At 71.9% G+C, this 113795-nt stretch carries 98 protein-coding genes, 2 tRNA genes and 1 pseudogene (2 of these 101 running past the window's edge); 35 read left to right on the top strand and 66 right to left on the bottom strand.

Features of this window, described 5'->3' with window-relative positions; all coding sequences use genetic code 11:
• The 10 genes from ACWCQM_RS04415 to ACWCQM_RS04460 form a co-directional block, all read left to right on the top strand.
• On the top strand, positions 1–590 hold the 3' portion of the coding sequence (locus ACWCQM_RS04415; RefSeq protein ID WP_450913845.1) for a response regulator transcription factor. Its footprint begins 115 nt before the window's first position; the window shows 590 of its 705 coding nt (coding positions 116–705); the start codon falls outside the window, past its left edge; it ends in the stop codon at positions 588–590.
• The gene (locus tag ACWCQM_RS04420; RefSeq protein WP_450913846.1) at positions 587–2050 is read left to right on the top strand and encodes a sensor histidine kinase; all 1464 of its coding nucleotides are present in this window, start codon (positions 587–589) and stop codon (positions 2048–2050) included. Before ACWCQM_RS04415 ends, ACWCQM_RS04420 begins: the two co-directional genes overlap by 4 nt.
• A gap of 129 nt (positions 2051–2179) precedes the next feature.
• Positions 2180–3667, top strand: coding sequence for a cellulose binding domain-containing protein (locus ACWCQM_RS04425; protein ID WP_450913847.1), 1488 nt, complete (start codon positions 2180–2182; stop codon positions 3665–3667).
• A 759-nt stretch (positions 3668–4426) separates the two neighbouring features.
• Positions 4427–5749 carry an ABC transporter substrate-binding protein gene (locus ACWCQM_RS04430; RefSeq protein WP_450913848.1) on the top strand — a complete coding sequence of 441 codons (1323 nt, stop codon included), beginning with the start codon at positions 4427–4429 and terminating at the stop codon, positions 5747–5749.
• 169 nt (positions 5750–5918) lie between these two features.
• Positions 5919–6917, top strand: coding sequence for a carbohydrate ABC transporter permease (locus ACWCQM_RS04435; RefSeq protein WP_450913849.1), 999 nt, complete (start codon positions 5919–5921; stop codon positions 6915–6917).
• Between the two features lie 15 nt (positions 6918–6932).
• Complete coding sequence (locus tag ACWCQM_RS04440; RefSeq protein WP_450913850.1) at positions 6933–7856, top strand: carbohydrate ABC transporter permease; 924 nt, start codon at positions 6933–6935, stop codon at positions 7854–7856.
• Between the two features lie 195 nt (positions 7857–8051).
• Positions 8052–9509: a GH1 family beta-glucosidase gene (locus ACWCQM_RS04445; protein ID WP_450913851.1), complete on the top strand. Its 1458-nt coding sequence runs from the start codon at positions 8052–8054 to the stop codon at positions 9507–9509.
• Positions 9510–9730: 221 nt separating this feature from the next.
• Positions 9731–10777 (top strand): LacI family DNA-binding transcriptional regulator, encoded by a 1047-nt coding sequence (locus ACWCQM_RS04450; protein WP_450913852.1) that lies wholly within the window; start codon positions 9731–9733, stop codon positions 10775–10777.
• 257 nt (positions 10778–11034) lie between these two features.
• Positions 11035–13107 (top strand): TerD family protein, encoded by a 2073-nt coding sequence (locus tag ACWCQM_RS04455; protein WP_450913853.1) that lies wholly within the window; start codon positions 11035–11037, stop codon positions 13105–13107.
• Positions 13108–13367: 260 nt separating this feature from the next.
• The gene (locus tag ACWCQM_RS04460; protein ID WP_450913854.1) at positions 13368–13682 is read left to right on the top strand and encodes a 4a-hydroxytetrahydrobiopterin dehydratase; all 315 of its coding nucleotides are present in this window, start codon (positions 13368–13370) and stop codon (positions 13680–13682) included.
• Positions 13683–13745: 63 nt separating this feature from the next.
• On the opposite strand, the gene ACWCQM_RS04465 is transcribed toward ACWCQM_RS04460, so the two are convergent.
• From ACWCQM_RS04465 to ACWCQM_RS04490, 6 genes are all read right to left on the bottom strand, one after another.
• On the bottom strand, positions 13746–13958 hold the full coding sequence (locus tag ACWCQM_RS04465; protein ID WP_450913855.1) for a hypothetical protein: 213 nt from the start codon (positions 13956–13958) through the stop codon (positions 13746–13748).
• Positions 13959–14075: 117 nt separating this feature from the next.
• Positions 14076–14210: a hypothetical protein gene (locus ACWCQM_RS04470; RefSeq protein WP_450913856.1), complete on the bottom strand. Its 135-nt coding sequence runs from the start codon at positions 14208–14210 to the stop codon at positions 14076–14078.
• A gap of 427 nt (positions 14211–14637) precedes the next feature.
• Positions 14638–15888: a helix-turn-helix domain-containing protein gene (locus tag ACWCQM_RS04475; protein ID WP_450913857.1), complete on the bottom strand. Its 1251-nt coding sequence runs from the start codon at positions 15886–15888 to the stop codon at positions 14638–14640.
• Between the two features lie 305 nt (positions 15889–16193).
• Positions 16194–16266 (bottom strand) — tRNA-His (locus ACWCQM_RS04480).
• A gap of 127 nt (positions 16267–16393) precedes the next feature.
• A complete protein-coding gene (gene orn, locus ACWCQM_RS04485; RefSeq protein ID WP_267075566.1) occupies positions 16394–16999 on the bottom strand; it encodes an oligoribonuclease in 606 nt (201 codons plus the stop codon).
• 10 nt (positions 17000–17009) lie between these two features.
• Complete coding sequence (locus ACWCQM_RS04490; RefSeq protein ID WP_450913858.1) at positions 17010–18242, bottom strand: helix-turn-helix domain-containing protein; 1233 nt, start codon at positions 18240–18242, stop codon at positions 17010–17012.
• 832 nt (positions 18243–19074) lie between these two features.
• Between ACWCQM_RS04490 and ACWCQM_RS04495 the strand changes: the two genes are divergently transcribed.
• Positions 19075–19596 carry a universal stress protein gene (locus ACWCQM_RS04495; protein ID WP_450913859.1) on the top strand — a complete coding sequence of 174 codons (522 nt, stop codon included), beginning with the start codon at positions 19075–19077 and terminating at the stop codon, positions 19594–19596.
• 73 nt (positions 19597–19669) lie between these two features.
• Here the strand turns inward: ACWCQM_RS04495 and glmS are convergent, their stop codons facing one another.
• From glmS to ACWCQM_RS04555, 12 genes are all read right to left on the bottom strand, one after another.
• Positions 19670–21499, bottom strand: coding sequence for a glutamine--fructose-6-phosphate transaminase (isomerizing) (glmS, locus tag ACWCQM_RS04500; RefSeq protein ID WP_450913860.1), 1830 nt, complete (start codon positions 21497–21499; stop codon positions 19670–19672).
• A gap of 61 nt (positions 21500–21560) precedes the next feature.
• A complete protein-coding gene (locus ACWCQM_RS04505; RefSeq protein WP_450913861.1) occupies positions 21561–21836 on the bottom strand; it encodes a hypothetical protein in 276 nt (91 codons plus the stop codon).
• A 198-nt stretch (positions 21837–22034) separates the two neighbouring features.
• On the bottom strand, positions 22035–23816 hold the full coding sequence (locus ACWCQM_RS04510) for an IucA/IucC family protein (RefSeq protein WP_450913862.1): 1782 nt from the start codon (positions 23814–23816) through the stop codon (positions 22035–22037).
• Positions 23813–24388 carry a GNAT family N-acetyltransferase gene (locus tag ACWCQM_RS04515; RefSeq protein ID WP_450913863.1) on the bottom strand — a complete coding sequence of 192 codons (576 nt, stop codon included), beginning with the start codon at positions 24386–24388 and terminating at the stop codon, positions 23813–23815. The genes ACWCQM_RS04510 and ACWCQM_RS04515 overlap by 4 nt, the downstream gene beginning before the upstream one ends.
• The gene (locus ACWCQM_RS04520) at positions 24385–25671 is read right to left on the bottom strand and encodes a lysine N(6)-hydroxylase/L-ornithine N(5)-oxygenase family protein (protein WP_450913864.1); all 1287 of its coding nucleotides are present in this window, start codon (positions 25669–25671) and stop codon (positions 24385–24387) included. The genes ACWCQM_RS04515 and ACWCQM_RS04520 overlap by 4 nt, the downstream gene beginning before the upstream one ends.
• A complete protein-coding gene (locus ACWCQM_RS04525; RefSeq protein ID WP_450913865.1) occupies positions 25655–27103 on the bottom strand; it encodes a pyridoxal phosphate-dependent decarboxylase family protein in 1449 nt (482 codons plus the stop codon). The genes ACWCQM_RS04520 and ACWCQM_RS04525 overlap by 17 nt, the downstream gene beginning before the upstream one ends.
• A 165-nt stretch (positions 27104–27268) precedes the next feature.
• Positions 27269–28120, bottom strand: a complete 852-nt coding sequence (locus ACWCQM_RS04530; RefSeq protein ID WP_450913866.1) for a siderophore-interacting protein — start codon at positions 28118–28120, stop codon at positions 27269–27271.
• Positions 28121–28183: 63 nt separating this feature from the next.
• Positions 28184–29212, bottom strand: a complete 1029-nt coding sequence (locus ACWCQM_RS04535) for an ABC transporter substrate-binding protein (protein ID WP_450913867.1) — start codon at positions 29210–29212, stop codon at positions 28184–28186.
• Between the two features lie 171 nt (positions 29213–29383).
• Positions 29384–30550 (bottom strand): acyl-CoA dehydrogenase family protein, encoded by a 1167-nt coding sequence (locus ACWCQM_RS04540; protein WP_450913868.1) that lies wholly within the window; start codon positions 30548–30550, stop codon positions 29384–29386.
• A 7-nt stretch (positions 30551–30557) separates the two neighbouring features.
• Entirely contained in the window at positions 30558–31487 is a 930-nt protein-coding gene (locus ACWCQM_RS04545) for a hydroxymethylglutaryl-CoA lyase (RefSeq protein WP_450914087.1), read from the bottom strand.
• Positions 31488–31504: 17 nt separating this feature from the next.
• Positions 31505–33556: an ATP-binding protein gene (locus ACWCQM_RS04550; protein WP_450913869.1), complete on the bottom strand. Its 2052-nt coding sequence runs from the start codon at positions 33554–33556 to the stop codon at positions 31505–31507.
• A 13-nt stretch (positions 33557–33569) separates the two neighbouring features.
• On the bottom strand, positions 33570–35186 hold the full coding sequence (locus ACWCQM_RS04555; RefSeq protein WP_450913870.1) for a carboxyl transferase domain-containing protein: 1617 nt from the start codon (positions 35184–35186) through the stop codon (positions 33570–33572).
• Between the two features lie 110 nt (positions 35187–35296).
• Between ACWCQM_RS04555 and ACWCQM_RS04560 the strand changes: the two genes are divergently transcribed.
• On the top strand, positions 35297–35911 hold the full coding sequence (locus ACWCQM_RS04560) for an SACE_7040 family transcriptional regulator (protein WP_450913871.1): 615 nt from the start codon (positions 35297–35299) through the stop codon (positions 35909–35911).
• Between the two features lie 16 nt (positions 35912–35927).
• Here the strand turns inward: ACWCQM_RS04560 and ACWCQM_RS04565 are convergent, their stop codons facing one another.
• Both ACWCQM_RS04565 and ACWCQM_RS04570 read right to left on the bottom strand, forming a co-directional pair.
• Complete coding sequence (locus tag ACWCQM_RS04565) at positions 35928–36344, bottom strand: PIN domain-containing protein (protein WP_450913872.1); 417 nt, start codon at positions 36342–36344, stop codon at positions 35928–35930.
• A gap of 2 nt (positions 36345–36346) precedes the next feature.
• A pseudogene (locus ACWCQM_RS04570) lies at positions 36347–36595 on the bottom strand (type II toxin-antitoxin system VapB family antitoxin).
• Positions 36596–36736: 141 nt separating this feature from the next.
• Here ACWCQM_RS04570 and ACWCQM_RS04575 point away from each other — a divergent pair.
• Complete coding sequence (locus tag ACWCQM_RS04575) at positions 36737–37534, top strand: phosphatase (RefSeq protein WP_450913873.1); 798 nt, start codon at positions 36737–36739, stop codon at positions 37532–37534.
• Positions 37535–37630: 96 nt separating this feature from the next.
• Here the strand turns inward: ACWCQM_RS04575 and ACWCQM_RS04580 are convergent, their stop codons facing one another.
• The 4 genes from ACWCQM_RS04580 to ACWCQM_RS04595 form a co-directional block, all read right to left on the bottom strand.
• Positions 37631–38863, bottom strand: a complete 1233-nt coding sequence (locus ACWCQM_RS04580) for a cytochrome P450 family protein (RefSeq protein ID WP_450913874.1) — start codon at positions 38861–38863, stop codon at positions 37631–37633.
• A 130-nt stretch (positions 38864–38993) separates the two neighbouring features.
• On the bottom strand, positions 38994–39956 hold the full coding sequence (locus ACWCQM_RS04585) for a cation diffusion facilitator family transporter (RefSeq protein WP_450913875.1): 963 nt from the start codon (positions 39954–39956) through the stop codon (positions 38994–38996).
• A gap of 96 nt (positions 39957–40052) precedes the next feature.
• On the bottom strand, positions 40053–40928 hold the full coding sequence (locus ACWCQM_RS04590) for an acyl-CoA thioesterase (protein WP_267075591.1): 876 nt from the start codon (positions 40926–40928) through the stop codon (positions 40053–40055).
• Positions 40929–40949: 21 nt separating this feature from the next.
• Positions 40950–42107 carry an acyl-CoA dehydrogenase family protein gene (locus tag ACWCQM_RS04595; RefSeq protein ID WP_329229091.1) on the bottom strand — a complete coding sequence of 386 codons (1158 nt, stop codon included), beginning with the start codon at positions 42105–42107 and terminating at the stop codon, positions 40950–40952.
• A gap of 276 nt (positions 42108–42383) precedes the next feature.
• Here ACWCQM_RS04595 and ACWCQM_RS04600 point away from each other — a divergent pair, with 276 nt between their 5' ends.
• The gene (locus tag ACWCQM_RS04600; protein WP_450913876.1) at positions 42384–42812 is read left to right on the top strand and encodes an Asp23/Gls24 family envelope stress response protein; all 429 of its coding nucleotides are present in this window, start codon (positions 42384–42386) and stop codon (positions 42810–42812) included.
• A 117-nt stretch (positions 42813–42929) separates the two neighbouring features.
• On the opposite strand, the gene ACWCQM_RS04605 is transcribed toward ACWCQM_RS04600, so the two are convergent.
• The gene (locus ACWCQM_RS04605; protein WP_450913877.1) at positions 42930–43151 is read right to left on the bottom strand and encodes a DUF397 domain-containing protein; all 222 of its coding nucleotides are present in this window, start codon (positions 43149–43151) and stop codon (positions 42930–42932) included.
• Complete coding sequence (locus ACWCQM_RS04610) at positions 43144–43938, bottom strand: helix-turn-helix domain-containing protein (RefSeq protein WP_450913878.1); 795 nt, start codon at positions 43936–43938, stop codon at positions 43144–43146. The genes ACWCQM_RS04605 and ACWCQM_RS04610 overlap by 8 nt, the downstream gene beginning before the upstream one ends.
• A 351-nt stretch (positions 43939–44289) precedes the next feature.
• Between ACWCQM_RS04610 and ACWCQM_RS04615 the strand changes: the two genes are divergently transcribed.
• Positions 44290–44601, top strand: coding sequence for a hypothetical protein (locus ACWCQM_RS04615; RefSeq protein ID WP_450913879.1), 312 nt, complete (start codon positions 44290–44292; stop codon positions 44599–44601).
• Between the two features lie 14 nt (positions 44602–44615).
• On the opposite strand, the gene ACWCQM_RS04620 is transcribed toward ACWCQM_RS04615, so the two are convergent.
• Both ACWCQM_RS04620 and ACWCQM_RS04625 read right to left on the bottom strand, forming a co-directional pair.
• Positions 44616–45026, bottom strand: coding sequence for a RidA family protein (locus ACWCQM_RS04620; protein WP_450913880.1), 411 nt, complete (start codon positions 45024–45026; stop codon positions 44616–44618).
• Between the two features lie 110 nt (positions 45027–45136).
• The gene (locus tag ACWCQM_RS04625; RefSeq protein WP_450913881.1) at positions 45137–46612 is read right to left on the bottom strand and encodes a PucR family transcriptional regulator ligand-binding domain-containing protein; all 1476 of its coding nucleotides are present in this window, start codon (positions 46610–46612) and stop codon (positions 45137–45139) included.
• Positions 46613–46733: 121 nt separating this feature from the next.
• On the opposite strand from ACWCQM_RS04625, the gene ACWCQM_RS04630 reads away from it, so the two are divergent.
• The 3 genes from ACWCQM_RS04630 (at position 46734) to ACWCQM_RS04640 (ending at position 50971) form a co-directional block, all read left to right on the top strand.
• Positions 46734–48200 carry a sodium:solute symporter gene (locus ACWCQM_RS04630; protein ID WP_450913882.1) on the top strand — a complete coding sequence of 489 codons (1467 nt, stop codon included), beginning with the start codon at positions 46734–46736 and terminating at the stop codon, positions 48198–48200.
• A 123-nt stretch (positions 48201–48323) separates the two neighbouring features.
• A complete protein-coding gene (speB, locus tag ACWCQM_RS04635) occupies positions 48324–49292 on the top strand; it encodes an agmatinase (protein WP_450913883.1) in 969 nt (322 codons plus the stop codon).
• Complete coding sequence (locus ACWCQM_RS04640) at positions 49289–50971, top strand: thiamine pyrophosphate-binding protein (protein WP_450913884.1); 1683 nt, start codon at positions 49289–49291, stop codon at positions 50969–50971. The genes speB and ACWCQM_RS04640 overlap by 4 nt, the downstream gene beginning before the upstream one ends.
• 20 nt (positions 50972–50991) lie before the next feature.
• On the opposite strand, the gene ACWCQM_RS04645 is transcribed toward ACWCQM_RS04640, so the two are convergent.
• Positions 50992–51408 carry a helix-turn-helix domain-containing protein gene (locus tag ACWCQM_RS04645; protein ID WP_450913885.1) on the bottom strand — a complete coding sequence of 139 codons (417 nt, stop codon included), beginning with the start codon at positions 51406–51408 and terminating at the stop codon, positions 50992–50994.
• A 14-nt stretch (positions 51409–51422) separates the two neighbouring features.
• Complete coding sequence (locus tag ACWCQM_RS04650; protein ID WP_450913886.1) at positions 51423–51791, bottom strand: type II toxin-antitoxin system RelE/ParE family toxin; 369 nt, start codon at positions 51789–51791, stop codon at positions 51423–51425.
• A gap of 226 nt (positions 51792–52017) precedes the next feature.
• Between ACWCQM_RS04650 and ACWCQM_RS04655 the strand changes: the two genes are divergently transcribed.
• The 3 genes from ACWCQM_RS04655 to ACWCQM_RS04665 all read left to right on the top strand — a co-directional run bounded on the left by ACWCQM_RS04655 (position 52018) and on the right by ACWCQM_RS04665 (position 57869).
• Positions 52018–55773 (top strand): ABC transporter ATP-binding protein, encoded by a 3756-nt coding sequence (locus ACWCQM_RS04655; RefSeq protein ID WP_450913887.1) that lies wholly within the window; start codon positions 52018–52020, stop codon positions 55771–55773.
• A 114-nt stretch (positions 55774–55887) separates the two neighbouring features.
• Positions 55888–56304 (top strand): hypothetical protein, encoded by a 417-nt coding sequence (locus ACWCQM_RS04660; protein WP_450913888.1) that lies wholly within the window; start codon positions 55888–55890, stop codon positions 56302–56304.
• Positions 56305–56381: 77 nt separating this feature from the next.
• Entirely contained in the window at positions 56382–57869 is a 1488-nt protein-coding gene (locus tag ACWCQM_RS04665; protein ID WP_450913889.1) for a S28 family serine protease, read from the top strand.
• A 61-nt stretch (positions 57870–57930) separates the two neighbouring features.
• On the opposite strand, the gene ACWCQM_RS04670 is transcribed toward ACWCQM_RS04665, so the two are convergent.
• The 3 genes from ACWCQM_RS04670 to ACWCQM_RS04680 all read right to left on the bottom strand — a co-directional run bounded on the left by ACWCQM_RS04670 (position 57931) and on the right by ACWCQM_RS04680 (position 61543).
• Entirely contained in the window at positions 57931–58551 is a 621-nt protein-coding gene (locus ACWCQM_RS04670; RefSeq protein ID WP_450913890.1) for a hypothetical protein, read from the bottom strand.
• A gap of 102 nt (positions 58552–58653) precedes the next feature.
• Positions 58654–60510 (bottom strand): glycoside hydrolase family 3 protein, encoded by a 1857-nt coding sequence (locus ACWCQM_RS04675; RefSeq protein WP_450913891.1) that lies wholly within the window; start codon positions 60508–60510, stop codon positions 58654–58656.
• Between the two features lie 124 nt (positions 60511–60634).
• Positions 60635–61543, bottom strand: a complete 909-nt coding sequence (locus tag ACWCQM_RS04680) for a LysR substrate-binding domain-containing protein (protein WP_450913892.1) — start codon at positions 61541–61543, stop codon at positions 60635–60637.
• A gap of 100 nt (positions 61544–61643) precedes the next feature.
• On the opposite strand from ACWCQM_RS04680, the gene ACWCQM_RS04685 reads away from it, so the two are divergent.
• A complete protein-coding gene (locus ACWCQM_RS04685) occupies positions 61644–62546 on the top strand; it encodes an EamA family transporter (RefSeq protein ID WP_450913893.1) in 903 nt (300 codons plus the stop codon).
• Position 62547: 1 nt separating this feature from the next.
• Here the strand turns inward: ACWCQM_RS04685 and ACWCQM_RS04690 are convergent, their stop codons facing one another.
• The 7 genes from ACWCQM_RS04690 to ACWCQM_RS04720 all read right to left on the bottom strand — a co-directional run bounded on the left by ACWCQM_RS04690 (position 62548) and on the right by ACWCQM_RS04720 (position 70340).
• Positions 62548–63336, bottom strand: coding sequence for a sugar phosphate isomerase/epimerase family protein (locus ACWCQM_RS04690; protein WP_450913894.1), 789 nt, complete (start codon positions 63334–63336; stop codon positions 62548–62550).
• Between the two features lie 107 nt (positions 63337–63443).
• A complete protein-coding gene (locus tag ACWCQM_RS04695) occupies positions 63444–64019 on the bottom strand; it encodes a GAF domain-containing protein (protein ID WP_450914088.1) in 576 nt (191 codons plus the stop codon).
• A 4-nt stretch (positions 64020–64023) separates the two neighbouring features.
• On the bottom strand, positions 64024–64905 hold the full coding sequence (locus tag ACWCQM_RS04700; RefSeq protein ID WP_450913895.1) for a S8 family peptidase: 882 nt from the start codon (positions 64903–64905) through the stop codon (positions 64024–64026).
• A 3-nt stretch (positions 64906–64908) separates the two neighbouring features.
• Complete coding sequence (locus ACWCQM_RS04705) at positions 64909–68073, bottom strand: adenylate/guanylate cyclase domain-containing protein (protein ID WP_450913896.1); 3165 nt, start codon at positions 68071–68073, stop codon at positions 64909–64911.
• Positions 68074–68281: 208 nt separating this feature from the next.
• Positions 68282–68527 carry an aroma-sacti cluster domain-containing protein gene (locus ACWCQM_RS04710; protein WP_450913897.1) on the bottom strand — a complete coding sequence of 82 codons (246 nt, stop codon included), beginning with the start codon at positions 68525–68527 and terminating at the stop codon, positions 68282–68284.
• Complete coding sequence (locus ACWCQM_RS04715) at positions 68524–69258, bottom strand: iron-containing redox enzyme family protein (protein ID WP_450913898.1); 735 nt, start codon at positions 69256–69258, stop codon at positions 68524–68526. Before ACWCQM_RS04715 ends, ACWCQM_RS04710 begins: the two co-directional genes overlap by 4 nt.
• The gene (locus tag ACWCQM_RS04720) at positions 69255–70340 is read right to left on the bottom strand and encodes a radical SAM protein (RefSeq protein WP_450913899.1); all 1086 of its coding nucleotides are present in this window, start codon (positions 70338–70340) and stop codon (positions 69255–69257) included. Before ACWCQM_RS04720 ends, ACWCQM_RS04715 begins: the two co-directional genes overlap by 4 nt.
• A 323-nt stretch (positions 70341–70663) precedes the next feature.
• On the opposite strand from ACWCQM_RS04720, the gene ACWCQM_RS04725 reads away from it, so the two are divergent.
• The 3 genes from ACWCQM_RS04725 (at position 70664) to lanKC (ending at position 75084) form a co-directional block, all read left to right on the top strand.
• Positions 70664–70822: a hypothetical protein gene (locus ACWCQM_RS04725; RefSeq protein WP_198959660.1), complete on the top strand. Its 159-nt coding sequence runs from the start codon at positions 70664–70666 to the stop codon at positions 70820–70822.
• 177 nt (positions 70823–70999) lie between these two features.
• Complete coding sequence (locus tag ACWCQM_RS04730) at positions 71000–72400, top strand: MFS transporter (protein WP_450913900.1); 1401 nt, start codon at positions 71000–71002, stop codon at positions 72398–72400.
• 68 nt (positions 72401–72468) lie between these two features.
• The gene (gene lanKC, locus ACWCQM_RS04735) at positions 72469–75084 is read left to right on the top strand and encodes a class III lanthionine synthetase LanKC (RefSeq protein WP_450913901.1); all 2616 of its coding nucleotides are present in this window, start codon (positions 72469–72471) and stop codon (positions 75082–75084) included.
• A 158-nt stretch (positions 75085–75242) separates the two neighbouring features.
• On the opposite strand, the gene ACWCQM_RS04740 is transcribed toward lanKC, so the two are convergent.
• Both ACWCQM_RS04740 and ACWCQM_RS04745 read right to left on the bottom strand, forming a co-directional pair.
• Positions 75243–75707 (bottom strand): ArsI/CadI family heavy metal resistance metalloenzyme, encoded by a 465-nt coding sequence (locus ACWCQM_RS04740; RefSeq protein WP_450913902.1) that lies wholly within the window; start codon positions 75705–75707, stop codon positions 75243–75245.
• A gap of 87 nt (positions 75708–75794) precedes the next feature.
• Positions 75795–77189 (bottom strand): NAD(P)-binding domain-containing protein, encoded by a 1395-nt coding sequence (locus tag ACWCQM_RS04745; protein ID WP_450913903.1) that lies wholly within the window; start codon positions 77187–77189, stop codon positions 75795–75797.
• Between the two features lie 105 nt (positions 77190–77294).
• Between ACWCQM_RS04745 and ACWCQM_RS04750 the strand changes: the two genes are divergently transcribed.
• Positions 77295–77660: an ArsR/SmtB family transcription factor gene (locus ACWCQM_RS04750; RefSeq protein ID WP_450913904.1), complete on the top strand. Its 366-nt coding sequence runs from the start codon at positions 77295–77297 to the stop codon at positions 77658–77660.
• Positions 77661–78012: 352 nt separating this feature from the next.
• Here ACWCQM_RS04750 and arsB read toward each other — a convergent pair whose 3' ends face one another.
• Together arsB and ACWCQM_RS04760 are read right to left on the bottom strand one after the other, a co-directional pair.
• Positions 78013–79140, bottom strand: coding sequence for an ACR3 family arsenite efflux transporter (arsB, locus tag ACWCQM_RS04755; RefSeq protein WP_450913905.1), 1128 nt, complete (start codon positions 79138–79140; stop codon positions 78013–78015).
• A complete protein-coding gene (locus ACWCQM_RS04760) occupies positions 79137–79445 on the bottom strand; it encodes an ArsR/SmtB family transcription factor (RefSeq protein WP_450913906.1) in 309 nt (102 codons plus the stop codon). Before ACWCQM_RS04760 ends, arsB begins: the two co-directional genes overlap by 4 nt.
• 93 nt (positions 79446–79538) lie before the next feature.
• On the opposite strand from ACWCQM_RS04760, the gene ACWCQM_RS04765 reads away from it, so the two are divergent.
• Together ACWCQM_RS04765 and ACWCQM_RS04770 are read left to right on the top strand one after the other, a co-directional pair.
• The gene (locus ACWCQM_RS04765; protein WP_450913907.1) at positions 79539–79961 is read left to right on the top strand and encodes an arsenate reductase ArsC; all 423 of its coding nucleotides are present in this window, start codon (positions 79539–79541) and stop codon (positions 79959–79961) included.
• A gap of 419 nt (positions 79962–80380) precedes the next feature.
• Positions 80381–80818, top strand: a complete 438-nt coding sequence (locus tag ACWCQM_RS04770) for an NUDIX hydrolase (protein ID WP_450913908.1) — start codon at positions 80381–80383, stop codon at positions 80816–80818.
• A gap of 22 nt (positions 80819–80840) precedes the next feature.
• Here the strand turns inward: ACWCQM_RS04770 and ACWCQM_RS04775 are convergent.
• The 6 genes from ACWCQM_RS04775 to ACWCQM_RS04800 all read right to left on the bottom strand — a co-directional run bounded on the left by ACWCQM_RS04775 (position 80841) and on the right by ACWCQM_RS04800 (position 90556).
• Positions 80841–80914, bottom strand: a tRNA-Arg gene (locus tag ACWCQM_RS04775).
• Entirely contained in the window at positions 80877–82730 is a 1854-nt protein-coding gene (locus ACWCQM_RS04780) for a BTAD domain-containing putative transcriptional regulator (RefSeq protein WP_450914089.1), read from the bottom strand. Before ACWCQM_RS04780 ends, ACWCQM_RS04775 begins: the two co-directional genes overlap by 38 nt.
• Positions 82731–82976: 246 nt before the next feature.
• Positions 82977–85892: an AAA family ATPase gene (locus ACWCQM_RS04785; RefSeq protein WP_450913909.1), complete on the bottom strand. Its 2916-nt coding sequence runs from the start codon at positions 85890–85892 to the stop codon at positions 82977–82979.
• A gap of 79 nt (positions 85893–85971) precedes the next feature.
• Positions 85972–86166 carry a hypothetical protein gene (locus ACWCQM_RS04790; RefSeq protein ID WP_450913910.1) on the bottom strand — a complete coding sequence of 65 codons (195 nt, stop codon included), beginning with the start codon at positions 86164–86166 and terminating at the stop codon, positions 85972–85974.
• A gap of 11 nt (positions 86167–86177) precedes the next feature.
• Positions 86178–89405 (bottom strand): type 2 lanthipeptide synthetase LanM, encoded by a 3228-nt coding sequence (gene lanM, locus ACWCQM_RS04795; RefSeq protein WP_450913911.1) that lies wholly within the window; start codon positions 89403–89405, stop codon positions 86178–86180.
• An 86-nt stretch (positions 89406–89491) separates the two neighbouring features.
• Positions 89492–90556 carry a LacI family DNA-binding transcriptional regulator gene (locus ACWCQM_RS04800; RefSeq protein ID WP_450913912.1) on the bottom strand — a complete coding sequence of 355 codons (1065 nt, stop codon included), beginning with the start codon at positions 90554–90556 and terminating at the stop codon, positions 89492–89494.
• Positions 90557–90666: 110 nt separating this feature from the next.
• On the opposite strand from ACWCQM_RS04800, the gene ACWCQM_RS04805 reads away from it, so the two are divergent.
• Genes ACWCQM_RS04805 through ACWCQM_RS04815 form a run of 3 tightly spaced genes read left to right on the top strand, consistent with a single transcriptional unit; the run spans position 90667 to position 93787 of the window.
• Positions 90667–91818 (top strand): Gfo/Idh/MocA family protein, encoded by a 1152-nt coding sequence (locus ACWCQM_RS04805; protein WP_450913913.1) that lies wholly within the window; start codon positions 90667–90669, stop codon positions 91816–91818.
• Positions 91815–92957, top strand: a complete 1143-nt coding sequence (locus tag ACWCQM_RS04810; protein WP_450913914.1) for a dihydrodipicolinate synthase family protein — start codon at positions 91815–91817, stop codon at positions 92955–92957. Before ACWCQM_RS04805 ends, ACWCQM_RS04810 begins: the two co-directional genes overlap by 4 nt.
• Positions 92954–93787: a sugar phosphate isomerase/epimerase family protein gene (locus tag ACWCQM_RS04815; RefSeq protein WP_450913915.1), complete on the top strand. Its 834-nt coding sequence runs from the start codon at positions 92954–92956 to the stop codon at positions 93785–93787. Before ACWCQM_RS04810 ends, ACWCQM_RS04815 begins: the two co-directional genes overlap by 4 nt.
• Positions 93788–93998: 211 nt before the next feature.
• Here the strand turns inward: ACWCQM_RS04815 and ACWCQM_RS04820 are convergent, their stop codons facing one another.
• Positions 93999–94610 (bottom strand): ATP-binding protein, encoded by a 612-nt coding sequence (locus tag ACWCQM_RS04820; protein WP_450913916.1) that lies wholly within the window; start codon positions 94608–94610, stop codon positions 93999–94001.
• Positions 94611–94905: 295 nt separating this feature from the next.
• Between ACWCQM_RS04820 and ACWCQM_RS04825 the strand changes: the two genes are divergently transcribed.
• Positions 94906–95925, top strand: coding sequence for a hypothetical protein (locus ACWCQM_RS04825; RefSeq protein ID WP_450913917.1), 1020 nt, complete (start codon positions 94906–94908; stop codon positions 95923–95925).
• A 49-nt stretch (positions 95926–95974) separates the two neighbouring features.
• On the opposite strand, the gene ACWCQM_RS04830 is transcribed toward ACWCQM_RS04825, so the two are convergent.
• On the bottom strand, positions 95975–96358 hold the full coding sequence (locus ACWCQM_RS04830; RefSeq protein WP_450913918.1) for a winged helix-turn-helix transcriptional regulator: 384 nt from the start codon (positions 96356–96358) through the stop codon (positions 95975–95977).
• A gap of 128 nt (positions 96359–96486) precedes the next feature.
• On the opposite strand from ACWCQM_RS04830, the gene ACWCQM_RS04835 reads away from it, so the two are divergent.
• Positions 96487–96894 (top strand): RidA family protein, encoded by a 408-nt coding sequence (locus ACWCQM_RS04835; protein ID WP_450913919.1) that lies wholly within the window; start codon positions 96487–96489, stop codon positions 96892–96894.
• Between the two features lie 193 nt (positions 96895–97087).
• Here ACWCQM_RS04835 and ACWCQM_RS04840 read toward each other — a convergent pair whose 3' ends face one another.
• The 14 genes from ACWCQM_RS04840 to ACWCQM_RS04905 all read right to left on the bottom strand — a co-directional run bounded on the left by ACWCQM_RS04840 (position 97088) and on the right by ACWCQM_RS04905 (position 112089).
• On the bottom strand, positions 97088–97840 hold the full coding sequence (locus ACWCQM_RS04840) for a metallophosphoesterase (protein ID WP_450913920.1): 753 nt from the start codon (positions 97838–97840) through the stop codon (positions 97088–97090).
• Positions 97837–98829 (bottom strand): EamA family transporter, encoded by a 993-nt coding sequence (locus ACWCQM_RS04845; RefSeq protein WP_450913921.1) that lies wholly within the window; start codon positions 98827–98829, stop codon positions 97837–97839. Before ACWCQM_RS04845 ends, ACWCQM_RS04840 begins: the two co-directional genes overlap by 4 nt.
• The gene (locus ACWCQM_RS04850) at positions 98819–100078 is read right to left on the bottom strand and encodes an ATP-grasp domain-containing protein (RefSeq protein WP_450913922.1); all 1260 of its coding nucleotides are present in this window, start codon (positions 100076–100078) and stop codon (positions 98819–98821) included. The genes ACWCQM_RS04845 and ACWCQM_RS04850 overlap by 11 nt, the downstream gene beginning before the upstream one ends.
• Before the next feature lie 76 nt (positions 100079–100154).
• Complete coding sequence (locus ACWCQM_RS04855) at positions 100155–101516, bottom strand: cation:proton antiporter (RefSeq protein ID WP_450913923.1); 1362 nt, start codon at positions 101514–101516, stop codon at positions 100155–100157.
• Positions 101503–102030, bottom strand: a complete 528-nt coding sequence (locus ACWCQM_RS04860; protein WP_450913924.1) for a dCTP deaminase — start codon at positions 102028–102030, stop codon at positions 101503–101505. Before ACWCQM_RS04860 ends, ACWCQM_RS04855 begins: the two co-directional genes overlap by 14 nt.
• Entirely contained in the window at positions 102027–102587 is a 561-nt protein-coding gene (locus tag ACWCQM_RS04865) for a hypothetical protein (protein WP_450913925.1), read from the bottom strand. Before ACWCQM_RS04865 ends, ACWCQM_RS04860 begins: the two co-directional genes overlap by 4 nt.
• Positions 102584–103657 carry a hypothetical protein gene (locus tag ACWCQM_RS04870; RefSeq protein WP_450913926.1) on the bottom strand — a complete coding sequence of 358 codons (1074 nt, stop codon included), beginning with the start codon at positions 103655–103657 and terminating at the stop codon, positions 102584–102586. Before ACWCQM_RS04870 ends, ACWCQM_RS04865 begins: the two co-directional genes overlap by 4 nt.
• 2 nt (positions 103658–103659) lie before the next feature.
• Positions 103660–104109, bottom strand: coding sequence for a type II toxin-antitoxin system RatA family toxin (locus tag ACWCQM_RS04875; protein ID WP_450913927.1), 450 nt, complete (start codon positions 104107–104109; stop codon positions 103660–103662).
• 29 nt (positions 104110–104138) lie between these two features.
• Entirely contained in the window at positions 104139–104714 is a 576-nt protein-coding gene (locus ACWCQM_RS04880; protein WP_450913928.1) for a DUF6031 family protein, read from the bottom strand.
• Positions 104715–104749: 35 nt separating this feature from the next.
• On the bottom strand, positions 104750–105859 hold the full coding sequence (locus tag ACWCQM_RS04885) for a DUF6001 family protein (RefSeq protein WP_450913929.1): 1110 nt from the start codon (positions 105857–105859) through the stop codon (positions 104750–104752).
• Between the two features lie 5 nt (positions 105860–105864).
• Positions 105865–107556, bottom strand: a complete 1692-nt coding sequence (locus tag ACWCQM_RS04890; RefSeq protein ID WP_450913930.1) for an alkaline phosphatase family protein — start codon at positions 107554–107556, stop codon at positions 105865–105867.
• Positions 107553–108335, bottom strand: a complete 783-nt coding sequence (locus ACWCQM_RS04895; RefSeq protein WP_450913931.1) for an HAD hydrolase-like protein — start codon at positions 108333–108335, stop codon at positions 107553–107555. The genes ACWCQM_RS04890 and ACWCQM_RS04895 overlap by 4 nt, the downstream gene beginning before the upstream one ends.
• Positions 108332–109582 (bottom strand): hypothetical protein, encoded by a 1251-nt coding sequence (locus ACWCQM_RS04900; RefSeq protein ID WP_450913932.1) that lies wholly within the window; start codon positions 109580–109582, stop codon positions 108332–108334. Before ACWCQM_RS04900 ends, ACWCQM_RS04895 begins: the two co-directional genes overlap by 4 nt.
• A complete protein-coding gene (locus tag ACWCQM_RS04905) occupies positions 109579–112089 on the bottom strand; it encodes a dCTP deaminase domain-containing protein (RefSeq protein WP_450913933.1) in 2511 nt (836 codons plus the stop codon). The genes ACWCQM_RS04900 and ACWCQM_RS04905 overlap by 4 nt, the downstream gene beginning before the upstream one ends.
• 517 nt (positions 112090–112606) lie before the next feature.
• Here ACWCQM_RS04905 and ACWCQM_RS04910 point away from each other — a divergent pair.
• Positions 112607–113482, top strand: coding sequence for a LuxR C-terminal-related transcriptional regulator (locus tag ACWCQM_RS04910; protein ID WP_450913934.1), 876 nt, complete (start codon positions 112607–112609; stop codon positions 113480–113482).
• A gap of 74 nt (positions 113483–113556) precedes the next feature.
• Positions 113557–113795: the start of a serine hydrolase domain-containing protein gene (locus tag ACWCQM_RS04915; protein ID WP_450913935.1), read on the top strand. It continues 910 nt past the right edge of the window; the window shows 239 of its 1149 coding nt (coding positions 1–239); its start codon is at positions 113557–113559; the stop codon falls past the right edge of the window.

The following is a 113795-nucleotide window of genomic DNA, read 5'->3' on the forward strand; positions in this document are numbered from 1 at the left end:
GCGAGGTCGCGCACTTCCGCTTCGACGTCGTCATCCTCGACCTCGGGCTGCCCGACCTCGACGGCGGCGAGGCGCTGAAGATGCTGCGCTCCATCACCGACGTACCCGTGATCATCGCGACCGCGCGGGACGACGAGGCCGAGATAGTCAGGCTGCTCAACGACGGAGCCGACGACTACCTGACCAAGCCGTTCTCGGTGGAGCACCTCTCCGCCCGCATGGCGGCCGTCCTGCGCCGCACCCGGGGACCCGGCGCGCAGGCACCGCCCCCGCGCGTCCTCCAGGTCGGCGGGCTCTCCATCGACCCGCTGCGCCGGCAGGCCGAACTGGACGGCACGGCCCTGGACCTGACCCGCCGCGAGTTCGACCTGCTGGCCTTCCTCGCCGGCCGCCCGGGCGTCGTCGTCCCGCGCCGGGAACTGCTGGCGGAGGTCTGGCAGCAGTCCTACGGCGACGACCAGACCATCGACGTTCACCTCTCCTGGCTGCGCCGCAAGCTGGGCGAGACCGCCGCCCGGCCGCGTTATCTGCACACCCTGCGCGGAGTGGGCGTCAAACTCGAACCCCCGGCCCCGGGCCGGCCCGCATGAGATGGGCCCTGGTCAAGGTCTGCCTGGCCGTCACCGCCATGGTCGTGATCGCGTTCGCGGTGCCTCTCGGGCTGGTCATCAAGGAGATGGCCCGCGACAGGGCCTTCTCCGACGCCGAGCGGCAGGCCGCCACCATCGGTCCCACCCTCACCGTCACCACCGACAGCCAGGAACTGAACCGGGCGGTCCTCTCCACCGAACCCGGCGGCAGGGGACGGCTCGCCGTCCATGTCCCGGCCGCCGAACACGACGGTTCGCGGCTGGAGATCGGCACCCGGCGCGCCACCCTGGACGACCTGGAGACCGTACGGACGTCGGGTCGCGCCGCCATCGCCGAGGTGCCCGGCGGTTTCGCGCTGCTCCAGCCCACCGCGCTCGGCTCCGGGGGCACCGCCGTCGTCGAGGTGTTCGTCCCCGAGGACGAGGTCTCCAACGGGGTCGGCACGGCCTGGCTGGTGCTCGCGGGCGTCGGGATCGCGCTGGTCGTCGGCTCGGTGGCCGTCGCCGACCGGCTCGGCGTACGCATGGTGGAGCCCGCCCAGCGGCTCGCGGGCGCGGCCCAGGACCTGGGGGAGGGGAGGCTCGGGACGCGGGTCCCCGAGGAGGGGCCGACCGAGCTCCGCTCCGCCGCCGTCGCGTTCAACTCCATGGCCGACCAGGTCGTCCAGCTTCTGGCCAACGAGCGCGAACTGGCCGCCGACCTCTCGCACCGGCTCCGCACCCCGCTGACCGTGCTCCGCCTCAACGCCGCGTCGCTGGGCGAGGGCCCGGCCGCCGACCAGACCAGGGCCGCGGTGGAGCAGCTGGAGCACGAGGTCGACACGATCATCCGTACGGCCAGGGAGCAGCGCCCCCAGACCCAGGGCGGGCCCGGTGGCGCCGGGGCCGGCTGCGACGCGTCCGAGGTCATCAGGGAACGCATGGGGTTCTGGTCGGCGCTGGCCGAGGACGAGGGCCGCACCGTGCGCCTGGCGGGCGTGGACCGCACCGTACGCATCCCCGTCGCGCGGCCCGAACTGGCCGCCGCGCTCGACGCGTTGCTCGGCAACGTCTTCCGGCACACCCCGGAGGGCACCGCCTTCGCTGTCGACGTGCACCACAGCGGCGACGCCGTGCTCGTCCTCGTCTCGGACGCGGGGCCCGGCATACCCGATCCGGAATCGGCCCTGGCGCGGGGCACCAGCGGACGCGGCGGGGCCGAGGGCGCCGTGGGGTCCACCGGCCTCGGCCTGGACATCGTCCGCAGGGTCGCCGAATCCACCGGAGGCGACCTGAGGATCGGGCGCTCGGTGCTCGGCGGCACGGAGGTACGCATCTGGATAGGGCTCGACGGCGGCCCGGCCGAGCGCGCCCGCAGGGGGCACCGGGTGGGGCGGCGGAGCGGGAAGCGGAGGCCACGGGGAGTGAAGGGCGGGAACACGGAGTTCCGGCGGGCCCCCGGTCCGGGCCCGAATCTTTAACCCGCTCCGATGCCCTCCTTAAGCCCACCCTAAGAACATCAACACCGTTCCCATCAGTGCCTTTTGCCCGTTGTGCGGCGGCTAGCGTGCAGACGCAGACACCCCCCGCAGCACAGAGGCAGGAACGCGATGGTCACCAGCACGCACCGCCGCACGACGAGCACCCGCACGAAGGCGGTCGGCGCACTCGTCGCCGCCGCGGTCGTCGGCGGCACGGTCTTCGCCCTCACCGGCACGGCCCAGGCGGCGGCCGTCGGCGCCGCCTACACGAGGGCCAGCGGCTGGACCGGCGGCTACACCGGGCAGTACGTGGTCTCCAACGCCACCGGGTCGGCCCAGTCGGGCTGGACGCTCGAATTCGACCTGCCCGCCGGCACGAGGATCGACTCGCTCTGGAACGGTGAGCACACCGTCAGCGGCAACCACGTCACCGTGAAGCCCGCGAGCTGGAACAAGGAGCTCGCCCCCGGGGCCTCGGTGACCGTCGGCTTCGTCGCCTCCTCCACCGGGACCGCCGCCGATCCGGAGGACTGCCTCATCAACGACGCGGCCTGCTCCGCCGAGGGCGGCACGGTGCCGGAGCCCGACGGACGCCCCACCGGAACCCCGGCACCCACCCAGGCGCCGACCGAGGCCCCCACCGAGGCGCCCGCCCCCACCGCGACCGCGACGGTCCCGACCGCCGAGCCGTCCGAGCCCTCCGGGGGCGAAGGCGGCACGGCCACCGGAGCCGGCTTCGCCCCGTACGTCGACACCTCCCTGTACCCCGCCTACGACCTGCTGGACACCGCGTCCAGGACGGGCGTCAGGGAGTTCAACCTCGCGTTCATCACCTCGGGCGGCAGCTGCGCCCCGCTGTGGGGCGGGGTGACCGGGCTCGGCGACGACAAGGTCGCCGCCCAGATCGCCGCCCTGCGGGCCCAGGGCGGCGACGTACGGGTCTCCTTCGGCGGGGCGGCGGGCGCGGAGCTCGCGCTGCACTGCTCCACGGCGGCCGAGCTGGCCACGGCGTACGGCAAGGTCATCGACGCGTACGGGCTGACCAAGGTCGACTTCGACATCGAGGGCGGCGCGCTGCCGGACACCGCGGCCAACTCCCGGCGCTCGCAGGCCATCGCCCGGCTCCAGGAGTCGCACCCCGGGCTCGATGTCTCCTTCACGCTGCCCGTGATGCCCGAGGGCCTGACCCAGCCGGGCGTGGACCTGATAGCGGACGCGAAGAAGAACGGCGTCGCGATCGGCGCCGTCAACATCATGGCGATGGACTACGGGGCCTCGTACAGCGGCGACATGGGCGACTACGCCACCCAGGCGGCCACCGCCACGCAGGCGCAGGTCAAGGGCCTGCTCGGGCTCTCGGACGCGGCGGCCTGGAAGGCCGTCGCGGTCACCCCGATGATCGGCGTCAACGACGTCGCCACCGAGATCTTCACCGTCGAGGACGCCACGCAACTGGTCGGCTTTGCCCGGGAGAAGGGGATCGGGCGGCTGGCGATGTGGTCGGGGACGCGGGACGCGCAGTGCCCGGGCGGCGCGAAGCCGGCGGCCGACGCGACCTGCAGCTCGATCCTCCAGGAGCCGCTGGCCTTCACCAAGGCGTTCGGCGCCTTCGGCTAGACCGCCTCCGGCCCGGCTCCCCGAGTCCTTCCCGTACGGCAGCCCGGCTCGCCAGGAGCCCTTCCGGAGCCCTTCCGGACCCTTTGACCACACCCCGACCCGCGCGCCCCGGCCGGCCCCACACCCCCCACATCCGGCCGGGGCGCGCGCCCCTGTGCGCGGTCCGCTCCGCCGGTCCGGGGGCCCCACTCGAGGGCGCCCGTGGCCCCCGGGCGTGCCACAAGCGGAACCGCGTTGCGCGATGGCGGAGTTCGGGGAAAGAACACGCACACACCTTGTGACCCCTCTGTGCACCCCCGCAGGGCCTCGCCCCGTTCATTTTCCGGCGGGCCTGTAAGCGATCACGTAACCGTCGGCACCCTTCCGACCCCGGCGTGGATTTCGCCGCCCCACCCCCGCCGTTTCGGCGGACGGAAGGGCCGAAAGGCCGCCCAACAGCCCCTGACCTGGGGAGATTCGGATCGTTGCGGGTGACGCATGCAGGACACGTGCGTTAACGCAAGACCTCTGCCGGACACGGTCGCGTGACTTGCAGGACACGCTCGGGCAACGGAAGCGTCTTCAACTCTTGACACCCACCCCCTTGAGGCAGCAATCTTCCGGCAACAGCGCATGGGAGCGCTCCCATATCGAACGAGGTTTTTCGCTCGTACGGGGACGACACAGCCCATGTCCTCTCCGTACCACTGGCACCCGCACCACCAGCGCGAATGCCGAGCAGATCGACGCCAGTCGCACCCTGGAACAAGGAGTAGTGGAATGCGCATCACCCGCACCGTCGCAGGTCGAAGCCGCAGAACCGCCGTCATAGCCACCACGGGCCTCACGGCCGCCGCCCTGCTGCTGACCGGCTGCAGCGACTCGGACTCGGACTCCGAGGGGTCCGACGCCAACGGCAACATCACCCTGACCGTGGCCGACTTCGGGCAGTTCGGCTACAAGGAGGCGGGGCTCTTCGAGAAGTACCACGAGCTCCACCCGAACATCACGGTCAAGGAAAACGTCACGGCCGACGAGCAGGTCTACTACCCCAAGTTCCTCCAGCAGCTCAACACGGGCAGCGGCCTGGCCGACGTGCAGGGCATCGAGGTCGGCCGTGCCAAGGAGCTCGTCGACACCAAGGCGGACGCCTTCGTCGACCTCTCCAAGGTGATCGACACCGACCAGTGGGTGAACTGGAAGGCGCTTCAGGCGACCACCGACGAGGGCAAGGTCATCGGCGCCGGCACCGACATCGGCCCGATGTCGATCTGCTACCGCCGCGACCTGTTCGAGCAGGCCGGTCTGCCGACCGAGCGCGACGAGGTCGCCGCGAAGTTCGCCGGCGGCTGGGAGGACTACCTCAAGCTCGGTGAGGCGTACAAGGCGAAGGCGCCCAAGGGCACCTTCTTCATGGACTCCGCCAGCGCCATGTACAACGGCGTGGTCAGCTCCGACTCGGAGCAGTACTACTCCAAGGACGGCAAGCCGATCTACAAGGAGAGCGCCGGCGTCAAGGCGGGCTGGAAGCTCGCCACCGAGGCCGTCGACAAGAAGCTGAGCCAGGGCCTCGCCCAGTTCAGCCCGCCGTGGCAGGCGGCCCTGCGCAAGGGCAGCATCGCCACCGTGGCCTGCCCCGCGTGGATGGCCGCCCAGATCTCCACCTACTCCGGTGACGAGTTCAAGGGCAAGTGGGACATCGCCCTCACCCCGGGCAAGACCGCTGCCAACTGGGGCGGTTCGTTCCTCTCCGTGCCCGCCAAGGGCAAGCACGTCAAGGAGGCCGGTGAGCTCGTCAAGTGGCTGACCGCCCCCGAGCAGCAGGCCGCCGTCTTCAAGGCGGTCGGTGTCTTCCCGTCGAACAAGGGCGCCTACGAGCTGCCCGACGTGAAGAACGCCAAGCTCGAGTACTTCAACAACGCCCCGATCGGTGAGATCTACGCCGAGGAGGCCCAGCTCATCCCGGCGGCCGTGCTCGGCCCGAAGGACGGTGTCATCAAGGACACCATCGGCACCCAGATCAACAACATGGAGCAGCGTGGCACCGACCCGGACAAGGCCTGGGACGACGCCACCGAGGCCATCGACAAGGTGATCGGCTGACACTCGCCGGCGCGGGCGGCCGGGACGTCTTCCACACGTCCCGGCCGGCCCGCGCCGGTGCCGGTTTCCCGATCGGCACCGCGCACCTTTTCCGACACCCCCGCCGGACCTGACAGAGGACCGGCCTGCCCCTGTGGTGTCGGCACACCCCAGGGAAGGACTCCCACCTGTGGCAACCACCACCCCCACCAGGGGCGCGCAAGGCTCCCGGCCCAGCCGCCGCGCTCCGAAGCCCATGTCCCCGAGCCGTCAGGCCTGGCGCAGCCGGCTGTGGCGCTTCGACGACAAGGCGTCCCCGTACGCCTACATCGCGCCCTTCTTCCTCGTCTTCGGGGCCTTCGGGCTCTACCCGCTGATCTACACGGGCTGGATCGCCCTGCACCGTGTGGAGATGACCAGCCTCGACCAGATGGAATGGGTCGGCTGGGAGAACTTCAGCACCATCCTCCAGGACGACGAGTTCTGGACCGCGGTCTCCAACACCTTCGTCATCGGCGTCATCTCGACCGTGCCGCAGCTGATGATGGCGCTCGGCCTGGCGCACCTGCTGAACTACAAGCTGCGGGCCAGCACCTTCTGGCGCACCGTCATCCTCACGCCGTACGCCACCTCCGTGGCTTCCGCGGCCCTGGTCTTCGCCCTGGTGTTCCGGGCGGACGGCGGTCTGCTGAACTGGTTCCTCGGCCTCTTCGGCATCGGTGAGACGAACTGGGCGAACGGCCACTGGACGTCCAACATCGCCATCGCCGTCATCGTGATCTGGCGCTGGACCGGCTACAACACCCTGATCTACCTCGCCGCGATGCAGGCCGTCCCGTCCGACCTCTACGAGGCGGCGTCGCTCGACGGGGCCTCGCGCTGGCAGCAGTTCCGCAACGTGACGATCCCCGCGCTGCGGCCGACGATCCTCTTCACGATCGTCATCTCGACCATCGGCTCCATGCAGCTGTTCGGTGAGCCCCTGCTGCTCGAAGGCGGCCAGGTCGGAGCACGGGGCGGCACCGAGCACCAGTACGAGACGCTCAGTGTCTACCTCTACAACTACGGCTGGAACCTCGGACATCTCGGTCCGGCCGCCGCAGTCGCCTGGGCCATGCTCGTCCTGCTGCTGCTCATTGCCGCGATCAACTGGCTCGTCGGGCGCCTCGGGCGCAAGACCGCGGCCTGACGGGGAGCGATATCCATGACCACCACCAGCCCCATCACCGCTCCGGACCACCGCCGCGTCCAGAAGTCGGCCATCGGCAACGAGCCCCCGCGCCGCCGGCGTTTCAAGCCCGGAGCCGGACGCCAGCACCACGCGGGCCCCTTCGCCTACTTCGCGCTCGCCGTCGTCGGCCTCGGCTCGCTGTTCCCGCTGTACTGGACGCTCGTCGCCGCGTCCCGCACCCAGGACGAGGTGCTGGACACCTCTCCGCCGCTCATCCCGGGCGGCAACCTGTTCAACAACCTGGAGGCGGCCTGGGAACAGGCCAACCTCGGCAAGGCCATCGTCAACACGCTGGTCGTGTCCGCCAGCATCACCGTGGCGACCCTGTTCTTCTGCACCCTGGCCGGCTACGCCTTCGCCAAGATGCGCTTCAAGGGCCGCGGCGTACTGATGACCGCGGTTATCGCGACGCTCACGATCCCGCCGCAGCTCAGCGTCGTCCCGCTGTTCATGATGATGTCGGACATCGGCTGGGGCGGTCAGCTGGAGTCGGTGATCTTCCCGACCCTGGTGAGCGCGTTCGGTGTGTTCTTCATGCGCCAGTACCTCCTGGAGGCGCTGCCGTACGAGCTCATCGAGGCGGGCAGGATGGACGGGGCGAACAACCTCCGCATCGTGTGGAGCATCGTGCTCCCCGTGGCCCGTCCGGCCATGATGGTGCTCGGTATGCTCACCTTCGTCCAGGCATGGAACGACTTCTTCTGGCCCTACCTCGCGTTGAACCAGCAGAACCCCACGCTCCAGGTGGCCCTCGGCCAGCTGAGCGCGTCCTACGTGCCCGATCAGAGCATCGTCATGGCGGGCGCGCTGATCAGCACCCTGCCGCTGCTCGTCGTCTTCGTGATCTTCGGCAAGCAGATCGTCGGAGGCATCATGTCCGGCGCCGTCAAGGGCTGACCCCGCCCCTCGGTGTCACGCCCGGTCCGATCCCGGTGCGCCGTTTCTTCCCGGTCCCGACCCGGGCATGCCGTTCCGTCCCTGGTCCGGCCCTCGGCCGTTCCGTACGGCCTGTACCTGACCACAGGCCGTACGGAACGGCCGGGGCCTTCGCACTTCCTGTCCTTGTCCCTCCACCCATGGGAGCGCTCCCGCATGACTGCCGTACGACCCGACACCACCCCGAAGCAGGCCGCCGAGGCACAGTTCCCCACGGGCTTCATCTGGGGAGCGGCCACCGCCTCCTACCAGGTCGAGGGCGCCGCCGCCGAGGACGGCCGCACGCCGTCCATCTGGGACACCTTCAGCCGGACCCCCGGCAAGGTCCGCAACGGTGACACCGGCGACATCGCCGCCGACCACTACCACCGTTACCGCGACGACGTCGCGCTCATGAAGCAGCTCGGCCTCAAGGCATACCGCTTCTCCGTCTCCTGGTCCCGGGTCCAGCCCACCGGCCGCGGCCCGGCCGTCGAGCGCGGCCTGGACTTCTACCGCAAGCTCGTCGACGAGCTGCTCGACGCCGGCATCATGCCCGTCGCCACCCTCTACCACTGGGACCTGCCCCAGGAGCTGGAGGACGCGGGCGGCTGGCCCGAGCGCGTGACCGCCGACCGTTTCGCCGACTACGCCGCCATCGTGTCCGGCGCCCTCGGTGACCGCGTCGGCATGTGGACCACCCTCAACGAGCCGTGGTGCTCGGCCTATCTCGGTTACGGCTCGGGTGTGCACGCCCCCGGCCGTACCGAGCCCGCAGCGGCGCTGCAGGCGGCCCATCACCTCAACCTCGCCCATGGCCGGGCGATCGAGGTTCTGCGCGCCCAACTCCCCGCTGCTGCGCAGACCTCGGTCACCCTCAATCTCCACCAGGTCCGCCCGCTCACCGACAGCCCGGCCGACGTGGACGCCGCGCGCCGCATCGACGCCGTCGGCAACCGCGTCTTCACGGGGCCGATGCTGCGCGGGGAGTACCCCGCGGACCTGATCGCCGACACCTCGCACCTGGTGGACTGGTCGAAGCTGGTCAGGGACGGCGACCTCGCCACCATCTCCCGCCCCGTCGACGCGCTCGGGATCAACTACTACACGCCGACCCTGGTCTCCGACCCGGTGGAAGGCGCCGAGTACGCGAAGAGCGAGGCGCACGGCAGCAGCGCCCACTCCCCGTGGCCCGGCTCCGAGCACGTCGCCTTCCACCTCGCCGAGGGGAAGGAGCGCACCGCGATGGACTGGTCGATCGACCCCAACGGGCTCCACAGCCTGCTCATGGACGTCAGCCGCGACCACCCCGGCCTGCCGCTGATGGTCACCGAGAACGGTGCCGCCTTCGACGACTACGTCTCGCCCGAGGGCAAGGTCGAGGACCCCGAGCGGATCGCGTATCTGCACGGCCACATCGACGCGGTGCGGCGTGCCATCGCCGACGGCGCGGACGTCCGCGGCTACTTCCTCTGGTCGCTGATGGACAACTTCGAGTGGGCGTACGGCTATTCGAAGCGCTTCGGCACGGTGTACGTCGACTACGCCTCCCAGCGCCGCATCCCCAAGGCGAGCGCCCACTGGTACTCCGACGTGATCCGCCGCCACGCACTGCCCCCGGTCGGCACCGTCTGACCCCGACCAGCACAGACAGCGGGACCCGGCACACCGCCGGGTCCCGTTTTTACATGCCCTCTCACTCAATCGTCATACTCGACCCGTAGGCTTGGGAGCGCTCCCAAGAGTTGTGGCGCTGCGGAGGGACCGCTCGGTCCGGAGAAGTGTCAAGGGATCGGACAGCGGGACTTGGTTTGGTCAACCCGCTGTGAGAAATTGACCGCGAACGGGAGGCAGCCATGGCGGCAGCGCGAGTACGGAGTGGCGGGCGGCCCACGCTCGAAGAGGTAGCGGCCCGGGCCGGGGTGGGGCGGGGCACGGCCTCCCGCGTCATCAACGGCTCGCCCCGCGTGAGCGCGCAGACGAGGGAGGCCGTCGAGGCGGCCGTCGCCGAGCTGGGATACGTGCCGAACCGCGCGGCACGCGCGCTCGCCGGGAACCGGACGGACGCCATCGCGCTCGTCGTGCCCGAGTCCGAGACCAGGTTCTTCGCCGAACCGTACTTCTCCGACATCGTCCGGGGCGTCGGGGCGGCGCTCGCCGACACCGAGATGCAGCTGCTGCTGACCCTCGCGGGCAACGACCGCGAGCGCCGCCGGCTCGCGCAGTATCTGACCGCGCACCGCGTCGACGGGGTCCTCCTGGTCTCCGTCCACGCCGACGACCCGCTGCCCGATCTCCTCGAACAGCTCGGCATGCCCTCGGTGATCAGCGGTCGCAGGCACGCGGCGGAGACGCTGCCGTCGGTCGACTCGGACAACTTCGAGGGCGCCCGCGCGGCCGTCGATCACTTCATATCGCGAGGCCGCCGCTCGATCGCCACGATCACCGGCCGCCTCGACGTCTACGGCGCGCAGCGCCGTCTCGACGGCTACCGCAAGGCCGTCGCCGCGGCCGGCCTCGACCCCGACGAGCGGCTGATCGCCCCCGCGGACTTCAGCGAGGAGGGCGGCGCCCGCGCGATGCGGGAGCTGCTGGAGCGCCGCCCCGACGTGGACGCGGTCTTCGCCGCGTCCGACGTGATGGCGGCGGGCGCCCGCCAGGTCCTGCGCGAGTCCGGCCGCCGCATCCCGGACGACGTGGCCCTGATCGGCTTCGACGACTCGGCCGTGGCCCGCCACATGGACCCGCCCCTGACGAGCGTGCGCCAGCCGATCGAGGAGATGGGCCGCACGATGACCCGCGTACTCCTCCAGGAGATCGCGAACCGCTCCTCGGGCGACGGCACCGAGGAGCGCCCGAGGATCGTGCTGCCGACGGAGCTGGTGGTGCGGGAGTCGTCCTGAGGGGCGTACGGGGAGAGGCCGCGGAACGCGCGTACGGAGGTTCCTGAGGGGCGTACGGGGAAGGGCCTCCGGTCGCGCGCACGGACAGGCCCCGAGGTCGTACACATAGTGAGCAAAGATTTCACATTTCCTCCATGACGCCCCTACCCGGCCGATACAGTTCGCGACGTCCGGCGAATGTGTGACGCACCACACAACGTCACGCTTCGATCTGCCGCGCGTGTGCGCTCCGGCCCGGCAGCGCATTGGGGGGCCGCATGCAGGAGATGGTCAAGGGCGCGAACATCGGTCTGTCCGCGCTGAGCGCCGACGTCGGGTCCGTGATGATGAGCCTGGGCTGGAGCAGTCCGACCGGCGAGGGCGACGCGGACGTCTCCGTGCTCCTGCTCGACGCCGACGGCAAGGTGCGCAGCGACGCCGACTTCTGCTTCTACAACAACCCCGTCGCGGGCAACGGCAGTGTGCAGTTGCTCGGGAAAACCCCCACGGCCGACGGCAACGAGGACCGCATCAGCTTCGATCTCGACGCGGTACCGCCGGAGGTCGAGCAGATCGTGGTGGCGGCGAGCCGTTACGGCGGCAGCCGCTTCTCCGACCTCAACGACCTCCATCTCAGGCTCGTGGACAGCTCGGGCGACAGCCTGGTCCAGTTCTCGATCGAGGACGCGGGCGCCGTGAGCGCCTTCATCTTCGGGGAGCTCTACCGGCGCACCGGCGAGTGGAAGTTCAGGGCCGTCGGCCAGGGCTACGCGTCCGGGCTGGCCGGCCTGGCGACGGACTTCGGCGTCGACATCGAGGACGACGCCGGGGAGGACGCCGAGGAGGGCGGCGCCGAGCCCGGTGCGGAGGCGGCGCCCGGTGCGGCCGGCGACCAGGAGCCCGCCCGGCAGGACGCGGTACGGGAGGCGACCATCCCCTCCCCGCGCACGCCCGTCGCCCAGCCGATGGCCCTGGCGCCGGCGGCCGGCGCGACCCGGCCCGAGCCGAAGGCGAGCGCCCGGCCGCGTACGGCGAAGAAGAAGGTCACGCTCCCCAGGACCACGAAGAAGTCGCTGGCCGACAACGACACCTGGCGTACGGCGAGGCTCTTCCCCGTCTCCCCGCTCAGATACGACCGCGAGCGGGAGACGCGCGCCACCTCGGTCCTGCTGTCGGTGATGACCCAGGTCCCGGAGTTCGGCCGCCGGCTCACCGCCGGCTTCGGCGCGCCCGCGGGGCGGATGGAGACGTTCACCGAGGTCTCGCTGCCGCACGGCGACACCCCCCGGCGGCCGGACGGGGTCGTCCGGGTGGAGCGGGCGGGCAAGCTGTGGACCGCGCTCGTCGAGACGAAGACGAACGGCAACGCCCTCAAGCCGGACCAGGTGCAGGCGTACATGGACATCGCCGCCCGGCGCGGCTACGAGGCCGTGATCACCCTGTCCAACGACGTGGCGCTCGAAGGCAGTCCTCTGGTGGACGTCAGGATCGACGGCCGGCGCAAGCACAAGGTCGCCCTCTGGCACCTCTCCTGGGCCGAAGTGGCCCACCAGGCCCAGATGCTGATCCGCCACGAGGGAGTGGGCAACGCCGCGCACGCCTGGCTGCTCCAGGAGCTGCTGCACTACCTCCAGCACGAGCACTCGGGCTGCCACGGCTTCCAGAACATGGGCTCCGCCTGGGTGCCCGTCCGCAGGGGGATCGACGACGAGACCCTCTGCCAGGGCGACCCGCGGGCCACCGAGGTCATCGAGAGCTGGGAGAGGCTCGTCCGCCAGGTCTGCCTGCGGCTCGGCGGTGAGCTCGGGCAGAAGGTGCTCCCCGTCCAGCGCACCAAGCGGGGCTCCGACCCCCACGCCCGCCGGGCCGGTCTCGCCGACCGGCTCTGCGCCCAGGGACGGCTCGACGCCGAGCTCCGCATCGAGGGAACCCCCGGCGTCCTGGCGATCGCCGCCGATCTCCGGACGGGCAAGCTGCGCACGTCGATCGAGGTACCGGCGTCCGACCAGGGCTACCCGCTCAGCCGGGCCAAGCGCCTGATCCGCCAACTCGCCTCCGCACCGGCCGACCTGCACATCGAGACACTCGTCGGACCCGAGGGAGCGGGCCCCCGGGGAACACTGGAGCGGCTGCGCCCCGAACCCGCGGACCTCCTCCCGAAGGACGGGGCGGAGATCACCGGCTTCCGCCTCTCGCTGTTCAAGGGCATGGGCAACGGCCGGGGCAACGCCGAGACGGGCTTCATCCGCAGCGTCGACGAGGCGGTGGACCGCTTCCACACCCAGGTGATCGCCCAGCTGGAGCCCCGGGGACCCCGCCGGGCCGGGGGCGGCACCGAGGACAGCCGCTGAAACACGCTCTCCCGCCCCGGAGCGGGGGGCGGGCCCTGCCGCGTCGGGGGATTGCGCGGCAGGACCCGTACGGTCCCTCTGCCCGACGACGCGTGGTCCATGCGGCCCGGATCGGTGTGACAGGCGCCACGCTTCCCCTGGGCCGGCGCGCACGGCATGGAGAAGGCCCGGTCCGCGCCTCGGCCGAGCAGGTGGCACGATGCACCGGTCGGCCGGGACCTCGCCGAGATCCTGGCACCTGTGACCGAGGGGAGCTGACGGTGGGCAAGGAACCTCTGATCGACGAGGAGATCGCAGCGCACCTGGCCGGGGTGCCTGGCTGGGTCCGCGACGGGAACGAGATCACCTGCCGGTTCGGGATCCGCCACCACGGCGGCGTCGCGATGATCGTGCACGTCGCGGACGTGGAGCGGCTGATCGGCCACCACGCCGACATCGACCTGCGGTGGGATCACGTGCGGTTCGGTATCACCACCCACGACGCCGGGCACCGGCTGACCCCCGCAGACTTCGACCTTGCCGCGCGCATCGACCAGATCGCGGCAGCGCACGGGGCCGAGCCCTTCGATACCTGACCTCGCGACGACGGAGCCCCCTGCCCGCGGCCCGGATCGGCGCGGGCTCGCGGGCGGGGAGTTTCACACGCGCTGCCATGCAGGTTCGAGCGACCGCAGGTGCTCCAGCCGCGACCGGACCCGCGCGAAGAACCGATCCGGATCAGTGTCCAGCTCAGACAGCAGCCGGGCGTGCACCTGCCACGACCCGGCGTCGATCTCGTACCGGCAGCCCGAGCAGCGCAGCCAGTCCGAACCCGCCTGCGCCAACGATCCGCTGCACTGCGGACAGTCCATGGTTCCCCCCATCGCATACGCCCGGCATCGAATTGCCGCAGCCGTAGCACTGCCACCAGCCGCCGGCGGTCCGGACCATCTGGCCGCCGCACTTGTTGCACCCCATGATGTCGTCCTTCAGTCAGAGTGGTGATGCCTGAGATGGGCCGAACCGAGGTTCCGCGCGTCGGCGAGGCGCTGCTCGCGCGTCCGCTGGAGCCAGATCAGATTGGCCAGCACCTCGTCGAGGTCCGGCTCGTTCGTACCGTTCATCGGCGGGCCTCCTCGTGGCAGGTGCATGCGCAGCGCAGCCGCTCGACTACAGCAGTGCCCACCATGGCCTGGCCTTTCCCCGCGCAGAGCCTGTGTCCTTCAGGCCAGCCGACGGCGGCCCGGCATTCAGGCGAGGTATACCCAGCGCGCGGCGCTGCTGTCTGCCCGCTCATCGCGAGACCTCCGGCTCCCGCAGCAGGCGGTAGAGAACCTGCTGCCCACGCTCGGCTGCGCATGACGCATGGGCGTAGACGCAGGAGCCGGACCCACTGGACTGGATGTGCACGCGCACGCACACATCTGCTCCGGGCTCTGGACAGTACGTGCACTCTCGGTCCATGCGCTCACCCCTGGTGTGATTCATCGTCAGGTCACACCAGGGTGAGGGCGCCCGCACAGAACCAGGGGCGCACTGTGCGCCCGTTCGTCAGGCGGCAAGCAGGCCGAGCTTGACCGCGAGTGCGGATGCCCGGCGCCGACGCTCGGGAGACTTCGCCTCGGCCTCTTCCAGGATGATGCGCTTGGCGTACCCGTTGTAGCGGATCGTCTCCGGGGCGGCCTCGTGCGCCTGCGCCAGCGTTGCCAGCGCAACATCGGGCTGCCCGTCCAACTGGTAGCCGCGGGCCTCCTCGATCCGGTGCCGGGACCGACGCGGCCTCGACGGAATCGTGGACGCGTCGGCCGCCGCCGCCTGCCGCACCGACTCTCCGCCGGCATGCAGCTCCACTGCGATCGTCACCGCGTGCGCTCCCATGATGGCCCGGGAGAAGCTGGTCACCGGGTGGAAGTAGCCCTCGGGCAGACCAGCAGCTATGGCCCTGGCCTCGTCCCAGTACCGCCACGCCGTGCCGGTCTCGCCCCGGCGGGCCGCCGTGTAACCGGCCTCGAAACGCAGCGCCCCAGCGATCGCGCGAACCTCGGGGCGGGCTTCGGGGAGCAGGGGCTCCAGGAACTGCCACGCCTGGGTCGTGACGTGGTCAGCCGCATCGAAGTGTCCGGGACCGGAGTCGCGGTGTGCCTGAGCGGCCAGCCATGCGGCCACGCCGATCGTGTGGGGGTCCTCCGACTCCTGGGCCGCGACCATGCCCCGCTCGGCCACCCGCCAGAGCAGGGCGCTGTCCGGCTGGTACGCGACGAAGAACTGGCTGAGGCTGTACACCTCGGACAGGACGGCCTGTGCTGCCCGCCGGTCCGCGCCGGTGTCGGCATGGCGCGTTGCGGCCTGCGCGTCGCGGATCAGGTCCGGAAGCAGTGCACCCACGACGTCCCGGTGGTGCGGCGAGGTGTGGCGCGCCGACCACGCACGAGCCAGCCGAGCCGCGAGATGCTCAGCGGACGGGGCCTGCTCGGCCCGCGTCGGAGGGAAGGCATCCACTGCCGCTCGCACGGAAGCGAGCCGCGGGTGCCCGGGCCCGACGAACAAGTCGACGGAGGCGGTCTGGTCGCCGGTGAGGTCGGCCAGGTCCCGTACGCGCAGTACTTCGGCCAGGCGCAGGATCACCTCCAAGCGGGGTACGCCACGGCGCCCGGTCTCGATGCCCTTCACCCACGAGCCGGACCGGCCCATGAGCCCTCCAAGCTGGTCGCGGGTCATACCGCGGCGGGTCCGCAGGATCTGCACGCGCTGCCCGAAGGCGATCGGTTCGGCGTACGGGTCCGGGGTAGCGTCATCCGGCATGGCCTCGCCCCTCTCTGTCCAGCTCGTCACTGCCAGGGTATGGGGCAAGGCCCTTCCTGTGGGCCACGTCACTGATGTCCCTGGCGAAGCGGGACGTACGAGCCGCCGGTGGCAATCGAACCGAAGTGGGTACGAGGTCGAGGCCGCCCTGAAGAAGCACGTCCGCCACTCGGAGCCCGACGCCTGTGGTCGCCATGGAGGGGCGACAGGCCCGATTCGGGGTTCCGGTCGGGCCCGCGTGGGGACGGAATCGGAAACAGACGAGCCCCTGACCCGTTTCCCCAGGTCAGGGGCTCGTCATTCAGGGTGAGTAACGGGACTTGAACCCGCGACATCCTGGACCACAACCAGGTGCTCTGCCAGCTGAGCTATACCCACCATGTCGTCCGGTCGTTTTACTGACCGGCCGAGAAAAAGTGTACAGGGTCCTGGAGGGTGCTCGCGCCCGAGTTCTCCGGGACCGGGTCACAGGCCCTGGCGGGCCCGTGACCAGCGCGTCCTTCGACTACTGTCCGGCGGCCGGCGTGTGGCGCGCCGCGATCTCCTTGGCGCGGGCCGAGTCCGGGCCGGGCTGCGGCACGAAGACCGCGTCCCGGTAGTAGCGCAGCTCCGTGATGGAGTCGCGGATGTCGGCCAGTGCCCGGTGGTTGCCGTTCTTCTCCGGACTGTTGAAGTACGCCCTCGGGTACCAGCGGCGGGCCAGCTCCTTGACCGAGGACACATCGACGATCCGGTAGTGGAGGTAGCCCTCCAGCGACGGCATGTCCCGGGCGAGGAAGCCGCGGTCGGTGCCGACCGAGTTCCCGCACAGCGGGGCCTTGCCCGGCTCCTTCACGTGCTCGCGGATGTAGGCGAGGACCCGCTCCTCGGCATCGGCCAGCGTCGTGCCCCCCGCCAGCTCGTCGAGGAGGCCCGAGGCGGTGTGCATCTGCCGCACCACCTCGGGCATGGTCTCCAGGGCCGCGTCCGGCGGGCGGATCACGATGTCCACCCCTTCACCGAGCACGTTCAGTTCCGAGTCGGTGACCAGTGCGGCCACCTCGATGAGTGCGTCGTCCGTCAGCGAGAGCCCGGTCATCTCGCAGTCGATCCACACCATGCGGTCGTTCATGCGCCCCACCCTACGGGGCACTCCGCTGTCCCGGCAGGGCCGGGCGCCCCGGGACGTACGCCTCGGGACCCGGCCCGAAGCGCTCCGCCGGACCTCCGGGAGGCGCCGCCGCCGTGACCGGGGACGGGCCGGGGGAGGCCGCCGCGGCGGCCCGCCTGCTCGTCGCCGTGCCCTGGATCGGGACGGACGTCTCCAGCACCGCGCCGACGCTCTCCAGCGCCCCGCCCTGCGGACGACGGGCCCGGTAGGCGGCCCGGTACGCGGCGGGGGAGGACCCCAGCTGGCGGCGGAAGTGCCCGCGCAGCGCCACCGGCGAGCGGAAGCCGCAGCGGCCCGCGACCTCGTCCACCGAATAGTCGGAGGTCTCCAGCAGCCGCTGCGCCTGGAGCACGCGCTGGGTGATGAGCCACTGGAGCGGTGCGCTGCCCGTGAGCGAGCGGAACCTGCGGTCGAAGGTCCGCCTGCTCATGTAGGCGCGCGCGGCCAGCGTCTCCACGTCGAACTGCTCGTGGAGATGCTCCAGCGCCCAGGCCACGACCTCGGCGAGCGGGTCGGAGCCGATCTCTTCGGGTAAAGACCTGTCGAGGTAGCGCTCCTGACCGCCACTGCGCCGCGGCGGTACGACGAGCCGGCGGGCCAGCGCCCCGGCCGCCTCGGTGCCGTGGTCGGTACGGACTATGTGGAGGCACAGATCGATTCCGGCCGCCGTGCCGGCCGAGGTGAGCACGTCGCCGTCGTCGACGAACAGCTCACGCGGATCGACGTGCACCGACGGATAGCGCTTGGCCAGCGTCGGCGCGTACATCCAGTGCGTGGTGGCGGGGCGGCCGTCCAGCAGCCCCGCTGCCGCGAGGACGAAGGCCCCCGTGCACAGTCCTACGATGCGGGCGCCCTCCTCGTGGGCCCGGCGCAGCGCGTCCAGGGCCTCGGCGGGCGGCGGGGAGGTGATGGACCGCCAGGCGGGCACCACGACGGTGCCGGCCCTGCTGATCGCCTCCAGGCCGTACGGCGTGCTGAGTTCGAGGCCGCCCGTGGTGCGCAGCGGTCCTTCCTCGCCTCCGCAGACCAGCAGGCGGTAGCGCGGAACTCCCGCGTCCTGCCGGTCGATTCCGAAAACTGAGAGCGGAATGGAGCTCTCGAAGATAGGGCCGCCACTGAACAGCAGTACGGCTACGACTTCCCGGCGTCGCCGCCCGGTCAGTTTCCGTGCGGCCTCCGTTGCGGTGGCGGAGTCCTGGCTCATGACGCTAAGCCCCCCTCGGTGTTCGCGTCTCCCTGGTCCCTACGGGCCTGTCGCTCCTGCACGTTTCCCCTTGGTCTCGCACACGTCCCCAGTCCTCGACTCAAGATCGAATCTACTGCGTTCCGTGGTGCCGCCGTGACACGTTCCCCCTCCGGCGTTATGTCGACAAGGCAACGTGGCGCGAAGCGTTCGATCACGAAGCGTTTCACCCGCGGGCCCCGCAGGGAAGTGCGCGTCGCGATCATGGCCCGTCCCCATAGGGTCAAAGCGTACCGCGCGGTCTATTCCTGCCTGGTGGCACGTGGGTTGGGCGCCTGTTTGGCCAAGACAGAGGGGTGGGGCAGAAGTTGGCTGAAAACCGATGGTTGCGTGTGTGTAATCCGGTCATGCCACCGGCGCACGACCCCATTTCCCAGGAGCTTCCATGCGCCCCATGAGTCCCGGGAGGCGGCCCGGCCTCCCGGGATGAACGAAGCGCGATCACGCGATGGCGGGGTGTGACGCCCCCGGTTCCAGGATGCGGAGGAGGGGCGGGTGGCGCATTCGGCCGCCTCGTGCGCGCCGCCGTGGGGATCGGACGGGGCGTGACCGGTACCCGTCAGAGAGTCCACCAGCTGGATGTACGACGCAACTGGCATTGCCATATGGGGCGGTCTCCGGCATGCTCCCTCCATCGCCGCATGCGCTGTGCGAGGGCTGGGCAGTGGAGGAGTGGCGCCGTACCCTTGGGGGTAGGGGGTTGGGAAGATGTTTCCCGGACACAGCTCCACCGCTCGAAGGCACACCTCCAAATCGCTCCCTCCTCACGAGGACTCTCTTCGCCGAGACACCGATGGCCGGTCACGAAATCCCTGAACCCGCAGACCGCAAGCAGGTAGCCGACCCCGGGTCGGAACCGCAGACGGTCGCAGAATCGCGCCCTTCCTGCGATCCGGCCTTCCGGCACGGTGTCGTGGTCGGCTTCGACGGCTCCATGTCCAGCGAACGGGCCCTCGCGTATGCCATCGGGATGGCGAGCCGGCACGGCTCCGGACTGATCATCGTCCACGTGGCCAACCGGCTCCCGACCACGGTCTGGGCGGGCTGCGAGCCCCCCGTCTTCGTCGACGTCCCCGACCACCGCACCGAGGTACTCGGCCTGGAGCTCGCGTGCGCGGACTATCTCGCCGAGGTCCCCTGGGTGCTGGTGGAGCGCGGCGGGGACATCTGCCACGAGCTGGAGGAGGTCGGCCGGGAGTATTCGGCCGACGCGATCGTCGTCGGCTCGACGCACGGCATCGTGGGCCGCATCTTCGGGTCCGTGGCCGGCCGTCTCGCGCGACGGGCGCAGCGTCCCGTCATCGTCATCCCCTGAGGCCCCGAAAGGCCCCTGACGAGCCGTCAGGGGCCTCTGGTGCGCCCGCCCGGGGCCGGGCGGGGGATGCCGGCTACTCGACGGTGACCGACTTCGCGAGGTTGCGCGGCTTGTCGATGTCACGGCCCATGGCCAGCGCCGTGTGGTAGGCGAGGAGCTGGAGCGGGATGCCCATCAGGATCGGGTCCAGCTCGTTCTCGTTCTTCGGGACGACGATCGTGTGGTCGGCCTTCTCCTGCTCGCGGTGCGCGACGGCGAGGATGCGGCCGCTGCGCGCCTTGATCTCCTCCAGCGCCGCGCGGTTCTTCTCCAGCAGGTCGTCGTCGGGGACGATCGCGACCGTGGGGAGCGCCGGCTCGATGAGCGCGAGCGGACCGTGCTTGAGCTCGGAGGCGGGGTAGGCCTCGGCGTGGATGTAGGAGATCTCCTTGAGCTTCAGGGAGGCCTCCAGCGCGACGGGGTAGCCCCGCACACGGCCGATGAACATCATCGACTGCGCGCCCGCGTACTCCTCGGCCAGCTTCTTGATCTCGTCCTCCGACTCGAGGATCTGGCCGATCTGCTCGGGCAGCTTGCGCAGGCCCTCGATGATCCGCTTGCCGTCGGAGACCGAGAGGTCGCGGATGCGGCCCAGGTGCAGGGCGAGCAGCGCGAAGGCCACCACGGTGTTGGTGAAGCACTTGGTGGAGACGACGCAGACCTCGGGGCCGGCGTGGACGTACATGCCGCCGTCCGCCTCGCGGGCGATCGCCGAGCCGACGACGTTGACGACGCCCAGGACGCGTGCGCCCTTGCGCTTGAGCTCCTGCACCGCGGCCAGCACGTCGTAGGTCTCGCCGGACTGGGACACGGCGACGTACAGGGTGTCGGGGTCCACGACCGGGTTGCGGTAGCGGAACTCGGACGCGGGCTCGGCGTCCGCGGGGATGCGGGCCAGCTCCTCGATGAGGCCGGCGCCGATCAGACCCGCGTGGTACGAGGTGCCGCAGCCCAGGATCTTGATCCGGCGGACCCCGCGGGCCTCGCGGGCGTCGAGGTTCAGGCCGCCCAGGTGCACGGTGGAGAAGCGGTCGTCGATGCGGCCGCGCAGCACGCGGTCCACGGCGTCGGCCTGCTCGGAGATCTCCTTGTGCATGTACGTGTCGTGGCCGCCCATGTCGTACGACTCGGCCTCCCACTCCACGGTGGTCGGCGTGGCCGTCGTGGTCGAGCCCTCCGTGGTGTACGTACGGAAGTCGTCTGCCTTCAGGGTGGCCATCTCGCCGTCGTCCAGGGTGACGATCTGGCGGGTGTGCGCGACCAGGGCGGCCACGTCGGAGGCGACGAACATCTCCTTCTCGCCGATGCCGAGCACGACGGGGGAGCCGTTGCGGGCGACGACGATGCGGTCGTTGAAGTCGGCGTGCAGGACGGCGATGCCGTACGTGCCCTCGACCAGCTTCAGCGCCTCGCGGACCTTCTCCTCCAGCGTGCCGGCCTGCGCGCGGGCGATCAGGTGGACGAGCACCTCGGTGTCGGTCTCCGAGAGGAACTCGATGCCGTCGGCGACCAGCTTCGCGCGCAGCTCGGAGGCGTTGTCGATGATGCCGTTGTGGACGACGGCGACCTTGTTCTCCGCGTCCAGGTGCGGGTGCGCGTTCTCGTCGCTCGGGGCGCCGTGGGTGGCCCAGCGGGTGTGGGCGATGCCGGTGGTGCCGGCGAAGCGCTTGGGCACCCGGGCCTCCAGGTCGCGGACCCGGCCCTTGGCCTTGACCGTCTTCAGCACGCCCGGCTTGCCCGCGGCGGCCTTGCCCGTGATGACGATGCCCGCGGAGTCGTAGCCCCGGTACTCCAGCCGCTGCAGGCCCTCCAGCAGCAGCGGTGCCACGTCACGCCTGCCGATGTAACCGACGATCCCGCACATGGATGTTCTGCCCCTCCGTCGACGTACAAAAGTGTTCGGTGCCCTGCCGCGCCCGTGGCGCTCAGCCGTAGACGATGCGGCGCAGCTGGCGGAGCGAGAGCTCCTGCGGCGCCACCGCGCGGTGCGGCAGCTCGGCCGCGATCCGCTCGAAGATCTCCGCGTTCACCAGGCCGCCCGACTGCAGTTCGCGGTGGCGGCGCCGGACGAAGTCCTCGGTCGTCTCGTCGAAGTACGCCAGCACGTCGAGGATCACCCTGGCGGCCTCGCCGCGCTGGAGCGCGGTGGAGCGTACGAGGTGGTCGATGAGGTCGTCATGCGTGGGGCGGTGTTCGAGCACTCGTCGATATTGCGTGGAGCGGGCCCGCTTCGCAAGAAATCTGCCCGAAATCGGGCAGAAATCTCATCCGGAGGGGGTTGTATGCCGGATTTACCCGTTAGATTCTCATCCGGGCCCGGAATCTCGCCCTGTCCGGAGCCCGACGGCCGGGCTCCCCCGTCCGGCCCCGCCGGGAGGCGCGGGGCCGGAGGGCCGGGCTCAGAGGCCCGCGATCGGGTTCCGCAGGGTGCCGGTCAGCTGGAGGGCGCCCGCGGGGTCCTCCAGGTCGACCATCTGCTGGTTGTTCCGCAGCTGGAGCCGGTTGAGGCAGGACAGCGCGAACTCCTCCGTGAACATGTCGTACTGCTTGAACTTGTCCGAGAGGTACGGCACGGAGTCCTGGTAGCCCCTGACGCACTCGGCGACCGTCCGCCAGAAGACGTCCTCCTCCAGAACCCCTTCCGTGGCGAGATCCGCCCCCAGGAAGCGGAGGAAGCAGTCGAAGACGTCGGTGAGGACGGACAGCAGCTTCATGTCCTCGGGGACCTCGGCGCGGATCCGCTCGACCTGGGGCGGCAGCACCGCGTCCGGGTCCATGACCGCGATCTCCTCGGCGATGTCCTTGAAGACCGTGCGCCGCACGACCCCGTCCTCGATCACCAGGATCACGTTCTCGCCGTGCGGCATGAACACCAGGTCGTACGCGTAGAAGCTGTGCAGCACCGGCACGAGGTAGGCGTCCAGATAGCGCCGCAGCCAGTCCGCCGGCTCCAGCCCCGACTCGGCGATCAGGGCGCCCGCCAGTGAGCGGCCCTCGTCGTCGGTGTGGAGCAGCGAGGCCATCGTGGCGAGCCGCTCGCCCTCGGCCAGGGAGGGGACCGGGCTCTCACGCCAGAGCGCGGCGAGCATCTTCAGATAGGGGGACCCCTTGGTGGTCGCCGCCTCGTAGGCCTGGTGGCGGTAGCCGATCGCCGCCCGCTCCCGGATGATCGAGAAACCGGCGGCGCTCAGCAGCTCGTCGCGCTCGATCAGACCGGCCAGCCAGTCGTTGATCGCGGGCGTGGCCTCCATGTACGCCGCCGAGAGCCCCCGCATGAAGCCCATGTTCAGCACGGACAGCGCCGTCTTGACGTAGTGCTTCTCCGGGTGGTCGGCGTTGAAGAACGTCCGGATCGACTGCTGGGCCAGATAGGCGTCCTCGCCCTCGCCCAGGCAGACCAGACGCCGCTGCGCCAGCTCGCCGGCGAAGGTGACGGCGAGCTTGTTCCACCACTGCCAGGGGTGGACCGGGATCAGCAGGTAGTCGTCGAGGTCGAGCCCGAGGTCACGCATCCGCCCGGCGAACACGGCGAGGGTCTCCTCGCCGAGCTCACCGGCGATCAGTGAGGGGTAGTCCAGTCCGGCGCCCGCCGTGAAGGTGGCGCGATCACGCCGGGCGGCCAGCCAGACCAGCCTGATTCCGGCCGCCGCCTCGGGGGCGTACGCGCGGTACTCGTCCACCCCGAAGCCGAGCCGCCCGTTGTTGGCGACAAAGCAGGGGTGACCCTCGGTCATACCCGTCTCGATGGCCTGGAAACCGGCCACCGCGAGCTCGGCGGCGGTGGTCGGTTCCTTGGTCCGCTTGTACGCGGTTCCGGCCAGGGTGGAGGAGATCTCCTCCAGATACACCGGAAGGATCTCCGCCGAGAGACCCAGGGTGGCCCGGAGCTCGATGAAGAACTCCAGGGCGTCCAGGGGCAGCTCCGAGCCGTGCCGGTGCCGGGTGATCGACGCGGCGTCGACCTGCCAGTGGTCCAGCGCGAAGCGGCGCGCGGCGAAGCGGTACTCGACCGCCCCGTCGTCGCCGCGCACGCGGTAGCGGCCCTCCTCCAGCGGCTCCGGGGTCAGCAGGCGCTCGTGGGAGAACTCCGCCAGCGCCTTGCGGATCAGCAGCCGGTTGGCGACGGCCCAGCTCTCCGGGGTGAGGTGGTCGACGCTGGCGGGTGCGGGGTGGGTGGTCATCGGCGGGCTCCAGTGGTCGCGGCCTCGAACTGCTCGCGGGTGCAGGCGCTGAGCAGGGCGTTCTTCTCCGGCTTGGCGATCTCGCGGATCACCTCGAAGCCGACGGCCTTGTTCAGCTTCTGCACCGCGGTGTTGGTGACGTCGGGTTCGACGACGACTCTGCGCACCGAGGGATCGGCGAACAGCGTCTCCATGACGGCGGTGATCACCGCCAGGGTGAAGCCGTGCACCGGGTTCTGCGGCGGCGCCACCAGGAAGTGCATCCCGACGTCGCCGGGCTCCGCCTCGTACAGCCCCTTGAGCTCGACCTCGGTGGGGTCGTAGCGCTCCAGCAGGAAGGCGGGCTCACCGTCGTGCAGCCCGATGAAGGCGTCGTGGTGGGGATGGGCGGCTATCGCCGTGTACTCCCGCTCGACGTCCTCCAGCCGCGCGTCGCCCATCATCCAGAAGGCCGACCTGGGGTGGGTGACCCAGCGGTGCACCAGCTCGGTGTCGGACCCGCTGCCCGGTGTGCCGGGGGAGGGGTCCAGGGGGCGGACGGAGAACGTCCCGAGGGGGGTCGTGCCGGTCATACTGCGAACTCCTGGAAGGCGACGGACTTCTCGACCGGGTAGTACTCCCGGCCGAGCAGTTCGCCGATGATGTAAGCGTTGCGGTAGGCACCCATGCCCAGGTCGGGCGAGGTGATCGAGTGGGTGTGCACCCCGGCGTTCTGGAGGAAGATCCCGCGGCCGGTGGTGTCGATGCTGTAGTTGCGGGCCACGTCGAAGCGGCCCCGGCCGTCGTAGCGGAGGCGGTCGGTGACCGGCTCCAGGAAGGCCGGAGCGGTGTAGCGGTAGCCGGTGGCCAGGATCAGGCCCTCGCTGTCGAGCTCGTACTCCCGCCCCTGTTCCTCCTGGCGCAGGCCCAGCGTGTACGTCCCCGAAGACTCCTCGTACCGCGCGCTGCGCAGCGCCGAGTTGGTGAGCAGGCGGGTGGGCACGGGGCCGGGCAGGTTCTTCTGGTAGAGCAGGTCGAAGATGGCGTCGATCAGCTCGCCGTCGATGCCCTTGAACAGGCCCTTCTGACCGGACTCCAGCCGGTAGCGGGTGTCCTCCGGCAGGGCGTGGAAGTAGTCCACGTACTCCGGCGAGGTCATCTCCAGCGTGAGCTTGGTGTACTCCAGAGGGAAGAAGCGGGGCGAGCGCGTCACCCAGTTCAGCCGGTAGCCGTGGACGTCGATCCCGGAGAGCAGGTCGTGGTAGATCTCCGCCGCGCTCTGTCCGCTGCCCACCAGGGTGATGGACTTCTTCGCCTGGAGCTTCGCCTTCTCCTGGAGATAGCGGGAGTTGTGCAGGAAGTCGCCGCCCAGGCCCTCGCAGGCCTCCGGGATGTACGGCGGGGTGCCGGTGCCCAGGACGAGACGGGGGGCGCGGAAGGTGCCGTCGGCGGTGTGCGCCGTGTACAGGCCGTCGCCCTCGTCGTACGTAACCGACTGTACGGTTTGGTTGAAACGGATACTGGTTAGTCCGGCCGCTGCCCACCGGCAGTAGTCGTTGTACTCGGTCCGCAGCGGATAGAAGTTCTCCCGGATGTAGAACGAGTAGAGCCTGCCCCGCTCCTTCAGGTAGTTGAGGAAGGAGTACGGCGAGGTCGGATCGGCCATCGTCACCAGGTCCGACATGAACGGCGTCTGGAGATGGGCCCCTTCGAGGAACATCCCCGAGTGCCACTCGAAGTCCGGCTTGGACTCCAGGAACACCCCGTTCAGCTCCTCGACCGGCTCGGTCAGGCAGGCGAGTCCGAGGTTGAACGGACCGAGCCCGATCCCGATGAAGTCGTACGGGGCGGTGCGGGGCTCAGGAAGCGCGGTCAAGGGACTCTCCCAGGTACTGCTCGGCGTGGCCGGCGATCAGATCGAGAACGGCGGCGATGTCGGCCGTGGTCGTCTCGGGGTTGAGCAGGGTGAACTTCAGGTACTGGCGGCTGCCGACCTCGGTGCCCGCGACCACGGCCTCGCCCGAGGCGAAGAGGGCCTTGCGGGCGTGCAGGTTGGCGCGGTCGATGTCCTCGGGCGAGGTCACGTGCGCAGGGACGTAGCGGAAGACCAGGGTGGAGAGCCGGGGCTCCACGACGACGTCGAAGCGCGGGTCGGCGGCCAGCAGCCGCCAGCCCTCGGCGGCCCGTTCGCAGACCTCGTCGAAGAGTTCGCCGACGCCGTCCGCGCCCATGACGCGCAGCGTCATCCACAGCTTGAGCGCGTCGAACCTCCGCGTGGTCTGGAGGGACTTGTCCACCTGGTTGGGGATGCGCTCCTGGACCGTCCGCCGCGGATTGAGGTACTCCGCGTGGTACGTCGCATGGCGCAGGGTGGCCCGGTCGCGGACCAGCACGGCGGACGAACTCACGGGCTGGAAGAAGGACTTGTGGTAGTCCACGGTGACCGAGTCGGCGCGCTCGATGCCGTCGAGCAGCGCCCGGCGGGTCGGGGAGGCGAGCAGTCCGCAGCCGTAGGCGGCGTCGACGTGCATCCAGGCCGCGTACTGCTCGCAGAGCGCGGCGATCCCGGGCAGCGGGTCGATGGAGCCGAAGTCGGTGGTGCCCGCGGTGGCGACGACCGCCATCGGCACGGAGCCCTCGGCGGCGCAGCGCTCCAGGGCGGCGGCCAGCGCGACGGTCTGCATGCGCTTCTCGCGGTCGACGGGGACCGGGACGACGGCCTCGGGGCCGAGACCGAGGAGTTTCGCCGACTTCTGGACGCTGAAGTGGCTGCACTCCGAGGCGAAGACGCGCAGCCGGGAGAAGTCCTCGGGGCGGACCTTGGCCTCCTCCCGGGCGAGCAGGAGGGCCTGGAGGTTGGACTGCGTACCGCCGCTGGTGAAGACGCCGTCCGCCGCGGGGCCCAGTCCGATGCGGCCGGCCGTCCAGTCGATCAGCCTGCGCTCGATGAGGGTGCCGCCCGCGCTCTGGTCCCAGGTGTCCAGGGAGGAGTTGACGGCCGAGAGCACGGCCTCGCCGACGACCGCGGGGATGACCACGGGGCAGTTGAGGTGGGCGAGGTAGCGGGGGTGGTGGAAGTAGACGGCGTCGCGGAGATAGACCTCCGAGAGCTCGTCCAGGGCGGCGGCCGTGTCGTTGAGCGGCCGGTCCAGGTCGACGGCGTCGACGACGGGCGCGAGCCGGTCGACGCCGACGCCGCTGAACGGCTGCTCGACGGAGGCGAGTGTGGCTGCGACCCGTGCGACTCCCTCGGTGACGGAGTGACGGTAGTCCTCCGCCGTCGTGCGGTTGAGCAGGTGGGAACGCATGGTGGGGGGCCTCCCGGGTGAGGGACGTCATCGCGGCCCTCCGCGAGAAAGGAGGGGGGACGAAGGGCCGTGATCGTTAAGTTAGGTAAGCCTAACCTAATCAAATCGATGCCCCTCGCCCCCCGGAGGGTCCGTCACAGGAACCCCACAAGACGCGCGGACGCGTCACGCGGACGCCCGCGACGCCTCCTCCCGCAGCTGCTCCTCGCTCATCCCGCGCCGCCAGTAACCGATGAAGGTGACCCGTCCTCGGTCGAACTTCCGCTCCTGGACGACATGCCGGCGCAGCGCCCGCACCTGGGAGGACTCTCCGGCGATCCAGGCGTACGGGGTGCCGTCGGGCAGTTCGGCGGCGCGCACGGCGTCCACGGCCGAGGGGGCGCCCTCCTCGCGCACCAGCCAGGTGACGCGGGCGTCGGCGTCGGTGCGGAGGTCCTGGCGGTCCTCGGTGTGCGGGACCTCCAGGAAGACCCTGGCCGGCGTCCCGGCGGGGAGCCACTCCAGCGCGGCCGACGCGGCGGGCAGGGCCGTCTCGTCGGCCCAGATCAGCACCCAGTCGGTGTCCCGCGGCGGGCGGAACCGTACGGACGCGTTGTCCTCGACGGCCGGGCCCAGCGCCTTGAGCAGCTGTCCGGGAGCGGCGTCCGCCGCCCAGCGGCACGCGGGTCCGCCGTCGTCGTGCAGGGCGAAGTCGATGTCGATCTCGGTGGTGCCGTCGTCGGCGCGGCGCTGGGAGCGCACCGTGTAGGCCCGCATGACGGCCCGTACGTCCTCGGGCGTGGCCCGCCAGGCGTCGAACCAGCTGCCGTCCTCGTCCACGGGGACGTAGGGCTCCCGCTCGCCCGGCTGCGGCAGGAACAGCGAGAGGCTCTGGTCCCGGCCCCCCGCGGCGAAGCCGTCGAGTCCGGGCCCTCCGAAGGTGACCCGCTGCATGGAGGGGCTCAGCCGGCGGACCCGCAGGACCGTCAGGCCGAAGAACCGGAAGGGGGCGACGGCGGGTGCGGCGGCGGTCGTCATGCGGGGCTCCTCCCAGGAACCGGAACGGCCCGGCCGGGATTCGCTCCCGGCCGGGCCGCGGGGTCAGCTGACCTTCTTGGCGTTCTCTATCGCCTCGGCGAGGGCGTCGAGGATCGGCGCGCACTTGTCGTAGGAGTAGATCGGCTCCGTCGTACGCGGGATGACCTGGCCGGCCTTGACGGCGGGCAGCTGGGCCCAGGTGGGCTTGGAGGTCAGGGCGTCCGGCTGGAGGGCCGAGGAGCGGTTGTCCATCATGATGATGTCGGCGTCGTGCTTGCCGACGTTCTCCCAGCTCAGCTCCTCGAAGAACGCGCCTTCCTTGATCTTCGGCTCCACGAACTGCACACCCAGCTCCTGGAAGTACAGGGTGTCGGCCGACATCTTCGCGAGCGAGACGTAGAAGAGGTCCTGGCTGGCGGAGCCGATCAGGACCTTGATGTTCGGCTGGGACTTCGCGGCGGCGCGCAGCCGGGCGGCGGCCTTCTCGAAGGCGGCCTTGGCGTCGGTGACCTTCTTGGCCTTGACGTCGGCGCCGAGGGAGGCCGCGAGGTCCTCGTGGCGCTGGATCGCCTTGGGGATGGTGGTCTGCGCGGCCCACAGGGCGACGCTCGGGGCCAGCTTCAGGATCTTGTCCTTGGACTGGTCCGGCACGTACCAGAGGGCGTCCTTCTCCCACATGGCGGTGACGAGGAGCTCCGGCGCGAGGCCGGTGTACTTCTCGACGTTGAACTCGCCCCAGACGTTGCCGAGCACCTCGACCTTGTTGATGTCCAGGTCACCGGCCTGCACGTCGGCCTTGCCGTCCGCGGTCTTCGTCGGGCCGAAGACGCCCTTGACCTCGACGCCGTAGTCGTGGAGCGCGGCGGCGACACCGACGAACGCCACGATGTTCTTCGGGACGGAGTCGGCCTTCGCCGTCTGGCCGCGGTCGTCCTTGAACGACCAGGGGCCGGTTTTCTCCGCACCCGTACCCGAGTCGGAGGTCTTCTCGTCGCTGTCACCGCAGGCTGCGAGGACGGCACCGAGACCGACGGCGCCACCGGCGGCCAGCAGGCCGCGGCGGGAGAGTGGGCTGGTCCGGAGGTTGGACATGAGTGGATCTGCTTTCGTACGCGCCGCTGGGCGCCCGTCGGTGGTTGAAGGAAGGCTAGCCTAACCTCACACATGGTGAGCGGTGAGGGCAAGGGGCTCTGCGTTACCGTTACCGGAGCAGACGGAAGCCGCCTCCCGTGACCGGAGAGGCGGCTGTCGGAGCGTCGGCTCTCAGGCGTCCATGCCCAGCTCCCGCGCGATCAGCATCCGCTGGACCTCGCTCGTGCCCTCGCCGATCTCCAGGATCTTGGAGTCGCGCCACATCCTGGCCACCGGGTACTCGTTCATGAAGCCGTAGCCGCCGTGGATCTGTGTCGCGTCCCGGGCGTTGTCCACCGCCACCGTGGAGGAGTACAGCTTCGCGATGGCCGCCTCCTTCTTGAAGGGCTCGCCCGCCACCAGCCGTGAGGCCGCGTCGCGCCAGCCGATCCGGGCCATGTGCGCCCGGGTCTCCATGTCGGCGATCTTGAACTGGATGGCCTGGTTGGCGCCGATCGGCTTCCCGAAGGCGTGCCGCTCCTTCGCGTACTTCAGGGATTCGTCCACGCAGCCCTGCGCCAGCCCCGTCGAGAGCGCCGAGATGGCGATCCGTCCCTCGTCCAGGATGCGCAGGAACTGCGCGTAGCCCCGGCCCTCCTCGCCCAGCAGGTTCGCCGCCGGGACACGGACGTCGGAGAAGGACAGCTCCCGGGTGTCCGAGGCGTTCCAGCCGACCTTGGAGTACGGGGCGGCCACCGTGAAGCCCGGGGTGCCGGACGGGACGATGATCGCGGAGATGCGCGGGGCGCCGTTCTCCTTGCGGCCGGTCACCGCCGTCACCGTCACCAGCTCCGTGATGTCCGTACCGGAGTTGGTGATGAAGCACTTGGAGCCGTTGATCACCCACTCGTCCGTCGCCTCGTCCAGCACGGCCGTCGTGCGGGTGCCGCCCGCGTCCGAGCCGCCGTCCGGCTCCGTCAGCCCGAACGCGCCGAGCGCCTCGCCCGAGCAGAGCCTCGGCAGCCACCGCTGCTTCTGCTCCTCGGTGCCGAAGCGGTATACCGGCATGGCGCCGAGCGAGACACCGGCCTCCAGGGTGATCGCCACCGAGGAGTCGACCCGGGCCAGCTCCTCCAGGGCGATCCCGAGGGCGAGGTAGTCGCCGCCCATGCCGCCGTACTCCTCGGGGAAGGGCAGGCCGAACAGGCCCATGCGGCCCATCTCCCGCACGATCTCGTACGGGAACTCGTGCCGCTCGTAGAAGTCGCCGATCTTCGGGGCGATCACATCGTGCGCGAACTCCTCGACGGTACGGCGCAGTTCCTCGTGCTCGGCGGTCAGCCGGTGGTCAAGGGACATGGGTGCTTCACTCCTTGTGGGACAGCGCACGGACGGTACGGGACGGGCTCGGGCGGCCCAGTTGTTCGGCCATCCACACGCTCGTGGCGGTGAGTGCGCCGAGATCGACCCCGGTGTGGACACCGAGGCCGTCGAGCATCCACACGAGGTCCTCGGTGGCGAGGTTCCCGGTCGCGCTCTTCGCGTACGGGCAGCCGCCGAGGCCGCCCGCGGAGGCGTCCACCGTCGTCACCCCGTGCTGGAGCGCGGCCAGGGTGTTGGAGAGCGCCTGGCCGTACGTGTCGTGGAAGTGCACCCCGATGGTGTCGGTGTGCACGCCCTCCTCGTTCAGCCCGGAGAGCAGCTCCTGCACATGGCCGGGGGTGGCCACGCCGATCGTGTCGCCGAGGGACAGCTCGTCGCAGCCGAGGTCCATCAGCGCCTTCGCGACCCGGACGACCTGGGCGACGGGCACGGCGCCCTCCCACGGGTCGCCGAAGCACATCGACAGATAGCCGCGCACATGGACGTCGGCCTCCTTCGCCCGCGCCACCACCGGCTCGAACATGGCGAGCGACTCGTCCACCGTGCGGTTGAGGTTGCGCGCGGCGAACGTCTCGGTCGCCGATCCGAACACGGCGATCCGGTCGGCGCCGAGCGCGAGCGCCCGGTCCAGGCCGCGCTCGTTCGGCACGAGGACGGGCAGGGCGACGTCCCCGACGTCCGCGATGTCGCCGACCAGGGGGAAGAGCCGCTCGGCGTCCGCGAGCTGGGGCACCCACTTCGGGTGCACGAAGCTGGTCGCCTCGATCGTGGAGAGCCCGGCCTCCGCGAGCCTGCGGATGAACTCCGCCTTCACCTCGGTCGGTACGACGGTCTTCTCGTTCTGCAGGCCGTCGCGTGCGCCGACCTCATGGATGCGGACCCGGGCCGGCAGCCCCTGCGCGGGCACCGTCATGGGCAGTCCGGTGCCGGTCACGATTCCTCCCTCGGGGCCACCACGGCCAGGATCTGGTCCATGGCGACCGTGGCACCGGCGGTGACGTCCAGCTCGGTGACGGTGCCCGCGTGCGGGGCGGAGATGACGTGCTCCATCTTCATCGCCTCGACGACCAGCAGGCTCTGCCCGGCCACGACCTCGTCCCCGACGGCCACCTTCACCACCGTGATGGTGCCGGGCATGGGCGCGGCGAGCGTGTCCACGCCCGACCGGGCGGCACCGCTGAGCGAGGCCTCCACCGGGTCGTGGTCCTGGACGTGCCAGGCGTCCCCGTCGCGACCGAGCCAGACCCCCTCGGGGGAGCCCGCCCGGCTGAACGTGTGTGTCACACCGTCGAGTTCGACGACGACGCGCGGCCCGGAGGCCTCGACGAGCCGGGCCCGCTCGGCACCGGGCAGCGAGGGCAGCGGCCCGCACGCGTCGGCGGGCTCCTCCCGGTCCCCGGCGTGGCCGAACGTCAGCGCGGCCGTGCCGTCGACGGCCGTGCGCAGGCCCACGCGCACCGGGTCGCGGCCCGGGACCCGGAAGTGGTGGAAGGTTTCGGCAGGGGTGCCGCCGAGCCGCCAGCCGCTGGGCACGGAGAACGGATCGACCCAGCCGGCGGCGGACGGCCGGGGCGGCGGCTGCCGCAGCAGGGCCGCCGCCGCGTACACCTCCTCCGGGACGCCGTCCGGCACCAGGCCGTCCGCCTCCCGCTCCACGAGCCCGGTGTCCAGCTCGCCCGCGGCCACCGCCGGATGGGCCAGCAGCCTGCGCAGGAAGCCCGCGTTCGTCGGGACGCCCAGCACCACCGTGTCCGCGAGCGCCGCGCGCAGCCTGCGCAGCGCCGTGGCCCGGTCCGGGCCGTACGCGATGACCTTCGAGAGCATCGGGTCGTACGTGCTGCCGACCGGCACACCCTCGCTGAGGCCCGAGTCCGTCCGCGCCCCGCCGCCCTGCGGTTCGCGCAGCGCGAGCACGGTGCCGCCGGACGGCAGGAAGCCGCGCGCCGGGTCCTCGGCGCAGACCCGGGCCTCGACGGCGTGCCCGGTCAGGGTGATGTCGTCCTGGGCGTACGGCAGCCGCTCACCGGAGGCGACCCGGAGCTGCCACTCCACCAGGTCGAGCCCGGTGACCAGCTCGGTCACGGGGTGTTCCACCTGGAGGCGGGTGTTCATCTCCATGAAGTAGTACGAGGCGGGGTCGTTGCCCGGGACGATGAACTCGACCGTGCCGGCGCCCACATACCCGCAGGACCGGGCCGCCTGCACGGCCGCCTCGCCCATCGCGGCCCGCGTCCGCTCGTCGAGCAGGACCGAGGGCGCCTCCTCGATGATCTTCTGGTGGCGGCGCTGGAGCGAGCACTCGCGCTCGCCGAGGTGCACGACGCCGCCGTGCCCGTCGGCCAGGACCTGGATCTCGATGTGGCGCGGCCGGTCGATCCACCGCTCGACGAGGAGCGTGTCGTCACCGAAGGAGGCACGCGCCTCCCGCCGGGCCGCCGCGATCTCGTCGGCCAGCAGCGTCTCCTCCCGCACCAGCCGCATGCCCTTGCCGCCGCCGCCCGCCGAGGGCTTCAGCAGGACGGGCATCCCGATCTCCCGGGCCGCCGCCTCCAGTTGCCCGTCGGTGAGGCCGCTCCCGGAGGAGCCGGGCACCACGGGCACCCCGGCCGCCGCGACGGTCTCCTTGGCGCGGATCTTGTCGCCCATCAGCGAGATCGCCGAGGCGGGCGGACCGATGAAGACCAGCCCCGCGTCCGCGCACGCCTGCGCGAAGACCGCGTTCTCCGCGAGGAAGCCGTATCCCGGGTGGACGGCCTCGGCGCCCGTGCGGCGGGCGGCGTCGAGCAGCCGGTCCACCGAGAGATAGCTCTCGGCGGCGGGCGCGGGCCCGATCCGTACCGCCGTGTCGGCCTCCCGGACGTGCCGGGCGTCCGCGTCGGCGTCGCTGAAGACGGCCACCGACCGCACACCGAGCTCGCGCAGGGTCCGGATGACCCGGACCGCGATCTCGCCACGGTTGGCGACCAGAACAGTGCTGAACATGGAAGTCCTCACATCACATCCGGAAGACGCCGAACTGGGGGTCGCCCAGCGGGGCGTTGGCACACGCGGTCAGGGCGAGCCCCAGCACCTGCCGGGTCTCCATCGGGTCGATCACACCGTCGTCCCAGAGCCGGGCGGTGGCGTAGTAGGCGCTGCCCTGCTCCTCGTACTGCGCGCGGACCGGAGCCTTGAAGGCATCCTCCGCCTCGGCGGGCCACTCCTCGCCGCGCCCCTCGATCTGGTCCCGCTTCACGGTGGCCAGCACGGAGGCGGCCTGCTCGCCGCCCATGACGGAGATCTTGGCGTTGGGCCACATCCACAGGAAGCGAGGGCCGTACGCCCGGCCGCACATGGAGTAGTTCCCCGCGCCGTACGACCCGCCGACGACAACCGTCAGCTTCGGTACGCGGGTGCACGCCACGGCCGTCACCATCTTGGCGCCGTGCTTGGCGATGCCCCCGGCCTCGTAGTCCCTGCCGACCATGAAGCCGGAGATGTTCTGGAGGAAGACCAGCGGGATGCCGCGCTGGTCGCAGAGCTCGATGAAGTGGGCGCCCTTCTGGGCGGACTCCGAGAACAGGATGCCGTTGTTCGCGACGATGCCGACGGGGTGGCCGTGGATGCGTGCGAAGCCGGTGATCAGCGTCTGGCCGTACTCCGCCTTGAACTCCTGGAAGCGCGAGCCGTCGACCACGCGGGCGATGACCTCCCGCACGTCGTAGGGCGTACGCGAGTCGACGGGCACCGCCCCGTACAGACCGGCGGGGTCCGCCTTCGGCTCCTCGGCGGGCTCCACGGACCACGGGAGCGGTGCCCGGCCCGGGAGTGTCGCGACGATGTTCCGCACGATCCGCAACGCGTGGGCGTCGTCCTCGGCGAGGTGGTCGGTGACCCCGGACGTACGCGAGTGCACCTCGCCGCCGCCGAGATCCTCCGCCGTGACGACCTCGCCCGTCGCGGCCTTCACCAGCGGCGGGCCGCCCAGGAAGATCGTGCCCTGGTTCCGCACGATGACGGCCTCGTCGCTCATCGCCGGGACGTACGCCCCGCCCGCCGTGCAGGAGCCGAGCACCGCGGCGATCTGCGGGATTCCGGCGCCGGACATCCGGGCCTGGTTGTAGAAGATCCGCCCGAAGTGCTCCCGGTCGGGGAAGACCTCGTCCTGCATCGGGAGGAAGGCGCCCCCCGAGTCCACGAGATACAGGCACGGCAGCCTGTTCTCCAGGGCCACTTCCTGGGCGCGCAGGTGCTTCTTCACCGTCATCGGGTAGTACGTGCCGCCCTTGACCGTCGCGTCGTTGGCGACGATCACGCACTCCCGGCCGCTGACCCGCCCGATCCCGGCGATCACCCCGGCCGCCGGCGCCGCGCCCCCGTACAGCCCCTCGGCCGCGAGCGGGGCCAGCTCCAGGAAGGGCGAGCCCGGGTCGAGCAGGGTGTCCACCCGCTCCCGGGGCAGCAGCTTGCCGCGCGCCACATGCCGGGCGCGGGCCTTCTCACCCCCGCCGAGCCGTGCCGTGGCGAGCCGCGTGCGCAGCTCGTCGGCGAGCGCGTGATGCGCCGCCTCATTGGCCTGCCAGGCCTCCGAGGCGGGATCGGCCGCGCTCACCAGGACCGGTGCCTGCTGCATCCTGTCGAGCCCCCTTGCCCGTACCGCGGTAGTCGGATGAGAGTTAATGAGCGTTAACGCATGGTGCTCAGGTTAACGAGCGCTAACCCCCCTGTCTAGAATGAATCCTCATGAGCACCCATGCCGCCGCCCGTGTCGCGGCTCCCACGCGCCGCGAGCAGATCCTGAGAGAGGCCGCCCGCCTCTTCGCCGAGCGCGGCTTCCACGGTGTCGGGGTCGACGAGATAGGGGCGGCGGTCGGCATCAGCGGCCCCGGTCTCTACCGCCACTTCCCCGGCAAGGACGCCATGCTCGCCGAGCTGCTCGTCGGCATCAGTGAGCGCCTGCTGGCCGGCGGCAGGCTGCGCGTCACCGAGGGCGGCGACTCCGGCGGCGGCTCGCCCGAGGAGCTCCTCGACGCCCTCATCGAGGGCCACATCGACTTCGCCCTGGACGACCGCCCGCTGATCACCCTCCACGACCGCGAGCTGGACCGGCTGCGCGACACCGACCGCAAGCGGGTGCGCCAGCTCCAGCGGCAGTACGTCGAGGTCTGGGTCGAGGCCGTGCGCGCGCTCTATCCCGCCCTCGCGGAGAACGAGGCCCGGGTCACCGTCCACGCGGTGTTCGGCCTGCTGAACTCCACCCCCCACCTGACCCGCCCCGAAGCCCTCCCCGACCGCACGGCCACGGCGGCGCTGCTGCACCGGCTGGCGCGGGGGGCGTTCGCGGCTGCGGCCTCGTAGGCGGAGGCGGGGGACGTCACCCCGGGAGCATGAAGACGTTCCTCTCCGTCACGTCGGGGAGCAGCCGCGCGGCGGCGCGGAGTTCGTTGTCGTCATGCAGGACGACGAGGCCGTGGTGTGCGGCGGTGGCACAGACCAGCCAGTCCACGGCGGAGAGGCTCCGGTGCTGACCCCGCTGGGCGAGGCGGAACTGCGCGGCTTCGGTCCAGCGCCAGACGCTCTTGGTGACCTGTACGTCCGGGTAGAGGTCGGTGAACATCTCCGTCATGGCGTCGAACTCGTCCAGGTCCCTGGCGGACTGCAGGAATTCGGTGCGCTGCGGGGCGCACGAGCCGATCGCTCCCTCCTCGAGCTCGTGGGCCCAGGCGTCGCTGAGCTTCCGGTCACGTTGCAGGCGCCACACCGCTGTCGAGTCGGCCAGGTAGCGAATCACGGTCAGGCGACGTCCTGCTGATCATGGCGGCGCACGTCGTCGCCCTTCTCGGCCGCGTGGCGGAGCCAGAAGTCGTCGTCATCCCACTGCTGGGCCCTGTCCAGGTGCCGGAGCCGGGCCTCCGTGCGCTACCGTCGGCTCGCGTACTCGCGCAGCGCGATATTGACCATCTCCTTCTTGGTCTTCGCGCCGGAGAGGCGCATGGCCTCGGCGAGAGCTTCGTCGTCGATGTCGATCTGCGTGGCTGACACGGGCGCCTCCAGGTATGGGGGGCATGGGCTCCATACAAAGGTAGCCAATACCGCATACATCCGCTGCCGGCGCATGGCGCCTCGCTGTCCGCCGGGCAAGACACCGGGCACACAGCGCGGCCCCGACGGCACAATGGGTCCATGCCGATACCCAGCCGCGCCGCCCTCGTCGAGCACCTCGTCCGTACACGTATCGCGGGCGACGTCGCCACGCCCCGCGACAACAACCTCTCCCATTACCGCCAGCTCGCCAACGGCAACCGCCATTTCTGGCTGGGGCTGGAGCTCGGTGACCGGTGGACCGACGAGCAGGACGTCCTGGCCGTGATGGCCGAGAGATGCGGGGTCAGCGACGACCCGGAGCACCGGCAGGGCCAGGACACCATCGACCCTGAGCTGACGGTCGACGCCCTGGACCGGATGGCGGCCCGGCTCCGCAAGGCCGCCGCGGACGGCGAGCGGGTGCTGTTCGCGACCGGGCACCCGGGCGGGCTGCTCGACGTGCACCGGCAGACGGCGGACGCCCTGCGGGCCGCGGGATGCGAGATCGTACGGATCCCCGGCGGCCTGATGGCGGACGAGGGCATGGTCTTCCAGTTCGCCGGCGTCGCCGTCCTGGAGCGCGGGGCGACCCTGTGGCACACGCACTCCCCTGTCCCGATGGCCGCCATCCTGGACGGCCTGGAGCGCGAGGGCCGGCCCCAGCCCGATCTGGTCGTCGCCGACCACGGCTGGGCCGGGTGCGCCGGGCAGCGCGGGATCGACTCCATCGGCTACGCGGACTGCAACGACCCCGCGCTCTTCCTCGGCGAGGCGGAGGGCACCCTCCAGGTCACCGTGCCGCTCGACGACCACGTGACCGACCCGCGCTACTACGACCCGATGACCGACTACCTGCTCGACGCGGCCGGGTTGCTGCCGTCCGTCGAGCGGGCGTGACGCGTCGGCTCCTCACAGCGCGGGACGGTCCGGCGGGCGTGGAGCCGTGGCCCGGCGCGTCCGTCGGGCGGCCGGACCACGTGCGAGGGGCCGGGGTCAGTCCTCGCGCGGCCGCAGACGGACGGGCAGCGAGCGGTGGCCGTTGCTGATCAGCGACGGCACCGGCCCCATGTCCCCCTCCTCGGGAGCGAGTTCGGCGTCCGGGAAGCGGTCGAAGAAGGCGCTGAGCGCGACCTCCCCCTCCATCCTGGCCAGCGCGGCGCCCAGGCAGAAGTGGATGCCGTGGCCGAAGGCGAGGTGCTCCTTGGTGATCCGGGTGACGTCGAAGGCGTGCGGGTCCCGGTGCCAGCCGGGATGACGGTTGGCGGCGGCGTAGGAGGCGAGGATCGCCTCGCCCTTGGCGATGGTCCGCCCGTCGGGGAGCGGGATGTCGGCGACGGCGTAGCGCAGGGGCAGGTGCTTGACCGGCGGGGAGTGCCGCAGGGTCTCCTCCACCACGTCCGTCCATGACGCACGGCCCTCACGGACATGCGCGAGCTGGCCCGGGTCGGTGAGCAGGTGGGTCACGGCCTGGTCGATCAGGTTGACGGTCGTCTCGTAACCGGCGTTGATCATCAGGAGCAGCGTGTCGCGCAACTCCTCTTCGGTCAGCCCCTGTCCGTCCGTGTTCTCCTCACCCAGGGCGATCAGTACGGACGCCATGTCCTCACCGGGGTCGGCCCGCTTGGCTGCGATGAGCGCGTCGAGCATGGCGTACAGCTGCTCGGCGTTCGACGCGGCCTCCTCAGGGGTCAGGGTGGTGGCGAACACGTCGTTGACCAGGGAGCGGAACTCGGTGGCCCGGACATCGGGGACGCCCAGCAGCCGGCCGATGACCGCGATGGGCAGCGGATACGCCAACCGGTCGCGCAGATCGGCCGCTTCGCCCGGCGGGGTGTCCTCCAGGGCGTCCAGGAGCTGATTCACGATGCCTTCGACGGTCGGCCTCAGAGCCGCGACGCGCCGGGCGCTGAAGGCCGGCGCGACGATGCGGCGCAGGCGGCGGTGATCGCCTCCGTAGGCGGTGAACATGTTCGTCGCGGCGACCCACAGGGCCAGCGGCCACGTCTGGACGGCCTCCTCGAAGCCGGGCCAGTGCCGGCGCGCGTCCTTGGACACGGCCGGGCTGGTCAGCAGCTCCTTCAGCAGGGCGGGGTCGGTCACGGACCAGGCCTCGACACCGAGGATGTCGATACGTGTCGCGGGACCCTGGGCCCGTAAGAGCTCGTGTTCGGCGTCCGCGTCGCGGGCGGCGGGGTCGAGGACGATGGGGGAGGGGTGCAGAGGCACGGCGAGTGCTCCTCGGTAGGGGGAGTGGTCGCCACGGTTCTACCCCGGGCGGGCGGCGCGGACCCCGCATGCCGCAGCACTCCCGCATTCCGGCGCACGCCCGGCGCACGCATGATCGATCGGGCTTGTTTCAGCCGCCCCCGGCGCGCGCGGCCAGGCGTTGCGCGCGCCCCGGTGTCGGGTCGAGGTACACCCGCTGGATGGACGCGTAGCGCTCACGGAGCTGCTGCTCCGCCTCCTCGCAGGCCCACTCGATCTGCGCGGCGGTCGACGCGTCCCGGAAGTCGATCTTCGCTGCGATCAGCAGCTCCGACGGCCCCTGGATCAGCGTGGTCAGCTCCACCACCTCGACGATGTGCGGCACGGACAACAGCTCCTCCCGCACCCCGGCGCGCATCTCCGGGGGGAGCGGGCGGCCGATCAGCAGCTGGGCGTTGGCCCGGCAGAGCACCCAGGCCACGTACACCAGCAGTACGCCGATGAGGATAGAGGCGATGCCGTCCCAGACCCCTGATCCGGAGAGCTGCCCGCCGAGCAGGCCGCCGGCCGCGAGCAGCAGACCGGTCAGGGCCGCCGAGTCCTCCATCACCACCGCCTTGACCGCGGTGTCGGGGGTCCGGCGCAGATAGCGCGGCGCGGGCATCCGCAGCCGGGCGGCCTCACCGCGCACCTGGCGGATGCCCGTGCGCAGCGAGAAGCCCTCCAGCAGGAACGCGACCGCGAGCACGACGTACGAGACGAGCGGATCGCCGAGCTCCTCGCCCTTCAGCAGGGTGTGGATGCCGTCGTACAGGGAGAACACCGCGCCGCCGACGAACGTCGCCACGGCGGCGAGCATCGCCCAGATGTAGCGCTCGGGGCCGTAGCCCAGCGGGTGGTCCTCGTCGGCGGGCTTCTCGCTGCGCTTCAGCGCGGTGAGCAGCATGACCTCGGTGACGGTGTCGGCGACCGAGTGCGCGGCCTCCGAGAGCATCGCGCTCGAACCGCTGATCAGCCCCGCCACCAGCTTCGCCACGGCGATGCCGAGATTGGCCATCGCCGCGACGACGACGGTGAACGTGGACTCGCTGCCGCCGGTCTGCTCGTCACTCATGGTGGGCAGTATGTCCGAATCTGTGATCCCGGCCCCCCGGGGACGCGACAGCTCCGGCCCCCCGGGACGCGAACCTCATCGCTCGGGACTGCGATCTCAGTTCCTCGGGACGCGGACCAGGCCCTCCTGGATGACCGTGATGGCCAGCTTGCCGTCGGCCGTCCAGATCCTGGCCTGGCCGAGACCCCGCCCGCCGGACGCCGAGGGCGACTCCTGGTCGTACAGCAGCCATTCGTCGGCGCGGAAGGGACGGTGGAACCACATCGCGTGGTCCAGGCTGGCGCCCACCACGTCACCGACCGACCAGCCGCCGCGCCCGTGGGCGAGCAGCACCGAGTCCAGCAGCGTCATGTCGGAGACGTACGTCGCCAGGCAGACGTGCAGCAGCGGATCGTCGGCCAGCTTGCCGTGCGTCCGGAACCAGACCTGGGAGCGCGGCTCGCGCGGCTCACCGGCGGTGGCGAAGGGCGGGGCGTCCACGTAGCGCAGATCGACTGCGGCGCGGGCCTCCAGCAGCCGGTCGATCATGCTCGGGTCCGTGAAGCGGTCCGCGTACCGGGGCAGCATCTGCCCGGCCGTCGGCAGGGTCTCCGGGTCAGGGGCGGAGGGCATGACGGCCTGGTGGTCCATGCCTTCCTCGTGCACCTGGAAGGACGCCGAGAGATGGAAGATCGGCTTTCCGTGCTGCACGGCGACGACCCGGCGGGTGGTGAACGACCGCCCGTCGCGAATCCGGTCCACGCTGTAGACGATCGGGGCGCCCGGGTCCCCGGGGCGCAGGAAGTACGCGTGCAGGGAGTGGGCGCCACGGTCGTCGGGGACCGTGCGCCCGGCGGCGACCAGGGCCTGGGCCGCGACCTGGCCGCCGAAGACGCGGGGCACGACCGCCGAACGGCTCATGCCCCGGAAGATGTCCTGCTCGATCTGCTCCAGGTCGAGCAGATCGAGCAGGGATTCAAGTGCTGCGCTCATGGAGGAGAAACGTAGCCGCTCTCAGAGACCCATGGACTTCGCGATGATCGACTTCATGACCTCGCTGGTGCCGCCGTAGATGCGGTTGACCCGGTTGTCCGTGTAGAGACGGGCGATCGGGTACTCGTTCATGAAGCCGTAGCCGCCGTGCAGCTGGAGGCAGCGGTCGATCACACGGTGGGCGACCTCGGTGCAGAACAGCTTCGCGGACGCGGCCTCGGCGGGGGTGAGCTCACCGGCGTCCAGGGCCTCGATCGCGCGGTCGCAGACGGCCTCGGCGGCGTCGACCTCGGCCTTGCAGGCGGCCAGCTCGAACTTGGTGTTCTGGAAGGACGCGACGGTCTTGCCGAAGACGGTGCGGTCCTGCGTGTACTGCTGGGCGAACCGTACGGCGGCCTTCGCCTGCGCGTACGCGCCGACGGCGATGCCCAGGCGCTCCTGCGGGAGGTTCTGGCCGAGGTAGGAGAAGCCCTTGTTCTCCTCGCCCAGCAGGTCCTCGACGGGCACCTTGACGTCGACGAAGGCCAGCTCGGCGGTGTCGGAGACCTTCAGGCCCAGCTTGTCGAGCTTGCGGCCGACCGAGTAGCCCTCGGACTTGGTGTCGACGACGAGGAGCGAGATGCCGTGGCGGCGGTCGTCGGCCTTGGGGGCGTCCGTGCGGGCACAGACGATGACCTTGTCGGCGTGGACACCACCGGTGATGAAGGTCTTGGCGCCGTTGAGGACGTAGTGCGTGCCGTCCTCGGAGAGCTTGGCGGTGGTCTTCATGCCGGCCAGGTCCGAACCGGTGCCCGGCTCGGTCATGGCTATCGCGTACATGGACTTGCCGGAGACGAAGTCCGGGAGCCAGCGCTTCTTCTGCTCCTCGGTGGCGTACGCCTTGAGGTACGGCAGGCAGAGCAGGACGTGCACGCCGGAGCCGCCGAAGGAGATGCCCGCGCGGGCGGTCTCCTCGTAGAGGACGGCCTCGAACTTGAAGGACTCCTCGCCCGCGCCGCCGTACTCCTCCGGCACCTCGATGCCGAAGATGCCCAGCTCGGCGAGCTTGTAGTAGAAGTCGCGCGGCGCCTGGCCCGCCGCGAACCACTCGTCGTAGACGGGGACGACCTCGGCCTCGATGAAGGCGCGGATGGTCTCCCGGAACGCCTCGTGGTCCTCGTTGTAAACCGTACGGCGCACGGGGTGCCTCCTGGTGTCAGCTTCAGCGTCGGTCGAGGTGGCTAAGCGCTTGCTCAGTCCTGGTCAAAAGTTACCCGGCGGTCACGGCAGCTGTCCAGGGTGATGCTGAGCACGCGCGGCAGCGTCCGGCGCCGCCCGGCCGACCGGTCGCGGAGCGTGTCCGGACGGAGCGCTGTGTATGTCTCGATGGCGGGGGAGAGCGGGCAGGCGCACAGTGAAATGAGAGCCGGTGAGGACGCGAGCAGCCTTGCCGCATCAACCACCTGTGAGGCAGTCATGGCTGAATTCGGAACCCCGGGCGGGAATTCGGGTGAGAAGACGCGTGGCAGGACCACCATCGCCGACGGAGTGGTGGCCACCATCGCCGGTATCGCCATCCGCGAGACCGAGGGTGTGCACTCGGTGGGCCGGGGCGCGTCGAAGGCGATAGGCGCCGTGGCGGGACGCGTGGGCGGGTCCTCCGGTGGCGGACGTGGCGTGAAGGTGGAGGTCGGGGAGAAGCAGACCGCGGTGGATGTCGACATCGAGGTCGAGTACGGCGTGGCGATCCATGAACTCGCGGACAAGGTCAGGGGCAATGTGACCGACGCGGTGGAGACGATGACGGGACTTGAGGTCGTCGAGATCAACATCAACGTCTTCGACGTCCACATCCCGGGTGATGACGACGAGGACGAGGGCGAGGACCGCTCCCGCGTGCGGTGAGCGACCCCGCCCGGTCGGGACCGGTCAGGGCGCCCGCCCACGCGGGAACGGTGAACGGCGGCCGGCCCGACGGTCCGGAGTGGGGCGGTCCTGTGGCGCCGGCCGGCCATGCCTCTCTCAGGCGGAGAGGCGCCCGTTCTTGACGGCGTCGACGAAGGACGACCAGCCGGCCGGGGCGAAGACCAGGGCGGGCCCGTGGGGCGCCTTCGAATCGCGGACGGGCACGCCGGAGGGGTGACCGTCCATGACCTCCAGGCAGCTTCCGCCTTCGTTGCCGCTGTAGGTGGATTTACGCCAGGGGGTCAGCGTGGCGGCATCGGAGGTGGAGGGCTCAGTCACGATGGCCGTAGTCCTTTGCTGTCGCCCGCATGAGTGCCAATGACTCCTTGAGCGGCATTGCGTCGCCCAGCGCAAGATCGTATGCGCCTTCGAGGCGATGGACCATGGCGGGGGAGTCATGGACCTTGCCCACTTGGACGCCTTCCGAGTACGCCACGGGGGGTTGGTCCTCGAAGCTCAGAAGAGTGAGCATGCCCTGCATGAGCGGGTGGACCCCGAGCCCGAAAGGCAGTACGTGGACGCGCACCCGCCCCGTCTCCACCAGGCCCACGAGGTGCGTGATCTGCTCTGCCATGACGTCCGGGCCGCCGACTGCGCGGCGGAGTACCGCCTCGTCCAGCACCGCCCACACCACGGGGCTCACCGGATCGTCCAGAATTCTTGAACGCTCAAGCCGTGTGACAACGAGCCTGTCACACTCCTTTTCACCCACCGGAGGGAACGAGGTGCTCAAGACGGCACGCGCGTAGTTCGCCGTCTGCAGAATGCCCGGGACGAACGACAGCGCGAACTCGCGGATCATCACCGCCTGTCGTTCGAGCAGGCGTGCCGACTCGAAGTAGTCGGCCACCGCCGCGTCGTCCTCGGGCAGGAAACTGCTCAGCACATTCCCCGTGTTCAGAGCCTTGTCGAGCCGGCGCGCGTCTTCCTTCGAGGGGATGCGGCGGCCCGCCTCGATGTGCGCGATGTGCGAACGCGTCATGACCGCAGCGGCGGCCAGCTCCTGCTGGGTCAGCCCGGCGGCCAGGCGTTGTTCCCTGAACCAGTCCCCATAGCTGTTACTCAACGTCAACTCCCGTGTGACGAAGCATTTGTCACCAACGACCCCCTGGCGAGCCTAGCCCCGCTCGTCCCACTCTGTGAGCGAATCACTACTCAGCGACAGATGGTCAGGTGTCGGCCCCAGGGCACACCACGCGGCCATCGCCCACCCATGCACCGGAGTTGACGACGTGCTGCACTGCGCCACCCGCATCCTCGAGACGCTGCTGCGTCTCCTTCAACCGGCCCCGTCGGTCCCGGCGGACTTCCCGGCGCCCTCTCCTCCCGAACCTGAAATGCCGGAGCGACCGCTGTGGCGTGCCATGTACGGCATCGACGTCAGGCCCTGCCCGAGGTGCGGCACGGGGCTGATCGTATGACCGGTCGGATCATCCCCGACGCGGCGCGACTGCTGCCGTGGGTCGGCCTGGAGGGCAAGCCCTGCTACGTCCTCGGCGACGGGACGGGGTACGTCTCCCGGGTCGCGGATGACGTGGAGAGCGTCCAGCTCACCATGGCCGCCGAACTGCTGGACCACGCAGCCGACATGCTCGACGACCGGCAGGTCACCGCAGCGCAACTCCGTTACGTGGTGGCGCGCATGGCCGAGTCGCTGCGCGATGTGCACCGGATCGCCCGGAGCCGGGGTGAACGCCTCGCGGCTCCGGGTGCCGGCCCCGGGGGCTGAGCGGGCGACGGCTCTCAGGCGTCGAGCACCGCCGCGACCGCCTCGATCTCCACGAGCTGGTCGTGGTACCCGAGGACCGTGACGCCCAGCAGTGTGCTCGGGGCGTCGTGGTCGCCGAAGCCCTCCCGGACCACGCCCCAGGCGGTGACCAGATCCTCCTGCCGCGAGGACGCGACGAGCACCCGTGTACTGATGACGTCCTCCAGCGAGGCACCCGCGTCGGCGAGGGCGGTGCGCATGTTCTCGAACGCCTTCGCCGCCTGGCCCGCGTAGTCGCCCACCGCCGCCGTCGAACCGTCCTCGTTCAGCGGGCAGGCGCCGGCGAGGAAGATCAGCCGTGCGTCGGCGGGGGCGGTGGCGGCGTAGGCGTACTCGGCCACGTCGGAGAGGGTGGCGGAGCGGATGAGTGTGACGGCGCGGGGCATGGCATCCAAGTCCTGGTGGGGGCGGAAGCTCGTATGTCTAGCAGACTCCTGCCGGGGCGTGCTCCCTGTTTTCTCCGACCGCCGCGCATGCCCGCGCTGCCGGGACGGGTTCAGCGCCGGCGGCCCCGCAGCGCGAACCACAGCTCCGTCCGTACGTCCATGTCGTCCAGGTCCATGTCCAGCAGCGCCGCGCACCGGGCGACGCGCTGGCGCACCGTGTTGCGGTGCACCTTGAGCGCCACCGCCGTGCGGTCCCAGCTGCCGTGGAGGCTCAGCCAGCAGCGCAGCGTCTCGGCCAGGGGCTCGGTGAGGGGGGCCAGCAGGGCGCGGGCGTGGGCCTCGGCGCGGTCCGGGGGGATGAGGGCGGCCAGGCCCTCGATGCCGGAGTGGTGCCTGGTCAGCGCGGTGCGGGTGGCCTCCGCGTGGCCCAGGGCGCGGGCCGCCTGGGTGTCGGCGTCACGCAGGGCGGTGACCGGGGACGGTTCCGAGACACCGAGGGCCCAGCCGGGCTGCGGGGTCACCGCCTCGTGGGGGCCGGGGAGCAGGACCCGTACGGTCGCGCGGTCCACGTCCGACAGGGCGGAGCCCAGGGCCGCGCCGAGCGCCCCGGCGTTCAGCGGGTCGGCCGGGGCGCCGTCGGCGCGGCGGGCGTGGACCACCGTCCAGGAGTCGCCGTCGCCCAGCAGCGGGGCCACGTCCTGGGGGGCCGCGCCGAGCAGCAGCCGTACGAGCGCCGTCGAGCGGCCCGCCGCGTCCGCGCCCTGGTGCGGGGCGGTGAGCAGTGAGAGGAGCACGACGGCGATACCGGTGACGGTGTGGTCACCGGCGTCGCGCCTGGGGGTCGCCAGGGCGAGCGCCATCCCCTGCCCGCCGCCCAGCGCATAGGCGAAGAGATGGGTCCCGCCCCGGGTGTCGGTCGCCGACGACGGGCTCGGTTTACGGCTGGGGGAGGGGGTCTGCGGCGCGGCGGGGGTCACCACCCGGACCAGCCTGGCCAGCGCCGTCTGCACATCCGGTGCCGGGCGCCCGCCCGCCGCGTGCAGCACCGTGCCCTCCGCCGTGAGCAGCGCGGCCCGGCCCTCCAGCTGCACGGCGAGCTGCCGCAGCACCGCGGGCACCGGGTCGGGGCGGGCCGCGGCCGTCGCCAGGGCCTGCTGGGCCCGGGTGACCCGGCGCAGCTCACGGTGGCGTGCCTCCGCCATGAGCCGCCAGACCGCCCGCGCGATCGCGGTGAAGCGCGTCTCGGGCGGCACCTCCAGCAGCGGCAGCCCGTGACGCTCGCACGCCTCCACCAGGGCGGCAGGCACCGTGTCATGCACGGGCGCCACCCCGAAGCCGAGCGCCGACGCCCCCGCCTCGACGAGCCGGGCCACATAGGTGTCCGCGTCCGAGAGCTGCACCCCGGCGGTCAGCAGCAGCTCACCACCGAGCAGATACGGATATGGGTCGGCCATCTCCGAGGTGTGCACCCACAGCAGGTCCGCGTGGGCCGGGCCGGCGATGCGGCGCAGCCCGAGCTCCTCCCGGGCCAGCAGCTCGGCCAGCGGGATGGGAGGGGCGGGAGGCCCGGCAGGGGAGTCCGGCATGGATGGTCCATCCATTCGTCGGGTCGAGGATGGAGGAAACGTACACTTCAGCGTCGGCTTCCGGCCACCTACCGTCTTCATCACCACACCCGACCCCTGAGAACGAGACGGAGGAAAGCCCATGGCTGTCGACTACGCGGTGATCGTGGTCTATCTGGCCGGCATGCTCGCCATGGGCTGGTGGGGCATGCGCCGCGCCAAGTCCAAGAGCGAGTTCCTGGTCGCGGGACGGCGCCTCGGCCCCTGGATGTACTCGGGCACGATGGCCGCGATCGTCCTCGGCGGTGCCTCCACGATCGGCGGCGTGGGCCTCGGCTACCAGTACGGGCTCTCCGGCGCGTGGATGGTCTTCACGATCGGCCTCGGGCTGCTCGCCCTGTCGGTCTTCTTCTCCGCCCGCATCGCACGGCTGAAGGTCTACACCGTCTCCGAGATGCTCGATCTGCGCTACGGCGGCAGGGCCGGGGTCATCTCGGGCGTCGTCATGTGGGCGTACACCCTGATGCTCGCGGTCACCTCGACCATCGCGTACGCCACGATCTTCGACGTCCTCTTCGACGTGAACCGGACCGTAGCGATCATCCTCGGCGGCACCATCGTCGTCGCGTACTCGACGCTCGGCGGCATGTGGTCGATCACGATCACCGACATGGTGCAGTTCGTCGTCAAGACGATCGGCGTCCTGCTCCTCCTCCTGCCGATCGCGGTGATCAAGGCCGGCGGCTTCAGCGAGATGAAGGCGCAGCTGCCCACGGAGTACTTCGACCCGCTGGGCATCGGCGGCGAGACGATCTTCACGTACGTCCTGATCTACACCTTCGGCATGCTGATCGGCCAGGACATCTGGCAGCGCGTGTTCACCGCCCGCAGCGACAGCACGGCACGCTGGGGCGGCACCGTCGCGGGCACCTACTGCCTGGTGTACGCGATAGCCGGTGCTGTCATCGGGACGGCCGCCAAGGTCATGTACCCGACGCTGCCGAGCGCCGACGCGGCGTTCGCGACGATCGTGAAGGACGAACTGCCGGTCGGTGTGCGGGGACTGGTGCTGGCCGCCGCGCTCGCCGCGGTGATGTCCACCTCCTCCGGCGCCCTGATCGCCTGCGCCACCGTCGCCAACAACGACATCTGGTCGCGGCTGCGGGGCGCGGTCACCAAGGAGGGCGGCGAGGAACGCGACGAGGTGAAGGGCAACCGGGCGTTCATCCTCATCATGGGCGTCGCCGTCATCGTGATCGCCATCGCGCTCAACGACGTCGTCGAGGCCCTGACCGTGGCCTACAACCTGCTCGTCGGCGGGCTGCTCGTCCCGATCCTCGGCGGCCTGCTCTGGCGCCGGGGCACGGCGGCGGGCGCGCTGTCCGCCGTGGTCGTCGGCGGCGTCGCGGTGATCGGGCTGATGGCCACGTACGGCATCCTCGCCAACGAGCCGGTCTACTACGGGCTGCTCTCCTCGCTCGCCGTGTACATCGTCGTCTCGCTCGCGACGAAGCCGACCGACGCCGCCGTCCTCGCCGCCTGGCGCGAGCGGCTGGCCGGGCGGGGCACCGAAGAGCCGACGGCGGCCCCGGACCCGGCCACGGTCTGACCGCCAGGGGGCCCCACGGGGGCTCCCGGCACACGGCCAGGGGCCCCACGCGGGCCCCTGGCAGACTGCATACGGATGAACGCCCACAAGGCGTGCATGGTTCAACGAAAGGCACCCGCACCCATGAGCAGCAACGAAACGCCGCGCGGCCCCGTCGACTCCTCCCGCGTCCCGCGGTACGCCGGACCCGCGACGTTCGCCCGGCTGCCGCGGCTCGACGAGGTCGGCACCGCCGATGTCGCCGTCGTCGGCGTGCCCTTCGACACCGGTGTCTCCTACCGGCCCGGCGCCCGCTTCGGCGGCAACGCCATCCGCGAGGCCTCGCGGCTCCTGCGTCCCTACAACCCGGCGCAGGACGCCTCCCCCTTCGCGCTCGCCCAGGTTGCCGACGCGGGTGACATCGCCGCGAACCCCTTCAACATCAACGAGGCCGTCGAGACCATCGAGGCCGCCGCCGACGACCTGCTCTCCACCGGCGCCCGGCTGATGACCCTCGGTGGCGACCACACCATCGCGCTGCCCCTGCTGCGTTCCGTCGCCAAGAAGCACGGCCCCGTCGCCCTGCTCCACTTCGACGCGCACCTGGACACCTGGGACACCTACTTCGGCGCCGAGTACACCCACGGCACCCCGTTCCGCAGGGCCGTCGAGGAGGGCATCCTCGACACCGAGGCGCTGTCCCACGTCGGCACCCGCGGCCCGCTGTACGGCAAGCAGGACCTCACCGACGACGCCAAGCTGGGCTTCGGCATCGTCACCTCCGCCGACGTCATGCGCCGTGGCGTGGACGAGATCACCGACCAGCTGCGGCAGCGCATCGGCGACCGCCCGCTCTACATCTCCATCGACATCGACGTGCTCGACCCGGCGCACGCCCCCGGCACCGGCACCCCCGAGGCCGGCGGCCTCACCTCGCGCGAGCTCCTGGAGATCGTGCGCGGGCTCTCCTCCTGCCACCTCGTCTCGGCCGACCTGGTCGAGGTCGCCCCGGCGTACGATCACGCGGAGATCACCTCCGTCGCCGCCTCACACACCGCGTACGAGCTGACGACGATCATGTCCCGCCAGATCGCGGAGGGCCGCACCAAGTGAGTCACGACCACGACGACCGGCCGCAGCTCACCGCCGCACAGGCCGAAGCGGCCCTGAACCCCCCGGCCGGCCGCAACGGCGGCGACCTCGTGGTCGAGACCCTCCAGGGCCTCGGCGCCACCACCGTCTTCGGGCTGCCCGGACAGCACGCGCTCGGCATGTTCGACGCGCTGCGCCGCTCCTCGCTCTCGTACATCGGACTGCGCGTCGAGAACAACGCGGGCTTCGCCGCCGACGCATACGGCCGGATCACCGGCGAGGTGGCGCCCCTGCTGCTCTCCACCGGCCCCGGCGCCCTGACGTCGCTGGCGGCGCTCCAGGAGGCGGCGGCGGCCTCGGCGCCCGTGCTGGCGATCTCCAGCCAGATCCCCACGGCGGGACTCGGCGGCGGGCGCCACGGCTATCTGCACGAGCTCCGCGACCAGAAGGCGTCCTTCCGCGACATCGTGAAGTCCGTGCACACCGTGCGTACGGCCTCGCAGATCCCCTCCGCGATCGCCGCCGCCTGGGAGTCCGCGCTCACGGCCCCGCACGGGCCGGTCTGGGTGGAGATCCCGCAGGACGTGCTGCTCGCCGAGACCGTCCTGCCCGTGGTCAGCGCGCTGGACGCCACTCCGCGCGAGCTGTATCCCCGGCCGGAGCTGACCCTCGCGGCGGCCCATCTGCTCTCGAACGCCGAGCGTCCCGTGATCATCGCGGGCGGCGGAGTCGTGAGGTCCGACGCGACGGGCAAGCTGCGCGCGCTCGCGGAGAAGATCAACGCCCCGGTCGTCAGCACCTTCGGCGGCAAGGGCGCCTTCCCCTGGGAGCACCCGCTCTCGCTCAGGTCCTGGCTGGAGGACCGCTACACCACCGACTTCCTGGAGTCCGCGGACGTCCTGCTGGTCGTCGGCTCGGGGCTCGGCGAGCTCTCCTCGAACTACCACACCTTCGCCCCGCGCGGCCGGGTGATCCAGATCGAGGCCGACGCCGGGAAGCTGGAGTCCAACCACCCCGCGCTCGGCATCCACTCCGACGCACGCGAGGCCCTGGCCGACCTCCTGGAGGCGGTCGAGCCGCGCGAGGACGACACCGCGGCCGAGCGCGTCCGCGCGCTGCTGGAGAAGGTCCACGAGCGGATCGCGTCGCAGGACCTCACGCTGGAGCAGCAGGTGCTGGCCTCCGTGCGCGAGGCGCTCCCGGACAGCTCGCCCAGCTTCTGGGACATGACGATCCTCGCCTACTGGGCCTGGTCCGCCTTCGACGCCCGCCACCCGAACACCATGCACTCGGCGCAGGGCGCGGGCGGTCTCGGCTACGGCTTCCCGGCCGCGCTCGGTGCCGCTGCGGCCGACCCGACCAAGCCGGTGCTCGCCGTCTCGGGCGACGGCGGCGCGATGTACTCGATCGCCGAGCTGGCCACCGCCCGGCAGTACGGCCTGCCCGTCACCTGGCTGATCGTCGACGACGGGGGCTACGGCATCCTGCGGGAGTACATGACGGGCGCCTTCGGCGAGGCCACGGCCACCGAGCTCTCCCGCCCGGACTTCGTCGCCCTGGCCGAGTCCTTCGGCGTCCCCGCGGTCCTCACCAGCCCCGAGACCCTGTCCGCCGACCTCGCCAAGGCCCTCGCGGCCCCGGGCCCGTCGGTGGTGGTGCTCCCCGCGCTGCTGAGGATGTTCGAGCCCACGCACCTGTAGAGGAACCCGGCGGCGGCCGATCAGCCCCCGGCCGCCGCTCGCGCCTCGCCTGCGGCCTCCGGCCCGGGCTCCAGGGAGGAACCGGCCGTGTCCGCCGTCCCCCTGCCGGTGAACGCCACTTGGATTCCGTCCTCGTCGAGCTCCAGGCTGAAGGCGGAGTCCATGGCCTTCGCCAGCCGGGCCAGCAGGGGAACGGTCGGCATCGTGCCGCCGAGCTCCAGCTTGGAGACCTGGGGCTGAGTCATCTTCGCCCGTCGCGCGAGCTCGGTCTGCGAGATTCCCAGAGTGGTCCGGCGGTCGTACACCGCCTGTCCGAGATCCCATGCCAGATCGAGCTCCTGGCGACGCCGCACTCTCTCGGCGCTCTCCTCGTTCTCCGCGATGCTCTCTGCGACCTTCCGGTCACGGGCAAGCTTCCACTGTGCGTGACTCACCATGTGCCTCTCCCTCTCTAGACGTCGCGAGTGAACGTGTCATGAGCCGGCTTGTGCTCCGTCTCGCAGGTGGCCTTCGCACGCCTGGCGCGAGTGACTTCCGCATTCTCGCGTCGGCGCGTCTTGCGGAAGACGGTGAGCAACACGATGCGGCGCTCCGGCGCAAGCCAGTACGAAATTCGGACTGCCTCGCGATGGCGCCCCAGGTCGAATCGCAACTCCCGCACACCATCCCCCAAGTATCTGGAGTGCGGCTCGCTCAACGTCGTAGGGCTTCTGGACAGACGCTCAGCGGCGTGCGCCGCCCGCTCGTAGTCGCTCGCCGACAGATTTGTCAGCCACAGTCGGACCTCCGGCTCGATCTCGATGATGAAATCTGCATTCATACACTGGAAGGTATATGCCTTCCAATGTATGACATTCGATCCCGAGAGGGAAGGCGGCCCAACGAGTGACGAAAGCCGGGCCGGTTGACGCCGGGTCCTAGGACCACCCGCCCGCTTCTGGGCCCATCGGCCGAGAATTGTTGCGGAAGGATGAAATCCGCAGCTGACGGCGTTGGGGACATGCGGTAGGTCAGGCGGGGCAACGGGGCGAGAGCAGGAGGCACGGGTGGCGGGCGCGGAGAAGCGGAGCGGGGAGAAACAGGGCTGGGGCCGGCGGCTGAGCGGATACGCGTGGCGCTACCGCCGCAATGTCGTGCTCGCCCTCGGCTCCTCGCTCGCCGGCATGGCCGTGATGGCCCTCGTCCCGCTCATCACCAAGGTGATCATCGACGACGTCGTGGGGAGCCACACCCGCTCCCTCGGCGTCTGGACCGGTCTGCTGATCGGCGCGGCCGTCCTCGTCTACGCCGCCACCTTCGTCCGCCGCTACTACGGCGGCCGGCTCGCACTCGACGTACAGCACGATCTGCGGACCGAGATGTACGGCACCCTCACCCGGCTCGACGGGAAGCGGCAGGACGAGCTCTCCACCGGTCAGGTCGTCGGCCGTGCCACCAGTGACCTCCAGCTGATCCAGGGCCTCCTCTTCATGCTCCCGATGACCATCGGGAACATCCTGCTCTTCCTCATCTCCCTGGTGATCATGGCGTGGCTCTCGCTGCCCCTGACCCTCATCGCCCTCGCCGTCGCCCCCGCCCTCTGGTTCATCGCCCGCCGCTCCAAGGCCCGGCTCTTCCCCGCCACCTGGTACGCCCAGAGCCAGGCCGCAGCCGTCGCCGGAGTCGTCGACGGAGCCGTTTCCGGCGTCCGGGTCGTGAAGGGCTTCGGCCAGGAGGAGCAGGAGACGGGCAAGCTCCGCGAGGTCAGCCGCAGGCTCTTCGCGGGCCGGCTGCGCACCATCCGGCTGAACTCCCGCTACACCCCGGCGCTCCAGGCCGTCCCCGCGCTCGGCCAGGTCGCGATGCTCGCCCTCGGAGGCTGGCTCGCCACCCGGGGCGAGATCACCCTCGGCACGTTCGTCGCCTTCTCCACCTACCTCGCCCAGCTCGTCGGCCCGGTCCGGATGCTCGCCATGGTCCTCACCGTCGGCCAGCAGGCCAGGGCCGGTGTGGAGCGCGTCCTGGAACTCATCGACACCGAGCCGTCCATGAAGGACGGCACCAAGGAGCTTCCCGCCGACGCCCCCGCGAGCGTCGAGTTCGACGACGTCCGCTTCGGCTACGACGACGACCGCCCCGTCCTGGACGGCTTCTCCCTCACCATCGAGCCCGGCGAGACCGTGGCCGTCGTCGGCGCCTCCGGCAGCGGCAAGTCCACCGTCTCGCTCCTGCTGCCCCGCTTCTACGACGTCTCGCACGGCGCGGTCCTGGTCGGCGGCCACGACGTCCGGGAGCTGACCCAGCAGTCGCTGCGGGCCGCCATCGGGCTCGTACCGGAGGACAGCTTCCTCTTCTCCGAGTCCGTCGGCGCCAACATCGCGTACGGAAGTCCCGGCGCCACCCAGGAGCAGATCGAGCGGGCCGCCCGCGCCGCCCAGGCGCACGGCTTCATCTCCGAGCTGCCCGAGGGGTACGACACCAAGGTCGGGGAACACGGCCTCACCCTCTCCGGCGGCCAGCGCCAGCGCGTCGCCCTGGCCCGCGCCCTCCTCACCGACCCGCGCCTGTTGCTCCTGGACGACGCGACCTCGGCCGTCGACGCCCGGGTCGAGCACGAGATCCACGAGGTCCTGGCCCAGGTCATGGAGGGCCGCACCACCCTGCTGATAGCCCACCGCCGCTCCACCCTCGGCCTCGCCGACCGCATCGCCGTCCTCGACCAGGGGCGGCTCGCCGACATCGGCACGCACGCGGAGCTGGAGCGCCGCTCCGCGCTCTACCGCCGGCTGCTCACCGACCCGGACGAGATGGGCGGCACCTCCCCGGGCCACCGGCCCTCGGCGGTGGCGGCGCCCGAGGACGACCGCGCGCTCCAGGAGGAACTGGACGCCGAGTTCGACGCCGAGCGCGGTGTCACCCCCGAGCTCTGGATCCGCAAGGAGCAGCCGCGCGACAGGGCCGCCGCGGGCATGCCCGCCACTCCCGAGCTCCTCGCCCAGGTCGACGCGCTGCCGCCCGCCACGGACGTCCCGGCCATCGACGAGGCGAGCGCGGTGCGCCCGGAGCAGTCCTACGGGCTGCGCAGGCTGCTGCACGGCTTCGGGGCCGCGCTGCTGGTGAGCCTCGGGCTGGTCGCCGTCGACGCCGGCATGGGCCTGCTGCTGCCCGTGCTGATCCGGCACGGCATCGACGACGGTGTCACGAAGATGGCGCTCGGCGCGGTCTGGGCGGCGGCCGGCCTCGGCCTGCTCGCCGTCCTCGTGCAGTGGGCGGCCCAGATCGGCGAGACCCGGACGACGGGCCGCACCGGTGAGCGCGTGCTGTACTCCCTGCGCCTCAAGATCTTCGCGCAGCTCCAGCGGCTCGGCCTCGACTACTACGAACGCGAGCTGACCGGCCGCATCATGACCAGGATGACGACGGACGTCGACGCGCTCTCGACGTTCCTCCAGACCGGTCTGGTCACGGCCTTCGTCTCCCTCGTCACCTTCTTCGGCATCACGGTCGTGCTGCTCGTCCTCGACCTCCAGCTGGCCCTGGTCGTCTTCGCCACGCTGCCGCTGCTGATCGTCGGCACGTTCTTCTTCCGCCGCAAGAGCGTCAAGGCGTACGAGCTCGCCCGTGAGCGCATCAGCGTCGTCAACGCCGACCTCCAGGAGTCCGTCGCCGGGCTGCGGATCGTGCAGGCCTTCCGCCGCGAGCACGACGGCGCCGAGCGCTTCGCGGAGCGCAGCGACCACTACCGCCGGGCCAGGGTGCGCGGGCAGTGGCTGATCTCCGTCTACTTCCCCTTCGTGCAGCTGCTCGCCTCGGTCGCCGCCGCCGCCGTGCTGATCGTCGGCGCGGGCCGCGTCGACAACGGCACCCTGACCACGGGCGCGCTGGTCGCCTACCTCCTCTACATCGACCTGTTCTTCGCCCCCGTGCAGCAGCTCTCCCAGGTCTTCGACGGCTACCAGCAGGCCAGCGTCTCCCTCGGCCGCATCCAGGAGCTCCTGCGGGAGCCGACCTCCACGGCCGACCACGAGGAGCCGCAGGACGTGACCTCGCTGCGCGGCGAGATCGCCTTCGAGGACGTGTCGTTCGCGTACGCGGGCGAGGAGGAGGCCCTCACCGGCATCGATCTGCGCATTCCGGCCGGCCAGACGGTCGCCTTCGTCGGCGAGACGGGGGCGGGCAAGTCCACGCTGGTCAAGCTCGTCGCCCGGTTCTACGACCCGACGAGCGGGCGGGTCACAGCGGACGGCACGGACCTGCGCCGCCTCGACAGGACGGCGTACCGGCACCGGCTCGGAGTCGTGCCCCAGGAGGCGTACCTCTTCGAGGGGACGGTCCGCGACGCCATCGCCTACGGGCAGCCGCAGGCCACGGACGCCCAGGTGGAGGCGGCGGCCAGGGCGGTCGGCGCGCACGACATGATCGCCACGCTGGAGGACGGCTACCTCCACGAGGTCGCCGAGCGCGGGCGCAACCTCTCGGCGGGCCAGCGCCAGCTGATCGCGCTCGCCCGCGCCGAGCTGGTCGACCCGGACATCCTGCTGCTGGACGAGGCGACCGCCTCCCTCGACCTCGCCAGCGAGGCCCAGGTCAACCAGGCCACCGACCGGCTGGCGGGCCGGCGCACCACGCTGGTGGTGGCCCACCGGCTGACGACGGCCGCCCGCGCGGACCGGGTCGTGGTGATGGACCGGGGCAGGGTCGCCGAGGACGGCACGCACGACGAGCTGCTGGCCAGGGAAGGCGCCTACGCGCGGCTGTGGCGGACCTTCATAGGAGAAGGGCTCGACGAGGGCATAGGGGAAGGCGCCCCGGCAGGAGTCTGAGCCCCTCCGCAACCTCAGGGGCCCCTTCTCGCGTCGTACACCCATGCGTACGTGTGTCGGGAGAGGGTCGATGCGTTCGAAGGAACGGGTGGGGTGGACGAGGTGGCGAGACCGATGAAGCCCGCGGAGCGGCCGGGGTCCCGGGCGGCCGGACGGCGTGTGGCGGTGACGCTCCTCGTCCTGCCGCTGCTGGGCTCCCTCGGCCTCGTACTGGGGCCCACCGGAGCGGCGCCCGCCCAGGCCGTGTCCGGCTGCTCCGGCCGGCTCGCCAAGACGGTGACGTTCTCCACCGGCACGCTGCGCGTCTACAGGACCCGCTCGTACGCCTGCGCCGTCACGGTCGCCAAGAAACCGGGCGCCCGCCGTTCGATGAAGGTGTCGTTGCAGCCGCGCGGGGGAAGCGCGGTCGTCGACAGCGGCAGGTTCACCCAGCTGGCCGGGCCGGTCAAGGTGCACGCGCTCAACCGGTGCGTCCGCGCGTCCGGTTCCGTCGGCGGCTCCTCCGCCTCCACCGGCTGGATTCTGTGCTGAGGTACAACTGGGTCTGGCGTGGCAGGTGTTGCCCCCGCTAGGTTCACGGCGTCTGTCGTGAATCAAGGGGAGGGTGCATGCGCAAGGCGCTCAGAGGCGTTCTGTCGCTCGCGGTGCTCATCGGCACAGTGAGTGCGACCGGGGCCTCGGCCGGTGCGGCCACCGCCGCGGAACCGGCCGCGAAGCAGAACAGCGGCTCGACCAGCAGCAGCAACGAGAGCGGCACCGAGGACATCAAGGACCGCATCCTGGCCATCCCGGGGATGAGCCTGATCGAGGAGAAGCCGTATCCCGGCTACCGCTACTTCGTCCTCAACTACACCCAGCCGGTGGATCACAAGCACCCGTCCAAGGGCACGTTCCAGCAGCGCGTCACCTTGCTGCACAAGGACACGAGCCGGCCGACGGTCTTCTTCACCAGCGGCTACAACGTCTCCACCAACCCCAGCCGCAGTGAGCCGACGCAGATCGTCGACGGTAACCAGGTCTCCCTGGAGTACCGTTTCTTCACTCCGTCCCGCCCGGCGCCCGCCGACTGGTCGAAGCTCGACATCTGGCAGGCCGCCAGCGACCAGCACCGTGTCTTCACCGCGCTGAAGAAGATCTACTCCCAGAACTGGATCTCCACCGGAGGCTCCAAGGGCGGCATGACGGCCACCTACTTCGAGCGCTTCTACCCGAAGGACATGGACGGCGTCGTCGCCTATGTCGCCCCCAACGACGTGAACAACAAGGAGGACTCGGCGTACGACCGGTTCTTCGAGAACGTCGGGACGAAGGAGTGCCGCGACCGGCTGAACGGCGTCCAGCGCGAGGCCCTCGTCCGCCGGGAGCCGCTGGAGAAGAAGTACGAGGCGTACGCCGCCGAGAACGGCCTCACCTTCAACACCGTCGGCACGCTCGACAAGGCCTACGAGGCCGTCGTCATGGACTACGTCTGGGCGTACTGGCAGTACAGCCTCCTCGCCGACTGCGACTCCATCCCGGCCGACGCCCCGAACGCCACCGACCAGGAGATCTGGGACTCCATCGACGGCATCTCGGGCTTCTCCGCCTACGCCGACCAGGGACTGAACACCTACACGCCGTACTACTACCAGGCGGGCACCCAGCTGGGATCGCCCGACATCCAGCAGCCCTGGCTCGGCGATCTCAGCCGCTACGGCTACCAGCCGCCCCGCAACTTCGTCCCGCGCTCCATCCCGATGAAGTTCCAGCCCTCCGCGATGCGTGACGTCGACAGCTGGGTCCGGCACAACGCCACCCGCATGCTGTACGTCTACGGCGAGAACGACCCGTGGGGCGCCGAGCCCTTCCGTCTCGGCAGGGGTGCGCACGACAGCTACGTCTACACCGTGCCGGGCGGCAACCACGGCTCCAAGGTCGCCGGTCTCGTCGCCGACGAGAAGGCCCGGGCCACCGCGGCCATCCTGCGCTGGGCCGGGGTCGCGCCCGCGGCCGTCCAGGCCGATCCGACGCAGGCGAAGCCGCTCGCGAAGTTCGACAAGCGCCTCGATGTGAGGGACGCCGAACTCCGGCGCGAGCAGGGGACACTGAGGCCCTAGGGGGCCTTCGTCCGGGCCGGCTCCGGCCGGACCGAAGTGGGCTGTGCGCGCCGGGTGTTGTTCACATCCGGCGGGCGCAGCCCACCGGTCTGTCCCCGCCCAGCCGCACATACAGGTCCGTCGTGTCCGGGCAGAGCGCGCGCCGGGCCACCGCCGAGGCGATCTCGAACTCCGGTGGCCTCTCGCCCGATCCGTCACAGGCGGTCTCCCTGACCTCGCCCTCGCGGAAGCCGTGGACACAGTCCCCGACGACCGTCAGCGGACCTCCGCCCTGCCCGGGATCGCCCGGGTGCGGGGACTCCAGATTGCGCATGCAGGCGTATCCGCGCGGCTGGTCGCCGGGGCCGCCGGGGGAGGGGCCGCCCCGCGAGATGTGCAGGACGAAGTCGGTCGTCGGCGGGCAGGGCGGTCCGTCCGAGGGAGCGCCCGTGTGACGGGCGAGCACCCGCGCCGCCGCCTTCTCGCTGCCGCACGACACCTCGCGGAACGCCTCGCCGCGCGAGCTGCAGTCGGCCGGCCCCAGGAACTCCACCCCGTAGCCCGAAGGCGCCGAGCCGACCCCCGACCCGGTCGCAGGTGTGCTCGACGCACTGCCCACGGGGTGCCGGCAGGCCGTCAGGGCCAGCGCGGCGGCGACCGGCAGCAGGGCGCGCAGCACTGCCCCGACACGGCGCTTCTCCATGGCTGACCCCCCAGGTCACGCCCCTGAGGACGTGCACCCAGCGTGACCCGCCGGGGCGGGCACACGCCAGGTGCACGGGGTGTTTTTAGCTCGTTGGGGTGGTCAGGACGAGGGAGAGGCGTACCTCCTGTACGACAGCCCGAAGCCGACCGGGTACAGCGCCTGCGCGGGAGCGTCCGCGCGCTGCACCGGTACCGGCAGCCTGCCCTCCGGCTCGGCCCGTCCCGCGATCACCCGGGCGGCGGCCCGGAGTTCGACATCCGTCCAGGAGTACGCGGCGAGGGCGGCGGCGAAGCCGGTCCCCGCCAGCTGGGCGATGTCGTACGGATTGCGGATCGCCAGGGCGATCACCGGGACCCCGGTCGCCGCCAGCGCGCTGACCAGGGCGCGCTGGGAGCTGGTCGCCGAGACGTTGTACGTGCCCACGACCACGGCGTCCTTGCCCTGCGCCGCGGCCACCGCCTCGGCGATCCTCGCCTGGGTCGGAGCCGTGCCGGTGGACAGCGCGGTCGCGGTGTAGCCCAGCTCCTGGAAGGCCCCGGCGAGCGTGGTGGTCGGGGGGCCGGTCGTGCCGGAGGGGGACGCGGGATCGGCGCCCACCACCAGGAGGTTCCTGTGGGAGCGGCGCGAGAGGGGCAGCAGCCCACCGGTGTTGGCGAGCAGCGTGGTCGTCCGCTCGGCGATCCGGTCGGCGGCGGCGAGATGGGAGGGGATGCCGACGGTGCGGTCGACGCCCCGGTGGGTGACATAGGGATCGCGGAACAGCCCGAGCTTCGCCTTCAGCCGCAGGATGCGCAGGATCGATTCCTCGATGCGGGCCTCGCTGATCTCGCCGCTCTTCACGGCGTTCAGGACGGCGGTCCAGGCGACCTTGAGGTCCGGCGGGTTCAGCAGCTGGTCGACACCGGCCAGCAGCGCGAGGACGGGGACGCGCTCGTCGCCGTACTTCGTGCGGACGCCCTCCATCCCCAGTGCGTCGGTGACCACCACGCCGTCGTAGCCGAGCTCCTCGCGCAGGATGCCGGTGAGGATCGGGCGGGACAGGGTGGCCGGGTCCTCGGAGGGGTCCAGGGCGGGCACCACGATGTGCGCCGTCATGATCGAGTCGATGCCGGCGGCGACGGCGGCCCGGAACGGCGGGGCGTCCAGCTCGGCCCACTGCTCGCGGGTGTGGTGGATCACGGGCAGGCCGGTGTGGCTGTCGGTGCTGGTGTCGCCGTGGCCGGGGAAGTGCTTGGCCGTGGCGGCGATCCCCGCGCTCTGATAGCCCTTCACCTGTGCGGCGACCAGAGCGGCCACCGAGTCGGGGTCGGAGCCGAAGGAGCGTACGCCGATGACGGGGTTGGCCGGGTTGACGTTGACGTCCGCGTCCGGCGCGTAGTTCTGGTTGATGCCCAGCGCCGCCAGCTCGCTCCCGGCGATCCGGCCCGCCGTGCGCGCGTCGGAGCGGGAGCCGCCCGCGCCCAGGGCCATCGCGCCCGGCAGCAGCGTCGCGGGCTCGCCGACGCGGCACACGATGCCGTGCTCCTGGTCCGTGGAGACGAGGAGCGGCAGCGGGGTCGGCCCGGCGAGCCCGGCCCGCTGGATGCCGTTGGAGAGATCGGCGATCTGGTGCGGGTCGCGGGTGTTGTGCGCCCAGGCGAAGTAGATGATGCCGCCGACGTGGTACGTGGAGATCAGCTCGGCGGCGTCGCGTACCCCGATCTCGGCGAGGTTGGCATCGACGTCCGCCTGGTCGGGCTCGGTGGCGGAGTGGCCGTACACCCGCATCACGAAGAGCTGGCCGACCTTCTCCTCCAGGCTCATCCGGGCGATGAGCCGCTTGAGGCCACTGTCCGGTGAGGCGCCGGAGGCGGCTGCCCGCGCCGTCCCGGGAAGGGCGACGGCGCCGGTCGCCGCGGCTGCGGCGGTCGCTGCGGTGGCGGTGAGGAGGGTGCGTCTGGAGGTGCGGTTGTGCACGTGAGCCCCTTCCGGTGCTGAAAGAAACTTCCAAGAAGGTACGGATATATGGAAAGTAACTACCAGTCAAGGGGGCGGCCCGTGAAGGGGTGTGACACACGGACGTGCGTGGGGTGCCGCCCGCTCAGGACAGTCCGGCCCCCGCGCCCCGGCCGCGCAGCACCGAGACCGCCGCGATGATCGCGGGCCGCCGCGCCGCCTCCGTGCGCCACAGGGCGTACAGCCTCCGTACCGGCACGGGGTCCAGCCGCACCGCTACCACCCCGGCCGGCAGCGGGCCCCGGCCCAGCCGGGGGATCATCGCCACCCCGAGCCCGGCCGCGACCAGGGCCAGCTGGGTGTGGTTCTCCTCCGCCTGGTGGCGGATGTCGGGCTCGTACCCCGCCGTCCGCAGCGTCCGTACGAGCCAGTCGTGGCACACCGTGCCGGGCGGCTGGCAGATCCAGCGCTCCCCGGCCAGCTCCTCCCTGCGCACCGCGTCCCGGCCGGCGAGCGGATGCCCCTGGGCGACCAGCAGATCGCACCGGTCGTCACCGATCACCGCCTGCGCCACACCCTCCGGCGCGGGCAGCGGTGAGATGTCCCAGTCGTGGGCCACCGCGAGATCGATCACGCCCTTCGCCACCAGATCGACCGAGAGGTGCGGATCGACCTCGGTCAGCCGCGCGTCCAGCTGCGGGTGCTCGCGCTGCAGCTCCGCCAGCACCCCGGGCAGCAGCCCGCGCGCCGCCGAGGCGAACGCGCCGATGGACAGCCGGCCGGCGGGGAGGCCCCTGCGCTGTTCGAGCGTCGTCTCGGCCCGCTCGACGATCGCCAGCAACTGCCGCGCGGTCTCCGCGAGGTGCAGGGCCTCCTCGGTGAGCGCCACCCCGCGCCCCCGCCGCTCCAGCAGCATCGTGCGGGTCTCCCGCTCCAGCTTGGTGATCTGCTGGGAGACCGCCGACGCCGTGTAGCCGAGGGCGGCTGCCGCGCCCGCGACGGAACCGTGGACGGAGACGGCGTGCAGGGCGCGCAGCCGGGACAGGTCGAGCACCGGAGACCTCCGAGCGGGCGGGAAGCATGAGCAGTGCTTAATCCAACCATGAAGAAATCCGCGCTGGTGCTACATGGTCCCGGCATCGGATGCTCGGTCCATGCGTCCCCTCCACATCGCCCTGGCGGCCCTGGTCGCCGCCGTCTGGGGTGTGAACTTCGTCGTCATCGAGCTCGGTCTCGCCCACTTCCCGCCCCTGCTCTTCTCCGCCCTGCGCTTCCTCGTCGCCGCGCTCCCCGCCGTCCTCCTCGTGGGGCGGCCCACCGTCGCGTGGAAGTGGATCATCTCGGTGGGGCTGGTCCTCGGGGTCGCCAAGTTCGGGCTGCTCTTCATCGGGATGGACCGGGGGATGCCCGCCGGACTCTCGTCCCTCGTCCTCCAGGTCCAGGCCGTCTTCACTGCCCTGTTCGCGGCGCTCGCGCTCGGCGAACGACCGGGCAGGACCAGGGTGCTGGGGATGGCGGTGGCCCTCGCGGGCATCGGCGTGGCCGCCGTGGACGAAGGGGCGGGCGGGCCCGTCCTCGCCTTCGTCCTGGTCGTCGCGGCGGCGGCCTGCTGGGGCGTGTCGAACGTCCTGACCCGCAGGGCCGCCCCGCCCGACTCCCTCAACTTCATGGTCTGGGTGTCGACCGTGCCCGTGCTGCCGCTCCTCGGCCTCTCCCTGCTCTTCGAGGGCTGGGAGAGGGACGCCGAGGCCCTGTCGTCGCTCGACTGGAGCGGCGTCGGCATCATCGTCTACGTCGCCTGGATCACCACGGTCTTCGGCTTCGGGGCCTGGGGCTTCCTCCTCCGCCACCACCCGGCGTCGTCCGTGGCCCCGTTCACCCTGCTGGTGCCCGTGTTCGGGATGTCCTCCGCGGCGCTCCTCCTGGGCGAGTCCATCAGCCCCCTGCGCTGGTGCGCGGCGGCGCTGCTGGTCGGCGGGGTGGCGCTGACCTCGCTCGCGAGGCCCCGCCGCACCCCTGTCCGGCAGCGGCCCGACGCCGAGGAGGCGCTGGTCTGACCTACTGCTTCGGCGCGCCGAGCCGCAGCAGGTGCTCCCGCCCCGCGGCCAGCAGCTCCGGCAGCTCGGCCGCCCCGGGGTACCAGCGCTTCTCGTACTCCCAGCAGACCCAGCCGTCGGAGGCCGGGGTGTCCAGGCACGCCTTCAGCGGCAGCACCCCGGCGCCGAGGGCCAGCGGCGTGGTCTCCTCGGCGGAGGCGATGTCCTTGACCTGTACGTATCCGAGGTGCGGGGCCAGCACCGCATGGGTGGCCGCCGGTTCCTCGCCCGCCAGCCAGGTGTGCATGACGTCCCAGATCGCACCGATCTGCGCATGCCCGACGGTCCCGACGACCCGGGCCACGTCGGCCCCCGCGCGGTGCGAGTCATGGGTCTCCAGCAGGATGCGTACGCCCAGGTCGGCTGCGTGCGGGGCCGCCGCCCCCAGCCGCCGGGCGGCGGCCGCGTCGGCCTCGGCGGGGTCCTGGTCCCCGGCGCCGGGGAACACCCGGACGTAGGACGCGCCGAGATCGCGGGCCAGCTCCACCAGCTCCGCCAGCCCGGCGATCACCGGCTCGTCGTCGCCCGGGGCCGCGACCCGCACATACCCGGCGACGGTCAGGATCTCGACTCCGCCGCGCTTGAACTCCTCCGCCACGGCGGCCCGTTCGAGCGGACTCAGGCCGGGGTGGACCGGCTCCTCGGGGTGGGCGCGCAGCTCCACCCCCTGGTACCCGTTCCCGGCCGCGAGCCGCACCACGTCCGCCATGGGCAGCCCCGGTACTCCGAGGGTCGAGAAAGCGAGCTTCACGTCGTGTCCTTCCACAGGGGGCCGGCGCGCGGAACCGCCCGGCACTCTCCGGCTCCTGCCCTACGGACCCGGCCGTCACTCCCGCGCGACGCCCAGCGTACGGGCCCTCAGCCCGTGCCCCGCAGGAGTCGCTCCAGGCTGCCGAGCAGCTGCAACGCGTCCTCGCGCCGTTCACCCTCCAGTACGCGTGCGTCCGCCCGCTGCGGAGCGAGCACCCGCAGCGCGGCTGCCGCCTGCCGGGCGAACATCGCCAGCAGGTCCAGCTCACGGACGTCCGACCGGGCCTGGGGGGAGGGGTCCAGCACCTCCAGCACCCCGAGGACGCGTGCGTCGCTGATCAGCGGGGCGGCCATCAGGGCGTCCGGGACGTACTCCGTGGACTCCGCCAGCGAGCGGTCGAAGGACGTGTTCCGGCTCAGGTCGTCCACGATCATCGGCTCGCCCGAGGTCGCCACCCAGCCGGCGATGCCGCGGCCCGCGGGGAACCTGCGCCCCACCAGGAACGCCTCGCCCTCCCCGGAGACCGCCTGGAAGACCAGCTCGTCCGCCTCCTCGTCCAGCAGGCAGACGGAGCTCGCCGCCGCCCCGAAGATGGCGCGCGCCACGTCGACGACCGACTGGAGCAGCTCGTGCCGGGCCGCTTCACCCGGGCCGGGTACGGGGAAGGACGCCGGAGGGAGCATGGCGTCAGTTCTCGGAGTCGTCACGGGTATCTCCTGCCGCAGTGGAGGGACGCGGGTCCGCGTGCACGTTGGCCGCGGACAGATAAAGGGCGTTCTTGAGCTGAAAGGCCGTCATCCTGGGGTGCCCGGACAGGACACGGGCACAGAGCCCCGCGACGTACGGGGTGGCGAAGCTGTTCCCGGTGGTGCGGATCGTCGTGCCGCCCAGCCACGGCACGGACACGTTCTGCCCCGGCCCGAAGAACTCCACCGGCGGCTCCGGGTTGTACAGGTGCAGCTCGTCGTCCTCCTGGTGGCTCCCCACGGAGATCACCGACGCGAACCGCCAGGGGAAGCTCTCCACCGGGGTGTTGTGGGCCGACGCGACGAGCACCGTACGGCCGAAGTAGGCCTGGTCGGCCAGCCCGTGCAGCTCGGGGGCGAAGCGGGACCGGGTGGTCGACAGGCTCAGGTTCACCACGTCGAAGCGCTGCTCCACGGCCCACCGGAGCCCGGCCATCAGAACGTCACCGGTGCCGGAGAAGCGCTCGCCGAGCACCCGGACGCTGTGGATCTCGCAGTCGGGGGCGGTACGGCGGATGATCCCCGCACACGCCGTCCCGTGCCCGCAGGTGTCGCCGGTGTCCGACGGCTCGACCGTGATCTCCCCGCTCTCCGGGTCCTTGACCACCACCCATGAACTCTCCACCGGGCCCACCAGCGGGTGGTCGAGCTCCACGCCCGAGTCCACCACGCACACCCGCACGCCGCGCCCCGTCGCCTGCTCCGCGGGCAGGCCGCCCGGCGGCCCCACGTCCGCGGGCACCGGTACGTCATCGGGGCCGCGCCCGCGCAGGCTCCAGGTGAGCCCCCGCCCCGGCACCGTGCCTGTTCCGACGGTTCCCATCGGTCAGCTCCTCTCCGTCGTGGTGACCATGGCCTCGTCCTCGTCCGGCACGCAGCCGGCGGCCCTGCGGGCCCCCGGCAGATGGCCCTTGCTCACGAAGTGGTCCCGTGCCGCCCGTGCCGAGACCAGCGCGGGGGCCTGCCGCCCGAGCGCGAACAGGGTGCGGGCCCGGTCCAGTTCGGCCGTCGCCCGTACCAGCGGGGAGTCCGTGAGCAGCGACGCCCGCACGGCCCGGTCCGCGTGACCGGCCGCCTCCGCCGGACGCCCGTCGGCGGCGGCCAGCCTGCCCCGCAGCCCGTCCAGGTCGACGGCGTCCGCCGGGCTCAGCTCCGACGCCTCGCCCATGCCCGCGATCCAGGCCGCCGCCCGCCCGGTCCGGCCCTCGTCCAGCTCGATCCGGGCCGCGTCCAGCGCCACGGCGGTCCGCAGCCCCGCCGCGTCGGCGCGCCGGGCCGCCTCGTCGGCGCCGGCCAGCAGCTCCAGCGCCGTGCCGCCGTGCCCGAGCAGCGCCTCGACGGCGGCCCCGAACACCGGCAGGAACACCTCGGCCTCGGCGAACCGCAGCTTCCCGGCGAGCTCCTGGGCCTCGGCGAGGCAGGCGCGCGCCTCGCGGGGCCGGTCCTGGAGCGCGTACAGCACCGCCAGAGGGCAGTTGAGGGTGAGCCTGACCGTCGGACGGCCCTCGCCGTGCGCCGCCAGCAGCGCGCGGCAGCGGGCCACCGCCTCCGGGGCCGGCACCGGACCGCGCCACAGGGAGATGCCGATGGCCCCGAGGGCGCCGGCCCGCTCCGGCTCGGCCCCCGCCAGGACCGCCTGCTCCAGGGCGCACGCCTGGTCGCGTTCCGCCTCCTCGTGCCGGCCGGCCTGCTGGAGGTGCTGGGCGAGCCTCAGATGGGACCGGGCCCGGCCGACCGCGTCCCCGGCCGCCTCGAAGACCGGCAGCACCTCCCGCGCCGTGGCCGTGAGCCCGGGGCCCGGGCCCGAGGGATCCAGCACGGCGAGCGCGAGCCTGGCGTGCGCGGACTCCACCGGCACCGACTCCATCCCGCTCACCCGGCGCAACAGCCCGGCCCCGCTCGCGGTCCGCCCGAGGGCCACCCGGACCTCGCCGAGCCTGCGGACCGAGCCCGCGTCCTGCGGGTCCAGCTCGACCGCCCGCTCCAGCAGGTCGTCCGCCCAGGTGAGGTCGGACCGGGAGGCGGCCTGGGCCCCGGCGCGGCCCAGCGCGGCTGCCGCACGGCCGCGCAGCCGGACGGTCCGGTCGTCGAGCAGCCCGAGCTCGGTCCGGTAGCGGCAGGCGCGTTCGAGATGGCCGCCGACGGCGCCGTCCCCGGCCCGCAGCACCCTGGGCAGTTCCGCCGCCCAGGCGTGGCGGTCCGCCTTGGCGCGCTTGGACAGCGACGCGTACGTCACCTCGTGCACCAGCCCGCTGCTGAACCGGTAGCCCGACGGACCCGTCCCCGGCGCCGGCTCCACCAGGCGCCGCCCGGTCAGCGCCACCAGTACGTCCTCGATGCGCCCCAGGTGGTGCGCCCGCTCGGCGGGGGACACCTCCACCACCGCGGGGCCCCGCCGCTCCGCCAGCCGCGCGGACGTCTCCAGCAGGAGGAGCTCCACCGAGGTGAACTCGCGGCCGACCACGGCGGCGAGATCGACCACGGTCCGCTCCGTCCGGGCCAGCGCCCCGATCCGGGCGCCGAGCAGGGCCTGGAGCGTGGGCGGCAGCCCGGCGTCCCCTCCGCCCGGGGCCACCCTGTCGACCCCGCCGCCCACCAGCAGCTGCTCCAGATGGAGGGGGTTGCCCTCCGCACGCGAGAGGAGCCGCTCGTCCACCGGTCCGGTGCCACCGTCGAGCCCCGCCAGCAGCCCGGCGAGCCGGACACTCTCCTCGCGGGGCAGCCCGGAGATCTGGAGGCAGCCCTCGGTGTCCGCCGTCCCGTCCGGGCGGCCCACACAGACCACCAGCACACCCGCGGGCCCCGAACCGTCCGCCAGCCGCTCCAGCGTGCGCATCAGCAGGGGCGCCGCCTCGTGCGTGTCGTCGAGCACCAGCACGAAGGGCCGGCTCCGGGCGGCCCGGCCCAGCGTCGTGGCCAGGGCGGCGCACAGGTCCTCGAACGGGGCGTTCGGCGTCCCGTCGCGCAGCACACCCGCGCGGAGCAGGGCCGTCGCGTCGTCGGCCGCCGTGCCGGACCGGGGAGCGCGGTCCTCGGACGGGTCCGGGGCACCGGCGAGGTCCGGCAGGCCGCGCAGGGCGTCGGCGAGGGGGGTGAGCGTTCCCTGATCGCCGTGCGCGCGGCACCGGCCCGCGCCGTAGGTGAGGAGTCCCGAGGCCGAGCGCCGTGCCAGCCACTCCCGGATCAGCCGAGTCTTGCCGATGCCGGGCTCCCCGGTGACGCGCAGCAGGGCGGCCCGCCCCTCGCGCACGGTGCCCGACAGGGCCGCGTCCAGCGCCCCCTGCTCGGCGCCCCGTCCGACGAAGGGCACGTCGAAGCGGCGCAGCAGCGCCGGATCGTCCGCGCCCAGGGCCAGCAGCCGGTAGGCCTCCACGCTGTCCTGCTTGCCCTTCAGCCGGAGTGGGCCGGTGGGCTCGGCCAGGACCGTGGGTCCGGCGGCGAGCAGGGTGTCCGGGCCGATGAGGATCTCACCGGCGCCGGCGTGCTGCTCCAAACGCGCGGCGATGTTGACGGTCTCCCCGGAGACCAGGGCCTGACGGGCCGTCGCGTCACCACCGGCCACCACCTGCCCGGTGTTGACGCCGATCCGGGTCGCCAGCGTGATGCCGAGCGTGGCGCCCAGCTCCTCGTTGAGCGCGGCCAGCGCGTCCCGCATGCCGAGCGCCGCGGCCAGCGCACGCCGGGCGTCGTCCTCCCGGACCACCGGCACACCGAACACCGCCATCACGGCGTCGCCGATGAACTTCTCCGGGGTGCCGCCCCGCGCCACGATCTGGGCGCTCATCGCCTCGAAGTACCGCAGCGTCACCGTGCGCAGGGTCTCCGGGTCCAGCACGCCCGACAGGGCGGTGGAGCCGACGAGGTCGCAGAAGAGCACCGTGACCGGCTTGCGTTCGTCCTCCCCGGGGGCGGCGACGGCGCACGGCGTCCCGCAGGACGAGCAGAACCTGGCGTCCTCCGGCAGGTCCTGGCGGCACGTGGGGCAGTTCATGACGATCCCTTCTCTGCGGGGGCGGGGCTGCGCCGCGCTGCCGGGCGGGCAGGGCCGGTGCGTACCGGCCCCGCCCCCACCGGGGCCGGACCCACCGGGGCCGGACCCACCGGGGCCGGACCCCCGGGGCCGGACCCAGGGACCGGCCGGACCGCGCGGACACGGCTCAGAACAGGGCGGACACGGCTCAGAACAGCGCGGACACGGCTCAGAACAGGGCGCCGCCGGCGATCTCGCCGTGCGCCCGGACCTCTGGTTCGACTGCGTCCAGCCGGCTCTTGATGTCCAGCAGCACCGCGAGCTCCTCCTCGGTGAGCTGGCTGAGCACGAGGCGCTGCTCGTCGGTGAGCATGTCCACCGGCAGCCCGGCCTCGTACAACGCGTCGGGCAGCGCGGGCGGTCCACCGCCCCCGGGCGTCCCGGGGAGAGCGCTGCTGTCGGGTGGTCCTGTCATGGGGTGACTCCCGTCGGTGAGAGAGGTCCGGCCCCCCGCGGCAGCGGCGCCGCCGCGGAGCGCGCGAGCCGGACGAACAGCCTGGTGAGCGCGTCAAGGGAGTGCAGGGCGCTGACGGTCACGTCGGACTCCTGGGCGCGGGTCAGCGGCAGCCGGTCCAGCAGCGCGTACAGATCGTCCAGATGGCCCGTGTCCAGCGCCGCGTGCTCCCGCACCGTCCGCAGGGCGGCCTCCGGCAGACCGGTCGTGCGCGCGATGCGGGAGGTCAGACCGGCGGCGGGCGCGTACCCCTCCAGCACCGCGATGTAGCCGAGCAGGGCCACCGGGTGGTGGTGCTCGATCCAGTAGTACTGGGAGCCGGCGAGCGCGGCGACGACCGGCGCCGGCATCGGGGCGAGGGCGTCCGCAGGCAGTGAACCCGCCGCGCGGATGTCCTCCAGCAGCCAGACGTCGTGGCCCTCCTCCTCCCGGATGTGCTCGCGGAGATACGCCGCCAGGGGGCCCGCCAGCGGATCGCCGCAGACGTCCAGCAGCACGGCCCGCTCCAGGGCGCGTTCCATCAGCGGCACGGAGGCCCGCACCACGGCGTGCATGGCGCACAGATAGCGCCGGTAGCGCGGCAGCAGCTCCTCCTCGCGCCACATGTACGCCATCGCGTCGAGCAGGTCCGCGTCCAGCAGCCCCAGGGTGACCCGCAGCCGTGCCGAGGAGCTCGGCCCGGGGGCGCTCACCGGGACCCGCCCGGGGCGGTCGAACGGGCCAGGACCAGCGGCGCGTACGCGGCGCAGCCGTGATGCCGTACGACACCCACCGGCCCCCGCGCCGCCCCGCGGTGGGCCGCGGTCAGGTCCAGCAGCGCGCCAGGTGCCCCCGCCGCCACGGCGTCGGCCTCGGCGGCGACCCTGTCGTCGGAACCCAGGGCCCGGCAGCCGTCGCAGTAGGAGGCGCCCCGGGAGGGGACACCGGAGCGCGCGGCCAGATGGGCGGGGCCGACCGTGCGGATCATGCGCAGCACGGGTGACTCCAGGGCCCGCCGGCGTACGGCCGCCCAGTCGTCGGTGGCGATGTGCCCGAGGCGCAGGTGGGCGGGGGCCGGCCGCCGGTCCACGGTGTCCTGGTTGCAGCAGGCGAGCACCGTCCCGTCGAAGGCGACCACCGGCCAGGCGGCCATGGCGCACGGGGAGACCGTGCCCGCCTCGGGGACGGTGCGGGCGGACGCCGCCCAGGAGGCCGCCCGGCCGAACGGCCGCACCTCGTTGACCAGTGAGGGGACCTGACCGCCGAACTCCTCGTCCACGGCGCGGGTGATGTCCGCGAGGTAGGGGTCGTCCGCCCCCGTCCCCGTGAGGTGGAAGCTCACCGCCACACCCGTCTCCCGCACCCGGTGCACGGCGCGGAACACGTCGGCGCGGGGGACCTCCCGCTCGTGGTGGGCGTCGAGGCTGGCGGAGAAGTGGTCCACCCCCGCGATCGCGCGCAGGACCGGCGGAGGAATGTCCCGGGAGCGGGCGAAGAACATGCCGCTGAGCAGCGCCGTGCGCGAACCCGCGGCGCGCGCCCGGGAGCTCAGCTCCTCGACGAGTGCGGGCAGCAGCAGCGGTTCACCCCCGGTCAGCATGACCACGTCGGGCCGGTCGGCGGCGGTGAACGAGCCGACGAAGCGCACCAGTTGGCGGGCGTCCGGCTCCTCCCGCACGGCCAGGGACGATCCGGTCGAGCAGTGGGCGCAGCTCAGGGGGCAGCGCCGGGTGAGGCCGAGCAGCAGACCGGCGGCCGGGAAGGGCCGCCGTCCGACGAGTTCGCCGAGTTCCATGCGGGGCCGCCTCCTTCAGAGGGCCGGGGCGCGTCAGGCGCGTACCCAGACTCCGGCGCACCGGTTCGAAGGCGGTCCACGGCCGGTTCATAAGCGGTATGGGCCCAGCTCACCGGCCCCGCCGGACCCCGCCCGAACACCCCGGCCAGGGCCGCGCACACGCTCCGAACTGGCCGGATACCACTGCCATACCGCTGCCGAAGCGTCTCCCAGGCCGGGCCTCCTAACTTTCTCGGCAACGGCAGGCAACAGCCCGCCGCACCGGACCGCGGGACATCCCGCCGGCCCCGGGCCAGTGCAGTCACGAGTGGACGGAGACCACCATGTCCGAGAACACCCAGCCCGTCGCCGACGACAACAACGACGAGACCCCCGAGGTCGAGGCGCACTCCGTGCTGGACCTCCAGGAGACGGCCAACAAGGAGATCGAGGCCCCGGGCGGCAGCTGCGTCAGCGTGATCAGCGTCGTCCTCGCCGACTGACCGGGCACACCGGGGCGGCGCCGCGGAGGGACGGGGGAGGACCTCTCCCGCCGTGGCGCCCGGCCCGCCGGTGATGTGGGGCGGTTCCGTCGTGACGGAGCCGCCCCGCCGTCGCTTCCGCGGCCCGGACGGGGCCGCACCCCTCGTCACGAACCAGACCGTCCCCGGGAGTTCACGATGACCACGCCGCTGCGCGGCAACAGGGATTTCCGGCTGCTCTGGCTGAGCGGCCTCTTCGCCGTCCTGGGCGGGCAGATGAGTTCCCTCGCCCTTCCGCTGCTGGTGCTGAAGGAGACCGGATCGGCGGTGCAGGCCGGTGCCGTCGGGACGGTGTCCGTGGGAGCCGTGCTGCTCACGATGCTGCCCGGCGGGGTGATGGCCGACCGTGTCGAACGCCGCCGGCTGATGCGGATCTGCGACGTCGGCAGCCTGTTCGTCGTCACCGCCCTCACCGCGGCCGTCTGGTCCGGACACGTCCCCATGGCCCTCGTCCTGCTCACCGCCACGGCGGGCGCGGTGATCGGCAGCGTCTACGGGCCGGCCGTCTTCGGCCTCATGCGCGCGGTAGTCCCGGCCGATCAGATGGGCACCGCCACCGCGCGGCTCCAGGCGCGCACCCAGACCGCCCGGCTCGTCGGACCCCTGGTCGGGGGAGCGCTGTTCGGCATCCACCCGGCCCTGCCGTTCGCGGCCGAGGCGCTGGGCCTGCTGCTGTCGACCGTCTGCGTGGCCCTCGTACGCACCCGCTCGCGGGCCAGGCGGAAGGCGGGCGCCGTGTTCAGCCGGCGCGAGCTCCTGGCGGGCCTGACCTTCCTGTGGGGCCTGCCCTATCTCCGTACGGTCCTCCTGGTGTTCGGCCTGGGCATGAACTTCGCGTTCGGGGCACTCACCTTCACCGCCCTGACCGCGTTCTCCGACGGGGGCACGTCCGGCGTGGGCGGCGGCTTCGTCCTCACCTGTGTCTCCGCCGGGGCGCTGTCCGGGGCGCTGCTCGCGCCGAAGCTCAGCCCCGCCCGGCACACCCGGGTCCTGATCGTCGCCACCTGCTGGACCTGTGTGGTGGCCGCCGGGGTGATGGCCCTGGTCAGCCGGCCGGTGGTGGCCGGGCTCATGTGCGCGTTCACCATGTGCCTGTCGACGATCGCCAGCATCGGATTCCTCTCGAAGCTCCTGGTCGTGACCCCGGAGGAGCGCGTGGGCCGGGTGCAGAGCGCGGCGGGCTTCCTGTCCTCCATGGTCCAGCCGTTCGGGCCGCTGGCCGGAGGCGCCCTGCTGACCGCCTTCGGCGCCCGCTGGGCCTTCGCCCTGACCGGCTGCGTGCTGGCAGTCTCCGCCCTCGTGGTCACCTTCGCCCGCTCGGCGCGGACGGAGCCGGCCCCGCCCCGGGCGGAGGAGCCCGCCGGGACGCCGGAACCCGGGCCCGCCCCGGACCCGGAGCGCGCGGCTGCCGTCCCTTCGGACCACGCACCGGCCGTCGCTACGGACCGAGCACCGTCGGCTGTGACGGACCCCCGCGCGCCGGCCGTTGTCACGGACCACGCACCGGCCGTCGCGAAACCCGCCGTCACCGGGGACTGATCCGCGAACCGGGGCCGCCGCCCACACCGTCCGCCGCCCCCGCGGGCTTCGAGAAGAGAGAGCCGAGCGTGCCAGGCATCCAGGAAACCCAGCTGTACTGCCTCGCCGACCGTACGTACTTCGACACCCCGGCCCGGCTGCCCGACGAGGAGTCGCGGTACCGGCTCGACACCGATCCGCCCCCGGCGGGCTGGCGCCGTGAGTCCGTGGGCCTGTGGACCTCGCTGGTGCCCGAGCACGCCGAACTCGCCGAACAGGGCTGGAAGATCCATGTGTCCACCGTCCCCGGCGAGGCCGAGGACACCCTGCGGGACACCGCCCGGATCTGCGTCCGCCACGGTGTGCCCTTCAAATTCCTGCGCAGCGAGCGGGCGTTGCTGCTGATGGCGGGCAAGCACGTCAACCGCAGCGGCGCGGGAAAGTTCATCGCGGTCTACCCGCCCGACGAGACCGTGTTCCTCGCCCTGGCCGACGAACTGTCCCGGACCCTGGAGGGACGCAGCGGCCCCTACATCCTCAGCGACCTGCGGATCGGCGACGCACCGGTCTACACGCGCTACGGCGCCTACGTCCCCCGCTGGTGCGACGACGCGGAGGGCCGCCGGGTCCTCGCCCTGCGGGACCCGTCAGGGAAGCTCGTCCCCGACGAGCGCGGCGTGGTGTTCAAGATGCCCCCGTGGGTCCAGGTCCCCGAGGCCCTGCGACCGCACCTCGCCGCACGCGCCGCCGCCCGCGACGACTCCTTCCCGTACACGGTCACCTCGGCCCTCCAGTTCTCCAACGCCGGAGGGATCTACCTTGCCGAGGACCGGGGGACGGGGCGGCGCGTGGTCCTGCGCGAGGCGCGCCCGCACTGCGGTCTCGACGCCGTCGGCGACGACGCCGTCACCCGCCTGCACCGCGAGCACCGGGCGCTGACCGCGCTGGCCGGACTGGACTGCGTACCCGAGGTGTACGGGGTGCGGACCGTGTGGGAGCACCACTTCCTCATCGAGGAGCACATCGAGGGGAACACCCTGCTGGAGGAGATCGTCGCCCGCTTCGCCCTCGTGCGCGGGGCGGACTCCGCGGACGAACTCGCCCCCTACGTCGCGTGGACCGAGTCGGTGACCGGTGAACTCACCCGCGCCCTGGAGGCGATCCACGCGCGCGGTCTGCGCTTCGGCGATCTGCACCCCTCCAACATCATCGTCCGGCCCGACGGACGGGTCGCCCTAGTCGACTTCGAGTACGCCACCGCCCTGGACGACCAGGAGACCCCGCTGGCCGGCGGCCAGGGCCTCCAGGCCCCCCAGGGCACCCCCGGGGCGGAGGCCGACGCCTACGCACTCTGGGCGACCTGGCTCTCCATGCTGATGCCGGTCATGGAGATGGCGGGACTCGAAACGGCGAAGGCCCTCACCCTGGAGCGCTGGGCCCGCGAGCGGTACTCCCTTCCGGCCGGGGCGGGACCACGCCGGCCCGGACTGCTCGGCGGCCTCGACGCCTCACGGCGCCGGGAGGCCGGGGTGGCGGCCCTGTTCGAGGGGCCGGAGGTCGACTGGGCGGGGATACGCACAGGGCTCCTCGCCGGCATCCGTGCCGGAGCCACCCCCGGACGGAGGGACCGCCTCTTCCCGGGCGGCCCGGGTCTCTTCAGGACCGGCGGGACCGATCTCGTGAACGGCGCGGCCGGTGTCCTGTACGCCCTGCACCGGACGGGCGCCCCCGTCCCGGGGGAGTGGACCGACTGGCTCGCGGCGGCGGCGCTGCGCAGGGACCCCGCGGAGGCCGGCGGACTCTACGACGGGCTGCCCGGCGCCGCGCTGGTGCTCTCGCTCCTGGGCCGGAAAGAGCAGGGACGGGAGGTGTGGGAGCGCGCGACTGCCGTCGCGCCGGCGACTCCCTCGGCGGATCTGCTCACCGGCCGCGCGGGCACGGCGCTCGCCGCCCTACGCGTGGCCCGCGCGGACGGCGCCGCCCCCGACCCCCGGCTCGTCGAGAGCGCCCTGCGCACCGCCCGGGACCTGGACCGGCTGGTGCGCGGCGAACACGTGGACAGCCTCAAGCCGCCGGAGTCGGCCGGGCTGCTGCGCGGACTGAGCGGAGCCGCGTTCCTCCTCCTGGAACTGCACGCGCTGACCGGCGAGGAATGGCTGCGCCGGGCCGCCCGCACCGCCCTGGTACGGGAGGCCGGACACCTGGTCACCATGGACGACGGCTCGCTCCAGGTGAAGGACGGCCGGCGCCATCTGCTCTATCTCGACCAGGGCAGCTCAGGGGTCGCGCTGGTCGCGCAGGCGTACACGGCCCGGTACGAGGACGAAGAGCTGAGCGCCCTGATCCCGGCCGTGGCCCAGGGCTGCGCCATGGAATTCGTCCGTGAACCAGGGCTGTTCACCGGCCGTGCGGGCCTCGCCGCGGCGGCGGGCCAGCTCGACCCCGTGACCCGGACCGGGCCCCGCGTCATGGCCTCCGTACGCAACCTCGCCTGGCACCTCGTCGCCGACGAGGACAGACTGCTCGTCCCCGGCGCGACGCTGCGGCGCTTCTCCGCAGACCTCGGCACGGGGGCGGCGGGGCTGCTGCTCGCCCTGCACTTCCTGTCGGGGGCCCGGGACACGGCCGACTGCCTGTCCGGGCCCCGGGACACGGCGGGTGCGGAACGCCCCCCGGGTCTGCTGGAGCTGCTGACCCTCGGCTGAGTTGTGGGCTTGGCCGTCGCGCCGGGCACCGGCCGCGTGCCGACGAGCCCGGCAGATCGTGGGATCGACGCTGACCTCCCAGGTGATCAGCCCGCCGCGTCCGCCCTGGCCTGCAAGCCGCCCTGTTCCGGTCGCGGCCCCGTGGGCGTCGGGCTTGGTCACGGGCAGCAGCCACCGGCCTCGACGGGCGTCGGCGGGCCTGCTTCGGTGACGGGGCTCGCGCAGCAGGTGCTGTTCTTCTGCTTGGCCATGGAGCCGGCGTCTGCCTTGACGACGTAGACCTCCCACGGTTCCTTGCCGGGGCCGTGGATCCAGACCTTGTCCTGGAGGGCGTAGCAACAGGTGGTGTCGTTCTCGACGTCGGTCGCCAGCCCTTGGTCCTGGAGGCGGGTCGTGGCGGAGTGGACGTCTTCGGTGGTGGCGACTTCGACGCCGAGGTGGTCCATGCGGGTGTCCGCGCCTGGTGTGCCCTGGACGAGGACCAGCTTGAGCGGTGGATCAGCGATGGCGAAGTTGGCGTACCCGTTGCGCAGTTTGGCCGGCTCGGTGCCGAAGAGCTTGCTGTAGAAGGCGATCGATGCTTGGAGGTCGGGGACGCGCAAGGCGAGTTGTATGCGTGACATGACGTTCCTCCGGACTCGGAGCGGTAGCGTCCGGGCCGGGAGCGGCGGGAGCGGCGGGAGCGGCGGGAGCGGCGGGGGTGCGGTGTTTCAGGACCCGCAGCACCCACCGGACGCCGTGTCCTCGGCGGCTGCGACCGGCATGGAGGTGCCGGTGCCGATCTGTACGAGGGTGGGTGCCGGAGCGCAGCAGCCGCCTTCGTCGGCCTGGCCGTCCGCGGGGTCGTCGAACAGTCCGGCGCCGCCGCAGACTCCGGTTTCGGGGAGGGTGAGTTCGACGCGGTCGGCGGACTCGGTGTCGCCGGCGATGGCGGCGGTGACGGAGCGGACCTGTTCGTAGCCGGTCATGGCGAGGAAGGTGGGGGCGCGGCCGTAGGACTTGATGCCGACGAGGTAGACGCCCTTTTCGGGGTGGGACAGTTCGCGGTGGCCGTGCGGGTAGACGGTGCCGCAGGAGTGCTGGTTCGGGTCGATGAGCGGTGCGAGCTCGACCGGCGCCTGCAGGCGCTCGTCCAGGCAGAGGCGGAGCTCGGACAGGAAGGACAGGTCGGGGCGCAGGCCCGTCAGGACGATGACTTCATCCACCGGATCAAGGCGTCGGCCGTCCTCACCGACGAGGACCAGGCGGTCGTTGTCGGTGCGCTCGATGACTTCGGTACGGAAGCCGGTGACGGCGTCGGCGTACCCGTCGTCGACGGCGGCTTTGGCGGCCAGGCCCAGGGCGCCTCGGGCGGGAAGCTGGTCGGCGCTGCCCCCGCCGAAGGTGGAGCCGCTGATGCCGCGCCGCAGGATCCACACGGAGTGCGTACCCGGTTCGCTCGTGGCGAGGTCGGCGAGGGTGGCCAGTGCGGTGAACGCGGAGGCCCCGGAGCCGATGACGGCGGTGCGCTTTCCCGTGTACCGGGCCCGTACTGCGGGGTCCTTGAGGTCAGGGATGCGGTAGGAGATGCGGGCGGAGGCGGAGTGTTCGCCCAGAGCGGGGAGGCCATCGGCGCCGATCGGGCCGGGGGTGGACCAGGTGCCGGACGCGTCGATCACGGCACGGCCCGTGATGCGCTCCTCGGCGCCGTCCGCGAGCTCGATGCGGAGGGTGAAGGGCTGCTGGTCCCGGTCGGCGTCGACGATCCGGTCGCGGCCGAGGCGGGAGACGCCGGTGACGGTGGCGCCGTAGCGGACCTTGTCCCCGAGGGCATCGGCGAGCGGCTGGAGGTACTGCTCGGCCCAGTCTCCGCCCGTGGGGTAGATGTCCGCGGCGGGCTTGGTCCAGCCGGTCGGCGCCAGGAGCTTCTCGGCAGCGGGGTCGGTCAGTTCACTCCAGGTGGAGAAGAGCCGTACGTGCGACCAGTCGCGCACCGCGGTGGCCGCGGAGGGCCCGGCTTCCAGGACCAGTGGTTCGATGCCTCGCTCGACGAGGTGGGCGGCGGCTGCGAGCCCGGCAGGGCCGGCGCCGATGACGACTACCGGAAGGTGTGCAGTGGTGGTCATGGCGGGTGATGCCCTCCGGGACGGGCGACCGAACCCGGCCGCTGTTTCGATTGCTGTCTATATTCGAAGCTTGCCACTCGCATCGATGAGTGTCAATATAGACGTATGTCGAAGTCGCAGGTGGTGGAGCTGCCGGTTCTGGACCCCGGAACGGCGGTGCCGTGCTGCCCGCCGATCACTGCGGGAGAGCTGTCGCAGGACGACGCGGAGCGGATGGCCCTGATGTTCAAGGCGCTGTCCGACCCGGTCCGGCTTCGGCTGTTCTCCAGGGTCGCCTCACATCCCGGCGGCGAGGCGTGCGTGTGCGACATCCAGGACGTCGGCGTCTCCCAGCCGACGGTCTCCCATCACCTGAAGAAGCTGCGCGAGGCCGGCCTGCTTACCTCGGAGCGACGCGGAACATGGGTCTACTACCAGGTCGCCCCGTCCGTCGTGGCGGCCATGGCCGCCACGCTTGACCTGCGCAGCTGACTCCCCCGCCCGCCCCTGCGGGCCAAGCGGCGCAGCAGGCTCGAGCGAAGTCCAGCTGCTTGCGGCGCAGGTGGTACCCGGCGATGAGCCCGGCTTGCCCGCCGCCGATCACTGCTACGCCTGTCTGCCTGGTCACGGCGTCAGGACCGCCGCGCTTGGCTCCTCGCTGCGGCACGCACAGGGCACAGCACCCGGCGAGCTCCGGTTTCGCCTGGAACTCCCAGCGGTCTGCCGAGCCGCACGGTCCGGGATGCGGCGCGGGCGTGTACCGCGCAGACCACGGAGGCGCATGCCTGGAAGATGCCGATGGCGGGGGTGTTCGTCCCTGCGGTGCGGCAGCCGAGGCGGTGCATCAGGATTCTCCTCCTGATGTGGTGAGGGCTGCAGAGGCGAATTTCTTGCGCCAGGCCAGTGCCACGTACACGAGCCCGATCAGGACGGGCACCTCGATCAGCGGACCGACCACACCGGACAGCGCCTGGCCGGAGGTGACGCCGAAGGTCGCGATGGCGACGGCGATGGCCAGCTCGAAGTTGTTGCCTGCCGCGGTGAACGCGAGGGTGCTCGTACGGTCGTAGGCGAGGCCAAGTGCCTTGCCGAGGAGGAAGGAGCCGAAGAACATGATCGCGAAGTACACCAGCAGGGGGATGGCGATGCGTACGACGTCCAGGGGCTGCGAGGTGATCGTCTTCCCCTGAAGTGCGAACAGGATGATGATCGTGAACAGCAGCCCGTACAGCGCCCAAGGGCCGATCTTCGGCAGGAACTTCGTCTCGTAGGACTGCCGGCCCATCTTCTTCTCGCCGATGCGGCGTGTGAGGAAGCCGGCCAGGAGCGGGATGCCGAGGAAGACGATGACGTTCAGAGCGATGTGCCACACGGGGACGTCGAGACCCTGTCCGTCGCCCAGGCCCAGCCACTGCGGCAGCAGGTCGAGGTAGAACCAGCCCAGCACACCGAACATGATGACCTGGAACACGGAGTTCAAAGCGACGAGGACGGCTGCGGCTTCGCGGTCGCCGCAGGCCAGGTCGTTCCAGATGATGACCATGGCGATGCAGCGGGCGAGACCGACGATGATCAGACCGGTGCGGTACTCGGGCAGGTCGGGCAGGAAGATCCACGCCAGGGCGAACATGACCGCGGGGCCGACGACCCAGTTGATCACCAGCGAGGACACCATCAGCGTGCGGTCGCCGGTGACCGTGTCCAGCCGGTCGTAGCGGACCTTGGCCAGCACCGGGTACATCATCACCAGCAGGCCGAGTGCGATCGGCAGGGAGATCCCGCCGACCTCGATCTTCGCGAGCGCGTCGTCCATCCCCGGGATGAGCCGTCCCAGCCCCAGACCGACGGCCATGGCCAGCAGGATCCACACCGCCAGGTAGCGGTCGAGAGTGGACAGCTTCTTGACGATCGAGTCGTCCCCGGCCGGGCCGGCACCCTGGGCGGAGGCGGTCGTGGGCTGGGTGGAGGTCACGGGCAGGCCCTCTTGTTCTCGGCGGCGGTGCGGGCGGACTCGGCGAGCACCGCGAATTGCTCGGAGAGCCGGGCCAGGACCTCGGGGCGCAGCTTGTAGTAGGTGAAGCGGCCGCACGGCTCGGTCTCCACCACACCGGCTTCGCGCAACACCTTCATGTGGTTGGACAGGTTGGTCTGCTTCGCGCCGGTCTCCTCGACCAGGTGCGTCGTACAGAGCGTCTCGTGCGCCAGCAGGGTCACGATCCGGAGGCGGAGCGGATCGCCCAGCACCCGGATCAGATCAGGATCGACTGAAGTCAGCATGCGCTGATACTCTCACATCATCACTCGCTGATACCAGCGGGAGCTGAAGTCATGGCGGTTGGTCCCGCCGTGCGACGAGAGAGAACGATCACTATGGCCGACTCTTCCGGCAAGCCGTCCGTCCTGTTCGTCTGTGTCCACAACGCCGGCCGCTCCCAGATGGCCGCCGCCTGGCTGACTCACCTTGCCGGGGACCGCGTCGAGGTCCGCTCCGCCGGTTCGAACCCGGGCGCCTCCGTCAACCCTGCTGCCGTCGAGGCGATGGCCGAGGCCGGCATCGACATCTCCGCCGAGGCCCCCAAGGTCCTCACCATCGACGCGGTCCGCGAGTCCGACGTCTGCATCACGATGGGCTGCGGTGACACCTGCCCTGTCTTCCCCGGCAAGCGCTACCTCGACTGGAAGCTCGAGGACCCCGCAGGCCAGGGCGTCGAAGCCGTCCGCCCCATCCGCGACGAGATCAAGACCCTCGTGGAGGGCCTGATCGCAGAGATCGCCCCGGAGGCCACGGCATGAGCGGGACACGTGACGTCGTCATCATCGGCTCCGGCCCGCCGGCTGCACCGCGTGAAGTTCGGCGCCGAGATGATCGACGACGACATCACCGACGTCGATCCGCAATCCCTGTCGCGGTCGCCTGATCCCGGACCGCGGGACGTCTGCGAGACCGAGGCCCCCCTGTCGCCCCGCCTTCGAAGGGGAGGCGAGGCGACGTGTTCTGAGCCGCCTGCCGGCCCTCGCCGGTCAGTCAGTGATGTGACCCGCTCGTTGACGACGACGCGGGTGCGGCGGCGGTCGAGGCCGTGGATGTCGAGGGCGAGGTGGAGGTGTTCTTCGGCGGGCCCTCCGCATCGTTCATCACTGGGCGAACTGTCCACGTCGATGGCGGCTGGCTGATGCACTGGGACCGTCAACAAGCAAGGAGACAGAGCCGAATGATCGAACGAGTCCGAGCCGTCCTCGTCACCGAGCACGACACGATGCTGGTCATCCGCCGTACCAAGCCCGGAGTTCCCGTGTACTGGGTGCTTCCCGGTGGAGGTGTCGAAGCCGAGGACGAATCCCGGGAGGCCGCCCTTCACCGGGAGATCCACGAGGAGATCGCGGGGGAGGCCGACATCGTCCGCCTCCTGCACACGACGGAGTCCGATGACGAGCGCCAGCTGTTCTACCTCGCCCGCATCGCGACCTGGTCCTTCGACGACCGCACCGGGCCCGAGTTCAGTGCCCAGGGCCGGGGCGAATACGCACTGGAGGAGGTCCCGCTGACCGTGGAGGGGATCGACGGCATCGAACTCAAGCCCGAGGAGATCGCCCACGTTCTGCGAGGTGCCTTCGGTGACGGAACCATCTCAGGTGTTGCTACGGCCTGAGAGATGGAACGGCCCATTGCGCTGTGCTCCGGCAGGATTCGAACCTGCGACACCCGCTTCAGGAGAGCGGCGGTGCTGTCCGCACCCCGGCCGCACCGGCGCCCGCCCCCTCCTCGCGGGCGTACAGGCACAGCAGGCGCGGCACCTCGTACAGCGCGGCGTGTGCGGTGACCTCGCCTGCGGGGGAGGTCACCGCGCCCGTGTCGATGAGCGCCTCGACCGCGCGTATGGTGCCCCGCTCGTCGCGGTCCAGCGCCGCCATCGCCCGTTCCAAGGTGAAGGCACCGTCCCCCGCGTCCCCCGCGAGCCGGACCAGCGCCCCTCGGTTGTCCGCGCTCAGGTCCCGCCAGCCCGCGGCGAGGCGGGAGCGGACGGAGACGTCTCCGGCCACCAGCTCGTCCAGGGCCGACGTCGGGTCGTCGAGCCGGTCCGCGTACTCCGCCAGCGGGAGGTGACGCAGCACCGCCAGCCGCATCCCGCTCACCGCCACCGCCAACGGCAGGGCTCCACAGGCCCGTACGATGCGCAGCGCCGCCGGCCGGTCCGTCCTCAGCCGGTCTTCGCCGATCAGGGTGCCGAGCAGCTCCAGGGCCTCGTCGTCGTCCGGGGCGGCCAGGGCCGTGCGGTGCGCGGACTCCAGTCCGGCCAGCTGACCGCGGGCGGTGAGCACGGCCGAGCAGCGCCCGGACCGGGGCAGCAGCCCGCGCACGGAGGCCTCGTCGGCGACGTCGTCCAGCACGATCAGCGCCCGGTGCCGCGACAGCCAGTCCTGCCAGGCGTTCTCCGCCCGCACCGGATCAGGCCGGCCCGGTCCGCCCACGTCGCACAGCCGCCCCAGCTCGTCCAGCATGTCGTTCCGGTCGCGGGGCGAGCCGTCCTCCTGCCGGGCCCGGACATGGACGCGCCCGTCGGGGAACCCGTCCGCCAGCAGATGGGCCGCCCGGACGGCCAGCGCCGACTTGCCCACCCCGGCCGGGCCGGAGACGACCAGCACGGAACCGTCCGTACCGCCCGACACCCGGAGCAGCCGCGTCAGTTCGTCGTCCCGGCCGGTGAAGTGCCTGCTGTCCGCGGGCAGTGACGCACCGAGGGCGGCGCTGCGGGAGGCGGCGGGCCGGGCCGCCCGGCCACCGCCGAGCATCGTCCGGTAGAGGGCCGCCATCGCCGGGCTGGGCTCCAGACCCAGCTCCCTCGCGAGCAGCTGGCGGTAGTCGTCGTACACCGCCAGCGCCTCCGCCTGCCGCCCGGTCTGGTGCAGGGAGTTCATCCAGGCCGCCCGGAGCCGCTCCCGGAACGGGTGACGCTCCACCAGGTCCCGCAGGCCGTCCAGGGCCGAGCCCGCCCGGCCGGTCTCGATCTCGGCCTCGGCCCAGTCCTCGTAGACCGTGAGGCAGCGAGCCTCCAGCCGCTCGGCCTCCTCCGCCACACCGGCACTGTCGCGGAGGTCGTGCAGCGGGAGGCGCTCCCCCCAGAGGTCCAGCGCCTCCCGGAGCAGCCGGGCGGCGGTGCGCAGATCCCCCCGCTCGCCGGCCGCCCGGCCCGCACGGGCCAGCGTCCGGAAGCGCAGGGTGTCGAGCTCGCCCTCCTCCACCCGCAGCCGGTAGCCGCCGCAGTCGTGCACCACCCGGTCCCGGTCGTCGCCGCCGGCGCCCCCGAACAGCGCGCGGGCGGCACTGACATAGACCTGGAGGTTCTTGCGCGCGGTCCGCGGCGGACCCTCGGGCCACACCACGTCGGTCAGCACATCGACCGGTACGGGGGTGTTGGGGCGGGACAGCAGGGTGGCCAGGACCAGCCGCTGCTTCCGTGGTCCCAGCGGCAGCGGCCTGCCGTCGACCACCGCCGTGAGCGGCCCGAGCAGCGAGAAGTACACCGTGCCGGCGGAGCCGGGGCGGGCGGAGAATGGGGGCATCAGCGGGCCTCCTGGCCGGGGGAGGGGCGACGAGCTGCCGTACACCCGCCGATCCTTCCGCGACGCGGAACGGCGCACATCGGTACGCGGCCCGCATCTTCCGGGGCGCACCCCCGACCCCTGCCGCCCGGGGCCCCCATGTTGCGGGGGTGGTCCCGGGGCGTTCCCCCACCCTCCCGGCCCCCGGCCCGCTACCCACAGCCTCCCGCGCCCCCGACGCGGCCCCGGCCCCCGGCCGACGCACCCTCAGGGATGGTCGACCGCGCACTCCGCGGCGAACTCGCACAGCGCCGTACGGTTGGCCCGGCCCGTCTTGCTGAGCAGGCTGGCCAGGTGCTTCTCCACCGTGCGGGGCGATATGGAGAGCCGCTGGGCTATCTGCTGGTTGCCCGGCCGCTCCGCCAGCAGCACGAACACCTCGTACTCGCGCGGCGTCACCCCGTTGGTCCGCAGCGGCGGCGGGATACGGTCCCGGCCGCCCCGGTGCTGGGTCACGCTCACCCCGGCCTGCCGCAGAGCCGCCCGGCACGCCGCCGCCGGGGGCTGCACCCCGGCGCCGTGGAAGTACTCCTCCGCCGTACGCAGCCATACGACCGGCTCGCCCCACCCGTCGGCCAGCGCCGCGTCCGCGACCAGTCGCAGTCCGAGGTGGCGGGCGACGGGGAACGCCGCCGACCGGGCGTGGAAGGCGGCCGTCCGCTGGGCGGCACCCGTGTGGTCGCCCTCCCGGCCGAGCAGGACCGCGTCCGCCAGTTCGAGGAACTGCCGGTTCCAGGCCAGGGCGGCACCGGGCGCGCCGGCCACGTCCTCGTACTCCCCGCGCTCCGCGTCGCCCGCCAGCACCCGCAACAGGGGGCGGAGCCCGTAACGGCCGCTCAGGTAGTAGTAGCTGGGGTGGTCGCGCTCCCAGGCGAGGACGGCGTCCAGCGCCGCCAGGGCGCGCGGGCGGTCCTCGTCGAGCAGTGCCCCGATCGCCCCGCAGAAGCCCAGCCGCAGGGGCACCAGGGCGGACCGGTCGCCCCCCGCCCGGCGGAACGCGGCCAGGGCCCGGTCGGCCTCCCGTCTCCGGCCGCGGTGGGCGGCCATCGCGGCCCCGGCCAGCAGCAGATACCGGTGGGCGCCGTGGTTGCCGATCCGGGCGCTCGCCTCCACCGAGCGGCCGGTGATCTCCTCCGCCTCGTCCCACCGGGCCGACATCACCGCGTTCATCGCGAGCAGCCCGTCGACCGTCTGCGCCAGCAGCAGCGAACCCAGCTCCGCCGCCGCGGTCCGCGCCGAGTGCAGACGCGCCGCGTCGCCGGTCCGCATGAAGCTGTTCACCCCCAGCCGTACGAGCGCCTCCACCCGCCACAGGGGCAGGGAGTGCTCGGTGGACAGGGCGAGCATCCGCTCCAGGCACGCGTCGGCGGCGTCGAACCCCCGCTCCCTGGACAGCAGCGCCAGCAGCTGCCAGGCCTGGCAGGCCACTACCGGAAGCCCTTCCGCCTCGGCGGTCTCCGCCGCCGCGAGAGCGGCCCGTTCGGCCGCCTCCGGCTCGCGCCGGTCCTCACCGGGGAGCAGCGAGAGATGACCGCCGACGACCGCGAGCGAGGCCCCGCGCGCCGGGGACGGGGACGGTCCGAACAGGTCGTTGGCCGCCTTGATCTGACGGGCCGTGTCGGCGGCCCGCTCCGCCATGACGGCCACCCACGCGATCTTGATGTGGACGTCCCCCCGCCGGGCGGCCGCCTCGGAGTGTGCGGGGACCGGGGGCAGGGAGTCGGCCAGCGCGAGGGCGCCGTCCAGATCGCCGCCCTCGGCCCGCGCCACCGCGAGGGACTCGGTGACACCGGCGAGGTCGGTCTCGGCCGCCAGGGAGAGGGAACGTTCCAGCAGGACCACGGCCGAGCCGTGCGAACCCGCCGCGAGCATCCGCCGCCCCGCCTCGGCGAGCTGGAGGGCCGCACCGGCGCGGTTGCCCGCCGCGAGCTCCAGCGAGGCCAGGAGCTGGCGCCGGTCCTCGTCGAGCGGTTCCCCCGAGTGCTCGACGGCCGAGGCGGCACGGCGGGCGAGTGCGGCGCGCTCGGCCGGTGCGAGGGAGGAGACCAGGGCCTCGGCGGTGAGGGTGTGACGGAAGGTGTAGCGGTCGGGGGCCGCCCCGTCGGGGGCGATGGCACCCGTCTCGACCGCGGATCTCAGGTGGGTGAACAGGGCCCGGTCCTCCAGCCCGGTGACGGTCTGGAGCACCGCCACGGAGAACTGGCTGCCCAGGGTGGCCGCCGTCAGCAGCAGGTCCCGCACCGGCTCGTCCATCCGGTCGAGCCGCTGGGCCCAGCTCCGCAGGATGCGCGACGGAAGGATGCCGTCCGGCTGGTCCGCCGCTTCCCAGCCGTCCCCCACGCGCCGCAGTCTGCCCGTGTCGAGCAGGTCGTCGAGCAGCACCTCGACGAGGTACGGGTTGCCCGTCGCGCGCTCGACGAGCCGCTGGTGGACCGCCTCGGGTATCCGCTCGGGCGGTGTCTCCAGACAGGCCCCGGTCAGCGTCCGCACCTCCGCGTCGCCGAGCCCCCGTAACTCCACCACCTGCGCGGTGTGCCGCTGTTCGGCGGAGCGTACGAGGTCCTGAGCGGCCCCCGGCTCGGGGCGCAGGGTGCCCAGCAGCAGGACCGGGAGGTCCGCCAGGTTGTCGACGACGTACTCGACGACCGCCACGGTCTCCGTGTCGCAGTCGTGCAGATCCTCCAGCAGCACCACGCAGCCGGTGCCCCGGCCCAGGACCGACAGCAGCCGCAGCAGGGCCTCGGCCAGCTCGACGACGGTCTCCGTGTAGCCGGCGGACGCCCCGGTCCGCCACTCCGGCACCAGCCGGGCCAACGCCGGGTGATACGGGGCCAGTTCCGGATCGGACGGGGTGCCCGCCGACCGGAAGTGGGACGAGAGGGCCTCCATCAGGGGGCGGAAGGGGACGACCAGGCCGGTGGAGCCCGCCCGGCCGCGCAGCACCGGCATCCCCAGTCCGTACGCCCGGTAGGCGCACTCACCCACCAGCCGGGACTTGCCGATCCCCGCTTCACCGACGAGGAACAGCGCGCGCCCCGAACGCCGTCGCGCGGCGTCCAGGGCGCTGCTCAGCAGGCCGATCTCCTCGTCACGTCCGACGACGACCGGCGAATTCGCACGCATGGCCGCAGGCTACTGGAGCCGTACAGAGTGCGGCAGTAGGCACATTCCCGTCATGACGTGCCCAGCTGGCGGGAAAGGGTCACATCGGGACCGTGAAGGTGGTCCACGGCAGGTCGGGGCCGGTCGTGTCCCCGTCGGACGCGCTGAGGAGCCTGCTGCGCAGACCGAGTCCGCCCCTGTTCCCGAGCGATATCCGGCCCGCGGGGTGCTCGCTCGCGCCCTCGCGCGCCGTGGCGGTGTCCGCGTATCCGGCCGATTCGCTGATCTGCGTCATCTCTGCCTCATCTACTGGTCGTTGGTCGACAACGTCATGGGTGCGGGAGACCGTTCGGCCCCCGCGGAGTGGCGCATGAGCAGTGCGGGGCCGATCCGGTCGGGGAACCCCGCCCGCAGCAGCCCGTGTCCGATGCCCGACAGACCGGTGAGCAGTCCCGGGTGAGGTGTGTGTCCGGGCGTGCCGCAGTGCGGCTGCGCCCGGTCGGCCGCCGCCAGCAGAGTGCCGGTCCTGCGCAGCCAGTGGGGGCGCAGACCCGGCAGCGCGGCATGGCCGAGCAGTTCCAGCACGCCCAGCTCGCCGTGGCAGAGGCTGTCGTTCCCGGGCGGCGCGGACCGCGCCACGTCACCGGCCCGCTCCTCCAGCCAGGCGCACAGTTCGGGGTCGGCCAGGGCGTCGGGGCTGTCGGCCACCGCGAGCGCGGTCCCCGCCGCCCCCTCGCACCAGGCCCCGCCGGGTTCCGCGCCACGTGCCGCACCCCGCAGGGCGTCCAGCCCGGCGCTCCGGTGGCGCGGCCCTCCGCCCGCGCCGGCGAACCGCAGCAGCGCCCAGCCGGTGCCCGCCGCCCCCTCCGCGAAACCGCCGGACGCGGGCGGCGCGGCAGCCAGGAGGCGTTCGGCGCAGAGTTCGGCGCCCCGCCAGGCCTCGGCCCGCCCGGTGGCGCGGTGCACGGCGAGCAGCGACACCAGGCCGCCGGCCGCCCCGCCGCGCACCCCGAGCCCCTCCTCGGCCGCACCAGCGGCGGCGGCCAGCCGTGTGGCCGGTCCCGCCCAGTCCCGTACCCGGTCGTCGTCCAGCAGGGTTCCGACCTCGGCCAGGGCGTACGCGATGCCCCCGAGGCCGGAGAAGGCACCGGACCCGAGCAGCCCGAGGTCCTCGCCGTGCTGGTGCAGCGTGTCCAGGAGCCCCGGTACCGGCGCCAGCGCCGCCCGGGCCGCGTCGGCGTAACGGGCTGCCCCGGTCAGGGACGCCAGCTGCGCGAGGAACAGCGCGGGCCCGGTCCAGCCGCCCGCGAGATCGGCGGCCAGCGGCGTGAGACGCCAGTAGCGTTCGCCGAGCAGCTCCAGGCCGATCCAGTTGGTCCGGCTGCCGCTGTGGTACGCGAGCGAGACGAGCTGGTCGCCGACCGAGCGGGCGGCGGAGAGCAGGCGTTCCGGCTCCGGTGCGGTGGCCTCGGTCCGCGGCCTGCCACCGCCGGGGGCGGCCGTGTGCGGCGGCTCGGTGGAGGTGCTCACCATGGCCGTACGGATGATCCGCTCCTGGTCCTGGCGGTCCACCGTGTCCAGGGCACGGATCTTGGCCTCCACCCGGGCCAGCCCGGTGGGTCCGGGGAGCTCCCGCACCTCACGCCCGGTGCCGCTGTGCACCCGTGTGCTGTCCGGGCGCGTGGTGAAGACCGGCACGTCGCCCTGCCACAGCTCCGCGATCTCCTCGTCCTCCAGGCCGGGCAGCGCGGGGGAGCCCAGGGCCCCGGTGCGCAGCAGCGCGAACACCTGCTGGCGCTCGGTGGCGTCCCGCATCAGGTCGGGGTGGGTCGACTCGTGCAGCAGCGTGGCGTACGTCCAGGTCGGCCTGGGCACGAAGCGGATCTCGTCGTCGGCGAAGCGGCTCAACAGCCCGTTCGGGCCCAGCAGTTCACCGCGCGCATCGCTGACGGCCGTGTACGCCGAGCGGAATCCTTCGCAGAGCGCGTCGGTGAACCGGAACGGATCGGCGGGAGCCCCGTCGAGCTCGGGGCGGTTGGCCGACGCGGTGAACCGCCCCGAGGCGCGCACCAGACGCATGGTGTCGGTGCCGGCCGCGTCCCAGGAGGCCGTCTCCAGCGGGGAGGAGGCCGCCCGGCCGCCGCCGACGGCGGACATGTCGAGCGCGGAGCTGTCCCCGACGAGCAACTGCGGGAGCAGCCCGACGCGGTGGACCGAGGCGTGCAGGGCCCGCGCGGCCGGATCGGCGGGCGGGGCCTGCGTCAGCGGCGGGTGGAACAGCGTCTCCACGTCGACCAGGACGGGGTGCGGCCCGCAGGCGATGAGGTTCTCGTGGTGCAGGTCCGTGCCGTCCAGGACGTGCAGCAGCGCGAGCAGGGCGCCCAGCCGCCGGTAGAAGAGCGTGGTCTCGGCCGTCGAGCGACAGGGGGCGCTCGTGACGAACTCCGCCCAGCCGTACGCCCCCCGGTCGAGGACCTTCGGCGTGCGCAGAGCGGGCGTTCCGGCAGCGGAGTCCGCGTGCGCGTCCCCGGGGGACTCCGTGGGGGAGTTGAACCACTCCACCAGGGCCTCGAAGTGCCGGTGGGCGGCGAGCGGGCGCGGCTTGTAGACCAGCCGTGCGCCGTCGGCGAACCGCAGCAGCATCACCGACCTGCCCCCGCGATGGCTGTCGCCCGTGCCGGACTCGACCCCGGTCAGGGTGTGCGGCCCGTAGTCGGCGGACCCTCCCGCGCCCCGGTCCCCGAGCACCGGGGAGGAGCCCAGGAGCTCCCGGTCCGCCGCGAGCCTGCCGAGCATCTCCGCGAAGGCGTCGGCCGCGTTCATGGCCGCCTGTGCGAGGACCCTGGCGAGGACCGGGTAGCGGGTGACGAGGGCGGCGAGACCGGCACGGCCCGCTGTCAGCCGCAGGAAGTCACGGAAGCGCTCACGGGGCCCCTCGCCGTTCAGCCTGCCGCCGGTCCGCGCCTCGTGCAGTTCCGAGACGAGGGTCCTGGCGGCCAGCACGGCCAGGCGCCGGGCCACGTCGTGCCGGAAACCGTCCAGCACACCGGCGGGGCAGGAGGCCCGCCCCGGCCGTGCGGCGTCCCCGGGCACCGCGCCCGCCAGCCGGTCCGCGGCCAGGGCCGCGAACGGCGCGACGACCAGGTGGAAGCCGGTCAGATCCGGGTACGCCCGGTCCGCGATCCGTGCCTCCCGCGGCGCCCGGGCGACGGCCTCCCGCACGAATCCGGCCCAGCCGGGCTCCGTGTCCGCGCGGGGCCCGACGGTGCCGGGCACCCACCACGGATCACCGTGGTCCCGGGCGCTGAGGAGAGGAGCCGTGTCCGGCACCGGGGCGTGTCCGGCGCCGTCGGCGTCCGCCGTGACGTGCGGGGTGCTGCCCGCCGGACCGCGCGGTGCGGCGGCGGGGGCGTGCGGTGCGCCGTCAGGGACGTGCGGGGCGGGCGCCCGTTCCGTGTTCCCGATCGCTTCCTTCTCCACCACCGCGTTCACCTCCCCGGTCGCGGGAGGCCTCAGTGGTCCTCCCGCGCCCATCCTGGGGGGGCGGCCGGGTCCGGCACATGGGGGAGTCGCCCCCATCTTTCCGTCCGTGGGGCCCGGGGCCGTGGGGGTGCCGCGGTTCAGCGTGCCGGGGCGGCGGTCGATCCCCGGTCCATGAGCTCCGCGTCGATGGTCGCCACGCCTCCCTGCGGCGGGGTCTCCTTGCCCATCGCCAGCCGCCCGGCCCGTGCGCCCGCCTCGTACAGCGGCAGCCGTACGGTCGTCAGCGCGGGCACGGCGTCCACGGAGAACGGCAGGTCGTCGAATCCGGCGACCGAGACGTCCTCGGGGATACGCAGGCCGAGGTCCCGCACCGCCGCGCAGGCGCCCAGTGCCACAGTGTCGTTGGCGGCGACGACGGCCGTCACATCCGGTGCGCGGCGCAGGAGTTCGCGCGTGGCGTCGTAGCCCGAACTCCGGTCGTACGGGCCGTGTTCGGTGAGCTTCTCCTCGTCGCCCTGGAGCCCCGCCGCCTTCATGGCCTCGCGGTGGCCCTCCAGCCGGTGACGGGTCGTCGTGCGTTCCAGCGGGCCGGCGGCATAGCCGATCCGCCGGTGTCCCAGGGCGATCAGATGCTCGGTGAGCCGCCTGGCTCCGCCCCGGTTGTCGAAGGCCAGCGAGGCGACGACCGCGTCGGTGTCCGGCAGCGGAGGGCGTCCGCAGAAGACGATCCGGGTGCCGGCGTCCGCGAGCTTCGCCAGCTTCACGGCCATCGCGGCCTGGTGGGACGGGTCCTCCAGCGCACCGCCGGTGAGGACGACGGCCGCGGCGCGCTGGCGCTGGAGCAGGGTGAGATAGGTGAGTTCACGCTCGGGGGAGCCGCCGGTGTTGCAGACGACGGCGAGCTTCTCGCCCCCCGCGCGGCCCGATCCGTCGCCCGGACCGCCGATCTCGCTCTGCGCGGCACCGGCCATGATCCCGAAGAACGGGTCGGCGATGTCGTTGACCAGGATGCCCACCAGGTCGGACGTGGCGGCGGCGAGCGAGCTGGCCGGGCCGTTGAGCACGTAGTCCAGTTCGTCCACCGCGCGCAGGACCCGTTCCCGGGTGGACGAGGCCACCGGGTAGTTGCCGTTCAGCACGCGGGACACGGTGGCCGGGGACACCCGGGCGCGGGCCGCAACGTCCGCCAGGGTGACTGTCATCGCTCTCCTCCGAGGAGTTGTGGAGCGGCCCCTCTTGTCCGGGCCGCTGTCGGCAGGCTAGCGTCATACCGCATAGAAAGCGCTTGCTACGGCTGTATGGAGGAACTTTCGTGACACGCAGGACAGTGCGCATCGCCATGAACGGCGTCACGGGACGCATGGGATACCGGCAGCACCTGGTGCGCTCGATCCTCGCGATCCGCGAGCAGGGCGGCCTCGACCTCGGTGACGGCGACGTGCTGTGGCCGGAGCCCGTGCTCGTCGGCCGCCGCGCCCACGCCCTGGAGGCGCTCGCCGAGCAGCACGGCCTGACCGAGTGGTCGACCGACCTGGACGCGGTGCTCGCCGACGAGTCGATCGACATCTACTTCGACGCCCAGGTGACCTCGGCCCGCGTCGAGGCGATCAAGAAGGCCATCGCCGCGGGCAAGCACATCTACACCGAGAAGCCCACCGCCACCGACGTCGAGGGCGCGCTCGACCTGGCCCGCCTGGCCCGCGACGCCGGCATCAAGCACGGCGTCGTCCAGGACAAGATCTTCCTGCCGGGTCTGCTGAAGCTGAAGCGCCTCATCGACGGCGGCTTCTTCGGCGAGATCCTCTCCGTGCGCGGCGAGTTCGGCTACTGGGTCTTCGAGGGCGACTGGCAGGACGCCCAGCGCCCCTCCTGGAACTACCGCGCGGAGGACGGCGGCGGCATCGTCGTCGACATGTTCCCGCACTGGGAGTACGTCCTGCACGAGCTGTTCGGCCAGGTCACGAGCGTCTCCGCGCACGTCCAGACACACATCCCGCAGCGCTGGGACGAGCAGGGCAAGCCCTACGCCGCCACCGCCGACGACGCCGCGTACGGCACCTTCCAGCTGGCCGGCGGCGCCGTCGCCCAGATCAACTCCTCCTGGGCGGTCCGCGTCAACCGCGACGAGCTCGTCGAGTTCCAGGTCGACGGCACCCACGGCTCCGCCGTCGCGGGCCTGCGCAACTGCCGCGTCCAGCACCGCTCGGCCACCCCCAAGCCGGTCTGGAACCCGGACCTCCCGGTCACCGAGCCCTTCCGCGACCAGTGGCAGGAAGTCCCGGACAACGCCGAGTTCGACAACGGCTTCAAGGCCCAGTGGGAGCTGTTCCTCCGTCACATCGTCCTCGACGAGCCCTACACCTGGGACCTGATGGCCGGCGCCCGGGGTGTCCAGCTCGCCGAGCTCGGCCTCAGGTCCTCGGCCGAGGGCCGCCGCTTCGACGTACCGGAGCTGAGCCTGTGACCATCCACCTCCCGCAGGGTCCGTACGAACCCAGGGCCACCCCGCTCGACCTGGCGCCGGACGGCGCGCCGCTGGCCTCCCGCATCGTCTTCTCCGCCGCCCATGTTGTCGCCGACCCGTACGCCGACATCAGCCCCGACGACCCCGTCGCCGTCGACTGGGACGCCACCCTCGCCTTCCGCCGCCATCTGTGGTCGCACGGCCTGGGCGTCGCCGAGGCCATGGACACCGCGCAGCGCGGCATGGGCCTGGACTGGGCGGGCGCGTCCGAGCTCATCCGCCGCTCGGCCGCAGAGGCGAAGTCCGTCGGCGGCAGGATCGCCTGCGGCGTCGGCACCGACCAGCTCACCGGACCCGCGACCCTGCCCGAGGTGCGCGCCGCGTACGAGGAGCAGCTCGCCCTGGTCGAGGAGAGCGGCGCGCAGGCCATCCTGATGGCCTCCCGCGCGCTGGCCGCCGCGGCGAACGGCCCCGAGGACTACCTGGAGACGTACGCCCATCTCCTGCGCCAGGCCACGGAGCCCGTCGTCCTGCACTGGCTCGGGCCCATGTTCGACCCGGCGCTGGAGGGCTACTGGGGCAGCGCCGATCTCGACGCCGCCACGGACACCTTCCTGAAGGTCATCGCCGAACACCCGGACAAGGTCGACGGCATCAAGATCTCGCTGCTGGACGCCGAACGGGAGATCGACGTACGGCGCCGTCTTCCCGGCGGGGTGCGCTGCTACACCGGCGACGACTTCAACTACCCCGAGCTGATCGCGGGCGACGACCGGGGCTTCAGCCACGCGCTGCTCGGCATCTTCGACCCGCTGGGTCCGCTGGCCGCCCACGCCGTGCGGGTCCTGGACACCGGGGACGTCCAGGGGTTCCGTGACCTCCTCGACCCCACGGTCGAGCTGTCGCGCCACCTGTTCCAGGCCCCCACCCGCTTCTACAAGACGGGGGTCGTGTTCCTCGCCTGGCTGGCGGGCCACCAGGACCACTTCACGATGGTCGGCGGGCTCCAGTCCGCGCGCTCGCTGCCGCACCTGGCGAAGGCGTACGAACTGGCTGACCGGCTCGGTCTGTTCCCCGACCCCGAGCTGGCCGAGTCCCGCATGCGCGCGCTGCTGACCGTCCACGGAGGAAGCCGATGAGCACCGAACTCTCCCGTCTGTCCGTCAACCAGGAGACGGTCCGGCAGCTCTCCCTCCCGGAGCTCGTCGAGGGCTGCGCCAAGGCGGGCATCGGGCAGGTCGGCCTCTGGCGGGCCCCGGTGCAGGAGTACGGCGTCGAGCGCGCCGGGCAGCTGATGAGGGACGCGGGTCTTACCGTCACCAGCCTCTGCCGCGGCGGCTTCCTCACCGCGACCGACCCGGCCGAGCGGGCCCGCGCGCTGGAGGACAACCGGGCCGCGGTCGACGAGGCCGCGGGCGTGAACACGGACACCCTGGTCCTGGTCTCCGGCGGACTCCCCGAGGGCGACAAGGACCTGTACGGCGCCCGCGAGCGCATCGCCGACGCGCTGGGCGAGCTGGCCCCGTACGCGGCGGAGCGCGGTGTGCGCCTCGCGATCGAGCCGCTGCACCCGATGTTCGCCTCGGACCGCTGCGTCGTGTCGACCCTCTCCCAGGCGCTGGACCTCGCGGAGCGCTTCCCCGCCGAGCAGGTCGGGGTGGTCGTCGACGCGTACCACATCTGGTGGGACGACCAGGTGCCCGCGCAGATCGCGCGGGCGGGCGCGGGCGGGCGGATCCACTCCTTCCAGCTGGCCGACTGGATCACCCCGCTCCCGGCGGGAGTTCTGGTCGGACGTGGCCAACTGGGCGACGGCTGCGTGGACTTCCGGGCGATGCGCGCGCAGGTCGAGGCGACCGGCTTCGACGGGCCGATCGAGGTCGAGATCTTCAACGAGGAGCTGTGGGCCCGTGACGGCGCCGAGGTGGTGGCCGAAGTCGCCGCCCGGTACCTGGAACACGCCTGCTGAGTACGGGGCTTGCGGCCCGGGGTAAAGAGATCGCAAAGGCGTGCAACCTTTGCGCACCCTCCCCGGTCGTACTCTGCGTCGGGACTTCCGGGGAGGGGTCCGGGGGGATTCGGGAAGCCCGACGGAGGGGGAAAGCGAGGGGGGTCCGGCCTGTGGGCCGGGCCCCATTCCGCTTTTCAGGGGTCAGGGCCTCACGTCCACTTTCCGGGGGTCAGGGCCTCACGTCCACGGCGAGATGCGGCCAGGTCGCGGCTGCCGCGCTGACGTCGCCCGGCAGCCGGCCCGTTCCGCGTACGTCTTCGCGGGGGCGGAAGTGGACGACCGTACCTGTCGTGCCGTCGTCGGCGACGGGCTCCAGACCGGTCACCGGGACACCGTGCTCGTAGCGCTGGGTCCAGGAGCCGTTGTGGCGGCGGTTGGTGTGGACGAGCCACTCGCTGAGCGCGGCGACGACGGACATGCCCCGGCGCGGATGCCCGTCGGGCAGCGTCTGCGCCCCGGGGGAGCCGAAGAACCGCAGGTCCTGCGTGGCCATGACCGGCTTCCTGACGACCTGGCCGTGCTCGTCGAAGCGGGTGTCGGTTCCCCGGCCGTCGTCCGCCACGGACACGGAGCCGTCGGCGTGGAGCGTGACGAGGCAGCTCCCTCCGCCCGCGCACTCCGCCTCGTCGGCCGCGTAGGCGAGGACTTCGAGGACCAGGTGCCACGTCCCCCCGGGAGCGAAGGCGGCGGGGTCCCGGCGAATGCCCGACAGGTGGTCGAGATCGACGGTGGCCGCCCAGTCGTGGGTCGTGTTGCGCCAGGAAGACCTTGAAGTGTCCACTGGAGAGTCTCCGTCCAGGCAGGTGATCGCCGCACCGGCGGCCCGCGGGGAACGGGCCCCGCGCATCGCCGTCGAAGGAGGAGCCGTCCGTCCGGACGGCTCGCCAGGTCCGAATCTAGTCCTGAGTGCCTCGTGGCCTTCTCCTGGGCCCGGCCCGGCCCGGCGCACCCGGGGCCCAGGTGGCCGGGAGGGCAGGCGGGGTTCCCGGAGAGTGCCCCGACAGCCCTTGAAATCCGCTCAGAGGCGGGTGACGGTGAACCGACCCCTGTGCTGCGACGGAGAGAAGAGCCGAACCATGCCCGAACACGAGCGACTTGACCGTGGTGCGGTGGCCGCCCGTGGCGCCAGGGCCCGTACGCCCGGGCGGACGGGTCTGCGCCGGTCGCACGCCGGGGTGAATCCGGCTTCCCCTGAGCTGCTCACCGCGTCGCAGGTGGCCGCCGTGCAGAACTCGGTGGGAAACACCGCCTTCCGGAAGAGCCTTCAGGCCGGAGCAGGGGCCGGAGCAGGGGCCGGGGCCGGGGCCGGTGTCCCGGTGCAGCGCGCCTTCGAGCCGGACCCGCAGAAGAGGCTCGACGCGTGGATCGGGAAGACGGACGCGCGGGACAAGGACGCCGACTCGGGTGGAATGGCCAAGAGGTCGTCCGCGCTGAGCGCCCTCGGGCGGAAGGTCCCGGACCGGATGATCGAGATCAGCGAACAGTCCACGGACTACAAGCCCGACCCGACCGATTCCTCGGGGAAGCCGCCGCTCGCGGGCGGGGCGTTCAGGAACCTCTTCGGGAAGGACGACAACGGCTCCTTCGCGGTGATGATGGAGAACTACCGCCAGAGCAAGGACAGGGTGGACGAGGACACCGGGGAAGTGATCAAGGCTCCCGCCTACACCGCGAGCGACGTCTTCCTCAACCAGTGGACCGCGGCTCATTCGGTGCTCGACGAGGACGGCCTCAAGGGCAACAAGCTGAACAAGGCGGTCAAGCAGTCCCTGACGGCCCCGAAGGACGCCTCGACCGGGACCCCCGACAAGCTGCCGGACCAGATCTACCGGCAGAACATCTCAGGGGCAGAGGCCAAGAAGGTCCTGGGCGGCATCCTCGGTGACCGGTCCAGGATGACCTTCACCGAGAACAGCGACGACTACCGCAGCGTGATGGCCACCGTGAACGGAAAGATGACCCTCAATCAGGTGAAGACTCACAACGCGGTGAAGGGCCTCCCCCCGGAGCGTGAACACTTCATCTCCGGTGGGGAGTTGACCAAGGACGGCAACGGCAACTTCCACATGCGCTTCGACATAGGCCGCCGCGGCTGACCGGAGCCCCGGGCCGTTCCCGTGAACGGCCGGCGCCCGGTCCGTGACGTCAGTCGCCGTCGAAGCCCCGCCGGGCCGCCTCGATGTGACCGAGGTTCCGGTGGGTCCACTCACACATCACGTCGACCGTCTTCCGCAGCCCCTGACCGGGCTCCGTCAGGGTGTACTCGACCTTCGGCGGGACCGTCGGGTACACGGTCCGTCCGACGAGGCCGTTGCGCTCCAGCATGCGCAGGTTCTGGGTGAGCATCTTGTGGCTGATCCCCTCGACCGCGCCCCGTAGCTCACTGAAGCGCAGGGTGCCGTCGCCCAGGGCCTCGATGATCAGGAGCGCCCACTTGTTGGCGACGTCCGAGAAGATCTCCCGGGCCAGCGAATCCGCGCGCCTCAGGTCGGCCTGCTCGTCCGGCGTGCCGCTGAACTGCTTGGTCACCTTCTGGTTCCCCTGTCACTGGAAAGTGCGTTCTTCCACGTCAGGACTGACTCTCCTACGGTTTCCCAGTAACCACAAGAGAGCACGTGCCGTCCCTGCCGGGACGGTGCGGCGAGGAGGCGGACAGCATGGCCATCACCCTGACGAACCCCCCGGGACTGCCGGAGACCGGTGTCTACGGGCAGGTGTCGGTCGCGACCGGTTCGAAGCTGGTCTTCGTCGCCGGGCAGGTCGCCTGGGACGGCGACGGCGTCACGGTCGGCGAGGGCGACCTGGCGGCCCAGGTCGAGCAGTGCTACGTCAACGTCGCCACCGCGCTGGCGGGCGTCGGCGCCACCTTCGACGACGTGGCGAAGCTGAACGTGCACGTCGTCGACTGGACCCCGGACAAGATGCCCCTGCTCCTGGAGGGGATCTCCCGGGCGTCCGCCCGGCTGGGGACCACCCCGACGCCGCCGGCCACCCTGCTGGGCGTCGCCGCGCTGGACATCCCCGAGCACATGGTCGAGGTCGAGGCCACCGCCGTCATCGACTGACGGTCAGGTCCGGGCCGGCTCCTGAACAGTGCGACCCGCAGGAAGTCCTCGCCGAGACGAGGGGAGCCGGCCGGCGGAGGGGCCGGAGGGGGTTCGGGCGGGGGCGCCGGGGTGTGTTTCCCGGCCCCCGCCGCCGACGCGGGTCCACGGCGGCCCGGACGCGCACGCTCCCCGGAGCGCCTGGGAGCCGGCGTCACACCACGCGGACGTGGCTCGTGAGCCTGCCGCCCTCGTAGTGGTGGAACGTGAGCGCGGGCGGGGCGGCGTGGGTCTTCCAGGAGGTGTCCGGGCCCTGCTCCCACGGCATCAGGGCCGTCGAGGCGATGCCGGGGGCGCACAGGAGCGGGAGGCCGGCGAAGGTGGTCGCGGCGGCTGTGTGGGCGTGCCCGCAGAGCACCGCCGCCACCTGCGGATGGCGCCCGAGGACCGCCGCCAGGCCGTCCGGCCCGCGCAGTCCGATGCGGTCGATGTACGGCAGGCCGAGGGCCGCCGGGGGGTGGTGAAAGGCGACGAGGGCCGGGGCGGCGGGGGCGGAGGCGAGCGTGGCGTCCAGCCAGTCCAGCGTCTCCTGCGCCAGCATGCCCTCGGGCCGCCCGGGGACCGAGGAGTCGCACATCAGCACCCGGATCCCGTCCGGACCGACCGCCCGGACCTCGTTGACCGGGGCCGTGCCCCTTTCGCCGAGCAGCACCTCCCGGTACTCCGCCCGGGAGTCGTGGTTGCCCGGGCACAGCAGCACGGGGTGCCGCTCGTACAGCGGGGCGAGGAGGCGGCGGGCCTGCCGGTACTCCTCGGCGGTGCCCCGGTCGGCGATGTCCCCGGTGATCAGCACGGCGTCCACCGTGCCGGGCAGCCCGGTCAGGTGGGAGACCGCCCGCCGGGTGCGCCCGGCGGTCTCCTCGGTGCCGTCCAGGTGCAGATCGCTGAGGTGGGCCAGGACCGTCACGTCTTCGCCTCCGCCTCGGCCTCCGCCCGCGCCGCCAGGTCCTGTCCCGCCTTCCCGGCCTCCTCCCGTCTGCCCGCACGCCAGCGGGCCCACGTGCCCAGGCACATGGCCAGGGAGATCGTCAGGACCCCGAGGAGGGTGTCCTGCGACTGGTGCAGGCGCGGATCGACGTACTGGACGACGTAGGTGATCACCAGGTTCGTCCCGAACAGCATCGAGACCGTGATCGGCTCGGTCCGGACGATGCCCTGCTGGAGCAGGTACAGCGAGATGATCACGCCGACCAGGCTGATGGCGAGGATCGCGCCGATGTTGCCCGGGGAGTACGGGCCGAAGCTGTCCCGCGCCACCAGCATGGCGAACGTCGCGACGATGAGGACGACGAACCGGGAGGCCATCATCTGTCTGACCGACATCCCCGCGTCCCCGAGGCGTTTGGTGTAGTAGGTCACCCCGGAGAGCGAGACGGTCGTCAGCACGCACATCACGACTCCGAAGACCAGCTGCCCGGTGGGCACGTCCCCGATGGCGGACTCCCCGTGGGAGGCCGTGACCAGCAGGTAGACCATGGCGGCGATCATCCCGCCGGCGGCGGCGAGTTCGAGTGGCAGCGCCTTCGTGCCGGGGCGCAGCTTGAAGCCCAGGGCGATGGTGACGGCCGGCCCCAGACCGATGATCATCGAGTTGGCGAGGGCCGGTTCGAAGACGGTGAAGGCGTACAGCACAGCGATCCAGCAGACCGCGGTGGACACGTTGAGCATCACCACGTCCGGCAGACAGCGCCTGATCACGGCCCGGAGCCCCCGCTTGTCGCGCAGGGTCAGGAAGTAGAAGGCCTGGGCCACCACGAAGGAGTTGAAGGCGATGAACTCCGGCGAGAGGTCCTGGACCAGCGCGCCCTCGAAGACCGACTTGGTCGAGTTGATGACGCAGTAGCCCAGCACCAGGAGCGGGCCCGCGGCCAGGGCGAGGCGGCGGTCAGACGACATCGTAGAAACCCTCCCCGTCCAGGTGGCGCGCCGTCATGTAGTCGTGTGTGACGACCCCCTCCACCTCGTGCAGGAGGTGCACCAGCATCGGGTACGTCATGTCGTTCACCGTCCGGGCGATCTCCTCGCCGGGCCGTACCTTCAGCAGCACGTCGTGGAAGCTCTCCAGCGCCCGCACGTCCGCCAGCTTCGGGAAGTCGACGAGCTTGCCGGACTCCGGGGCGACCATGTTGACGCAGACCGCGTGCCGGGCCACCTCGTACCCCGTGCGCCGGCGGGCCTCGAAGGACTCCGGGTCGGTGTACGCCCGCACGGTCCACTCCAGCTGGCTCTCACCGATGGCCGCCCGGGTCAGCAGCGGGAGCATCGCCCCGCACACCCGGGCGCCCGTCTCGACCAGCCGGGGGCCCTGCGGGGTCAGCTTCAGCTCGGTGTGCGCCGGACCGTTACGGATACCGAGGGCGTCCAGCACCGAGAACGCGTACTCCGTCAGCAGGTCCTGCTCCGGCCCCCGGCGGACCATCAGCGCCGACCCGCCGAGCAGGTCCCGTACCCCGTTGACCCCGAGGTGCTGGGTCTTCCACAGGTCGCACACGTAGTGCGTGCCGTCCAGGCTGACCGAGTTGACGTAGTACTCGGCGCCCACCAGGTACTCCTGGGCCACCACGGCGTCGTTGCGCAGGCCGAGCGCGCTGTCCGCGCCGACGAGCCTCTCGAAGGCCGCCCGCACCTCGCCGGCCGTGCCGCAGAAGGACACCCCGTCGTTCAGCGCGCTGCGGACCGGCTTGAGGACCACCGTGCGGTCGGACGGGCCGTACCAGTCCAGCAGCGTGTCCAGGTCGGTGGCGAGGACCTGGTCCGCGACCGGCACCCCGGCAGCCCTGACGGTCTCCACCATGCGGAACTTGTCCCGCCGGGCGACGCTCAGCGCGGTGCCGTTGGTCCGCAGCCCCAGCGCCTCGCTGAGCACGTCCGCCAGCTCGACCCCGATCTCCGCCCCCGGCAGCAGGCAGACCGGCGCGTACGGGGCGAGGGCCTCCAGGGTCCGGGCCGTGTCGCCCTGGTGGACCACCGTGGCGACGAAGTCGCCGGGCCGGAAGGTCGAGGCGAAGACGGAGGGAGGCCGCTCCAGGCTCTGCACGTGCAGACAGTCGTAGCCGGCGTCGTGGAAGAGGGGGGCGAGGTGGCTGGCGGTCGAGTAGGCGTCGACGATCGCGACGACCGGCCTGCTGCTCTGGGGGTTGCTCACGCGAGGAGTCCTTTACCGGTGGGGTGGGGCGGAGGAGTGCGGTGACCGGGGCGGATCGGGACGACGCCGGAAGGCGTCAGCCCGTCCTGGCGTCCACGGGCGGCGCCTTCGTGTCCGGGGTGTCCTGCCGCCGCGGCACGAAGGCGGCGTCCGTGTCGAAGGACCCCCGTGCGACAGCCCGTTCGAGCCACCAGCCGGCCATCTGCGAGGTGACGATCGCGGTCAGCACCAGGGTCGTGAAGAGTGAGGCGTTGACGATGCCCGCGTCGAAGGAGACCGTGGCCAGCACGATGCCCGGGCCGCCCCGCGCGTTCAGGGCGATCGCGAGATCGAGGGACTCGGACGGCGGCTTGTCCGAGAACCGGGCCCCGGCGTACGCGCTCGTGGCCTTCGCCAGGCAGGCCACCAGGATGAAACCGAGCGTGAACCACAGGTCGAAGGAGTGCACCAGGTCCAGCTTCAGGCCGACCGTCGCGAAGTAGACGGGGATGAAGAAGCCGGTGGCGAACCCCCGCAGCTGGCCCAGCGGGTCGTCGTGGCCGCCCGCGCCGCGGCCCCCGGTCAGCCCGGACAGCAGGCCCACGACGAACGCTCCGAACATCGGGGCCACCCCGAGGAAGACACAGCTCGCGGACACCGCCAGCAGCACGGCCATCCGCACCGCCACCGAGGCCGAGGGCCGCGCGGCGGCACCCGCCCTGCCACGCGACCGGCGCCGTACCGCCATGGCGCCCAGCGTCATCAGCCCGAAGAAGGCCACCGAGGCCACCGAGTGGTAGGCGGCCGAGGCGTTGGCAGACTCGATGCCCAGGACGTGCGCCAGACCGAAGCCGCCCTCCCCGCCCCCGGCGACCATGCCGAGCGCCACCGAGAGGACCACGTTCAGGATGATGTCCTCGACCACCGCGATCGAGAGCACCACCCGGGCGAACCGGGTCCGGATGATGCCGAGATCGAGCATGATCCGTGAGATCACCGGGATGCTCGTCACCGCGATCGCGCAGGCCACGACCAGGGTCAGCGCGGACACGTCGCCGGCTGGACCGAGCAGGTCCTCGGTGTCGACCGCCTTCACGGCCAGCAGACCGATGGCGAACGGCACCGCCATGCCGGCCAGGGCGATCACCGCGACGGACCGGCCGTCGTGCCGGGAGAAGACCCGCCGCATCTCGGCCCCGGCCGTGAACATCAGCAGGAGCATCCCGAGCTGCTGGACCAGCGCGATCCCCGAGGCGACCGGCCCCTCCCCGGGGAACAGCCAGTCCTCCGTCCCGGGCAGCACCTGCCCCAGCACCGTCGGCCCCAGCAGGAGACCGCCGAGGATCTCGCCGATCACGGGCGGCTGACGGAAGCGGGCGAAGAGCCTGCCCACGGCGTGCGCCGCGAACAGCAGCAGTGCGAGTGCCAGCAGGACCCGGAACAGCTCAGTCTGGGACATGGGCGTCCAGACTGAACCGTGAGGCGACGGCCGACGTGGATCCGGTGTACTTGCCGTCGTAGCCCGTCGGTTCGCCCTGCATGGACCAGAAGGCCAGCTTCCCGACGACCATCCCCGGGTAGACCCGCACCGGGTGCGCGACCTTCATCTCCAGGGTCCACGGGAAGACCGCCCCGCTGTGCCCGAGCGGCGCGGAGAACTGGATCCAGATGCCCAGCGTCGACGCGGACCGGCAGGCGTAGAGGGTGGCCGCGTAGTGCGGGCTGCCCATGGCCTCCATGGTGCCGCCGAGGTAGAAGCGCCCCGGCTCCAGGACCATCCCCTCGGGTCCCATCTTCAGGTGCTCGGCCTTCGGCGGTTCGAAGCAGTCGATCACGTCCTGCCCGTACCGGAGGATGTCGTCGGCGAGCCGGAAGCCGTAGCTGTTCGGCTCCAGCCGGTCCGGGTCGAAATCGTCGATGTGGATCCGTCCGGCACGTACCTCGGACAGGATCTCGGGCCCGCTCAGGATCACAGCCAGCTCCCCAGCAGCGTGTGCACGGCGGACCGGTACGCGTCCAGGTCCCCGCTGTTGTCGATCACGGCGTCCGGGGTGATCAGGTCGATCTCCCGGGTCGAACCGTCGGCGCGGGAGAGGTCGCCCCGGCCGTCCAGACGACTGAGACGCAGCTCCTCGTCGCAGGTGACGCGCAGGACCCGGAAGCCCCGTCCGCGCAGGGCCGGGGCGTCCACGTGCGGATCGCGCAGGTCGTCGTTGACGACGACCCGGGCGTCGGTGTCCGCGAGCCGCGCCGCGAAGTCGGCGGCGAGCGCGTCGGGGCGGATGCGCCGCATCGCGCCCGCGACCGCCTCCATCAGGACCTGGTCCTGCGCCCCCTCGGCGAGCGGGGCCCCGGCCCTCCGGTAGACCTCCGCCTGGAGGTCGTAGAGGGGCGCGGCGAGCTTGAGCCGTGCGTGGGTCAGCCCCTTGTCCCGCGCGTACTCCTCCACGAGGGAGGCACAGGTGGACTTGCCGGACCCGGTCAGGCCCACGACGGATATCCGCAGCGAGGTGCCCCCGCCCGCCGTCATCGCGCGTCCGCCCCGCCGGAGGTACGGCCCAGCACGGCGTCCGGGTCGACGTCGAGGGTGCCGCGCAGCCGCACCATGTCCACGGACCCGAGGGCCGTGCGCAGGTCCGCCAGGCCCCGGTAGAAGGCCGTGTAGTCGGGGACGAGGTAGGTCTGCCAGGTGAAGAACGTGGTGTCGACCTGACGGTCCACGATCTTGTTCAGATGCGCCCAGCGCTCGTTGCCGTCGGTCAGGTGCCGCACGCTCAGCGGCTCCCCGGGGACGACCTCCGGCAGCAGCAGGGCCGCCAGCCGCTTGGGCGCTCCGGTGAACTCCGCGCCGAGCCAGGACTCGAACACGTCGGGGTCCATGAGGACCTTGTGGCCCGGCTCGTACGTGTCGATCAGCGCGTCGACGTCCTCGCGGACCATCTTCTCCAGACGGGCGTCCGCCCGGATCGTGCCGACCCCCACGTAGGGGTAGTCGCGCCAGGGGTGGACGAGGACCCGCCCGTCCTCGATCGTGCAGAACAGCTTGTCCCCGGTGAAGTACTCCCAGCCCGGCCGACGCAGGGCGGACAGCAGGGTGGTGGTCTTCCCCGCCCCCTTCGGACCGGCGATGATCACCGCCTCGCCGTCGCGGTGCAGACCGGAGGCGTGCAGCACCACGGTCCCGAGGCCCTCCTCGTGCCGGATCACGAGGTCGCGCACGAAGTCGAGGACCTGCACCGTGGACCGCTCGGTGATCCGGACCAGGAAGGAGGTGTCCTCCGCCGTGTCGGACGGGGCGTCGAGCAGGGTGGCCCGGTTGACGTACTGCCGGCGGCCCCCGGTGTCGACCACGTGCGCGTCGAAGTTGAACTCGGCCGCGTTGCTGCGCCGGATGACCGACTGCGGCAGGTCCCAGACCTCCGGGGCGACGTCGGTGTCCGGGGCGTAGGAGCGTACGTCGACGGAGAAGGTCACGTCCCCGGCCGGCTCCGGGTCCATCAGGTGCCGGAAGAAGCGATGGACCGGCGCGAACGCGGGCTCCGCGTCCTCGGCCACGTCGAACCGCACGGTCGTGTGGAGGAAGTTCAGGTGGACACGCATGCTCAGGTCGCTCTCTTCTCCGCGGCGCAGGCCGTGAGGGTGCGCAGCAGCTCGTCGGCGTGGGCCCGGAAGGACTGGGACCAGATGGGGTCGAGCAGGGGCGCGAGACCGTCCACGCCCAGTTCGAAGTCCACGGACAGTGAGACACGGGTGCCGGAGCCGGCCGCGTCCAGCGACCACGCGCCGGACAGCCTCTCCAGGTCACCCGCGGTCTGCTCGAAGCACAGCCGCAGACCGGGCCCGGCCGCCTCCCGCTGCCGCCAGGTCACCTCACTGCCGTTGAGCAGCACCGTCCACTCGTGGACGCGGAAATCCCGGCCCGGCTCGGGCACGGGGCTGACCGCCACCACGTGCCGGGCGTGGGACGCGATGCGCGAACTGTCCTTGACCCAGGCCCACACCTCGTCCGGGGTACGACCCTCAATCAGCGTCTCCGCCTGAATCTCAGGCATGTGCACCTCACTTCTCCGTCGCGGACGGTTCAGGCGGCCTTCATGAGCGGGGCCAGGAATCCGATGTCGAGCCCGGCGGCGCGGGCCAGATCCGCCCAGACCCGCAGGGTCCGCAGCATGTCCCGCTGCCCCTCGGCGACGAGCCGGTCGGGCAGCTCGCCGGGGAAGCCCTCCAGCAGCCGGCCCCACAGCACGTGGATGTCGTCCACCGCGCAGGTGTCACCGCCGAACTCCTCGTGCAGACCGAAGACCCCGGCCAGCTCGGGGCCGGTGGCGTCGGCCACCTCACGCATCCCGTACTCGAGGGCCAGTGCCAGGCAGTGCGCGTCGTCCACGGGCGCCCGTCCCGACAGCCGCTGGTCGATGTCGAGGAGCTGCTCCAGGAAGCGGAGCTTCGCGGCCTGCTGCATCTGCGGCTGCTCGGTGCCCCCTTCGAGGTCCTCGACGTACGCCCGTCCCTCGGCGAGCATCAGCCACGCGGCCTGCACCCAGACCTCGACGGACTGCGGGCCCGCCATGACGTGCCCGGCCCGCACCGACGGGAAGGGCGTGAGCTCCAGGGCGCCGCGCTCCGTGCGCGTCGCCCCGCCGCGGTCGTCGCTCATGTCGTGCCGGCTCCTGTCCGTCGTGGTGTGTTCCGTCATCGCGCCGCCTCCTCGTCCCGGTAACCGATCCGCAGCCGGGCCGCGCCCGCCCGCAGCGCCCGCAGCAGGGAGGCGGCGGCCGGCGCGTCGAGCGCCGTCAGCTCGTCCAGATCCACGGGCGAGGAGGTGAACGGCAGTTCCGACCCGGCGCGCACGCCGGGCAGCACCACGCCGCCGTCCGCTCCCATCAGGAGCGAGGCGCCCGGCAGGAAGTCCTTGACCTGGCCGGTGAGTTCGACGCCGACCGTGACGGCGCGGGCGGTGCCCGTCGCCCGGAGCGTCTCCAGGACCAGCTCCGCGTACGGCGCGGCCAGCGGCTCCCGCGCCCTGCCGGGGCGGAGGAAGGTGTGGACGTCCCCGCGGAGCCGCTCCAGGCCCCGGGCCACCGCCCGCAGAGTCTCGTCGTGCCATCCGCCCTCCGCCATCAGACGCGTCCAGCGCAGCACGTACCACTTGCGCGTGGTGTACACGTCGCCCTGGTGCGAGAGCAGGCCGTCCATGAGGTGCAGCAGCACGTTGTAGGCGTAGCCGACCCGCCCCCGGGTCTCGCCCGCGGCCTCGGCCAGCGCCGTGTGCGCGACCTGCTCGACCGCGGTGTGCAGCGAGGCGCGGCACCAGACGCGGGCGAGGGCGGGCAGCGCGTCCAGGTAGGGCGCGGTGCCGTCCATCGCGATGCCGTTGACGATGCGCTCGGTCTGCTTGCGGCGGGGCTCGCGCTGCTTGTCCCAGGCACGGAAGCCGGCCACGGTTCCGTCGGCGGAGAGCCCGGCGAGGCGCTCCAGCTCGGCCAGGTTGGAGGCGAGCTCCGTCTCGCTGAAGGAGACGACCTCCAGGTGGTGGCCGCCCTCGAAGATCTTGGTGGATATCCGGGGCCCGTCGATGGCCTCCTTCTGAATCCGGATGAAGTCCAGGTCGCTCGTCGCGTTGGCCAGTCCGTGGACCGGTGAGCTGGTGAGCAGCAGCAGTCCGTCGCCGACGCGCTCCCGCATCAGCTCCGACAGCCACAGCGGGTCCAGGCCCCGGCCCTCCAGGAAGGCCGTCACCTCCCCGTGGCGGCGGGCCGTCAGCGCGTCGGCGGAGAGGGAGTGGGGAAAGGGGGAGGGCATGGCCTTCATCCTTCGTCGGTCGGTTCGAGAGGGCCGGTCCGGTACAGGGCCGCGGCGTCCGGGCCCAGCCCGAGCTGACCGAGGACCAGGGCGGCCACCAGGGTGTTGTCGACGGGCCACGCCGGGGTTGCGGGGCCGATGCCGGGGCCGACCGCCGCATGGATCGCGTGGAGCCTGCTGTCACCGGTGTTGACGACATGGGCCCCGGTCTTGGCCACCCGCCGCACCGTCGGCCCCTCGCCCAGCAGCTGGGCACTGGGCTGGTAGTCGTCGGCCAGGGCGACGTACGCCACCTCGGCGTCGGCCTGCGCACCGCTGAGGGGGGCGCCGTCGCGGTCGAGGAAGCCGGCCACCACCGGGAGGCCCGTCTCGGGGTCGGTGATCGAGGACAGCGCCTCCCTGGCACGCGACATCACCCGGCTGACCCGCGCGGGGTCCTCCGCGGTGTCCTCGGTGACCCACAGGGAGCCGTTGTTCGCCGGGTGGTAGAAGACCTGGGAGCCCTCCGGGTCGAGGCCCCCGTCGAAGTCGCGGGCCGCGAGGCCGGCGTCGACCAGCCGGTCGTTGAGGTGCACCAGGTGGGTGCTGCCGACCATCCCGTGGTCGGCCCCGAGCACCACGGTGTCCTCCGGCCCGGCCCGGTCGAGGACCCGGCCGAGGATCGCGTCCGACCAGGCGTAGCAGCGCCTGATGTACGACCACACCCGGGCGGAGATGTCCGGGCGGTGGGCCGCGCTCCGCTCGTCGCACCAGCCCAGGAGCTCGTGGCCCACGTCGTCGGTCATCGGCAGGTAGACGACGACCAGGTCCGCGTCGTGCGTCTCCAGGACCGCCTCGGCGGCCGCGCCGAACGACCGGGCGACGCATTCCACCGAGGAGAGGAAGACCTCCTCGGCCGTCCCGTCCCCGCCCTCGGCAAGCCGGGGCCCGAACTCCGCCTTGCGGTAGAGCGGGCCCAGTCCCTCGCCCGCGAAGGGCGGGCACTGACCGAAGCGGTGCAGCAGCTTGGGGTTGCGTCCCGCGGTGCGCGCCCGGTACACCCCCGTGTGCACCAGCACCAGCCGGCCGGCCACCCGGAGGCAGCGCACCCAGGTCCCGTGGTACCGGTCCAGCTCCAGGGGCCGCCACCCCTCGTCCGCCACGAGCAGCATCCGCTCGCCGCCGCTGAGCCGCACCCGCGCCACGCCGTCCGCGTCGTGCTCGACGGCGGCCTCCAGGCGGAACGGCCCGACGTCCCACCGCTGTGACCCCGACCGGGACTCCAGCCTGAGCAGCGCGTGCCTGGTCAGCCGGCCGCTGTACGCCTCCACGGCGCCGTCGACGTGCGGTCCGACGCGGTCCTGGGCGCCGAAGACCCAGGGCACGTGCACCAGGGCGCTGGTCAGGTCGTTCTCGGACATCGCCTCCCACACCGGCGGCGTCGCCGGGAAGCCCGGGGAGAAGCCGCTGACATGGCTGGCCACACCGTCGCCCGCCCCCGGCACGGTGAATCCGGTGACCAGGTGCTCCGCCGGCCACGTGCCGGTGAACAGGGTCGCGAGGGAGGGCGGGGTCTGGCAGTTGGGGCGCGCGGGCCGTGCGGCGCCGAAGACACCGCGCCGCCGCATCCGGGTCACGGCGGGCAGCGCGCCCTCACGCTCCAGGCGGTCCACCACCCAGTGTGCCCCCGCGTCCCAGACCACCCAGTAGACGGTCACCGGGCGCCCCACTCCCGTACGAGCTGCTCCAGTCCCGCCACGGAGTCCAGCTCCCGGGTGGCCCGCCCGGTCAGCCCTTCGGCCCGCTGGTCCTCGTACTTGCCCGTGCGCACCTGCACGGTCCGGCATCCGGCTGCGAGCCCGCCGGCGATGTCCGTCGTGGCGTCGTCGCCGACCACCACGCACGCGGAGGGCGGCACGCCCAGGGACGCGGCGGCGAGGGCGAAGAAGTCGGTGGACGGCTTCCCCAGCACCCTGGCCTCGGCCCCGGAGGCGTACGCGACGGCCGCGACCACCGCCCCCGTGTCGAGGTGGTCCCCGTCGGCCCGCTTGAAGTAGCGCCCCGTCTGGAGCGCGAGCAGCACGGCCCCGTCGCGTACGGCCCTGAAGGCCCCGTCGAGGGCCGCGTAGTCCAGGGTGTCCCGGCAGTCGCCGATCAGGACGTGGGTGTACGGGGGCGCGTCGGCCAGGGTCGGCAGCACCCCGCGCAGCTCCCGTGAGACCAGGGGGTAGGTGCGGGCACCGGCGGCGGACAGCAGGCGCGCGGCCGCCACCACCGGTGTGAAGAGCTCCTCCGCCGCCACGTCCAGTCCGTGACCGGCCAGGTCGTCCCGGATCCGCTCGGCGGACGTGGAGTCGGTGTTGGTCAGGAAGCGCAGCCCCACGCCCAGCCTGCGCAGGCCGGCGACCGCGTCGGCCGCGCCCTCGATCGCCGCTCCCCGGGCGTACAGGGTGCCCTCCAGGTCGAGCAGGACCGCCCGCACCGCACCGTCCGTCATCGGGTGACCTTCCGGGCCAGCCCGGGCCTGGCCGCGACGGCGTCCTTGAGAAACGTCCGCTTGGAGTAGAAGCCGCGTGTGTCGTTCAGCCCGTGCGCCCGCAGGAAGCCCTCCAGCCAGAGGGCGATCCCCTCCATCTCGACCAGCACCTCGTCCGGGTCGGGTTCGACGGCGACCCGGCTGCGCAGGTACTCCAGCTCGCACTGGTTGAGGGTCACCTCGCGGGCCTCGACCAGGCTGCAGTGGTCGAAGAAGATCCCGTACACGTGCCCGGTGCGCACCGACTCGAAGTTCACGTCGTAGCGGACCCGCCGGAAGGAGGGCAGACGGACGGCCTCTACCTTCAGCTCCTCCAGGATGTGGCGCTCGAAACCGCCGTCGTCCGCCAGGTCGAGTCCGTAGGTGTGGCTCTCGCGGCGGTCGAAGGTGTCCTCCGCGTACCACTTCCGCTTGAGCAGGTGCTTGCCGTCGGTGGTGGGGATGAAGGAGGCGTAGCCGAGCTCGGCCTCGGTGGGGCCGGTGACCTCGAAGAGGTGGTTGAGGTAGTCCCAGGCCTGGTACTCGTCCCGGTACTCCATGATGTAGCCGGGCAGTCCGCCCTCCAGCAGGTTCTGGTACAGCTCGACCGTCGTCGTCCACACGTCGACCGGTGGGGCGAGGGTGTACTTGTACTCGAGTTCCCGGCCGGTGAAGCACTTGCGGTAGTAGCGCTGGTGGTTGTTGAGGAAGAGGAAGCCCTCCGCGTGCAGCCGGACCGCGTCCGGCAGCCACCCGAGCGTCTCGACGTCCGCGGTGGCCACGGGCTCGGGGGTGATCCGGATGAAGCAGGCGTCCTCGGCGAGGAAACGGATCTGGCTGTGCACGTGGGCCCGTCCGCCGTCCGCGGTGACGTAGAAGAGCGGGACCACGGGGCCGGCGGGCCTGCCGGTGAGCCCGGTGACCGCCTCGCGCAGGGGGCCTCCCACCCGCATGCCGGGGAAGAGCTCGTCCCCGCGGGCCTTCCCGGTGACGCGGCGCGTGGCGTCGACCGTGCGGGCCGCCAGCTCCACCGTGCCGAGTGCGTCCCAGCGCAGGACGACGGTGTTGCTCGGGAAGTCCGCCTCCACCGGGGCGCCGAGCTCCACGAGGACCACTGGGTCGTCACCCGACAGCGGGGCCGTGCCGTTGAGAAGGTGCAGCCCGCCCAGGACCAGCCAGGACCGGCGTCCGCCCGCCTCGGGGGCGGCGGTTGCGGTGGTGTCGCTCACGGTCGTTCTCCCTTGTGGCCGGTCGTGGCGACCGTGCCGTCACTGATCACTGCCTCGGTCCCCGAGATCCCCTCGGCGGTCACCGCCGGGATCCCCGCCTCGCGCAGCAGGATCGCCAGGTGCCCCAGCGCGGAGCCCCGGTCGAAGACGAATCCGGCGACGTGGTCGAGCAGGACGGAGAGCACCGCGTACGGCCGTGCGGCGCTGATCACCGGCTTCTCGTCGTACGAGGCGACGAGTTCCAGGACGCGCGCCAGCCCTTCGTGCTCGGTGACGTCCTGGGACTTGTCGATGCTCACGGCCGGGCCGATGGAGAGGCGCCGCAGCAGCGCGTCGTCGTCCAGGCGCAGGAGCGGACCCCGGGCGGTGCCGGGGGAGATGCAGACCTCGCCCCGGGTGACCGAGACGGTGTCGTCGCCGCCGAGCACGGAGTAGTCGACGAAGTACAGGGTGCCCCGGTCGAAGACCCACTCCAGGGTCACCGGCCCGTGCTCGGCGTGCATGGCCGCCGTGAAGTCGGCGAGTTCGCCGAGGTGAGGCAGGAGGACCTCGCCGCCGGCGGGGCAGGTCACGTTCGCCGCGTCGTCGAATCCCGCCGTCACGTCCGTGACGATGACGGCCTCCCCGCCGGCGGTCCCGCGGTTCAGGGCCATCAGGCCCTCGGCGGTGTACTCGACGACCAGGCCGCTCGCGCCCGCCCTGCGGGAGATCACACCGAGCTCGCCCCGTATGAAGTCGCGTACGAGGACCGTGTGCAGGGCGGTGCCGTCCGCGGTCACCCCGGTGGTGACGGCCAGTTGGCGCGCCACCTCCTCCTTGGGCACGACGATCTGTCGCAGGGTGTCGCCGAAGTCCAGGACACACTCGTCGGTGCCGCCCGAGAGCGTGTCGGTCAGGGCCGCCCCGCCCTCGGCGCCGTGCAGGCCCCGCCCGTTGAAGCGCAGGACCCAGCCCGCCCCTGTGGACACGCCGTGCGCGTGCGCCAGCCGGTGGGCGGGCCCGCGCTTGGCGGTGTACCCGCTGTGGACGGCGGCGACGGCGCCGAGGTGGAATCCGGCGGGGAGGTCCTCGGTGTACAGCCGGTACGCCTCGATGACCGGTTCCGCCGAGGCAGCCGAGACGTCCCGTGACGCGGTGAGCGGGCGCACCTGGACGAGGTGGACGCCGTCGGCGTCGGCCGCCCACTCGACGTCCACGTCGTGCCCGCGGTCCTCGCGCAGGCGCCGCGCCAGGTCCACGACCTCGGTGAGGACGCCGTGTTCGGCCGTACCGCCGGACGGCTCCCCGGCGAGTTCCGCCGAGTCGGTGCGCCGGGGCACGGCCACACCGGAGACGAGCTCGTCGGCGAGACCCTCGACGTACTCCACCGACACCGTGTCCCCGTCGCCGTCCAGGCCGGTGAACGCCACGCCCGCGAGGTCCGGGCGCACGAGTCTCTGCACGATGACGGCCAGGCGCGGCAGCGGGGAGAAGAGGCCGGCCCGGATGCGGGCGGCGACCGCCGGCGCCTCGTAGTAGGAGCGCCAGCACTGCTCGACGGCGTCGATGACGGCGTCCGCCCCGCCGACGCCCAGGACCGTACGGTGGATCCCGGCGAGGCTGGAGCCCTCCGTGTCCTCGTCCAGGCCCGAGGACCGCACGGCCAGTTCGGTCTCCACGCCCTCCCGGGCGGGGAACACCTCGTTCAGACGGGCGGTCAGCAGAGTGCGGGCGGAGTCGGGGACGCGTATCTCGGCCCCGATCTTGTGGATCTTCGCCACGGAGTCGGTGAAGAAGGCGCCCACGGTGGCCTTCAGATCGCCGAAGGCGTCGGCGAGAGCGGTGTTCTGCTCGGCGGTGAGCGCGTCGGTGAACTCGCCGGCGGGGACGCAGAAGGCGGCCGGGACACGGAAGTCGTGGCTGGACGCGGCGAGCTGGGCGAACTTCGGCCCCACCTCGTTCCCGTCGATGCTCGCGCCGAGCCCGGGGAACCGCTGGCGGGCGAACTGCTTGTCGAAGTCGACGTGGATGGCGCTGGAGCGGGGGCCGACGGAGCCCTGGTACTTGCCGTCGTAGAGGACGATCTCGCCCTGCGGACGCCACCACATCATCTGACCGATGTTGATGCCGGAATACACCCGGACCCGGTTCATCGTGTAGAGCTGCAGCGTCCACTGGCCCGTGTAGCCGATGTCGCCGAGGCTCGCGGACAGGTTGATGAAGAGCCCGAGCCGGGCGATCGAGGAGCGTGCCGCGAAGGTCGGCGCGTAGTGCTCACTGCCCAGGACCTCGATGGTGTGGGCGAGATAGAGGCGGCCGGGCTCCAGGACGTAGCCGTCGTCCGGAATCACGATCTCTTCGAAGTCGTTCGTGAGCCGGGCGTCCAGCGGAGTGCCCCGGTAGGTCCGCAGGGTCTTTCCGAGCCGGAAGTTGTAGCTGTTGGGGTTGACCTGCTCCGGAGTGAACGGCTCGATGGTGATGCGGCCGTTCGTCCGTTCCCGCTCGATCTCGGCACCGGTCAGAATCATGGGCGTCCCGTTCGCTCGTTCTCGGCAGAAGGTGGGGAAGAGCTCCGGAGGGCCGGCTCGGAGGGCGGCCCGAAAAGGGGCGTCAGCCCCAGCCGGTGTCGGAGTCGGCGACCGTGAGCGGGTACGCCCCGCCGAGGATGCCGGGTGTCTCGGTCATGCCGCCGCCGATGAGAAGCGCCTCGCGCAAAGCCTTATTCACACTGCCTTCTTCACCCGTGAGTTGATTCCTGTTCACCCCCGCACCGTGCACACTTCTTTGGGCGACGGGATGGCGGGATGAATCACCATGCCAGAGCTTGCAGAGACATGAGTGGGCACAATGGATCAGCAAGCTGCATGGCAGCTTGCTGCCACGCCATGGAGTGGGGGAATGATGGGAAAAATCGCCAATGCGGACATAGAGGGAACCCCGGAGGCAATCCCGCGGGCGGTGTATGAATATGCACTGCATTGCGCCGCGGGAAATGCATTTTCGGCCAATTCCATCGGCCTTCGTACGGGCCTGCCGCCCGCCCAGGTGAGCGACGCCGTGCGGCAGCTGCGCGATCTGGGCCTCCTGCGGGACGGCCCCGGGGGCGAACTCCGGGCGGTGGCACCGGAACAGGCCGTGGACGGGGTCGTCGGTCCCCTCGACCGCGACATCCGTACCCGGCGCGCCCTCGCCGAACGGAAGCGGGAGTCCATCATGGCCTTCCTCCCGGTCTTCGAGGCGAGCGCCTACTCCCGGGAGCGGGAGCGGGGGTTCGAGGTGCTGGAGGACCTCTGCGAGGTCCGCGCGGTCATCGCCGACCTGGCAGCGCGGGCCCGCACCGAGATCCTCACGGCGCAGCCGGGAGGGAGCCGGGACGAGGGGAGCCTCAAGGAAGCGGAGCCCCGGGACCGGGAGGTGCTGGACCGGGGGGTGCGGATGCGCGTCCTCTACCAGCACACCGCCCGCTCCAGCTCCGGCACGGCGGTCCACATCGACCGGATGCTGGAACTGGGGGCGCAGGTACGGACCCTGGACGACCACTTCAGCCGTCTCCTCGTCTTCGACGCGGAGACGGCCATCATCTCCCTCCCCGCCAACTCCCTGGGCGCGGTGGTGGTCCGGGAGCCGCACACGGTCGCCTTCATCGTGGAGACGTACGAGCGGCTGTGGCTGTCGGCCGATCCCTGTACGGTCACCGCCGGTGCCCGGGCGGGGGTCGCCGGCGACGTGAGGCAGGCCATCGTCCGCCTCCTCGTGGAGGGGATGACGGACGCGTCCATCGCCACTCGCCTGGGAATGTCGGTGCGGACCTGCCGCCGCCACATCGCGGAACTCATGGAGGAGCTGGGAGCCCAGAGCCGCTTTCAGGCGGGTTACCTGCTAGCGTCCCCGCCCAGCGGGACCGACGATGCGCACGCGTAGGGGCGTCGGCATGCCTCCGCGACCATCCGGGCAGAACTGAACGACCGCATCCGCATGGAACGACAGGGAGAGGCATGCTGACGAGCGACCGTGAGGGCACGGTGCACGGAGAGGTCCACGCCGGATTCGAGGGTGTGCGGGAGGCATTCGCGCACGTGGTGCGGGAGCAGCCCCTGCCGACCGGGCAGCAGCTGGTGATCCACCGCGACGGGGTACGCCTCGTGGACCTCTGGGCCGGCCCAGAGGTGGACGGCACCACGCTGACCGGGGTGTTCTCGGTGAGCAAGGGCGCGGCGCACATCGTCGTGGCCCT

The sequence above is a fragment of the Streptomyces sp. NPDC002125 genome (genome assembly GCF_053593715.1).

What these genes read in the sequence shown, in the direction of transcription:
- ACWCQM_RS04420 (WP_450913846.1), top strand. Translation starts at nt 587, where the DNA reads ATGAGATGGGCCCTGGTCAAGGTCTGCCTGGCCGTCACCGCCATGGTC.
- ACWCQM_RS04425 (WP_450913847.1), top strand. Translation starts at nt 2,180, where the DNA reads ATGGTCACCAGCACGCACCGCCGCACGACGAGCACCCGCACGAAGGCG.
- ACWCQM_RS04430 (WP_450913848.1), top strand. Translation starts at nt 4,427, where the DNA reads ATGCGCATCACCCGCACCGTCGCAGGTCGAAGCCGCAGAACCGCCGTC.
- ACWCQM_RS04440 (WP_450913850.1), top strand. Translation starts at nt 6,933, where the DNA reads ATGACCACCACCAGCCCCATCACCGCTCCGGACCACCGCCGCGTCCAG.
- ACWCQM_RS04445 (WP_450913851.1), top strand. Translation starts at nt 8,052, where the DNA reads ATGACTGCCGTACGACCCGACACCACCCCGAAGCAGGCCGCCGAGGCA.
- ACWCQM_RS04450 (WP_450913852.1), top strand. Translation starts at nt 9,731, where the DNA reads ATGGCGGCAGCGCGAGTACGGAGTGGCGGGCGGCCCACGCTCGAAGAG.
- ACWCQM_RS04455 (WP_450913853.1), top strand. Translation starts at nt 11,035, where the DNA reads ATGCAGGAGATGGTCAAGGGCGCGAACATCGGTCTGTCCGCGCTGAGC.
- ACWCQM_RS04465 (WP_450913855.1), bottom strand. Translation starts at nt 13,958, where the DNA reads ATGGACTGTCCGCAGTGCAGCGGATCGTTGGCGCAGGCGGGTTCGGAC.
- ACWCQM_RS04470 (WP_450913856.1), bottom strand. Translation starts at nt 14,210, where the DNA reads ATGAACGGTACGAACGAGCCGGACCTCGACGAGGTGCTGGCCAATCTG.
- ACWCQM_RS04475 (WP_450913857.1), bottom strand. Translation starts at nt 15,888, where the DNA reads ATGCCGGATGACGCTACCCCGGACCCGTACGCCGAACCGATCGCCTTC.
- orn (WP_267075566.1), bottom strand. Translation starts at nt 16,999, where the DNA reads ATGAACGACCGCATGGTGTGGATCGACTGCGAGATGACCGGGCTCTCG.
- ACWCQM_RS04490 (WP_450913858.1), bottom strand. Translation starts at nt 18,242, where the DNA reads ATGAGCCAGGACTCCGCCACCGCAACGGAGGCCGCACGGAAACTGACC.
- ACWCQM_RS04495 (WP_450913859.1), top strand. Translation starts at nt 19,075, where the DNA reads ATGGCCGGTCACGAAATCCCTGAACCCGCAGACCGCAAGCAGGTAGCC.
- glmS (WP_450913860.1), bottom strand. Translation starts at nt 21,499, where the DNA reads ATGTGCGGGATCGTCGGTTACATCGGCAGGCGTGACGTGGCACCGCTG.
- ACWCQM_RS04510 (WP_450913862.1), bottom strand. Translation starts at nt 23,816, where the DNA reads ATGACCACCCACCCCGCACCCGCCAGCGTCGACCACCTCACCCCGGAG.
- ACWCQM_RS04515 (WP_450913863.1), bottom strand. Translation starts at nt 24,388, where the DNA reads ATGACCGGCACGACCCCCCTCGGGACGTTCTCCGTCCGCCCCCTGGAC.
- ACWCQM_RS04525 (WP_450913865.1), bottom strand. Translation starts at nt 27,103, where the DNA reads ATGCGTTCCCACCTGCTCAACCGCACGACGGCGGAGGACTACCGTCAC.
- ACWCQM_RS04530 (WP_450913866.1), bottom strand. Translation starts at nt 28,120, where the DNA reads ATGACGACCGCCGCCGCACCCGCCGTCGCCCCCTTCCGGTTCTTCGGC.
- ACWCQM_RS04535 (WP_450913867.1), bottom strand. Translation starts at nt 29,212, where the DNA reads ATGTCCAACCTCCGGACCAGCCCACTCTCCCGCCGCGGCCTGCTGGCC.
- ACWCQM_RS04540 (WP_450913868.1), bottom strand. Translation starts at nt 30,550, where the DNA reads ATGTCCCTTGACCACCGGCTGACCGCCGAGCACGAGGAACTGCGCCGT.
- ACWCQM_RS04545 (WP_450914087.1), bottom strand. Translation starts at nt 31,487, where the DNA reads ATGACGGTGCCCGCGCAGGGGCTGCCGGCCCGGGTCCGCATCCATGAG.
- ACWCQM_RS04550 (WP_450913869.1), bottom strand. Translation starts at nt 33,556, where the DNA reads ATGTTCAGCACTGTTCTGGTCGCCAACCGTGGCGAGATCGCGGTCCGG.
- ACWCQM_RS04555 (WP_450913870.1), bottom strand. Translation starts at nt 35,186, where the DNA reads ATGCAGCAGGCACCGGTCCTGGTGAGCGCGGCCGATCCCGCCTCGGAG.
- ACWCQM_RS04560 (WP_450913871.1), top strand. Translation starts at nt 35,297, where the DNA reads ATGAGCACCCATGCCGCCGCCCGTGTCGCGGCTCCCACGCGCCGCGAG.
- ACWCQM_RS04575 (WP_450913873.1), top strand. Translation starts at nt 36,737, where the DNA reads ATGCCGATACCCAGCCGCGCCGCCCTCGTCGAGCACCTCGTCCGTACA.
- ACWCQM_RS04585 (WP_450913875.1), bottom strand. Translation starts at nt 39,956, where the DNA reads ATGAGTGACGAGCAGACCGGCGGCAGCGAGTCCACGTTCACCGTCGTC.
- ACWCQM_RS04590 (WP_267075591.1), bottom strand. Translation starts at nt 40,928, where the DNA reads ATGAGCGCAGCACTTGAATCCCTGCTCGATCTGCTCGACCTGGAGCAG.
- ACWCQM_RS04600 (WP_450913876.1), top strand. Translation starts at nt 42,384, where the DNA reads ATGGCTGAATTCGGAACCCCGGGCGGGAATTCGGGTGAGAAGACGCGT.
- ACWCQM_RS04615 (WP_450913879.1), top strand. Translation starts at nt 44,290, where the DNA reads ATGACCGGTCGGATCATCCCCGACGCGGCGCGACTGCTGCCGTGGGTC.
- ACWCQM_RS04620 (WP_450913880.1), bottom strand. Translation starts at nt 45,026, where the DNA reads ATGCCCCGCGCCGTCACACTCATCCGCTCCGCCACCCTCTCCGACGTG.
- ACWCQM_RS04625 (WP_450913881.1), bottom strand. Translation starts at nt 46,612, where the DNA reads ATGCCGGACTCCCCTGCCGGGCCTCCCGCCCCTCCCATCCCGCTGGCC.
- ACWCQM_RS04630 (WP_450913882.1), top strand. Translation starts at nt 46,734, where the DNA reads ATGGCTGTCGACTACGCGGTGATCGTGGTCTATCTGGCCGGCATGCTC.
- speB (WP_450913883.1), top strand. Translation starts at nt 48,324, where the DNA reads ATGAGCAGCAACGAAACGCCGCGCGGCCCCGTCGACTCCTCCCGCGTC.
- ACWCQM_RS04645 (WP_450913885.1), bottom strand. Translation starts at nt 51,408, where the DNA reads ATGGTGAGTCACGCACAGTGGAAGCTTGCCCGTGACCGGAAGGTCGCA.
- ACWCQM_RS04650 (WP_450913886.1), bottom strand. Translation starts at nt 51,791, where the DNA reads ATGAATGCAGATTTCATCATCGAGATCGAGCCGGAGGTCCGACTGTGG.
- ACWCQM_RS04660 (WP_450913888.1), top strand. Translation starts at nt 55,888, where the DNA reads ATGAAGCCCGCGGAGCGGCCGGGGTCCCGGGCGGCCGGACGGCGTGTG.
- ACWCQM_RS04665 (WP_450913889.1), top strand. Translation starts at nt 56,382, where the DNA reads ATGCGCAAGGCGCTCAGAGGCGTTCTGTCGCTCGCGGTGCTCATCGGC.
- ACWCQM_RS04670 (WP_450913890.1), bottom strand. Translation starts at nt 58,551, where the DNA reads ATGGAGAAGCGCCGTGTCGGGGCAGTGCTGCGCGCCCTGCTGCCGGTC.
- ACWCQM_RS04685 (WP_450913893.1), top strand. Translation starts at nt 61,644, where the DNA reads ATGCGTCCCCTCCACATCGCCCTGGCGGCCCTGGTCGCCGCCGTCTGG.
- ACWCQM_RS04695 (WP_450914088.1), bottom strand. Translation starts at nt 64,019, where the DNA reads ATGCTCCCTCCGGCGTCCTTCCCCGTACCCGGCCCGGGTGAAGCGGCC.
- ACWCQM_RS04700 (WP_450913895.1), bottom strand. Translation starts at nt 64,905, where the DNA reads ATGGGAACCGTCGGAACAGGCACGGTGCCGGGGCGGGGGCTCACCTGG.
- ACWCQM_RS04705 (WP_450913896.1), bottom strand. Translation starts at nt 68,073, where the DNA reads ATGAACTGCCCCACGTGCCGCCAGGACCTGCCGGAGGACGCCAGGTTC.
- ACWCQM_RS04710 (WP_450913897.1), bottom strand. Translation starts at nt 68,527, where the DNA reads ATGACAGGACCACCCGACAGCAGCGCTCTCCCCGGGACGCCCGGGGGC.
- ACWCQM_RS04720 (WP_450913899.1), bottom strand. Translation starts at nt 70,340, where the DNA reads ATGGAACTCGGCGAACTCGTCGGACGGCGGCCCTTCCCGGCCGCCGGT.
- ACWCQM_RS04725 (WP_198959660.1), top strand. Translation starts at nt 70,664, where the DNA reads ATGTCCGAGAACACCCAGCCCGTCGCCGACGACAACAACGACGAGACC.
- ACWCQM_RS04730 (WP_450913900.1), top strand. Translation starts at nt 71,000, where the DNA reads ATGACCACGCCGCTGCGCGGCAACAGGGATTTCCGGCTGCTCTGGCTG.
- ACWCQM_RS04740 (WP_450913902.1), bottom strand. Translation starts at nt 75,707, where the DNA reads ATGTCACGCATACAACTCGCCTTGCGCGTCCCCGACCTCCAAGCATCG.
- ACWCQM_RS04745 (WP_450913903.1), bottom strand. Translation starts at nt 77,189, where the DNA reads ATGACCACCACTGCACACCTTCCGGTAGTCGTCATCGGCGCCGGCCCT.
- ACWCQM_RS04750 (WP_450913904.1), top strand. Translation starts at nt 77,295, where the DNA reads ATGTCGAAGTCGCAGGTGGTGGAGCTGCCGGTTCTGGACCCCGGAACG.
- ACWCQM_RS04760 (WP_450913906.1), bottom strand. Translation starts at nt 79,445, where the DNA reads ATGCTGACTTCAGTCGATCCTGATCTGATCCGGGTGCTGGGCGATCCG.
- ACWCQM_RS04765 (WP_450913907.1), top strand. Translation starts at nt 79,539, where the DNA reads ATGGCCGACTCTTCCGGCAAGCCGTCCGTCCTGTTCGTCTGTGTCCAC.
- ACWCQM_RS04770 (WP_450913908.1), top strand. Translation starts at nt 80,381, where the DNA reads ATGATCGAACGAGTCCGAGCCGTCCTCGTCACCGAGCACGACACGATG.
- ACWCQM_RS04780 (WP_450914089.1), bottom strand. Translation starts at nt 82,730, where the DNA reads ATGCCCCCATTCTCCGCCCGCCCCGGCTCCGCCGGCACGGTGTACTTC.
- ACWCQM_RS04785 (WP_450913909.1), bottom strand. Translation starts at nt 85,892, where the DNA reads ATGCGTGCGAATTCGCCGGTCGTCGTCGGACGTGACGAGGAGATCGGC.
- ACWCQM_RS04790 (WP_450913910.1), bottom strand. Translation starts at nt 86,166, where the DNA reads ATGACGCAGATCAGCGAATCGGCCGGATACGCGGACACCGCCACGGCG.
- lanM (WP_450913911.1), bottom strand. Translation starts at nt 89,405, where the DNA reads ATGGGCGCGGGAGGACCACTGAGGCCTCCCGCGACCGGGGAGGTGAAC.
- ACWCQM_RS04800 (WP_450913912.1), bottom strand. Translation starts at nt 90,556, where the DNA reads ATGACAGTCACCCTGGCGGACGTTGCGGCCCGCGCCCGGGTGTCCCCG.
- ACWCQM_RS04815 (WP_450913915.1), top strand. Translation starts at nt 92,954, where the DNA reads ATGAGCACCGAACTCTCCCGTCTGTCCGTCAACCAGGAGACGGTCCGG.
- ACWCQM_RS04825 (WP_450913917.1), top strand. Translation starts at nt 94,906, where the DNA reads ATGCCCGAACACGAGCGACTTGACCGTGGTGCGGTGGCCGCCCGTGGC.
- ACWCQM_RS04835 (WP_450913919.1), top strand. Translation starts at nt 96,487, where the DNA reads ATGGCCATCACCCTGACGAACCCCCCGGGACTGCCGGAGACCGGTGTC.
- ACWCQM_RS04845 (WP_450913921.1), bottom strand. Translation starts at nt 98,829, where the DNA reads ATGTCGTCTGACCGCCGCCTCGCCCTGGCCGCGGGCCCGCTCCTGGTG.
- ACWCQM_RS04855 (WP_450913923.1), bottom strand. Translation starts at nt 101,516, where the DNA reads ATGTCCCAGACTGAGCTGTTCCGGGTCCTGCTGGCACTCGCACTGCTG.
- ACWCQM_RS04865 (WP_450913925.1), bottom strand. Translation starts at nt 102,587, where the DNA reads ATGACGGCGGGCGGGGGCACCTCGCTGCGGATATCCGTCGTGGGCCTG.
- ACWCQM_RS04870 (WP_450913926.1), bottom strand. Translation starts at nt 103,657, where the DNA reads ATGCGTGTCCACCTGAACTTCCTCCACACGACCGTGCGGTTCGACGTG.
- ACWCQM_RS04875 (WP_450913927.1), bottom strand. Translation starts at nt 104,109, where the DNA reads ATGCCTGAGATTCAGGCGGAGACGCTGATTGAGGGTCGTACCCCGGAC.
- ACWCQM_RS04880 (WP_450913928.1), bottom strand. Translation starts at nt 104,714, where the DNA reads ATGAGCGACGACCGCGGCGGGGCGACGCGCACGGAGCGCGGCGCCCTG.
- ACWCQM_RS04885 (WP_450913929.1), bottom strand. Translation starts at nt 105,859, where the DNA reads ATGCCCTCCCCCTTTCCCCACTCCCTCTCCGCCGACGCGCTGACGGCC.
- ACWCQM_RS04895 (WP_450913931.1), bottom strand. Translation starts at nt 108,335, where the DNA reads ATGACGGACGGTGCGGTGCGGGCGGTCCTGCTCGACCTGGAGGGCACC.
- ACWCQM_RS04905 (WP_450913933.1), bottom strand. Translation starts at nt 112,089, where the DNA reads ATGATTCTGACCGGTGCCGAGATCGAGCGGGAACGGACGAACGGCCGC.